Origin of the sequence: Clostridium sp. CF012 (assembly GCF_018861755.1) — a bacterium.
GTDB lineage: Bacteria > Bacillota > Clostridia > Clostridiales > Clostridiaceae > Clostridium_AD.
The window spans coordinates 1-115,343 of record NZ_JAHLEF010000009.1; the positions used below are offsets into that span (position 1 = coordinate 1).

Genomic DNA, 115,343 nt, shown 5'->3' on the forward strand with positions numbered 1-115,343 from the left:
GGTATCTAGGAGCTCTTATTACCAATACCTTAATAAGAAACCAAGTAGTAGAGAAATTGAAAATATAAACATAGGAAAAGTGATTATGGATATCCATATAGCCAGTAAAAGTTGATTCAGCACACATTGATAGTGTAATATTCAAATTACCATTTCTACATCTTAACTTATCTATAAACTCCTTTTGACTAGTTTTATTATTTAATACTACTGTATAAACCAGTTGAAAAAGACTACCGAGATCAGTGGTTTTAACCTTTATAAGTTCATGACCTATTGTATATTCTAAAAATAAATCATCAAAAACCCCTTCATAATCTAAGTCTTCTGGTATTGTTATTTTAAGAAGGTTTTGAGATGTTTTATTAACCCCAAAGTTTACTAACTTAAGTGTAGACATCATTAAGCAAAGACACACAGTAAATAAAATCCCATATCCAAATAGTCCAACTCCAACAGCAAGTCCTGCTGAGGTTGTAAAGAGTACATAAGATATATCTTTTGAATCTCCTGGGACACTTCTAAATCTAATTATGGATAAAGCGCCTGCTAGACTAAATGCTCTAGCAACATTACTCCCTACTAAAAATACAATTATAGCAACAACTGTAGGGATAATAACCAAAGTAAGCGCAAAGTTCTGAGAATGTCCTCCTTTATTAGAAGTCTTCATATAAGTGAAACTTATTAGTGCACCTAAGATAAAAGATACAATTAATGTTAATATTGCGTCGTTTAATGATATTGTTGTAGCCACTGTGTTTGATCTGAGTATTGAGTCAAGCATGTGTCCATTTCCCCCTTGCATTCCTTATTAGTACTTAACAATTACTAATCGTTAAGCCCCTATTAATTTTCTGTCATTTAGCAAAAATTTTCTATCATTTAATAATAATTTTCTATCATTTAATAATAAATTTTCATATTCTTTTCCATATTTAGAGAAGCTTGTTTTATATACCTTAAATTCAGAAAGCAAATTTGATAACCAAATTGGAATATTGTTCTCTGCTTTAATTTCCATAACCCATTTATCATTATCTATTAAATTTTCTCCATAATCACCACTTTCAAGTTTTAAATCGTATCTTCTAGTTCTTATATTGGAATCAAAGGTTATTCTTAAACCTCGATTTATTTTGCTAAAGAATGCTTTTCTGTCATAAGCTAGGTAAAGCTTTGGATCAAGGTCATAGATTTTTAAAATATACTCAATTTCATTTAAAACTTGTCTATTCATATAGCTCTTAATTGCAGGTTTTTCTCCTGTTGCTACAAGATCATAGGCCTCTCCTAGTTTTAATTTAGTTCTTCTCTTATTCACTAAGCCACAGACCTTTTTCTTAATCTCCAAATACACTTTTTCATCTGCCTTTGGAACTCCATAGGCTCTAAGCCTGAGTTTTTCTTTGTAGTCTGGTTTAGATAAGGAATTCCTTATTAAATTATTTTCTCTTGTGTCAAAGTAAAGATTACTTATGGTATAAAATCCATGCTCCTTATTATATTCATCCATCTCCATATATTTCAAAAGCTTATTTTCAATTTGTTTATAAATTTCTCTATCTATTAAGAACTTACTTTCATGTCTATTGAAAACCTCGATCCCCATAAATATTCTCCTTTTCTCTATAATTTGTTTTTATTATTTCTATGTTTTTATTGTAACTACAAATTGTAGTAGTAATATCAAAAGATTATGTGAACTTTATGGAAGACCAAAATCGAGAAATAAAAATAAGCTGACACCATATGAATGATGATGCCAGCTCACTTTTATAGAATTTTAAAAATAATTTATTTATACAATGCCCGTTGCTCAATACGCAAATTACTTTTGTCAATAATAGATCATGCAATTAAACTTCAGCTTACCCTTATTTTAATTTAAGATGAGTCATTGTCCAATATGTCACAATATTATTTTTATATTATTGTGCTTCAATATCTGCCTCCACATTATTCTTAAGCCCAAGCCTTGTCTTCATATATTTCATAGTAAGCACTGTTAATATAATCATAGCTATTCCAAGCACCATATGAGTTGTAAATATGTTTTCATGATCCTTCAATACTCCCATTAATGGAAAGGCTATAGCTACTGACATATTACAAGCTAAACTTTGAAAGGAAAGCACTGTTGCCCTTTTGTCAGAGGGTATGTGTTTATTTAAATATTTAGTAGTAACTGGCCTATATATTCCCCTTGCCACCTGTTGAAATAGTATTGCAAAAACACCAAACCATACCTTTACTACGCCCATAAGTACAAAAGATATTATCATTAAAAGAGCCATAAAAGTTAAGGTTTTAGGTTTAGTTTTATCCATAATCCAGTGACTGCGCTTTGAAGCAAAGGCTGCGGTTATATTAAAAACGAAAAATATTATTCCAAAATATCTTACTGGTATTTTTACTGCTTCCATGTAGGGTTGATAATAAAAAAAGGCTGTTCTATAAAATATAAAAAACATCATGGTAAAAATTATTACAGCTTTAATTTTCTCATGGGATATTATAAACTTGCCACTTTCTTTTATTTGCTCTATATATTTTATACCGTATTTCCCCACCTTACCTTCTATAGGAGGCTCTTTGAATCTTAGGGTTATAATAATGGTTACTAACATAAATACTGCTGAAATTATAAATGGGAGATTTATATTAACCTCATACACAAATCCAGCAATTATTGAACCTACCGCCTGTGCATAAAGTGCGAAAGAACGGGCTTTTCCTTCTATGCTTTGAAATTCCTTTTCTCTTCCTATTACTTTTAGAGAATCATATATTAGCGCATTGTCTGCACCAGATTTAAAAGTTGCACCTAAACTAAAAATAACTTCTGCTAATATAAACATGGAAAAACTATTTCCCACTATATAAAATCCAAGACTTATAGCCCAAAGCCCCGCTCCTAGAAGAATACTCTCCTTCCTACCAATCTTATCTGCCACGGCTCCTGTTGGCACTTCAAATAAAACTACAGCAATGGCTGAAACAGATTGAAGTAACATTATTTCAGTAAATGATAGCCCCTTTGCAATTAAAAATAGTACTAATATAGGACCTAATATTAACAATTCTGCAAAGGTTGAATAAAAATAGTAAGTTTTTATATTTTTAGAAAAATCCATTTTTCTACCCCCTATTCTTTAAATAGTGTAAACACTATCTTACTTAATATAAAAAAAGCCCCGCAGAAAATCACTTAGAAGTGACTCCGCAAGGCTTAAATAGCTATACGTGTAAGATAAAAATTCCCTGTGCCGCTAGATACATATAGACACACTCACCATTTGAAATATTTTACCATATTAGAATCTGTTTGCATAGCCTTATAATGAAATTATTTCAATTTATAACTCCTCCACCTCTATATCTTTAAAGTAAACTCTGCCTGCATCTAATCTACTAAATCCAAACATCCCATACTTGAATTTATCGTTAGCATGACAAATTAACTCTTCCCCGTTTATATAAAAATATATTTTATCCTCTTTAACTATAACTTGAAATTCATAATCTATATTATATTCCCATTTATAGTCTACAGTCACTAGTGGAATAAACCCAAAGTCATTTATAATAAGTGATACTTTGTTTTCTCCATTAAGCCCCGCATGATATCCTCTTTCTGCTCCTTGAACTCTAAATGCAATATTATGGGATAATCCATTTATAGGCCTTACTGTGGCTTTTACACTTATATCTTTAGTATAATAATTTCCAGTATAGGCCTCACACTGACTTATACTCATACATCTCATATGCCCATCTTCTATACCCCAAGCTCCATGATTGTGAGCAAAGGGAGTTACGCATAGGAACTCAAAAGACTGTTTGGCAAAATCAATAGTATACTTGGATTTCCCTTTTACTTTAAATTCATCAATAAATATACTTCCTAAAGCACTGTCCGTTCCTGGTGAAAAAGATTCTACCATTATTCCTACTTCATCTATCATTGACCCATCAGTGTCTGGTACGATAAATTCTATCTTTTGCCACAGGTTATTTTTTAATACTTCTATAGGTAGCTTTATATCCTCTTTTGTAAAGGTATTTCTCACATAAGGTGTAATTGCAATATCCCTACCTTGCCACTTGCTAAGGTATACGCTCATGCTAACCTTTTGCCCTGGATATACCTGAGGAGTAAAAGTAGGTTTATATCTTTCATCATCAAAATCAGCTCTTCTATAAAAAGGCTTATAATACACCTTAGAACTTTGACCATATGCAATGTTATCAAATATAACCTCTAATGAGCCTTCACTTTCATACCCAATTTCATGGCTATGCTTTAATAAGAATTTGTTGCTATCTGAAAGCCTAAATCCATGAGTTGAGCCAGCAACTTCAAAATCAAAATATAATTCTCCTAGTTTAATTGAGTCTTTTAATTTCTTTGGAGCCTCTTCTTTTGCTAGTCTATATCCTAAAAGTGCTAATTCCTTTGCATAGGTGGGCACATCAAGTATATTTAAATATCCGGATATACTAGAAGTAGCTATAAAATCATTTATAGGCTTTCTATAATTATCCTTTAGTCCCTTCATCCCTTGCGCCACTCCCATAATAGTTCCCACATTTCCAGCATTACAATCTGTATCCCAACCACACATAGTAGCTATCTCTATGGTCCTAGCTAAATCACCTTCACCATATAATAGCGAAAGTATACATACTCCTGCATTAGGAATAATGTGACAAGCACCTAAATATTTATCATATCCCCAATTTTCCTCAAGGTGCTTTTGACAAAGTGCGAAATCTAGTGGCTTCTGATTATAAAACTCCATTACATCTCTTGTAACTCTAGAATACTCAGAGTCAGCAGGTATTTTAGATAGCCCAGCCTCAATTATTTCCATAACATTTTCTGTAGAAAAAGCTTTAGAAATACAGGTTGCAATAAATCTTGCACCATATATACCATTTCCATCATGAGACACGCTAGCTGCCTTCCCAGCATATTCTGCAGCCTTTTCTATATTGCCGGGCCAAACAAGTCCCCAGGTATCTATAAATATTTGCCCCCCGATTTGCTGCGATAGTATCTTACCATTTAATCTTTCTGATCCAGAAAGGGGTACCTTAAATCCATTTTTCAGATTAAGATATACTGTATGTTCGGTACTAACTCCATATCCACCCCACCAAAACATCCCTATTCCTTCTCTAGAATAATTAAGCCAAGCTCTTCCTACATCTTCAGCTTCGAGCTCTCTATCTTTTGCATCATCATATAAGGCTCTTAAAAAGAAAACAGGTCCATTTACATCATCATCTGCTGCAAAATTCTTATAGTCCTTTACATAGCCTGTAATATTTCCATATACTGCTTTGATTTTTTCATAAGTCCAGAATGATGGCTCTACAGGTGCACCCAGCCTTATGCCCATATTCATTCCTAAAAATCCTGCATAGACCTTTTCTAAATAATTATTGGGAATCAATGATAACCCCCTTAATAATAAATACTTCTTTATATTTATATGTTACTCATAGGAGAAAATCCACTAATTACTTTATACTCTTCAAAGGTCATGCATGCCTTTTATTACTTTAATACTTCATTAGCATGTTTAGTTATATCTTTTCCACCATTTTCATTCCACTGCGCTACGAATTTATCAAAATCACTAATAGGACGCTTTCCTGTTATAATATCTGCTGAATATTCTTTATAAATGTTATTTATAGAATCCCACTTAACAGATAATTCTTCTGGGATTATAAAATTAATATCCTCAGTATAAAGTTTATTAACATCTTCTAGTGATTTAGTTCCTGCGGCTCCAAGTAGTGGGCTCGCAAGTTCTTTTCCTAGAGCAACTTTTGAAGGCTCCCAAAATTTCGCATACCATTCCTGTGATTTTTCAGTTAACTGTATTTTATTATCTTTAATTGTATAATGCTCACCTTCAAAACCTAAACGATCTATCATTTGACCTTTTTCACTAGCCATAAAGTCTAAAATCTTAAAAGAAATTTCTTTGTTTTTAGATGTGGAAGAAATAGCTATACCTCTATTTTCTTTAGAAACATCTATTGGTAAATATCCTTGTGCTTTTCCCTTTGCTGCTGGTAAAACTGTAAGTCCTGCCGCTCCCCCATTAGCCTTTCTGACTTTACCTTCATAAATATCTATTACTTTTCCTGCTGTTCCTACTATTACAGCAGCTTGATTATCATAAAAAGCCTTTTCCTTTGTGTCCCATTTTTTAGTTAAGTATTCTGAATCTAGTATCCCTTCTTTATAAAGTTTATTATAAAAAGTCAACTTTTCTTTTTCATTGTTAGAAACCTTATTAAATATATACTTACCATTTTCATCTTTTATCCAAGTAGATTTATTTCCAAATGCTTGGTCAAATATTTCATCAATTTCTAAAGTACTACCAGCAGCTGTTAATGCATAAGCTGGTGATCCTTTTCCGCCTAAATTTGATTCTTTTAATTGTTTTAAAAATGCATAATAATTATCTATAGTAGGATCTTCCATAAGTTTTTTTGATGTACTTAATTTATCAAACCAATCACTTCTCATTACTGGAACCTTTGATGAAAGAGGTTTAATCCATAATAAATATGGATAATTTGCCAGTCTCATTTTATTTTGTGGTTCTAAATTAGGTTTAATATACTTAGATTTTTCTATATATGATGTTAAATCCTCGAGTAATCCTTGCTCAGATATCTGGAGGTCTCCCCCTTGAAAGTATATAATATCTGGGATATCTTTACCAAGTAACATTAAGTTTAACTTTTCGGCGTAGTTACCTGAAGGCATTTCCACAAGTTCAATCTTAACTTTTGTTCCTTCCTCTGCCATAGCCTTTTCTATAAGTCCTATATATTTTTGATTTATAGGATCTTTTGGACTTACATCTTTCATCACCATTCTTACTGCTACTGGCTCAGTTGAGTTGTTTTTTTCCACCTTGTCAGTAGTTTTTGGTTTGCATGCCACTAAACTCAGTGTGCTTATAATCACAAGAATTAACGCTATTGACTTTTTCATAAAATCACCCCTAAAATTATTTTTTTAAAACTACTCTTTAATAAAACTGCTACTCTTTAATTCCTCCTTCCATTGTTCCCTTTGTGTAATTTTTAAGTATAAATGGATATATTAAAAGTATAGGAACCATTGCAATCATTATAGTTCCTGCTTGTAATGCCTGATAACTTAGCTGTGAGGCCTTATCAAAGGATAGTAGACTATTGGCACCGAGCATTGCTGTGGTATCATTTAATACCACAAATTGCCTAAGCACTAATTGTAATGGCCATTTAGATGAATCATTTAAGTATATTGACGCTCTAAAATATTCATTCCAATGAAAAACCCCATAAAATAAACCAATAGTCGCAATGGAAGACTTTGAAAGGGGAATTAATATTTTAAAGAGAATAGTTAAATGTCCTGCGCCGTCTACCCTTGCTGCATCAATAAGTGCTTCTGGCACCTCTTCAAAAAACCTCATAAGTATAATTAAATAGTATACGTTTAGTGCCTTATATAAAATTACCGAAGAATAAGTATCTAAAAGTCCTATGCTTTTAATTAGTAAATATTCCGGAATTAATCCAGGTTCAAATACCATAACAATTATTAAGATTATCATAAAGAATTTTTTTCCTACAAGACCTGGTCTTGTAAGTGCATAAGCCGCCATTATTGTTAACCCTAAATTCAATACAGTTCCTATAACAGTTACAAATACAGAGTTAAAAAGGCTTTTCATAATCTGAGGATTAGAAAATAAAACTCTATAATTATCAAGTGAAAATCCTTTAGGAATAATGGTTAGCCCTGTTACTTCTTTTGCCCTTGTAGGGTCAGTCAGAGACAGTGCTAGTAAATTAACAATTGGTATAAGCATCGATAAAGTAACAATAAATAGTAATATATAGAATAAAAAGTGGACTAAATTTTCTTTATTTTTCATTTTTCCCCCTACCATAAACCTTTCCCCGATATTTTTTTTGCTAAAAAGTGTGTGGTAAAGATCAATATAATCCCAATTACCCCTTTAAACAAACTTGCTGCTGTAGCGTAAGCATATTGACCATTTATTAACCCAACCCTATAAACATAGGTATCAAGTATATCAATTACACTTATAACCGAGTCATTCATAAAGTTAAATACTTGGTCAAAGCCCGCATTCATAAAAAAGCCTAAATTCAAAATAAATACTGTAACTATGGTGCTTACAAGTTCTGGTATCGTGATATGTATCATCTCATCAAACCTAGATGCACCATCTATTCTTGCAGATTCATATAGTGCAGGACTTATTCTCATTATAGCTGCTAAATATATTATTGAATCCCATCCGGCACTTCTCCAGGTCTCTGACAAAACTAATACCCATCGTATATATCCTTTACTTGTCATAAAATCAACAGAGGGTATATTAAATATATTTATGATATTATTTACTCCACCGCTTGTTGGCGATAATAGCTTAATCCATATACCTGTAATTACCACCCAGGAAAGAAAGTGTGGTAAATATACTACTGATTGTACATATTTTCTAAACTTCAATGATCTTACTTCACTTATAAGTAAAGAGAAAATTATTGGTATAGGAAAGAAAAATACTATTTTCATAGTACTTATTATTATAGTATTTTTAAGTACATGAAAAAAACTATCAGAACTGAATAGTGTTTTAAAATGTTTTAATCCTACAAAAACATTATCGCCTATGATTCTATAATCTTGAAATGCAAGTGACATACCAGCTAAGGGTATTAAATGAAATATTATAAAATATATAATTGGTAGTAATAGCATTAGATATAGTACTCTATCTTCTTTTATTTTTTTCAAGTTGTCCATTTTAATTCCCTCCTTAGTTTTATTTCATATAACTTTCACCAATTCAGTATTCTATAATCTTATTATATACTTGAAATCCTAGTATAATAATTATATTTATAAATCCTTACAGTTTTATGAAATTTTTAACATTTCTACTCCATATTTTATCATTCACTTCACTATATTACCAACATTTTTTATAAATGTCCCACAAATACATTAAAAAAACCTGTAGAACATTTATTGTCCTACAGGTTTTTATGTATCTATTATTATTAAATCATCATCTGAGATGCTGAAATGTCGTTAAAGTTTGAAATCTGCTGGATTCACACCAAGATTTGAGCACATTTCTCTAACCAAAGCAATTTCATCTTTGTCAAAAGTCCCATCTGCGGCACCTATAGAGCAGCATACTGCTATTAATGATTTTGCTGCATCTGGTTTGCTTTTCATCTTAGTAATTGCCTTCATGGCTTCTGCCTTTCCAACATTATAATCAAATGCAAACATATCTGCATAGTGATTAAATCTTGTTAGTACATCGTTTAATTTAAAAACCTTTAATGAATCATTAAGATTAATATACCCTACCATCTTTTGTTTTTCGTCCGAGCTTATATTTCCATCAGCACTTGCAATAAGTGCACAACCCGCAGCTGTTGCTTCCATAAAATCTTTGTTTGCAAATTGCTTAATTCCTGCTTGTGTTTTATCCTTCTGTTCTCTTAACCAATCACCAATTCCCATAATAAACACTCCTTTAATCTTATATTATATTAATAAATTTTACTCAAACTTATTTTACAAGTATCTTGAATATAATTCACCTACACTTATTAGATTCTCCATTTATTAGATTTATCCTGTAAATTTAAAAGATTTAATAAATTCTTCACAAATTCGACCTTCCTACAGCTTTTTCACTTAATGACATAAAAACATCTGTTCATACACTACACTCCTTAGTATTACGATTATCTTATTTATAATACTAAGGAGTAAGAGGTAAATTAAAAATAAATGATTGAATACACCACATACACCACTAACCTAATAGTTTATTTAAAGTATTAGGGCCAGCAATGCCATCAACTCCAATTTTATTTTTTGCTTGAAAGTTTTTAACTGCAACAAGTGTAAAAGCGCCAAAGACACCATCCGCTTTGTCACTACCGCAGGGGAATCCTAAAGTAATAAGTCTATTTTGTAACCATTTAACTAAATTGCTGCTTGTACCTTTTTTAAGAATAACCTTAGCTATGGCGCCATTAGTCAAATCATTTCTAACCCCATCTACAGCTAACTTGTTTCCATTTCCATCTGTAATGCCTGATAAATTACACGCTGCTTGAAAAGTCGATATTACATCATTTACTGGTATTACAGGAATTAACATCCCCACAACTGCTTTGATTATTGCATTTGCTATTAAATCAGCATTGTACCTACTCATATCTTTTGTACTATCTACAAAAGCACATTCTACAAGAACACAAGGCATATTAGTATTCTTTACAACAAATAAATGTGATCCATCTTTTACACCTCTATTTTTATATCCAAGTAAAGCTATTTCATTGCAAATTTTTGCAGCATGATTTTTAGCAGTTTGAGATATAACATAACATTCTACACCTTCACCACCACCTGAATTAAAATGAATGCATAAATGCAAATCTGAATTTGATTGATTTGCTTTACTACATCTATATTGTAATGATTTTCCTACACTTGAAAATGCCTGTCCATAAGGTGTGCAATCTATTATATTAGTATTAGTATTTTGTAGTTTTTTAATTATTTTCCCTACAACTTCTTTAGTTAAAACATCTTCCCTTTTGATTCCAATTGCCCCGCTATCTGGTGTGCAATTATGCCCAGCATCTATTGAAATTTTCATATATAAACATCTCCCTGAATATCTATTTTTATTTTTTTAAGTTTTTCTGTTATCTCTATATCTATATATGTTCTATATTTGCTTTTGGTAACCTATATGATTTTACTAACCTTCCTATTATTGAACATTAGCACTAAATTAACTCCGTCAACACCTTCTAAAATATTGCTTTCTTCACACATGTTCTATAAATAAGTATAAAAAAACCTGTAGGCCATTTTAATGTGCCACAGGTTTGTATGTATATAACTATTTTATGCATAGCTGGTTATTTAATTTGCTACTGGTTGAAAAACAGGTGTCAGTTTTAATTAATCTTCTTTGGCTGCATTTCCCCCTGCTATTCTTCCAAATACAAGACATTCTGTTATGGCACAACTTCCTAGGCGACTAGCACCATGCGTTCCACCAGTAATCTCGCCAGCCGCATATAGACCCTTTATGACTTTACCATCCAAATCTATTACCTGCCCCCATATATTTATCCTTATACCACCCATGGTATAATGTACTTTTGGCCATAAGCGAATTCCATAAAATGGTGGATGCATTATTGGCTCAGCTTTTTCAATTAAGGGTTTTCCAAAATATTTGTCAATGCCTTCTTCAAAACTCTTATTGAAAACTTGAAGAGACTCTTGAAGGTTTTCATATGAAATATTATAAAAGGCTGCAAAGTCTTTTATTGTGTCAAATTTTTTTACAACCCCTTTTTTAAGACATTTTACTATGCTCCAACCAGATTCACTAACGGCTTTTGAATCTGCAATCCCTACACATGGATGCCCTATTGAAAGGATTTCATCTGACAATGTTTTACGATCCTCAAGCTCGTTTATAAAACGAATCCCTGTAACAGGATCCACAATAATGCCGTACTGAAATAATATATACTCCGAAAATTCTGGCCCATCCCCATAGCCTTTTTCATCAGGTGAAGCCCATGGTCCAAGCTGAATATGAGACAATTGTACGGAAGCAGCTCCTATTCTTAGTGCTTCTTTAAGGGCCTGGGCAGTTGCAAATGGTTTGTTTGTAGTATCGATTTTTTCTGTAAGCCTTGGATCTTGTGCCATTCTAAAAGCAATATCACTAGAAAACCCACCGGCTGCAAGAACCACCCCTTTTTCTGCCTTTATATATATATCACGTCCAGCATTAGAGTCTTTGTAATCATAGTTCTCCCTAACAATAACACCACATACTTTTCCCTCTGAATCTTGAACAAAACTTTTAAAGCACATTTTGAGTCTAACCGACGTGCCTAGATCTTCTAACTTTTCTTTAAGTTTTTTAATGATAGTTGCACCAGAAATATTCTTGGCAGTATAACAACGTGGCACGCAGTGCCCGCCGAACTGATCAACTCTATCCAGATATTCAACACCTAGATAATCCTGTGACCATTCAAAGGTCTCATTTGCATTGTCCACCACAACGCGTACAAGTTCAGGATAGTTGATTCCAGCACCAGCCTTAAGCATATCTCTATACATCATTTCTTTAGAATCTTTTATATTGAATTTTTTCTGAAGTTTAGTTTCAGAAGCTGCAATGCCTCCATCACTTATAATTGAATTTCCACCAATTGCACTCATTTTTTCTATTATAATAACAGATGCAAAGGCATTACGAGCTTCAATAGCTGCAGTTAGTCCAGAAAACCCACTTCCTATTACAATAATATCTGTTACTTCATCCCAAATATTCGTTTTATCAGGAAAAGATAGAGTGTTTTTATTTTTGTTCATAATTTATAAAATCTCCTTTGTTAACAATAATATATTTCCAATTTACATATATTGTGCATAACTTGTATTAATTTGTTTATAACTCTTAGTTAATAAAAATTATAATACCACAGATCTAAATTAATCATTTAATTTTTAACTTTTTAAAATAATATTTTTTATCTTCATCCGTAATTTCTCGTATTATTTTACAAGGATTACCTGCAGATATGGAGTTAGATGCTATATCTTTAGTTACAACGCCAGATCCAATTACTACATTATCACCTATGTTAATGAAATGCATTCCTTGCTTCAAAATGAATGAATAGGGTGACCTGCTATTAAAAGGCTTACGTTTGGCGCAAATAGGATAGTTCTTCTCCAAATGCTTTATATGGTTTTCCACTTATTATTCTTTCTTTTTCTGTCATAAACAATACCCCCATTATTTATATAATCCTCACAATTTTATACAAGGTCAAATTAACTCTAATAATAGTATATCGTTAATGTATAAGTTTCATATAATTCTCCTATTATTAATATATTAGAATTCATGCTCAACTTTTTTAAATATACAGCATATAATATACCGAAAAGAAGTACAAAAGATATTAAACAATTAATCTAATTATAAAAAGGAGAATTTTAATGGCAACAACAAATATTATTTATGATAATAGAGATGCTTTTGTTTCTGCTGCTGTAGGTTCAACTACCTTAAATTTTGGTAAAGATTCTGATTTATTTACTGGTAAAGTTGGCTCAGCTGCCCATAAAACTTTACTTCATTTTGATCTTTCATCAATACCAGCAAATGCTACAATTACTTCTGCTAAATTATATCTTTATGTATTTAGAAATGATAATACTGCTGATGCAACTGTAGATATTAAACAGCTTAATAGTGATTTCTATGAATATAAAGTAACAAACGCTACTGCACCAACTTCATCCGTTCTAGTTTCAGGAGATACTGCCCAAAAGACTATTGCAATTACAGACGTTGGCAAAGTTATTTCTTTTGATAATTTAACCAAAACTATTGCAGCCTGGTATGCTGACGGAATCACAAATCATGGCTTTGAAGTTTCAGGTCCAAGCGCTGATAATTCCGCTATCGGTTTTTGGAGTAGAGAATATAGTGAAACTGAAATATGTCCAACCCTTGAAATTGAATATACTGTAACCTCTGATATACCTGATATTGAAACTATAGTAATCCCTCAACAAATTCAACCACTCCAATCGGGTGCTGAAACAACTATATATGGTATATCAAATGATATCTTCTTCAACTATTTAGTTGACAATGACGAAGCTCACTTTGTGTATGTAACAGTAAAAGCTTGTGATACTAGAACTGGAACTTTTGAAAATATAGGTAGTGAAATATCCGTTGCTGCAGGTACGAAGAGCGCAGTTGAAGTATCACCAATAAAAAAATATGTAAAATTATCAGTTAGAGGAACTGACTTTGGGGCAACTAACACAATAAATGCAAACGCTGTTTATAAGACTTTTGCTAATATGGTACCATCTAGAATTATTAGTGGAGAAGTTCCCTCAACTGGTGCTACAATGACATTAACAATGACTAAACCGTTAATTGGAACAACTGCAGCTACAACCGCATTTGCTATTAGTAGTTCAGGGACAGCTCCTACTGTAACAAAGGCCGATGTTTCAGGTACAGTCGTAACTCTCACATTAAGTGCAGCTATAAAAAAAGATGAAAAAATAACTCTCACCTATGCAGCGACAGGAACTAGCGATCTAACTGGTTTAAATGGTGAGGTTAATAACTTTTCTAATCAAGCAATAACAAATAACAGCACACAAGTATAGTTAAAATCAATGCTTAAATAACTAGTTATCTCTCTATTAATAATTTAAAACTCAGTGAAAGCATTATGCTTTCACTGAGATTTTGCAATCTATTACATATAATCAATCTTTAAATCATATTAAATATAAATAACTCTATTTTGTAAAACTCATATTTTTGTTTGATGCAAAGTAGTCTATCATAATTAAAACTTAAAAATAGGGGGATAGGTATGAGTACTGAAGTAATATTAAGTGCAGCTGCAGATACCTGCATTTGTAAATATTATAACAATTGTAATTTTGGGCATTCCCAAGAGCTCTTTATAGGCAATTTTTCTACTAATTGCTGTCTATATAGATCTCTATTAAAGTTTGACCTATCTTCTCTTTCAAAAAATATTCTTATCTCTAAGGCTATTTTAAAGTTATTTTTATATAAAAAGGATTATTGCGGTACTCAAAAGATCACTGCTTATCCTCTAAAAAATAGTTTTAATGAAGATTCAGTAAATTGGAATACAGAATTAAAAACGCACCCTATTTCAGCCTCTGCATATATATTGGATAACCAGATAAACACTTATATTGAAATCGATATAACTACTTTTATGTTCTCATGGTATAAGAACATTTTTCCTAACTACGGTATAGAATTATTGGGTGCTGAAAATACACCATCACTCACTAGATTTAGAAGTAGAGAATATTTTAATTTCTCACAATCTCCCCAATTAGTAATAACATACGATAATATTAGTTCTCACATAATAAATCTTCCGAGTGTTAGGGCTAGTGAAATTGGAACCCCTTCTTTTTTTGTAAATACAAACTTTCATTCAGGTATAACTTTTTATATTACTAATAATGATGAATATTTCATAGTAGCACAATTGCAGGTAAGTAATGATGGCTTGATTTGGTATAATGAAGGGTCTTCGATAATTATCGATGGAAAATATGGCGCATGTATTACAAGCCATGCTATAACAGAAAGAGTGCGTGTTGTCTTAAAAGGTGTTGGAATTTGTGAAGCCGCCTCTGTGTATGCTACTGTTTAAATCATATAAGTTTGCACACCTATTCTTTCCTAGATTATTTTAGTAACGCATTAAAATCCTTAAGAAAGTCTTTAAATGTCATTAATGTGCTATCTCTCTCGGAAATAATAGGCTTTTGCACATCCCAATTAATAGATAAATCTTCATCATTCCAAACAATGCCACTGTCAGTTCCTTTGTGATATTTCCCAACACATTTATATGAGACAATTGCTGTTTTCGAGAGTACACAGAAACCATGTGCGAATCCTTTGGGAATAAAAAGGCTCTTCCTTTTACGCTGCGTTAAATAAAATCTCTCCCATTTTCCAAAAGTCTCTGAACCCGCTCTTAAATCAACAATTACATCTAGTATCTCTCCAGTTATTGCCCGTACAAGTTTTGCTTGTGGTTCATGCGTTTGAAAATGAAGGCCTCTAATAACATTTTGCCATGAAAAAGATTCGAAACTTTCGTACAAATCAATATCCAAGCCATTTTGGGCAAATATCTCTTTTTCAAAGTCTTTAACAAAATATCCCCTGTTATCTTCTGTTGAGAAAGAACCAATAAGGTATACTCCATTCATACTTGTCTTTTCAATTGAAAATGCTCCCATTAACATTTCCTCCTTTACTCAACTAAGAATTCAATTATTATTTTGAATCCATTGAACAGTTTTCTCAATCCCCTGTTCAAAGGTTACTTCTGTCTCAAACCCAAATTCTTTATACAATTTGGTTGTATCAAATTCATTATATTTTAATAACGCTCCTTGAAAGGGCATTTCGCCAAAATTTAATTCAATATTTTCATCAACTATGTTTCTCATTTTTGTAATAAAATCTTTCAAAGGATAAGGTATTTGATTTCCGATATAATAACTTGTATACGACTTTCCACTTTGACCTACTAAATATAATGCCCTTGCTGCATCAGATGCGTAAATAAAATCATATAACTGCTCACCATGTGTAAATGCGTTTTTCCCCTTACACAATAAATTTCTTATGGTAGTATTAATAAATCTTGCTGATTTTTCACCTGTACCATATATATTTGATATGATAGCATTCACATATGGCAATTTTAAACTAACTGCAAGAGTTTTTGCCATATAATCTGCTGTCTGTTTCGCTATACTGTATATATTACCAAGCGCTGGTTTTGTGCCATCTGCCGGAATATACTGCACAGCTTCATATTCCATGATACTTCCAGCATTAATAAATTTCATACATCCAATTTCAGATGCAGCTTTTACAGCATCGCAAGTAGCTTTTACGTTACTAAGCTGTAACTTTATATCAGCTCTATCCATACCAGCTGTACCTTTCCAAGCGAAATGATAAAATGCATCAATATCATGGTCTAATATTAGCACTGGAAGAGTAGTAATATCCTCAAGTGGGCAGACAACAATCCTAACATTATCATATTGCTTAAATACTGCCATTTCAGATTCCAAACTTCGCACAACAGCTATTACTTTTACGCCCCTTGAAACTAGTTCTTTTACCAACCAACCACCTACAAAGCCAGTTGCTCCAGTCACAATAGCCTTCTTCATCTACAACACAGCTTCCTTAATTGTTTTAGCCATATAATCAATCATCTCATCCGTCATCCCCGGATATACACCAACCCAGAAAGTATCATTCATGATTCTATCTGTAACCGCTAAATCTCCAATTACACGATAGCCTTGACCTTCCCTTCTCATTTCCTCAAAACAAGGTTGCCTTATCAGATTGCCTGCAAAAAGCATTCTACTTTGTACTCCCTTACTCTCCACATATTGAACAACCTTATTCTTATCAATTCCTTCTTTGCATGTAATAAGAAAACCAAACCAACTTGGCTTTGAATTTTCACAAGGCGTTGGCAGTATCAATTTGTCAGATAGATCTTCTAATGCAGCTTTCAATCTATCAAAGTTGTATCTACGCTTTTCTAGAAATGAAGGAAACTTTACTAGCTGAGCACAACCGATTGCAGCTTGCATATCAGTAGCTTTCAAATTATAGCCAAAATGAGAATATACATATTTATGGTCATAACCAAATGGCAATTCACCGTACTGTTTGTCAAATCTATGTCCACAAAGATTATCCACACCTGATGGACATATACAATCTCTCCCCCAATCTCTAAGAGAACGAATAATTTTATTAAGAAGTAGGTTATTTGTATAAACTGCGCCACCTTCGCCCATGGTCATGTGATGTGGAGGATAAAAACTTGAAGTTCCAATATCACCAACAGTTCCTGTAAATTTTTCTTCTCCATCTATGGTGTATTTCGTACCAAGAGCATCACAGTTATCCTCAATCAGCCAGAGATTATTTTTATTACAAAAGGCTTTTACTATTTTCAAGTCAAATGGATTACCAAGAGTGTGGGCAAGCATTACTGCTTTCGTTTTCTCAGAAATTGCGGCTTCAAGTTGCGTTACATCTATGTTGTATTGAGGTATTGTTAAATCAACAAATACAGGAACAGCTCCATATTGAATTATAGGTGTTACTGTAGTTGGAAATCCAGCCGCTACAGTAATAATCTCATCCCCTCTTTTTATCTGCCTGTTGCCAAGCAATGTCGATGTTAGCGCCATAAAAGCAATTAAATTAGCAGATGAGCCGGAGTTAACAAGGGCACAATATTTAATCCCTAAGTAACTGGAAAATTCTTTTTCAAACTGCTCAGTATATTTTCCAGATGTGAGCCAGAATTCTAAGGAACTATCTACTAAATTGACCATTTCTTCATGTCCGTAAAAACGTGAAGCATAAGAAATTCGGTCTCCTTCTTTATACTTTTTTTTATTATGATAGATATCGCAATATTCGGATACCACGTCAAGGATTTGCTTTCTGGCTTCTTTTTCTGTTTTATTTTCAAACATTTATTTAGTACCTCCTAAAAATTCATCAATCTGCTTATCCATAATAAAAGCAATATTACCACCATCAAAGTAGACTTTTGCCCATTCCACAGTTTTTTCGATTGTTGTTTCAACGTCCCATTTTGGCTTCCAATCAAAAACAGATTTGAGTTTAGAACAATCCAATTTTAAAAAATTTGCTTCATGAGGCCCTCCATCATATTTGTTTATCCATGCCTGTTTCTTCCCTGTTGCTGCTTGCCATTTACTGCAAAATAAATCAACTAATCTTCCAGTTGTAATACAATCACTTTCATCTGGACCTACATTATAATAGTCAGCATACTTGATATCTTCATATTGCTTCTGTACAATCATTAAATAAACGTAGAGAGGTTCCAACACGTGCTGGTATGGTCTTGTGGAGTGTGGGTTACGAACGATTATGTCATCTTCATTCTCAGTCGCTCTAATGCAATCAGGTATAATTCTGTCTTTTGCAAAGTCACCACCACCGAGAACATTTCCTGCCCTTGCAGTTGAAATGGCAATATTCCTATCTAAAAAAAATGACTTTTTATAACTGTGTGTTACAATCTCAGAACAAGACTTACTGTTTGAGTATGGGTCATAACCGTCCAGTGGGTCGTTTTCTCTGTAACCCCAAACCCACTCATTATTTTGATAGACTTTATCTGTTGTAATATTAATCATAGATTTAACATAGTTGTTATTACGAACACATTCTAAAATATTTACTGTACCCATCACATTTGTTTCATAAGTATAGTGAGGATTAGTATAAGAATCTCTAACTAGAGTTTGCGCTGCCAGATGCAATACTATCTCAGGCTGAGCAGCATTAAAAACCTTCTCCAAATTCTCCAAGTCCCTAATATCACCGATGACCGAGTGCATCTGTTTTTCAATTTTGCTTATCTCAAATAGACTGGGAGTTGTAGGTGGATTAAGTGAATACCCTGTCACCTTAGCTCCAGCATTAATAAGCATTTTGCAAAGCCATGCACCCTTAAATCCTGTATGGCCGGTTACAAATATTTTTTTATCTTTAAAAAAAGTCATCATCATCATTCATTCCCACACTTTCCATGATGCTTGATTATTGTCCCATAGTTTTTCAAGTAATTCCTTATCTCTCATAGTGTCCATGCACTGCCAGAAACCATAATGACAGAAAGCCTTAAGCTGCCCCTCCAAAGCAATTTTTTCTAACGGTTCTTTTTCAAAAGTCGCAGAATCACCATCGATATAGTCAATGATCTCCGGGTTTAACACCATATATCCAGCGTTAATCCAGCCACCATCTTCTTTAGATTTTTCCTTAAAACTGTTAATCCCTCCATTGTCGTCAATATCAAGCATTCCGAAACGTCCTCTGGTCTGAATGGCTGTAATAGTAGCTATCTTACCATGTGATTTGTGAAAATCAACAAGCTCTTTAATATTCACATCAGTGACACCATCACCATAAGTAAGCATAAATGTCTCATTTCCGATATACTCTTTAACTCTCTTTATACGTCCACCGGTCATTGTATTTAAACCTGTGTCAATTAATGTGACTTTCCACGGCTCTGTATTATTATTGTGTACGGTCATCTTGATATCTTCTCTGAAGTCAAAAGTGACATCTGCCATATGCAGATAATAACCCGCGAAAAACTCTTTTATTGCATACTGCTTGTACCCACAGCATATAATAAACTCATTATAACCAAAGGATGCATAGTACTTCATTATATGCCAAAGGATTGGCTTTTCACCAATTTCTATCATGGGCTTTGGTATTAAATGGCTTTCCTCACTAATTCTCGTACCCAGCCCACCAGCTAAAATTACAACCTTCATTGTTACTCCTTCCTTCCTATTTTAGTTTAAATAAATTGTTACAAATGTCTCCTTTATTGTATACAGGAATATATAACCTACTACCTTTAGGCTAAACACTTTTACACAAATGTTTATTCTAGTAATAAAAAGAACTTTGTATCCAGCTAAAAAAATCTTTATTCCAATGATTACTGCCATGCGAGTTTTGCCTTTATGGAAAGTTTTACATAATAAAAAACTCATTTGGATATTTCATTTGGTTACAAGGCTAGAAGCAAGCTACAAAGTTACTTTTGCATGCAATTATAAGTAGTATGTTACTTATTAAAATTATTTACTAATACTTGGCCATCCTCTTTCAAATGCTCTTTTACTATTTTTAAAAATTTTCGAATTTCAATTAAATTATCTGGTATATTTGAAAAGATTATATAATCAAAAAATTTGTCTTCATAACTCAACTCGCAATATTCAATGTTTCCGATTATAATTTTTGCAAAAGTTTTCGCTATTTCCCTAGCATTTATATTTGGTTCTATGCCATAGACATTAGCATTTTTAAAAATATTTTTTATTTCAATTAGGTTAGCTCCACAGCCACATCCAATTTCTAATACATTAAATTCTTCTAACTTAGGTTTATCAATTAATTTAATTATTTCATAGCTTATATAATTTTCCCAATTAAATCCCCACTTTTCTTCAAACTTCTTTCGATTAACTTTTAAAACTTCATAATACTCATAAGGATTTTCAGCAAAGGTAACACTACCATAATGATGTATAAAAGTATCTTTGCAAAGCATTAATCTATATCCCGATTTTCTTATTCTTAAAGAATAATCATCATCCTCAAAATTTCCTGGAGTAAACCTTTCATCCAATAGTCCAACTTTTTCTATCACTTCTCTTTTGAAGGATATGCAAAATCCAATTAATTTTAACCGTTCCTCCCACTTATTTTTATCAGAAATATTATATTTTACTGCAAAACTTATCATTTCTTCCATATTATTATAGTCCGCACGTATTTGCTGATAATAACCACACATATTAGTAACTGCCCCAACTGCTCCTATATCTTCAGAACTATACAAACATTTATTTAAATTCTTAAGCCAATTTGGGGTAACCACCACATCATTGTTTAAAAGTAGAATATTATCGCCCTTAGCAATGTTTATTCCCTGATTACAGCCTTTTGGAAAACCAAGACCTTCTTTATTAAATATTTTTTTAATTTCTAGCTGGTTATTTAACCAATCAACGGTCCCATCAGTAGAATTGTTATCTACTACAATAATTTCATAATTATTTTTATCTGTATATTTTCTTATGCTTTCAATACAAAGCTTTGTATATTTAAGTTTATTGTGAGTTAAAATTACTATACTTGTAATCATACTATTCCTCCACCATAAATTTTATTCACAATTGATTTTCTCTAAAAAGTCCATACTATATAACCAATTAAGCTCTATCATCAAATACTTCGCATCTAAATAGCCTTTCAAGCAGGTAATAATCCATAAATTTTTTCTCATCATATAGAATACACTCTTCAGGATTTTTTAAAAAATTCGTTTCAGAATTTATATGATTATTATGAACATGCCAACCCCTTGCTATCTCTTGGGGGCTATACCTTGCTTTCCTTTCCATCAATACTTTTTTTAAACCATGATGTTGTGACCTATAAGAATAATGCTTTAGCAAAAATTTAAAGGGAAATATTTTCCGACCATAGAATCTTATTTCATGACCACCTGAATTTGCAAGATCAAATGCAACATTTATTCTCTTCCAGGTGTCTATTCTTGTGAATTTTTGAATAATTGTAGTGTATTTAAAGTATTTTTCAAAATCTCCCCCAGTAAATCCATTATCAACTGGACAAAAATCAATAATATTACAGTCAATTGCATTAAATCCCATTTTATCTACCAAGTATATGGATTCTTTTAAATTCAAACCTTCCCAGGGACCCCTTTTAATTTCATCTGCGTCAGTATGCATAAACCAATCCGCATCAAGCTCTTTTGATAATTGTTCTTTCCTTTTTAATATTTTCATCCATTCATAATATTTTGTAGGTCCTTCTTTAGGAAACCTCTCAAAACCGATAATTTTATTTTCTATATACAAATTTTGTATTATTTCAAAAGTTGAATCCGTCGACCAGTTGTCCATAATATAGACATCCATTCCATTTTCTTTTAATTTTGAAACTGAATCATATATTATATCTTCTTCATTAATAACTGACATAATCGCCACTACTCTAAATTTTTTTATATTTTCATCTATTATATTTTCATTATTTTTACCAATAATACATAATATATTTTCTCTTAATTCCTCTTTATTCTTATTACTAAGTCCAATAAAATGCAAATTGAAATCATAATACTTTATAGTTTTTTTAAATTCATCTATTGTCCATATGGCTTCATCAGAATTACTAAATGACCTATCTAAAGTACTTATTAATCCAATTTTTGAATTCTCCATAAAATCTTTAATGTTACTTAATAGACATCCTTTATTTTTCACTTTTTCTAAAGCATTACTGCATAAAATCATTGATGCTTTGAGTAATTTCGCAGGTAAATTTATTTTATTTGGAAAATCCAGATCGCATTTAATGTACCATACGCCGTCATAATCTATTACCCTTTCTACAATATTCAGATCTATTCCAATTATCGTATATTTATTTTTAAGTTCTAATAAGTAGGGTAAGTTCATACATCCTACATCGATTATAAATTCACATTCAAAACTACTTGCAATTTTATCTATTAATTTAATATTATTCGCAAATTTTTTTACGTCTTTATAACCTTCTTTTCCAAAATATGAGCTGTAATCAACTTTTCCTTTGAGCTCATTATTTATAAAATAATTAACTTTACTTAACTCTTTTTCTTTTTTATTATAGCTTTCTTCATTAATAACTAAACTCATAATTTTTCCCCCTATATATACCTCTACACAAAAAAATTGTAATTATGTCTATAACCATATTAACTAATTGTCTATTTATACATAGTTTTACCGCTCAGTATATTATATTAATCTACTACCTGCTTTTGTTACATAAATAAAAAGATTACTACATTAATTTAATGCAGTAACCTTCAATAATTTTTCTAATGATTCATAAATGCATGATATTTCTAGTTGTATTTTTACCTATTATTAAATATTCGTTTCAAAAGAGAATCATTAGTTTTAGAGTTACTTAGCTTTGCGTTTAGGTCCTCCAATTGATTTCTCAAAATCCCAACTTCTTCGATAAAAGATAGTATTTTACTTTCATTTTCCAAATTATCCATATCTTGATTAGAAGTTTTCTCTTGCAATTTTGTAATTTGTTTTTGTTTTTCGTTAAACTGGTCTTTAAAAATTAATATTTCTTTTCCTTGCTCCATACTCACACTTTCTAATTCATTGATTTTCTTTTCTTTATTTATTAAACTCTCTTGAAGATAATCTATATTTCCATTTAATAGATTCTTATCCTCTTGAAATTTTATATACTGTGTATTTATATCTTTCAATCTATTTTCATAAATTTGAACCTTAATAGAATATTCTTGTATATTATTCTTTAGTAGAGTAATTACATCATCTTTCTGTTTGAGTTGTTTTTCGTATAACAGCATTTTATTATAAGCAACACTTAAATATGATTTAGCTTCTAATAAACATTGGTCACATTCTATATTTTTATTAACTATACTACTATCTAAAGTATTATATTCATTTGGGATTATTAAAACTTCAACTTCATCATCATCCATTACGTACATTTCATTTATTATTAAATTCCTAATAGTCCTAGTTAAATTAGACTTATATATTGATTTTATAACATCCAATGAAGCTAATAATTCAATACTTGATGGCGAACTAAATGTTTTGCCTTTGTCCTTTGTGAAACAGTTATATATTTCATTATTATTTATCCAGGAACAATATATATGGCCTTCTATTGAAAAAACTGAACAGGATTTTATATTCGTACCCTCAAATAATACATTATGTCCTTCTTTAATAGCTTCGCTCTGTGAATAAATTAAGATATCCTTTTCCTTTTCCTTTTTTATATATAATGAATGTATAGAATTGTTAATTGACAATAACGAGTAATCTATAAATGGACTACCACTTTCATCTATTATTTTAAACTCTGACCATCTATCAAATTCAGGATTTAAAACTTTATATCCAAGTTTATAGTTTTTTTGAGATTTTTGATACATAATTAATAGCTCATTGTTGTCATCTGCAACAATAGTGAAAGAATAATTATATTTATCATTGCTTTTATCTATTATTTTAGGAGATGTTAGATTAAAATTTTCATCTACTACTTGATGAAATAGTGTTCTAATTTTAGTTTCTTTATTGAGTACATTATAAAATAAATAAATTTTATTTTTATTCAATATAGCCTTAAAAGAGATATCATATATTTCAGTAGTCTTTTCTAGAATAACTATATCCTCACTCCATTTACTTTCCTTTAAAATCCGTAACTTTATATTTCCCTTTAAATCTTCATATAAGAAATATATATCATCATTAGGAAGCAATAGCACAGAAAAATTCCCACTACTCTCTTTTTCTAGTACTTGATAACTAGACTCTTTCTCTTCATTTAGTTTTCTACATAAAATACCCCTGTTTTTATCATATGTAAAATTCCAAGTAGTATAGTCTGATTGCTTTATAACATAAAAAACCTTTCCAGGTAAAAACATTACTCTATCCCTTCTTTTAAATTATTCTTTATATAAAATATGCTAAACATATTGATAATTATAACTTTAATTTTTTTCAGCAACTAGCACACATTCTGAACTAATTCATATTATGTTAGTGTGAAGACATAAATTTAGAAATATTTATATTCATTTATAGGGGAGGTAAGTATTATAAAAAAATTTGATACAAAAAAAGAAATTAAGGACATAATGCTAGAAATGGAAAGTCTATCCGAAAAACAGATAGCAACTACATTAACTGAGGAAACACTACTAGAGCTTATGGAATCAAATGGAATCAACGCTACTAAGAGTGGATTTAGAGCTATTCCTACATGTACTCCTGACTGTTCAGACTGTGTAAAGACAATAGATTTCTGCACTAAAACATCCATTTCAAAATGTTTTGCTGTAAATGTTGACAATAAACTTACAACTATACAGTATAACAGTTCCTTGTTTGCCTTTACAGATCCTTGTCCTTGTAATGTTATCTGTTCACCTGGCGTAGGCTGTCCCGATTTTTGCATATCCTTATATCCTTTAAGGGTAGTTGGATGTATTCAATATAGAGCCTTTACAGGTAATGCTATAGGTGACGCCTGTGCCGGCGGCCTTTGCGGAGGAACTCTTAATGGTGCAATAAGCGTTGAAGGATCACTTTGCGTAAATAATATTGTAAGTTATCAACAATGTCCACCATCATTAAGTGAAACACAACCTAAATTTATACCTGCTACTAGTATTACTGCTACTGTAACGGCTTCTCAAGAACAATGTGAAGATTGTTCTTCCGTAGCTGGTAATTCTTGTGATAATACTGTTGTAAAATTCACTGGTTCATTTAAACTACCAGACGTATTCCCTTCACCTTCTTGCTCTAACACACCGTGTCCAACACCAGTTTGCCCAACAATTTGTCCTCCAACACCAAGTTGTTCTCCATGCTGTAGATAATTAAAATCTGTAAAAAAGGATATCCTCACAAATGTGAGGATATCCTTTTTTTAGTTGTAACATTAAAATAAAACATTAAATTTGTTAAAGAAATACTCATCATCATAAATACGTTCTATTGCGTATTTATTTCTCTGACTTACAATTAACCCTGAATTTTTATTTATCTCAGACGCTGCATCAAAATAATAATAATCTCTTTTAGCTATATCCATAACCTTTTTAAGTCTCCCCATTTCAAAATGTGAGCAAGCAAGACATATAGTATTATAGGTAACATTTGCAACAGTTACTTTATATGGATGACTTTTTCTAAAAAGATGTTGTACTATTACATCAGGATTAATAACTATTCTATATCCATAAAGCCATGCTTTAAGGCATATCTCTTCATCCTCTCTACCCCATACCTGAAAAAGATGATCAAATCCACCTATTTTATCAAATGCCTCTCTGGTTATTCCTAGAGCTGCACCACCTGCCAGTGGAATCTCATCTCCCTCCTTTGGTTTTTTTGAAAACCAAGTGACTTTAAATTCATCATTCCATGTCAGACCATAACCTGATGATGAGATATTTGTAATATCTGCAATACATGGTGCCACTAAAGAAGCCTTAGACTTCTCTAAAGTGTTAATTAAATTATCTGCCCACATATCGGGTACTTTTACATGTGCATCAAAGAAAAATAAGTATTTTCCCTTAGCAACTTTTGCCCCCATATTTCTTGCTGCTGCTGCGCCTATATTATTAGTATTAATTAAAATAATATCTCTGTATTTGTCTTCACTTATATAAGATTTCAAAAAATCTGTACTTCCATCTGTTGAAGCATCATCTATTACAACGATTTCACATTTAAGATGATTTTTAGACTCCAGTAATGAATCTATTGTCCATTTTATATTGTTAACCTCATTTTTACAAGGAATAATTATCGAAACATCTACGTCGCTTGCATCTTCTATTTCATATAATTCAATATTATTTTCTATCAAAATTCAACCCCTCTGATAATTGATACACTTAATATTTATTATATTTATGTATTAAAATAATGTACCTGTTTTTTATATCTGTATATAGATATAAACATAGTTAACAATAATTGTATAGGCGAATAATATATATCAAACAATTAAATTTCTATTAAAATCTAAGTTCGGGGGAATATTATGATTGAAGAATTCAATAGAGAGAAGATATTAATTAAGCAGTATAGAGCAACATTAAAACAAGATTATAATCCTGGAGTATCTATAATTGCTTGTACTAATAAAGTTAATTATATTGATAATATTTTCATAAACTATACAAGGTCTAATTATCCTATAAAAGAATTACTTTTAATTATAAACAATAATAAAATTAGTTTAGAAGAATATAAGCTTAAAGCTGCGAATTTCAATTGCGTTAAAATATTTCAAATGGATGAAACGTGTAGCCTTGGTGAATGTTTGAATTTTGGAGTTGAAAAATCTAAATATGATTATATTTCTAAAATGGATGATGATGATTATTATGGCTCTAATTATTTAGAGGATACTATGAATGTATTTAAATATACTGATGCCAAAATAACAGGAAAATTAACTTGTTTTGTATATTTTGAAAAAAACAATACTTTAGGTATTGCCTTCGGAAATGCAGAGTCCAAATATGTTTACGCAGTGGCTGGAGGCACTATTATAGCTAAAAAAGAGGTTTTTGATAGTGTTAAATTTGGAAATTTGCCTTGTGGAGGAGACCAACTATTTCTTAAAGATTGTTATGAATCAGGATTTAAAATTTTTTCCGCTGATAAATACAACTATGTTCTAATGAGGCATGAAAATTTAGAGGATCATACTTGGAAAATAAGCTATGAAGATTTTATTAACGATGTTAAGATAGTTTCAGTTCTACCTGACTTCACTTCTATTATATCAGTATAAGAAAAACCTAAAATCAATATGTAAATAATAAAATTTAAAAATCACAAAATTATACTGAATATGCTAAATAAAGATTTAATGACTATAGATATAAAAGTACTATAATTCAAATATTAAATTATTAAGGAAGGGATATACCATGGAAAATTTTCAAGATTTAAAGTTAAATTATATTGATAAGAAGCCCAAAATTGCACTAATTACAGAAGTTAATGATTGGGCATTTGCAAATATTGCAAATCAATTAGAAAAATATTTAAGCAATTTTTTTGAATTTAAAATTATAGCAATGGTTGATATACAAGACTTAAATATGCTCATAGAATTAACAAAGGATTGTGAATTAATTCATTTTTTTTGGAGAACTCAAGTTATGATATTTGATGAAATATATATGAAAAATAATTTAAATATAAGTACAGCAGTATATGACCATTTGTTTTTAGATTCCAGTTCTTTAAGTGCAAATAAAAAAATATTCAAAGTATCACCCAATTATTATGTATCATCCGAAAAATTATATGATATATATAGTAATTTACCCTTTTGTAATAAACCAAAAGTTATTGCAGAAGATGGAGTGGATTTAAATTTATTTAAGCCTATTAATATTGAAAGATTAAAAAATATTTCTAAACGTGAAATTGTAATTGGTTGGTGTGGAAATAGTAAATGGTTAAGTGAAATAGAAGATTTTAAAGGAGTAGAGACAATTCTAAAACCGGCTATTGAACAACTAGTACATGAAGGCTATCCAATTAAAATGTACTTTGCAGATAGAAATGAAAAAATGATTCCCCATAAAGAAATGGCAAACTATTATTCTAATATTGACCTATATGTTTGTACTTCTAAGATAGAAGGAACACCTAACCCTATTTTAGAGGCAATGGCATGTGGCATACCAATTATATCTACCGATGTCGGAATTGTTCCAGAAGTGTTTGGTGATAAACAGAAACAATTTATATTAAAAGAAAGGTCGATTCAGTGTTTAAAGGAAGCAATAAAAAAGATTGTATCAGAATTTAAAATATTCATTGAACTTTCCGAAGAAAATTTAATGCAAATAAAACAATGGGATTGGTCTATAAGAGCTGTATATTTCAAAGAATTTTTTAAGTATTGTTTAAAAAATAAGAACTAGTCTGGAAGTGAATCAGTATAAGAAAAACCAGTGATATGAATAGTTTTAGAGCTTAAAATTAATATAACTTAAAGGGCATATTCCTAAGCCCTTTGAGTTTGTAAAACCTACGAAATTAGCACATAATTAATTCTGTTGCCCTCATTTACTATTTTGTAGATTCCTTTAATAATTAATTTATTATTCTTTATTTCCTGTACTACAATATCGGTATCACTTTCGTCAAATCTAATAGCTTTAGCACACCCTCTTGCAATATTACTAGGGGCTGATATTAATTCAATTTTACAACCCTTACGGAGCAGATTATTATATAATAATGTTGAATGACTATTTGAAACTAAAACTACAAGGTATTTAAATTTCATGAGTTTCAACTCCTCTTTGCTACAAATAAGAAAAAAACTCCACTTATAATTTCAATAAATTTTCAAATAATCGATTTATTGAAATTCCTTATCCTACTATCATTGTATTCATGTATTGTTAAAAGGTTTTTATATTTCCCTAAAAACACCTCTATAAAGAGTAAAAATTTATATTTAAAACTTCTCATTTATAGCTATACATAAAAAAAAGCCTCTTTTAAAGAGACTTTTTTTCATGTATATCTTTTAAAGTATTAATAAGTTTTTCAATATCTTCTAAACTATTAAAATATCCTGGACTTATTCTAACTGTGCCTCTGAGATTTGTACCAATTATATGATGAATTAAAGGTGCACAGTGAAAACCTGTTCTCACTGCTATTCCTTTTTTATTTAGTAACTCTCCTACTTCAGAAGCATCTATATTGTCTATATTTAAAGAAACTACTGCTCCTCTGTTTTTATAATCAGTTCCTCCATAAATTTTAATATAAGATAATTCACTTAATTCTTTTACTAAATATTCTACTAACTCAATTTCATGTTTTCTTATATTCTCTATTCCTACTTTCCTTATAAATCTTATACCCTCACACAATCCTGCTATTCCTGGTGTATTTAAGGTTCCACTCTCAAATCTGTCAGGTAAAAAATCAGGTTGCTTCATAGAAAAGGATTCACTTCCAGTTCCCCCTTGTTTAAATGAGTCAAGTTCTAATCCTTCTCTTATATATAAGCCTCCTGTTCCCTGGGGACCATATAATCCTTTATGACCAGGAAACGCTAATAAGTCAATATTATCGAGAGCTACATCTATTGGGATAACTCCAGCACTCTGAGATGCGTCAACCATGAAGATTATTCCTAATTGTTTTGCAATCTCCCCTATAGCCCTTATATCTTGAACCGTCCCTAATACATTGGAAGTATGGTTTATTATTATTGCTTTAGTATTTCTACATATCTTCTTTTTCAGATTATTAATATTCAAATATCCATTTTCATCTACACCAATGAGAGTAAATGTTATTCCTTTTTCACTTAGATAATTTAATGGCCTAAGAACTGAGTTGTGTTCTATTACTGTGCTAATGACATGATCTCCTGACTTTAATATCCCTTTTATTCCTATATTCAGCGCTTCAGTAGCATTACATGTAAAAATAATATTAAACATATTAGGAATGTTGAAAAATTCACTGAGCTCTTGTCTCGTTTCTATAATTTTAGATGAAGCCTCAATTGCCATATCATGTGAACTTCTGCCAGGATTTGCAGCATAATTTTCCATGCATCTTAATACTTGGTCGTAGACTTCCACAGGTTTTGGAAAACTAGTGGCAGCGTTATCAAGATATATCATAAAATCCTCCTATTTTGCATATAGCGTTTTATTCTTTACAATATATAAATATTTTATATATTACATAATATGCTAAATATATTATATTCGTTATCATTAGTAACATCATAAATTGTACCATCTACAGCTACATATGCTGGATTTCGATTTTGGCAGATATGCTATTTATAAAATAAATGTAACACATCTTTTCAAAAGTAAATATATTATAGTGTATAAAGCGAAGTTGTATCATGGGTGTTAATACCCATAACCAAATATTTTTCACTTAATATAAAATCTAATATTCTACTGATAATAGCTTATATATTCTTTTAAAGTGTAAGTTTTACTGATAGTGTATGTAGAATTTTCAAAATAGATAAGTAATTGGAATTTAATAATTGTATATAGATAATATATTATTATGATTATATTTTAAAAAAATAAAATAATCTGGAGGAGTTCTAGGTGAAGATTGCGTATTTAATTTTAGCACATAAATCCTCTATTCAATTAACTCGTCTTATAAATACACTTAATTGTGAGGATGTGTATTTTTTTATTCATATAAATAAAAATTCTTCAGATGAATTTTTTGATGAGCTTAATAACACTTTTAAGACGTATAAAAATGTATTTTTTATAGATAGGTGTAGATGCACTTGGGGAGATTTTGGTATTGTTGATGCCACAATAGAGGGTATCAAAACAATTATTATCAGTAATCTTAAGATAGATTATGTAGTTCTTTTAAGCGGACAAGATTATCCTATAAAGTCAAACAAGGACATCAAAGAGTATTTTACAACAAATAATGGAAAATGCTTTATTCAAAACCATCCTATTCCGCGTCCGGGATGGCATAATGGTTTATATGATAGAATCCCACCTAAATATAAACTACCTTGGAATATATCATTGTGGGGTGGTTCAACATGGTGGTGTTTGACTAGAGAATGTATATACTATGTATATTATTTTATAATTAAAAATCCAGGTTATATTGAGTACTGTAATCATTTATTTGCACCAGATGAAATCTTTTTCCACACTATAGTAATGAATTCAAGTTTAAAATCAAATGTAATAAATGATGGATTGAAATATATTGATTGGGATAGTGTACCTCCCCCTCAATGTAATCCTGCTACGTTATGTAAAAAATATTTCCCTATATTAAGTAATTCAGCTAGTTTATTTGCAAGAAAATTTGATATTGAATATGATTATGAAATACTAGATATGATAGATAAAGATATATTAAAAATATAAATAAACCACTTATCTTATCCTATTAAAAGGAGAAGATAAGTGGTTTTATTTAATTATTGTTACTTGTCATACCGTAAGCTACTAATGAAGGATTGAAATGATCAATCATACATGAAGATACTAAATGCACATTAGAATATATTATTATTTTTGGGGAATTGCTATTAGGCTTATCAAATCCATTATTTCTCCATTCTTTACTGCCTCCATATAGTATTGATTTTTTTGTATATCCAATTTATTTTTACGTATAAACTCAATAAACTTATCGACATACATTGGCTTGAAATTTATAAATGCTGAAATACTTCTATATACAGCAAAATTTGCTTCATCCATATACTTCGAATTTGCATTTTCCAAAACCCTTGTCCACGCTTGAATCACACCAAGCGTTTTGTCACTTGTACTACTTGTTATTGAATCTTGCCGCTGTGTGTAATAATAAAAAGGAGACTCAACATATCCAATTCTATTAGAATAAGTCATCAAAATAGGTGTGGTTCCAAGATCTTCATACCAATGTGTGGGAAACTTTAAAATTTTAAACAGTTCCTTTTTAAATAGCTTATTACATGCAAAAGCAGGATCTGTGGAATACATAATTATATTTTTATCATTAAATGAAGGTCCCCTAAATCCTTTTGATATACTGTTATTTTCCCCGTCAATTAAATCGCATAACACTATATCATATCCGTGTAGTGCTTCCTCATACATCGCTTCATACATCTTAGTGTCAACATAATCATCAGAGTCAACAAATCCAATGAATTCTCCTGTAGCATATTCTAATCCATAGTTTCTAGCATTACCTAGTCCACCGTTTTCCTTTTTAAAAGAAATAATTTTATTTGGATATTGTTCTACATATTTACTTATTATTGCTTGTGAGTTGTCAAGAGACCCATCATCAACCACAATAATTTCAATGTCGTCTAATGTTTGTTGTACTAATGAATTTAGACATTTTTCTAAATATTTTTCTGTATTATATACAGGTACTATTACAGATACCTTTGGCTTCATTTTCCTCTTCTCCAATCAATGATAATTTTTACATGCTATTTTTTATCAATAAAAATCTCACTATAATATATGCTAAAGAAATTAAGTTGACTATGAAACTTTATAAATTAATAAATGCAATATAATTACTTGTTTGTAACTATATCCATCTATCAACTTAACAATTAATGATTTATAAAACACAAAAAAACCACAACCTTCTATTCGTCTTCCGGTTCCACATCATAATTAATTATATATAATAGAAGTGATGAAGAAAAAACACACGGTAAAAGCAATACTATTATTTATAAGATATATTCATATTATACAAGGAGGAAGATAAATGAATGTAGATGTAAACACACCAACTGACGACCTGATTATAAACACAGAACAGTTGATAAAGATGGGACTAAAAGTTGGAAAGAATTTTAATAGACTAGGTGGTTGTATTATTGATGACTCGCATTGCTGGTTAATTACAATTGGAGATAATGTTACATTAGCGCCAAGAGTCCATATATTAGCACATGATGCAAGTACAAAAATGTATTTAGATGTCACAAAAATAGGGTTAGTAGATATAGGAAATAATGTATTTATAGGTGCTGGTTCCATAATTCTACCAAATGTTAAAATAGGAAATAATGTTATTATAGGTGCTGGTAGTATCGTTACTAAAGATATTCTTAAAATTCTGTAGTGGCTGGAAATCCTGCAGCTATAATATGTAAAACTAGTGATTATATTAAAAAAAATATGGACGCCATGAATGAAAGACCTATATTCAATGAAAGTTATACTTTACGTTCTAATGAATTAAACAACGAAAAGAAAACAGAAATGATTAAGAAACTGTATGATGGAGTAGGATATATAGTATAGTGCATCATTGTAATAATATCGTGAAATTAATTTTCACGATATTTATTTGACCGCTTCAATAGGTTTATAATCCCTTACAGTCCCTAATATTACTCCACTTGCGTTATATATTTACACCTTGTACTTTAACTTATCTATATATATTATGAATAGTCATATAATCATTGATATTAGGCCATCTATGAGGTATAAAATATTATTTATGATTAAATATTAACTAATTGTATCTAATTATATTTTATAGAGCGGTGGCAAAAGGGTAGTTTACGATAAATTTGCTACCCTTTTTATACCGCTTATTTCTGCAGCTTCTTTTATGGCAAGTGCCAGTTATCCATTCTTCAATTATTTTCCTTTAGCTGGTATTCAATAGAATATTCATTACCCATTTAACGGTTCCAATTTTGACCAGTACAACCTTCGACCTTCAGATTCGAAAGAAACGATTTTTACTAAGTTTAAAAACCCGTCAATCCCTTTTAAATAGTCATTTTACTTTTTAACTAAGTTTAGGTAATACCTACTTATTTTAAACTATAAGGGGCAAAAAAAGGGGCAAAAATAATAATCAATATGATTGTTCTTCTATTATCCCCACGTACTCACAAAATTGGTTAGGTGATATATAAAGGTCTACATTGAAACATCTTTACAACTGTTACAATTGGCTGTATTCTCAAGCCAAAGCGAACTTGAATGCGTTGTTATAGGTCGTTTTAGCCACTACTCTTTGACCAAGACCTACTCCAGTTATCCTTGAATATGATTCAAACTACATAATGATTGTGATGCAATATAAGAAACATGCGAAGTAATCTTCAATATAACTGTGCAAACTCTATTTGATACATATTCTAAAAATACAATATAAAATAAATGCTACTGAAATGCACCCTCCAAAAGCATTTAAATCTGTATTTTCTCCATTCTTTACTTTTTTCATAATAGAAACGGTGTTAGCATACAGTAACATTGCAACAATAAGTGAACCATAGAAAAAAATAACCAAAATATCACCACTTACTCAACAACATAAAACTGATATTTTAAAACCACCATCAATCATTAATATGCATTCATTTGCTTCGACATATTATACTAAGACGTCCTAACTATATACATACTTATATTTTCACTTGTATATTTATACAAATTTATAGAATAAAACCCCACATCTTAATTGACAGGGGGTTACTACTTGTGTCGTCTGTAAAGAATAATGTGAATTAAGTATTTTTTAAAGTTATTTAATACAACTTAAAACTTCCTTAATTCCTTACCAATATTTTAAAAATGCAAATTAGAAATAGTATTTAAATTTTTTATAAAGATTTTAATCAATTTATAAGTTCGGATTAGAATGATGATTATTATATCTTCTTCTTTTTAAACACATCAAGTAGCGTTAAATAATCAAAAAATTCTGGAGTTTCATTTTCAATATGGTATTCACTAATTCCTTCAGCTATATGCAGCTGTTGCTTTAAGGGTTCACAAGTTGACGTAATCGCTCCTAGTCTCTTTTCTACAAAGACAATAATTGGACTTCCTTTATTAACTTTATTATTTTCTTCGTAGTAATTTTCACTTTTTTCATCATGCACGACTTCGTATGCTTCAAACTCAAATTCTTCAATGGTTAAATTTAAATCTTTATTTTTTGTACAATTTAAAAAATTAAATTTTGTAATATTATAGAAAATTGGGCTTGCTTCTGAAGGAGGTTCAATTTTATTGAGATTCACAATATGATTTAGGTAATTAATTACTTCTGAAATATTCCGAACTTTTTGTACTTTGTCCTTATATTCCTTGATTAAATATTGTTTATATATATCATAATCCATATTAACACCTCATAACTTATATTTTTACAATATACATAATTTTTAGTTAATTCCCCATGTTACACCTATATCTGTGAGCTATGAACACCACCGCTTAAATAAGATACTTGCAGACCAGTATAGTTTTAACTAATGCAGACTCAACATTTGTTGGAACAGTAATATATCCAAGAAGAACTTACCCCGCTGTAGGAATATAATTCATTTTATAAATATAACTTTCAAATATACCATATTTAGGAGGTAATATCAATTTAGAACTCTGTGCTTTCAATTAAGTTATCCTAAAATTAATTTAACCTACAAATTATACAAAACACCTTCAAAATTTGGAGAACTATAAATATCATTGACCCTTTTATAAGTTTCCAAAGTCCATTTATCATTCCAATGTTCACCATTATATACCTTTACATAAAGTTTAGAGCATTCCATTATATGTCCATTTCTTATACTAATAATATTATTCATGAACACCCCTTCTTAATTTATTACTGCGTATTTTTTTACAAGTTCGACACAAACTATTTATTTGATCATACCATTTAATCCTATTAAAAACAATAATATCCACATATATGCAATCATAAGTTTTTTATAAATTTTAAATCAATATAAGGTGATATGACAAAGATTTTATTTTGTCTTATCTTAAGCTTCTGTGATAGCGCCTCAAAGAATCAGATTATACGGTACAGCCGACATATCTAATAAAACTTAGCCACAAGATGAAATTGATATCCTACAAATTATCCTACTTTGACGTAATAATAATTGCTCAAAAGGTAAAACTAACATAAATAGAATTGAGGAGGTTGATTGAAATTGAAAAAATTTATATCTATTAGAATTAGAATTACTATATTTGCATTGATATTAACATTAATAGTAATTGCACCACCAACAAATGCACTTGCTAAACCAATATACGCTACTAATGGTTTCGAGACTTCTACTCATTCAAAAGAAGAGTTGTACCAAGATATCTACAATACACTTCTTTCTCCATACATTCAAAATGCTATAGACGCATATTATAAAAAAACTGTGTCCTTTGACTTATTCGGAATTAAAACTCTACAAATCACAAGACCTCAAGGGTATCGTACATTTGGATTTATAATAAAATTACAATTATTGCCATTCGTTGGAGCACATAATAGTATTGGAATGGATAATATTACATTTGAAATATCGCCTGGAGAAGTAAATCTGATAAAGTTTGAACATATTAAGGACTTCCCTATACCTCAGTACCTCCAATAGACTGATAAGTAAGCATACCTTTTTATAGTAGTTCAAAACCTATAAATTATTATAGATAAATTTAGATAATTATATGAATTTGCCTATAATAGTTGCAGTGTTAAAAATAGCAGAGTCAAAATTCACAAAAATGTGATAGGACAAATACTTGATTTTGTCTTATCATTGGGAAATACTCCTGTCAGCTTTCTATAAGCTTCTAAAATAATATCTCAATTAATTAGATTTAGCCGACATATCTAATAAAAATTAACCACATAATGGAATTGGTATCCATCATGTGGCTTTTCTTATTTTGATAGAAATATTGGGGTTAGACACTGTTTGAAACACTGCCATATATAATAGACTTGGTAGTTGTCATCTTTAGTAGTTACGACGACATATAAGAATATTATGACTTAGCTAAGGTATATTTTGACTTCAATAATGATAGTATTGTTAAATCTTTAAATACCCCTTTATAATGTTCATACTCACTCAAGATACCTTCCTCACTAAATCCTATTCTATGTAATAATTGAATTGAGTTTTTATTGTTAGGTTCAACTAATGCTTGTATCCTATTCAATGACATATTGTTAAATCCAAAACCAATTATTGCTTGTAGAGCTTCTTTCATTAATCCTTGTCCCCAATACTCCTTGGACATTTCATACCCTATATCTGTACGGAGTGATTGTATATCTATGCTCTGATATCCACATGTACCAATTAATTTATCTGTATTCTTTAGATGTATTCCCCATCTAATTCCTTTCTTATTTTTAAATCTCCTACAAAAAAGTTGTATTAAGTTATTTGCTTCTTCCAGAGTCTTTAATGGTTCAATATCATAGTATTTCAAAACCTCTTCATCTGAAAATATTTCAAATAGATAGTTACAATCTTTCACGGATATTTCTTTAAGTATTAATCTTTTGGTCTCGATTTGTGGAAAGTCATCGCAAATTATTTCAGTAGGCATTTTTTTCATACACTTCCTTTTGTAAATTTTATTTGTAGGACACAATAGTTTACAGTTGCGACACCTTAAATTACAGATGCGCACTATCACTTTTTTAGTAACGGCACATAAACTTCCTATAAAATATTCTTTCTGCTAACGTCTCGTATGACCGACGTGGCAGAGGCTTAGGTAGCTCTTACCTTAGCCTCTGCCATGTGGCGTAGCCCTTGCGGTCATATATTGTTATAGGATGTGGCAAGCATTTTTTATCTTCTAAGACAAGGGAATTTCTAAATTTAATTCTTACATTTGAAAATTACTTTTAAAAAATATCCATACCCTCTTTATAGTGACCTATGCTTCATATATGAATTATTATGGACTATTTTTTACAAACAGGTTCCAGCAGGTTCAAATAAAAGTCTTTTCCCTGGCTTTTATCTTCACCACTACGAATGAGCTCCTCCAGACATGGGCGACTTTCATCAACAGCATATTCATTACTTTCTTTCAACAATCGCATTAATATTTGCCAAGAATCATATACTTCGTTTGTGCTATTTAGCGATGCATATAAACCGCCTGGCAATCTTTTTTCCTCAAGATGTTCGGGTAATATAACTTGCTCTGGCACACTAACGCAAGCGGACCATCCGTATTCCGAACTGCCCGGGCTATATTCAGTTGTGTTAAAGCCGAAAATGTTAGCAGTACCCATTAAGTTTTCTGCTTCTGCCCATCCCAACACTTTTTCGAGTGCTTCATCCTCTGGCGAAGCGCTTATCACATTACATACTGCCACTCTCATTGCGGGTAAAATAACAATTCGTAATGCTCCTGAAGTAATTGTGTCGTTTGTCATAATAATTTCCTCCCATTGTTTTATCATATTTTTTGTGGAAATGAGTTGAAATGCCAGTATTTTTTCCATTTTCACAAGGTATTCGGAAGCATTAGATAACGGTTGCATGGAATTTAAAACTGAAAGATATTTACCAAGTAAATCTTTTCGTTGAAGAATTACAATATTTTCTTCATTAAGTTTGGCAATTTGTTTTTTTATAATCTTCGCTGCTATTTGAGGGTCTGCACTATCAAGTATGACTTTCACTGATTTTATAGGAATATCCAGTTCTCTCAACAGTAGTACAAGACGTATACGTTGTAACGCTTCATCGTTGTATATACGCCAACCAGATTGTGGGTCACGCTGACTATGAAAAAGTTCCTTTTCTTCCCAGTGACGAAGCGTGCGGCTCGTCATTCCAAGCTGCTCTGACACCTGGTGAATTGGTTCAAAATGGCTCATTCAAACACCTCCTTTTCAATATATGAGTTTCCCCATAGGAAAATAATATCATTTGACACTACGTCAATTGCAATAGAATTTTTTTTGCCATGAAGATACTAAATATTAGTTGCATTATATTTTTTATAATTGCAATTTACGTTATAAAATTAAGAACGGAGGCTCCAAAGAGTAGCCCCGACATTGCCATTTCCTATAACTCTTGTCACCCCGACACAAATGTCTGGCTATTCATAAAATATAGATGTATTCCCGACATTGATGTCGTGTATTATAACTCTTGCTGATTTAATAACCTTATTTTTATTTATAAGATCGACATATTCACAGCTATTATTTAACTGAGAAATATCTTTATAAAACAGGATTATAGACATTAGTTACATAACATTTTACAATCAATGCCACTAAATTTATATCTATACTCATTTCAACACAAAACTTCCTTTTTCCTGCAACATTTGTAAATTTAGTTAAAAATAAAGCATAAAGTTAGATTTCTCTAACCTCATGCTTAAATTATTTACTGTAAGCTATTACTTACTTGTAATTTCTCTTTATAACACGACCTATCTATCTTCATACTCTTTTACTCTTCGATAAAATGTAGCTTTAGTCATGTTCATCATATGGGTAGCTTCAACCCCTTTAATTTTCCCATCTTTCCATTGTTTATATATACTTTCAAAATTTTCACTATTAACTTCTAATTTAGGTCTACCAAACTTTATACCTTTATTTTTAGCAATTGCAATACCTTCCTTTTGACGCTGTTTAATATTCTCTCTTTCTTGATGTGCTACAAATGATAATACCTGTAATACTAAATCACTAATGAATGTACCTAGGATATCTTTATGTTTGGTAGTATCTAATAGCTCCATGTCTAATATTTTAATATCAGCACCTATAGTTTTAGTAATATCATTCCATTCTTTCATTATATCCTCATAACTACGACCAAATCTATCAAGTGATTTAATTATAAGTAAATCTCCTTTTTCTAATCCTTTTTTCATATATTTATAACCTATTCTATCAAAATCTTTACCGCTCTGTTTATCAGTATATATAAATTTATCCTCTATGCCTAACTTCTTAATTTCATCTAATTGCCTATCTAAATTTTGGTCTTTTGAACTTACTCTTAAATATGCTACAGTTTTCATAGTATCAATCCTTCCTTTAATATCATTTTGATACGTTAATTATATAATTTACGTATCATATAGTCAACACACTTTAGAAACGTTCCAAAGATATAATATCAACTTATTGATACTATTAAAGCCGTTGATATAAGGTAATGACAATACTGTTCCATTAAGTATACATTATGATACTCATTTTATCCTTGGACAACTTGACCGTCAATATGTAACCAAGGGTAACATTCAAACCCATCTTAGTTTATGATATGATTTATCATATCAGCAATTTCCATGGTGCATTCTTTAGTCATTCTCATCATCTCCTTTACGTGTAAATTTAATAACCCTTCACTTCTTAAGCCGAAAAATAAAGGATAGCATCAAAGTGAAATTTTGGTTCCATTGCTACACATACCCGCACCAACAATTCGGAAATGTTGACGCTACCCCTAATATATATACCAAAACCAAGACTCCTCATTTACAAAATATAACTATTCTCACTCCTAGTTGATTTATTTGGCATAATTTATATCTTTACTTATATTTTAAAATTGATTATAATAAAAATTAATTAAATATATATAAGTTGGAGGTATGAACTACATGAAAACTCTTGCAAGAATGTTCCTAATTCTTGCTATGGTTGTGATCTTGATGGTTGTATTTACTATACCAGTTAGATAATAAACTGTAGCCGATTCATATTGGGGTTTAACCCAATATGAATCGACTATTAAACAATAATAATACAAAATAATTTATGAAAACAAAAACTCTAAGTATAATAGATATACATAGAGTTTTGTTTTTGTCTTAGAATTACTTTAATTTTAAACATAAAAAAGAGCCAAATGGCTCTAACTTATTTTTCCCCAATTTTTGATATCACTCTTTGTAACTGATCTACAAGCCTTTGATCATTGGATGTATCTCTAATAATCCTACTCCATTCATCATCCGTATACTTATTTGTACACTTTGCTATTATATCTTTTATTACTACTGAATTTTCCTTCATTCTTGGATTTGAATAAAAATATTTATCAATACTATTAATATTTTTATTTAAAATTGTTTCAATTTGTTTTGACGTTTCTTCTTTGGCTTCATTTATTTCTTTGGATATTGCTTCTTTTAGCACTAATTTTTCTGGTGTATTATCGCCTAATGTAATTTTAGAAATTTTATCTTCTAATTTATTAAAGCCTGATAAGGTTAATTCTTGTATACTTTGGAAATCTATATTACTAATTTTAAAATCTAAACCTATTATTTTTTCATTCATAGCAGAAAGCATATTTCTTGTTTCGCTATTCAATATATTTGAAGTAGATTCTTGTTTTATAGACATCCCAATAGCAACAAAAGCTAATGCAATTGATATTCCACTTGCCATAAATGTAAATATGTTTATCAAATCTATTTTATTAGAAAATCTAACAGCACATACTAAAATAACAATTCCTGTTAAAATTGCTATTATCCAATATAAATCTCTATTGGTTAACTTTAATTTATCTTTATCCAAACACATCACCTCGGTCATTAAATTCTACAAAGGCACTCATTATCCTTCTTTATACTAATAATATTTTCTTAGTATAGTTAAGTCGGTTTTGTTGGCGGGACCCTATATGGGGTCTCGCCAAATAAACACATTCCATTGGTATGTTATATTCTTTAGCCTTTACCTCGGATATAAAAGTATGTCTGCATATAATCGCCTCTTTATACTTTTTATATTAAAGTATTCGTTTGAAATCGATATATTAAATGAACTAATTATATTATATCCACCACCATATAATCCCACTTTGAAGGCTATTAGTTCGCGTTCGTCTGCGGTATACTCCAAACAAACTATATTTTGATATACTCATCAAAAAAAAATTATTTTTGTTCTTGTTAAGCATTAAGTACTAAAGCCGTTCTAAGCAATCCGATTACGACATTGACTATTCCAGAAGTCTAGTATATATAAATCCAATGCAAATATGATTTATATTAATAACAATTATATCTTATTTTCTGCCAATACTATATATTTAACAATATTGTGATACAAATAAAAAAGGACCCTTTAATAAATGAATATTAAAAGTGTCCTTGATTTTATAAATCATATTTATTTATAGTTAAATTTAACTGAAATCTAAATAATACTTGTTTAAGTTAGCTTTTTTATATTTGTAAGGCAATATATTACTCCAGATTATCTATAGCATACTGTGCTTCTTCTACTGTAAATTTCTCACCATGTTCTGATATCAATTGGTCATAAATTCCACTTGGAGACATTGCCATGTCTTTTTGATATGTGTTTGCTTTTTTCAATGCATTTTCTTTCCAATCAGCTTTTATATTATCTATAGCATATTGACCAGCTTCTTTTGAAAACTTCTCTCCATACTCTGATGTTAACTGGTCATATACTCCAGCCTTAGACATACTCATAGTATCGCTATATGTATTTGCTTTTTTTAATGCAGACTTATATTCTGTTGGAACATTTTCTTTTGTTTTTTCTTCTATTACAGGCGGTGCAGTTGTTTCTTCTACTATTGTCTCTGCTGCTACTTCTGTTGTTAAAGGTTCTACTGCAGTTGGTGTTACAGTTTCTGTCGGTAATGAAACCATTACTACGAATATTACGAAACTTGATGCAGCAGTTATTGCCCATTTTTTAACCTTTTTCTTTCTAATTAAACAAACTACCAAACCGATTATTGCTACCACTGTAACTAATAAACTTCCAAATCCGAAAAATGCTTCCATAAAAATGTTTCCCCTTTTAATTTAGATTATTTTTGAATAAATTGATTTGCTATTTCTAATATCATGCTATAGGATGTTTTATTATATTTTTCATGATTATTCCCCTCCAATTAATACAATCATATCAATTATATCAATTAATTAAAAGATATATCTATTTTACTCTTTATGCTTACGTCCTTTGTACTTACCTGCCGTTACTGCAATTTCTATGCCTTCCATCTGTCTATCCTTTAGGTAGTCACGTTCAAGCTGTGCAACTACTCAAAATACTGTGAGCATGAATACTCCTGTAGGTGTAGTTGTGTTTATAGCTTCCTTTAATGATATAAATATAATACCCTTACTATTTAATTGTTCTATATCTTTGGCATAATAAAACTCCTAAATAGTTTAATATTTAAGAGTTTTATTATGATATATTACTTAAAAATGAAAAATAACACTGTAAATATTTTTGAAAATATATTTGCCACCCGAAAATAATTAAGAGTGGCATATAGACCAATTCAAAGGATTCGTTACTTGTAAAACCTAGTTATTTCAACGTTAGTCTGCAATTTTACTCCACTTGCGTTATAAGTTTCTTCATAACATCCCTTAATTTAACTTCGTAAAGATCCTCAGGAGCTATAATTATAATTAATTTTATGGCATTATCTGATTTATCCCATTTATAAGATTTAATATCCATAATAGCTCCCTCTGGAACATATTCTTCAATGTCCATTGCAATTTCTTCTGCCAGTGATAGATATTCCTCAAATAATTCATCTTCTGTCAATTCATTTAAATCAACTTCTTCTTCCATTAAGTCATTTAAGGTATCTATCCCTACACTTAAATTAAAAGCTATTGTATCCTCTCTTTTTGTACCTTTGCTCATGTCTTTAAGCACTTTAAACTCTGTGTTTTTCTCAATTATATTTTTTATATCCTCACTACCTACTATTTCACTGTTAAATTCTACGTACATTTTTTATTCCTCCTAATAATATCTAGTGCCACCCACGTGGCAAGTGGCATCTTATTATATTATACTGTTTAATTTCTAGAAATCAATTTACTTATAGCTTACGGTGCTGCCTTAAAACCTGAAAAGCTCCAGCAACTCTTCCCTTGTAAGCTTCCCTAGAACATGACTATTGGTAAGTTCCCCCGTAATTACACTGTCGATTAAATCTTTTTTATTTTCTTGAAGTAGAATGATTTTTTCTTCTATAGTTCCCTTAGCAACTAACTTAATTACTTCTACTACATTTCTTTGACCAATTCTATGCGCTCTATCTGTTGCTTGATCCTCTACTGCTGGATTCCACCAAGGATCAAAATGAATAACTAGATTTGCAGAGGCCAAATTTAGGCCTGTTCCTCCTGCCTTTAGTGATATTAAAAATACTAATGTGTCGCAACTGCTATTAAATTCATCTACCAATTTTATTCTATCCTGAGGTTTTGTTTTTCCATCTAAATAAAGGTAGGGGATTCCTTTTCTCTTTAAGTTCTCTCCTATATTTTTAAGTGCAGAGGTGAATTGAGAAAACAATAGCACTTTGCCCTGTGAATCAATATGTTTCTCAATAAGCTCCGTTGCAACTTTTAGTTTTCCACTTCCACCTTTGTACTCCTCTATTACAAGTGAAGGGTCTAAGCAAATTTGTCTAAGCCTTGTTAAATAAGAAAAAACTTCTATTTTACCCTCACTGTTATTTTTCATTTTCTCCCTGACAGCTTTAATATAAGCTTTGTATACAGCCTTTTGAGCTGTTGTCATCTCAACTAGAAATTTCTTTTCTATTTTATCCGGCAATTCTTTCATTACTTCATTTTTTGTTCTTCTTAAAAGAAAAGGCTTAATTAATAGTTTAAGTTCTTCTAAATCACCAACACGTCCCATGGTGAATTTTGATTCAAAAATTTCTTTGGTATATAAATAATCTGGCATTATAAAATCAAAGATAGACCAGAGTTCAGTTAAATTATTCTCCATAGGAGTTCCTGTTAACGCAAATCTAACCTTGGCTTTAACTTCTTTAATCACTTTTGTGTTTTGTGTTAAATAATTTTTTATGTTTTGGGCTTCATCTATAATACAGCAATCGAATATAATATCCTCATATTGCTGTATATCAATTCTTAACGTTCCATAAGTTGTTAATATTACATCATAATCCTGTAAATTATGAATTAATCTATGTCTTTCATTTTTTTCTCCATGTACAATGCCAACCTTTAAACTAGGCGCAAATTTTTCTAGTTCCGCCTTCCAATTATAAATAAGGGAGGTGGGGCTAATAATAATAGATTTTTTATTTTCCTGGGATAAAAGGAAAGCTATGGCTTGAATAGTTTTACCAAGGCCCATTTCATCCGCGAGTATCCCACCAAAACCTAATTCGCCTAAGCTTTTAAGCCATTTAAAACCCTCTATTTGATATTCTCTAAGTGTAGCTTTTAAATTCAATGGTATATTTATGTCCATGTTATTTATATTTAAAAAAGTTTTTTCTATGTTCTTTAACACTTCAATCCCTTTTATAAATTGAAGATTCTTGTTTTTTGTTTTTTCATTTAAATATAGTGCCTTATTTTTTTCTATTTCTATTAGCCCATCTTTTATTTTTTCCTTTGTATTCAATGCAATTACTAAATCAAAAAAATCCTTGACTCCCGCATCTTCAAAATCCAGAAAATTATTATTTACAGTTTTGTAGAATCTATTGTTTTGCTTAAATGATGTGAGAACGCTATTTAATTCCCTATTTTCAATGTCATGAATAGAATAGGAAAAATCATAGTTACCTTCCGTTTCTTGGATCTTAGCTTCAATATAGCTTGAATCAAATATTCTTCTGTGTTTAAGCCCTTTACCAAAAGTTACATTTCCTAGGCAATGTAGATTATCTTCACTTTTACTTAAAATATCAAATAATTCCTCATCTCCACCTATAAACAGTAGCCTCTCATTTCTTTTTATGAACCTATATTTCTCTAGTTCCATAAGGATTTTACCCTCTTTTTTATAGTCACGTGTAATTATATCTACACTTTTCTCTTCCTTTAATATGTTAATTTTCTCATTTCCATAAATAATTTTTATATCGCAATAAATATCATTGTCTATGTCATATATATGAAACTCTGGCTTTATAAAATTTGCTGCATAGGCTTTTACCTCTTCACTAATATTAATATCACTTGTAATACTCCTTAAGAAGGATGTAAGTTTGTTATAATTCTCTATATCCTTTCGGTATAGAATCTCCCCATTTGTTTTTAACTTGTCACATAAAAGCATATATCTGCCCACTTGATTTCTTGATGGTAGATAAAGCTTCCAATTAAATAAATATACATCATTCTTATCATTTAAAGACACTGGAAACTGTTTATGGGTTGTTACAACAAAATGTTCCTTTCTAATCTTTAATGTAAAGGTTAATGGTAAATCCAACTGCATTATTGGAGCTTCAAATTCAAAGCTATCATAGTTGAACTTGATTTTCCCACCCTTTACCTTTGATAAAAAAGCCCTTAAGTCCACAGGTTCAATCCTTGTTTTTTCCTTGCCTATCGTATGTTGTGCTTCATAGTACGTAGGTCCTTTTGAAACTTTACGAACTAATCTTATAAAACTATTTGTACCTTTATTATCTTCTTTGTGCTTTTCTGCTTCTTGATTTAATTCTAGTTTTTGATTTTTTTCTATTTTTTGGTTTACACCGTTATTTTGATTTTTCTCGGAATTGCTTGTTGCAGCCCTGCCAAAAAAACTATATGCTGTAGCAGTTAAATGGCTACACATAAATAAATAACCCGTAGTGGAACTTTCTTTGAAATCCTCACAAGTACATCTTACGCCCTCTAATTTTTTCTTTAATAAGTCTATTCTTATATGGGTGTTTAATTCACCTGTCTTAGTAGAGTTTCTGACGCATCCATAAATGTTATATATGTTATCAATTTTCTTCCCTTTAATCTTACTAACTAACCCACTATTAAAAGCTTTTTCGCCTTCATTTCTCATTAAAATAGAAGATGACTTAAATACTATATTCTCTAATTCTTTTAACTTCAAAAAATCACCTCCATAATTAGTGTTAGGTAGCTTTGAAAAAGTAACTAATTCTTCAAGTTCCTAAGTAATTAAACTTATTTTATCAGCTTATTTTTGTTGCCATTATTAAGATGGCAAGTAAAAATAATATAACTCCCAAAATAATTGAACCATATGAGCTGGACTTTTACAAGTGATAATAAGTATCAATTCACCCTGTCACTGAAAAATGTGGTATACTACTACTAAAATAAATCACCATGCATACGTATCTGAATACCCTATAGTTCATTCATTTTTTGAAATTATTCTTAAATATTATATATTTTAATATAATCTATTTAAGAATCCTACATAATTATTTTATTGAAATTTATAATAGGAGATGATCATTATTGCTAAATTTATAAAAGTTAAACCAAGGAAAATTGTAATTTTATTTATCCTAGTGGCCATAATTACAACCACAACTGCTTTCATGTCCATAGCAAGAAAAAACATTACCGTGGTGGTAGATGGAAAGCAAATTAAATTAGTAACTTACCAAAAAACTGTTGAAACTGCTTTAAGAAAAGCAAAAATACATATAGCAGTAAAAGATAAGATTGATAAAGTTTTAAATTCAAAAGTAGTTAACAATGATGTTATAACTATTAATCATGCTATAAATCTTAAAGTCTTTGTAGACAATAAAGAACTTAATATAGCATCTGCAGAAAAAGATATTGCATTAATGTTAAATACAGAAAAAATAAATTTAGGTTCTAATGATATGGTTTACCCTTCAATAGAAAATAAGTTATCTAAAGACATGAATATTATCATAACTAGAGTCAAAACAGAAACAGTACAAGAAAAAAAGCCTATTGACTTTAAAACAGTTATAAAAAATGATAAGGATACATTAAAGTCTCAAAGCAAAGTTTTGCAAAATGGGATAAACGGTGAAAAAAGTATTACTTTAGATGTTACTTATAAGAATGGGAAAGAAGTAAATAGAAAAGTTATTAAGGAAATGGTAGTTAAAGAACCTCAACATAAAATTATAGCTCAGGGCACAATGCCCGCCAGGACCCTTTCAAGGGGAGCATCTTCAAAAGCTCTCAATATACGTGCTACAGCAACCTCTGAAAAGACACTTAATGTAAAGGCAACTGCATACTGGGCAGTTGATGGAATAAATGATACATATACGTTCTCTGGAAGAAAGGCTGTAAGAAATTCAAGCGGCTATAGTACCATAGCTGTAGATCCTAATGTAATTCCACTAGGAACAAAATTATATGTTGAAGGTTACGGAAATGCTATCGCAGCTGATAAAGGGTCTGGAGTTAAAGGAAATTTTATAGATGTATTTTTCAATACACGTGAAGAGGCTCTTCATTGGGGCGTTAAATATTTAAAGGTAAGAATATTAGATTAAATTTTGAAAATGGGCTGTCTCAAAATAGAAATTAATTTCTATTTTGAGACAGCCCATTTTACTTGCAAGTTGCCACTTGCCACGTGGGTGGCACCTTTTTTTATTTTACAACAACTGAAACTCCATCTGGTATTACTGTTATTTTTGCATTTTCCCCTTTGATTTCAAAGGCCATTTGGAGCGCCTTTTCAAAGGTAGCTGCATGTTTCATATGCATTTTTACTATCATTTCCGGGTCACACATATCTGTAACAAGAATCACAGTATGGGTGTCCAGTATGCGGGCAAGAATTTGAAATTCCCATTGATCTGGCACTGTATCATTTCTTCCTACCTTGAGCACCCTACCTAGAACTTCCCGTGGGCTGCTTGCATTTGCTAAATTGTCATAAAAGGACTGACCGCCATGTCCATCATTACAAGCCGATACCATGATTATAACTCCGCCATCTTTGCTAGTTGCTTCTCCTGCAGTCATACCTTTTACAGATTGGTATATGTTCTGGTCAAGAGGATATCCTCCATTAGTTGATATAACAATATCTGCTTTAACAGCTTTAACAGCTGCAAGCTCCATAACAAATTTGCATCCTTCTTGGTGGGCAAGTTCGCTATCTCCTGCGAATGCGTTTATAACCTTCTTGTTACTGTCAATAACAACATTTAATATGAAAGCCAGTTTTGCCTGTTTTGCAGCATAAATCATATCCCTATGAATTGGGTTATTTTCAATAACTCCTGAACGCGCGTACTCGCTTGCTATAAATTCTGAGCAATGGTTTGCCATAACTGTCTTTGCTGATGCAACTCCTGGAAGTACACTCTTTCGTCCTCCAGAAAATCCTGCAAAGAAGTGTGGCTCTATAAAGCCTTCTGAAATTAAAAGTTCTGCCTCCATTGCTATCTTATTAAGCCATAGTTCTCCACCAGAGGGAAGCGTTCCAACGCGAACAACGCTGCTATAATCCTCTGATACATGATTTATTATCACTTCATTATCTACAATTTCAGCTCCAAACTTATCAATCATTTCTTCCCTTGTAGTAGGTCTATGGAAACCAGTGGCAATTAATATTGTTATAACGATATCAGGGTTTACACTTCTAATTCTTTTAAGAAGTATTGGAAGTGTTACTTTACTTGGTACAGGTCTTGTGTGGTCACTAGTTATTAATACTAAGTTTTTCACACCTTTAACTAGCCCTTCTAATTTTTCACTTCCAATAGGATTATCAAGTGCTTTATTTACAATTTCTTGCTGAGTTTGTTCAACTTTATAAGCATGAGCTTTTGATTCTAATATTGCTACCAAATTATTATCTGGTACATCAATTTCCAAAAACTGTTTTGAATATGGTATTTTTATTTTAGTCATTTATATTCCTCCCTACATTGTAAAAAATTTTGCTCCGAAGTACGTAATTAATCCTAATATTGCTACATATGCAAGGCAGAATTTCAAAGTTGCCTTTAATATCTTACCCTCTGCTCCTACAATTCCAGTGGCTGCTGTAGCAACTGCAATACTTTGTGGAGAGATCATTTTACCAGCAGTGGCTCCACCGGTATTAGCAGCTGCTAACCAATAAGGACTCATATGTAAGTTATTTGCAACTTCAACTTGCAGCGGTCCGAACAACACGTTAGCAGAGGTATCACTGCCAGTCACAAAGGTTCCTAGTGCCCCTATAATTGGTGCAAATAACGGATAAAAGCTTCCTGTTGCTGCAACTAACACCACAGCAATAGATGTTATCATCCCACTATAACTCATTACCTTCGCAAGAGACACTATAGCAAGTATTGTTATTGCAGATTTAGTCATTTGCCTGCAAGTATCCGTAAATACTTTTACTATCTCGCGAGCCTTAGCTCCCTGAATAAGTCCACCAATAAATGTGGCAAGGATTATAAGTGTTCCAGGATTAGCAATCCATACAAAGCTACTAATTTTTGCATGGGGACCATTGTATATTTGAATAGAAGTTTTTATGGCTGATAATGGTTTATTTATAGCTGGAACCAAAGTACTTGTGATTAATATAAAAGCGAGGATTAAAATAAATGGTACCCAGGCCAATAACCCCTGTTTTATAGTTATAAGAACTTTTTCTTTGGATGCAGTTTTTTTATAGAATATTTTAGCTATTGCAACTGTTACAATAATACATACTAATGAACCAATTAGCGCCGGAAGTTCTGCACCCAAATATTTTGCTACTAGAAGTTCTGGTATTGCAAAAGCTAGACCTGACGCGAGAGAAATAAGCACAACTCCCTTTATTGCCTTTACACTTTTACCTGTTAGCATTACTAAGACTAATGGTAAAATTACAATTAATACAAATAATTGTAATGCCACTGCATAGCTTAATATAATCGGATCAATTGATGCAACTTTTGCCAATGTTGTTACAGGGAGTCCAATTGCTCCAAAAGCGGTTGGTGTAGTATTTGCTATAAGACATATTATTGCTGCAAATACTGGATTAAAGCCAAGTGCGGCTAAAATACTAGCAGGTATAGCAACCGCTGTACCAAATCCTGCAATAGCTTCAAGAAAACCACCAAAACCCCAAGCGACAATTAAAACTAGTATTCTTCTATCTGTTGTAATTCCTGTCATCATGTCCTTTATTACATCCATGCTTTTTGTATGCATAGAAAGGTTATAGGTGAACACTGCTGCAATTATTACAACTATTATTGGCCATAATGCCATAGCTGCGCCCTCAAGTGTTGCTGTAAGCGCTTGACTAATTGGCATCTTCCAAACTAATATTGCAAGTACTATTGTAAGCACAAGGGTAATTAAACAGGTTTTATGCCCTGGCATTTTTAAAACTCCGAGTGACACCATAAGCCATACAATGGGGATAAGTGCTATGAAAAATAATAAATAATTGTTCATTTCTTATTACCTCCTTTGTTTAGTAATATCAGTAGCAATATTGAAATGGGTTACATAAAGTTATTATTATATCGCCAACCTCTTTAAAAGACATTGACGATATAAGTTGGTTTATTTACAAATTTTCCCTGGATTTAATATATTTTTAGGATCAAAAGCCAATTTTATATTTTTCATAAGTCCTACATATACGGGTCCATATTGCTCTAGCATATATGATTTCTTAGCAAAACCAATTCCATGTTCTCCAGATACTAAGCCTTCTAGTTCTCTGGACTTACTATACATTGCTTCAAATACTACTTCAATCTTCTTTTCCCAGGCTTTATCTGATAGCTCATCCTTTAAAACATACACATGTAAATTACCATCACCTGCATGACCAAAGCTTCTTATTCTTACATCAAACTCCTTTTGAAGTTCATTTGTATACTTAATGAACTCAGCAACTTTGTTTCTTGGAACCACAACGTCACATTCATCCATATCAGTGGTTGTTGCCTTAACAGCTTCAAGGAAAGCTCCTCTTGCAGACCAAACAGCTTCTTTTCTTTCATCTGTGTCAGTTATAAATACATCAAGAGCACCTTCTTCAAGGCAAATATTAGCTACGCTTTCATAAGCTTTTTCTATTTCTTCTACGCTATTACCATCAAAAGTTAATAAAAGATATGCATCTGAGGAATTATCGGGGAATTTTTTTCCTAGAAATTCTTCAGCAGCAAGAATAACTTCTCTTTGCATAAATTCTATAGCAGTTGGTGCAGATTTTGATTTAACTATCTTTGGAACTGTACCTATTGCCAAATCAAGATTTGGAAAAGGTACTAACAGTGATATAGCTTTCTTAGGTAGTGGTATAAGTTTTAGTATAGCTTTTGTAACAATTCCTAGTGTTCCTTCAGATCCACAGATTAAGTCTTTTATACTGTAACCAGAAGAATTCTTAACTACTTTTCCTCCAATATTAAGTATTTCTCCATTTGGAAGCACTACCTCAAGTCCTCTTATGTAATCTCTAGTAACTCCATACTTAACAGCTCTCATTCCACCTGCATTGGTATTTATGTTACCAGCAATTGTAGCTGATTTTTCTCCTGGATCTGGTGGATAAAATAAATCAAACTCTTCAACATATTTACTTATTTCCATTAAAAGTACACCTGGTTCAAGGGTTAATGTTAAGTTTTCTTCATCAATTTCAAGTATCTTGTTCATTTTAGACATATTCATCATAATTCCACCGTAAATTGGAACTGATGCTCCAACAAGTCCCGTTCCTGAGCCTCTCGCTACAACCGGAATCATGTTTTCATATGCATATTTCATAATCTTTGAAACTTCCTGCGTGGAAAGAACTTCAACTAATACGTCTGGCATTTTGCTTATTCCACCCATTTCATCGTGGCTGAAATCATCATTTATTGCATCACCTATAAACACTCTATCTTTATCTAATATTGAAACTAAAAACTCTATATCCTTAGTATCAAGTTTTTTATAATCCATAAAAGTTACCTCCTCGGTTCATATGTTATTGTTAACACTAACTTACTTATTATCTTTACTCAACATTAAATCATCCTGTAATATTAACGTACACAATACTCTGCCCCTGAGTTCTTAATGTTTTCGATTAATTGAGGAACTATTTCATAAATATCTCCTACTATTCCATAATGAGCAACATTAAATATGGAAGCATTTTCATCACTATTTACTGCAAATATTCGTTCTGAGCTATTCATTCCAGCTGTAAACTGAACTGCACCTGAAATTCCAAGAGCTATTATTAGCTTTGGTTTAACTGTTCTACCCGAAAGACCAATTTGTTTTTTAGCATTAATCCATCCGGCTTCAATTGTTGGTCTTGTCCCTGCTATTTGAGCACCAAGAAGTTCTGCAAGTTCCTCAATCATAGCCATGTCCTTTTCTGACTTTAATGCCCTACCAACTGCAACAATTACCTCTGCATCTGAAATATTATCTTCTGCTTCTTTTTTTGTAATCTTTAACACTTCAATTTTTGAAGCCAATTTTTCTATATCTATATCACAAATCGTAATTTTACCTTTTGGGGCGCATAGCTTTTCTGGAGCATTCATAACCTTATATCTTACTGTTGACATCTGAGGCCTAGTATTCGGGCAAAGAATTTGCGCCATTATATTACCACCAAAAGCTGGTCTTATCTGCACAAGGTCAGTATTTTCTTTCATTTCAAGCATTGTACAATCAGCTGTGAGTCCTGTTCTAAATCTTGCTGCTACTCTTGGAGCAAGAGATCTACCAATAGTTGTAGCACCAACCAGTAAAGATGATGGCTTTACCTTATTAACAAAATCTTCAAAAGCAGCAGTATAAGGTTCTATCCTAAAATCCTTCAACTCTTCGAAATCGTATACAAATACTTCATCCACTCCATAATAAAGCAATTCTTTGGCTTTTTCCTTTATATTAGAACCAATAAATACACAATATACTGGAAAATTAACTACTGCGGCAAGCTCTCTAGCTTTTCCGATTAGCTCCATTGTTACAGGATGTATATCACCTTCTACATGGTCCACATATACTCCTATACCCTTCCATAAGCTCTTATCAACTTTCACTTCTTCTGTTTCAACAAATTCCATTACTCCTGTAGGACCTTTTTTAACGCAAATTTTACACATTTTACAGCCTGCATTTACTTCAATTTTTCCTTTGTTGTATTCAATTGCACCAAAAGGGCAAACCTTTATTAATTCTTCAACATTTGACTCATTTACTTTCTCCTGATTACAAATTAATTTACTCATGAAAATTCCACCCTTCTTTATACAAATTTTAATTCTTTAAGTTTTGCAGCTATTTTAAGACTAAGCTGTGCACCGTTGCCTGTCCACGTTTCTCTATCATTGTTTACAGATGGAGGAAATATTCGCTCAACCTGCGTTGGTGAACCATTAAGTCCATATCTTTTTTCATTCTTATCTTCAAAATCATTTAATGTTATCATTTTTATTTCTCTATCTTTTGTAGCTAATTTTTTCCTGTAAGATGGAAGTCTTGGCTGATATATATCTTTATCTACAGTTAAAAGACAAGGAAATTGAACTTCTGCTACCTCAACAGTATTTGCCATATCCATTTCTACAATAACTGATTTATCTTTTATTTCTATTATTTTCAAAACGTTTGCAATGTGTGGAATACCAAGATATTCAGCCATTTCTGGTCCCACTTGAGCAGTATCACCGTCTGTAGTTTGCTTTCCACATAATATAAGATCAAAAGTACCCATTTTTTTTACACCTTGAGAAATCGTATAAGCTGTAGCAAGAACATCCGCCCCTGCAAACTTTCTATCAGATATTAATGCGCCCTCATCTGCGCCCATCATATATGCTTCCCTAATTACATCCTTTGCTTGTGGTGGTCCCATAGTTATAACCTTAATTAATCCACCTTGCTGCTCCTTAATTTTAAGTGCAGTTTCTAATGCATATAAATCATAAGGATTCATTTTTGAATCCACACCATCTCTTTTTAAAACACCTGTAACTGGATCTACTTCAACTTTTGAAGTTCCTGGAACTTGTTTGATACAAACTAAAATTTCCATATATTTTCCTCCAATCATTCTTATAGAAAATGCAAAATCTCATTTCTGGTAGTATGGTCTGACCACCTTCAAATCATAATAGCACACTATTTTAAATATTTCTATAATAGTTAAATAGTTAACGATAAGATTTATTTTATTCAAAAAAAAGCTAAAGATGAAAGGAATATTAACCACTTCCTTCACCTTTAGCTTTGTATAAAACTATATCTTTCCGGACTATTTTTCCCTTTGCATATACGTATTTGCAAAATCTAGATGTTCCCTCATTGCTTTTCGCGCAGCTGCAGAACTATGTTTTTCCATAGCTAAATATACCTCGTGGTGCTGTGAAAAAAGTATTTCTTTATTTCCCGGCTCTGCTAATATCAATTTTCTTGCATCTACAATAAAATGATCTACAAGAGTGGAAACTGTTTTTAGAATGTTAAATATTAAAACATTGCCTGAGCATTCTGCAATCTTATAATGAAATTGTTTATCAATTTCAGCGTTAATGATTTCATCCCCATAATTCATGAATTCTTTAGTAATATCCTTTAATTCCTTTAGTTGCTGAGTAGTTATCCTCTTGGATGCAAGACCTGCAGCCTCCACCTCCATAATTTTTCTTAGCTCCCAGATTGCGTCTGGATCGCTTCCTTCTAACATAAACATAATTGATAGCGGTTCAAATAAGTTATCTTGAAAACTTGTTTTTATGTAATTTCCTTCTCCTTGTCTGCAATCTATAAGCCCAATAACTTCTAATGCTCTAAGAGCCTCGCGAATGGAGGCTCTACTTACCATTAATTGTTCGACTAACTTCCTCTCAGAAGGAAGCTTATCGCCCTTTTTAAGTGTACCTTTATCAATCATATCTTTTATTTGAATTATTACCTGTTCGTAAACTTTTGTGTTCTTTATAGGACTAAACATATTGTTCCTCCTGTCTACTATTCAAAATCTATACATTATATACACTATAACATAATATTTACAATTTGAAATCGCGTTAAATAAAACACAATGATGGTTTGGTGCCATCCACGTGGCAAGTGGCATCTTTTCATCAATAAAAAAATTGTTGGTTAATATTTTTTATAAGTGTATTAAATTTTATATCTTTTCATGAATTGTACCATACTTTTTTTAACATAGCATAATATTTCTACTCAGAATGGCTTAGTTACTGAGTTTTTATAATTCTGTTTAATATAAGTAAAGAAAAAATAATAATTCCCATGTACTCCCAACTATGCTATACTACTATTACAATAAATTACCATAAATATAATGGTATAGGCTTACATGAAACACCAACCCCTCATGCATCTCTTCAGATTATTCTTAAACATCATATATTAAAAACTGCTGCGCTTTAGCCTGACCACATAAATAATTATACCCAAATTTATAATAGGAGATGATTATTATCGTTAAATTTATAAAATATAAACGAGGAAATATCGTAATTAATTTTATGCTGGTGACAATAATTTCAGCTTTAACTATTTTTGTGTGTTTCATAAAAGAAGATAGTACGGTAGTTGTAGCCGGTAAACAAATTGAACCAGTAACTATACAAAAGACTTTTAGTGGCACATTAGCTAGTGCTAAAATAAATGTAGACGAAAATGATACCGTTGATAAATCTTTAAATGATGTTATAACTGTAGATCTTAAAGTCTTGGTAGATGGTAAAGTTCTTAGTATAAAATCTACTAAAAAAACCATTGCCCTAATGTTAATATCAGAAAAAATAACTCTAAGTGCTACGGATAAGGTCTCACCATCAATAGAAACTGAGTTATCAAGCGGTATGGAAGTTACCGTAACAAGGGTTAAAATAGCAACAATAAAAGAAACAAAACCTATTCCTTTTAATACAGTTATTAAAAATGATAATAATACACTTAAATCTAAAAGTAGGGTTTCACAAGTGGGAAAGCCAGGCGAAAAAAGTGTTACTACAAATGTGACTTATGAGAATGGTAAAGCAGTAACTAGCAACGTTATCAAAGAAACGGTAATTAAAGCACCACAAAGTAAAATTATAGTTCAAGGTACTTTAAAAGCCATATCCTTCTCAAGAGGAGGCACTATAGACCCTTCTACAAAGATTATTAATGTAAAGGCCACTGCTTATTGCCCAATTAAAGGAGCAACTAATACTTATACAGCCTCTGGAAAAAAGGCTGTTCGGGATCCCTTTGGGTATAGTACAATAGCTGTTGACCCTAATGTCATTCCTATGGGAACAAGATTATATGTTGAAGGCTACGGATATGCAATAGCTGCGGATAAAGGTTCTGCAGTAAAAGGAAAATATATAGATGTATTTTTTAATACACTTAACGAAGCCCTTGATTGGGGTGTTAAAAATATAAAAGTACAAATAATAAATTAAATTATATAACATAATAAGAACTGCTACAGAGACTATCTCTATGGCAGTTCTTATTATGTTATGCCACTTAACACAAGGGTGGTAGATAGTATGTTATAATATGGACATGTTGAAAATAAGCAGGCATAACTTTTAATAACAGTTATGTATACATAAGGCATTCAAAAGGGGGTAATAATATGGCATTAGACGTATCAAATCTAGTAAAAAATTTCGGAGAAAAAATTGCAGTAGACAACATTTCTTTTAAAATTGAAAAGCCAGGTGTATTTGGTTTACTTGGCACAAATGGTGCAGGAAAAACCACTACCATAAGAATGATTTTGGGAATTCTTGAAAAGGATAGTGGAATCATTCAGTGGAATGGAAGTCCTGTTACACGAGAAACCGTAAAATTCGGATATCTACCAGAGGAAAGAGGCCTATATCCTAAGGCTAAGATAGTAGAGCAACTCTCATATTTCGGAAAACTTCGGGGCATGGATAGAGTGTCAGTAAAAAAAGCAATAAGCTATTGGTTTGATAGACTTAAGGTATCTGAATACTCCAACTCTACAGCTGAACAGCTATCCAAAGGCAATCAGCAAAAAATTCAATTAATAACAGCACTTTTACATGATCCTGAATTAATTATTCTAGACGAACCTCTAAGTGGACTTGACCCAGTTAATACTGATTTATTTAAAAGTGTAATTTATGAATTAGTTGAAAAGGGTAAATATATAGTAATGTCTAGTCATCAAATGCAGTCTGTGGAAGAATATTGCGAGGACCTTATAATATTAAAAGATGGACAAACGATTCTCAATGGCAACTTAAAGAAAATAAAGGCTGGTTATGGAAGGACGAATCTTACTGTGAACTGTCAAGAGGAAATTGATGCTCTTATAAAAGAGCAAAACATAAATGTTATATCAAAAACCGCTTCCGGGTACGAGTTTAAAATTAAGTCTGATGAAGAAGCCTATAGTCTTCTTGAAAAAATCATAGCATCAAAAATAAGGCTTGATAAATTTGAAATTCGTGAACCCTCTCTTCATGAAATATTTATTGAAAAGGTTGGTGAGCAATAATGAAAGAATTCTTTACTGTTTTAGGCTATACCTTTAAGGAAAACTTAAGAAAAAAATCCTTTATTATTTCAACTGTAATTACACTTATTTTAACAATTGTAATAGTCAGCTTACCAGCAATAATAAAGAATTTTGATAATAGCGATAAAAATAATACAGAGCAAGGTACAACTACAATCCAAAACAAAAAAGGAGTTGTGCTTGTCGTTGATTCAAAAGGTATTCTAAAGGGAGATTTAAATAAACTAGGTAAAGTTTTTTCAAACTATGAATTTAAATCTGAACCTTCTGATAATATTGATACACTTAAAAATAAAGTTAAAAATGAAGAGAATAATGCACTTATAGTTCTAGATGAGAAAAATGGCGTGCCAACTTTTGATTATATAATCAAACAATCTGGCAGCGGCCTTGCCCCCTCTGAAATTAGTCGCGTTATTAAAAGTGTTTTTGTAAGCAACTTACTTACGGCTTCTAATGTATCTGATAACGTATCTAAAATGGTGCAAAGTGAAATTTCCTTTAATGTAAACGAACTAGGAAAAGGCAAAATGAACAGCTATATTTCAAGTATTGTTGTAAGTATGCTATTATTCTTTTCGATTTATTTTTATGGGTATGGAGTAGCTATGTCTGTAGCTTCTGAAAAGACTTCAAGGGTAATGGAACTTCTTGTAACTTCAACGAAACCATCAAAAATAATTCTTGGTAAAAGTGCTGCTATGGGCATACTTGGTCTAATTCAATTAGCCATGGTAGTATTTACTGGTGCACTAACCTATAAATTAACTTTTCCTGAGAATTTTGCAATAGCAGGTCAAGCGCTTAACTTTTCGAGCTTCACCCCTTTTAGCCTTGTAATGATTATTGTATACTTTATATTTGGTTATTCTCTATATGCTATGATGAATGCTGTAGCTGGTGCTACGGTTAGTAAGGCAGAAGATGTTAATTCATCTATTATGCCTATTAGTATGATATCTATGGTGGCTTTCTATATGGGATATTTTTCACTGGCAGTGCCAAATGGAAACGTAGCAATCCTATCATCAATAATTCCATTTTCCGCACCTTTTTCTATGCCTTCTAGAATTTTAGCTACAGAAGTTCCTATTTGGCAAATTATAGCCTCCCTGTTTTCTTTGGTAATAACAATTGTTTTTATAGCTTGGATATCCATAAAAATATATTCCTCTGCTATACTTCATTACGGCAAACGTTTAAAACTTAAAGATTTAGTGAAAATGTCAAACAAGCAATAAACTTTTAAGGGGACAGTTAATAATTATAAAAATTATTGACTGTCCCCTATTCTTTATTTATATTCTTTATTTATATTCTTTATTTATATTCTTTATTTAAAACCTACAACTTACCGATTTTCACGTGGGCGGCACATTGTTCTTACTATTATCACAATAGTAATGCATTAAAAACTAAAGAGTATGATTGTTAGGAATCGGTGCATTATTTTCTGATACCATAATTTCTTTATAATTAAAGAATATGTTACCAAATATTGCAACTATACTTCCAGCAACAATTCCATCTTCAAGTACAAATTTAAGGGCATAAGGAAGTTGATCAAAGAGTCCAGGTGAAACTTTAGAGCTAATACCGATTCCTACAGCTAAAGCAATAGTTAACATATTACCTGTCTTTGTAAGGTCTACTGTTGATAATATTCTAATACCTGATACTGCTACCATACCAAACATAGCCAAAGTAGCTCCACCAAGTACAGCGTGCGGGATAATTGTTGCAAGTGCAGCAATCTTTGGGATAATTCCAAGACATATTAGAATTATACCTGAGCACACTGTAACATAACGGCTCTTAATACCTGATAATGCAACAAGTCCAACGTTTTGAGAAAAAGTAGTATAAGGGAAGGAATTGAAAACTCCACCTAAAATCTGCGCTATTCCCTCTCCTCTAAGTCCACTTACTATTTCGCTATTTTCTACTTTTTTACCACAAATATTTGAAACACCTATAAAAACTCCAACAGCTTCAATCATAAGTATTAGTGATATAAGACACATTGTGAATATTGGTCCAAGTTCAAATTTAGGAAGTCCAAAATAAAAGGGAGTGACAACTCTAAACCATCCCGCACTCGAAACGGCACTCATATCAACCATACCCATAAAGGAAGCTAGTATTGTACCAAAAACTAAACCTAGTAATACTGAAGTGGCTTGCATAAATCCTTTGAAATATCTATTAAGAATACAAATAAATATTACTACTATACCTGCAAGAATAAGATTCTTAGGATTGCCATGAGTTGGACCATAACCGCCTGCGGCATCATTTAGTGCAACAGGTATAAGTGATAAACCAACAATCATGATTACAGTACCAGTAACAAGCGAAGGAAAAAACTTAAGAAGTTTACCAAAGAAAAATGAAATCAATACAACAAAAATACCTGCACAAATAACCGCACCATAAATAACAGGTAATCCACTTGCTTTTCCAATAGTAATCATGGGAGCAACCGATACAAATGAACATCCCATAATTACTGGAAGCTTAACACCGATATGTTTCCCAAATCCTAATGATTGAATTAAAGTGGCAATACCACATGTAAATAGATCTGCTGCTACTAGATAACCTATTTGCTGAGGAGTTAAACCAATAGCTGTTCCCACTATAATAGGAACCGCCAATGCTCCTGCATACATTGCAAGGACATGTTGAAGGCCTAATGGTAATAATGTTTTTATAGGTAACTTTTCATTGATTAGGTCAGGCTGATTAAGATTCATAATAATTCCTCCTAAATTTCACATTTATATTTAGAGTTTTTACCTCATAAATATCTCATTCATATAATTAAAAACGCAAAAAAGTCAGTACAAATAACATCACTGTTTTTGTACTGACCTATTAAAGCCTAACATTTTATGCTTTCTTTAATTCTTGTCAGATATATAATTAGGTTAATTCTGGTTCGGCATTAATTTCCAAACCAGCATACTACTTTTTTCAGATAATTCATAATATTTAGTATATCATATTGTATTTCTATTGGCAAGCTAAAAAATTGTAAAAATCATCTCATCACTATTGTTACATGAATCTGAAATAATTTCCAGTAGTTGTACAACTGATCCTACAACCTCTCCTAGTTTTAGCTGGAGATGAGAAATGTTTTCTTCATAAAAAATCTTGCGATTATAGTCCACCAAGCTATAGTTTTTTTTATAAAGTACTATATTCGATTCTAATAATGTAAGAACTCCCAGTGCTTTTACTTCTATCCTATTGCCCTTTATAAATAGATGAATATCTCTAGGGCCTTTACCTGTAAAACTTTTTAAAAAAAATGCAATTTCACTTTTTAATTTTTTCTCTAATGCTTGCTTACTTTCTTTATTAAGCAATGATAATCCACCGATTACAGTATTACCCATAATATCCCTTAGTATGTCAATTGCTAGACCTTCCATATGTTTAATCAATTCATTTGTATTTAATGGCTTTATAATATATTTAACAATGCCTTGGTCAATAGTCTTTATTATTGTCTGACTGTCTGATAAAGCAGAAATAACTATCACGGGACAAGAAGAACCTGTTTTTCTAATCTCATCTATTAGCTGAATTCCACCCATAACAGGCATAATAAGATCTGTTAAAACTAAATCAGGTCTATTTTCATTAAATGTCTTTAGCCCTTCCTCTCCATTCTTTGCAGTTAATAAGACTCCAACCCTTCTTTTTAAAAATATTGCCAGCTCGTTTCTAGCAAAATCCTCATCTTCAATATATAATACCTTAAGGTTATTTAGCAAATTACTATTTTCTATCACCTTCAATTTTATCCCCCCCATTTTCTGGTATTGTAACCTTAATAGTCACACCTGCTACATGTTCAAGAAGTTCAACTCTGCCACTCATATTATTTTCGATAATTAACTTAGTCATATATAATCCCAGTCCAGTTCCATTTTTGTCACCCTTTGTAGAAAAATAAACATCAAATACTTTATCAACATTCTCTTCTTTTATTCCACCGCCATTATCACTTATTTCAACTGCAATCATTTCTCCTTCTTTATAAACTTCAATAGCAATTTCTCTATTTGAATGAAACTGTTCCGATAAGGCATCAATAGAATTACTTATAATATTAAATATAGCTTGAGAATATTGATTAGCATATCCAAAGGCTGCCACTTCATTTTTTGTATCCATTAATATATTAACCTTATTAAATTTTAAGTTTTCATCAACTAATTCCAATACAACATTTATATTTTCGCATATTGAAAAATTTGTTTTTCCTTTTTGAGGGTTTAAAAAATACCTAAAATCGTCTATAGTATCTGACATTCTTCTTATTAATTTTCTGCATTTTCCAACTACATTGTCAACTACCGCAGGCTCAAGTTCATCATAAATGGAAGCATCTTCTAGGTTTGAAATAATAAGCCCTAAATTATTTAAGGGTTGCCTCCATTGATGTGCTATGTTCCCTATCATTTCACCCATTGCAGCAAATCTAGCTTGATATATGAGTAAGGCCTCTTTTTTCTTATTTTCATCCATTTCATTTTTGAACATTCTTTCAAGTTCAAGATTAATCTTTTCTAATTTTAAGGATAATTGGCTTTTTTCAGTAGATAAAGAATATATTCCCTCTGAAGTTTTGTATTCTGACATTGAATCATTTGGCTCCACTTCAGGTATACCAGAGGCAATTTCATTAATTATTCGTCTAAATCTGCTTTCACTTCTCCTAACAGTCTCTTCCTCAGTTTTTGTATTTGTTATATCTAAAACCATACCCATATTAACTTTATTATCACTATATTGATCGAAAATTGAAGTCATAAAAAGCTTACCACAAATCAAACGGCCATCTTTTCTAATGTATTGTTGCTCTATTTCATAGCTTTCAATTTCCTCCTTTAAAAATCTATCCTTTAATTTTAAAACATTGTCATCTTCTGGAATAATTAATTCAAAAATACTTCTTCCAATGACATCCTCTTCATTATAACCTGTCATATCTAACCATCGTTTATTAACTTGTAATATAATGCCTTTTATTGTTGTAATTGTTATTCCAAGAAGTGCACTACTAAACATAGCCTCGTATCTTTGTGTACTTCTAATAATTTTCTCCTCAGCTTTTTTTCTCTCATTGTTTTCTTTTTTTAGCATGACATTATTAGTAGTTAACCGAATTATAAAATATATTAAAAATATGCAGAAACTACCTATCATTAAAGCAATAAATATCATTTCTAACCTTTTATTTCTATTATTAATAATCTTATCATAATTAAATATAAATGAGCTAAAATCAGGTGTCCCCTTTACAATTCCAAGCTTCAATAAAGTCTCTTGCATTTTCATCCATCTGTTGGGATTAATATTCCCGATTTCAACCACGGGATGAAGAGTTAATTCTGCTACTTTCTTTTCTTGAAAAAGGTTATAGGCCTCTAACTCCTTCACTGACTGCCCTTCAATCTTAAATTCTGTGGAAATTCGTTTCGCTATCTCCACGGGATGTTCTAAAGCATATTCCCAGCCTTTAATACTTGCTTTTTTAAATTTTTCAACCAAGTCTGGATTTGTTAAGGCTAAATCTCTTTTCGTGAATAAAGAATCTCCATAAAAGTCTATTCCATAGTCAATGGGTTTTATTATCCTTAAGGATAAGCCGGATTGTTGTGCTAGATAAGGAATAGTTCCTAGATAGCCTGGAATTATATCATATTTACCTGTTGCTAAATCCTCTGCTGAAAATTCAGTAGAATAGGATAACATTTTAGTATTACCAGGTTTAATGCCCTCATTTTCCAGCATAGCTTGAAGTTCAATATCTAATAAATCATTTTTCCTCCTGGCAGTATTGAGTTTTGTTAAATCAATTATTCCTCTATAGGGAGTATCTGACTTCATATAATATTCAACTGCACTACGTTGAAATAGTGAAGCAACAATACAAAGCTTTGCCCCTTTATTTTCTTCCATTAATACATCATCTGATCCAATTCCAAAATCTGCCCGCCCCTCAAGAACCTCCTTAGTTGCAACCAATATGCTCTTGTTTGAGGTAAATGCAGACTTTATTTCTACATCCAACCCGACCGCATCGTAAAGACCCATCCATTTTGCAACATAGTACCCTGCAAACTGATATTGATGGTTCCATCTTAGTTGTAGAACCACTTTTTTATTATTTTGTGCATAAGCTGCGCAATTGATTTTAAAAAGTACAAATACGGTTAATAATAATAAAGTTTTCATTAAAAATTTCTTCTTCATTTTCCCCCTTAAACACTTGCTAGAAAAGTGTATTCTGTAAATTTTCTATAATAACTGACTTCCAAATTCATAGTATAATAAAAATGCTTTTGAATACAAAAAAATATCATATTTAGTATAAATTACTATACGAATAATATATCACAAAACAATCAAAAATTAAAAGTAATAATTCTTATGTTAACATCGACTACACTTAAATATTTAAGTAATCTCCATTTGACATATTGAGTGACCTATAGTAAAGTTTATAATTATAAAACATAATAAGACAGTTCTAAACCATCCTGTCTATAAACAAAACTAGGACGTAACTACCGTTTTAGGTAGTCTTTTTTGTTTAAGGGCGGTTTGCGCCCTTTTTTATTTGCACAATTTTTATACATATAAAAAATTAACAGGTTATATTAACTTACATCTGTCAAATATTATCTATAACACGGGAGGATTCATAATGAAAAAAATAGGATTAACAACTACCGTACCAGTAGAGGTTCTCATTGCAGCAGGTTATACCCCTATAGATTTAAATAATATTTTTATAACCTCTAAGGACTACTTGAAATATATAGACATTGCAGAAAGAGATGGGTTTCCTAAAAGCTTTTGCACTTGGACAAAGGGAATTTATGGAGCATGTATGCAAAACGACATCACAGAGATAATTGGAGTAGTGGAGGGAGATTGCTCTAATACAAAAGCCCTTATTGACGTACTTGAGTTAAAAGGGATTAAAGTTTATCCCTTTTCCTTTCCGCATAGCCACAAGATAGAGGATGTAGAACGTGAAATAAATGAATTTATGAACACCTTTAATGTAGAAATTGAAGAAGTTGAAGTGGTTAGAGAAAGGCTAAATGAAATTAGATCACTAGCTAAAGAAATTGATGAGTTGACCTATATTCACAATAAAGCTACCGGCTTTGAAAATCACCTATATCAAGTTTCTACAAGTGATTTTAATGGAGATATAGATATATATGAAGCTGAGCTAAAAAAAGTCATTTGTGATATGAAAAACAGGAAACAAGTATTTAAAAAACTACGACTTGGATACATTGGGGTTCCCCCTATGACTTCCGATATATATGAATTTGTTGAACTATTTGATGCTAATTTTGTATACAATGAGGTTCAAAGGGAATTCGCTTTTCCAAGAGCAGATAATGCATTAGATATATTTCAGCAATATTACGACTACACTTATCCTTATGATAGTAAATTTAGGATTAAAGAATTACAAATACAAATCAATGAAAGAAAATTAGATGGTATTATTCACTATACTCAAGCCTTTTGCTATAGAGCAGTAGAACATATTGTTTTAAAAGAAAATTTAGATATTCCCATATTAAATATCGAAGGTGATAAGTTAAATGTCTTAGATGCAAGAACAAAACTTAGGTTAGAAGCCTTTCTTGATATGCTACTAGATTTAAAGGGGGTTAAAAAATGCGTGTATTAGGTATAGACCTTGGAAGTCGCGAGGTTAAAATTGTTTTAATGGAAGATAATAAAATAATACAAAAGGTAAAAGTCAGTACCATGAACTTTTACAGAAATTACTGCGACTATGATGGTAAAGTTGTTGTTAATTTAGAAAAGCTTCATATGAGTCGAATAGATAAGGCAGTGTCTACAGGCTACGGAAAAAACAACACTGATTTATTGCTATTCACCCCAATAAACGAACTAAAAGCCCATGTGTACGGAGGCTTCTATCAAACTGGTCTAAAGGATTTTATACTCTTAGATGTAGGTGGACAAGATGTTAAGGTTGTAAAAGTGGAAAAGGGCCTCATTACAGACCTAGAACTTAACGAAAAATGCGCTGCCTCCTGTGGTAGATATTTAGAGAATATGGCAAATGTACTTGAAGTATCACTTGATGATATGAGTGTGCATTATGAAAATCCTGTGGAACTTAATTCAACCTGTGCTGTATTCTCAGAGTCAGAGTTAATTGGCAAAATAGCTGAGGGCGTAAGTATGGAGTGCTTGTGTTCTAGTGTTAACTACTCTCTATACAAGAGACTTAAGCCTCTTTTAGGTAAATTTAAAGGTAAAAAATTAATCTTAACTGGCGGCGTTGCAAATAATACTGCAATAAAAAAATATTTAAAACAAGATTATGAAGAGATAGTATCTATTGACGAGCCGCAATTTAATGGCGCCATTGGGTGCTGTTATTATGGAAGCAAGTTTTTATAGCACGGCTTGTTTATTATAAAAATCCCACTGCATCCTTTGATAGCAGTGGGATTTTATTCTTTATTTATTCAACTTGCCACGTGGATGGCACCTTATGCTGCAATAGCCTCTTGTTCCACTTTTTTATTTGCCTTCTTTTTAATATAAAGAGTTACAGTAGAACCAAGTAGTCCACCAATAATTCCGCCACATATAGCAAATAATACTGCAAAAACAACGGCTTTAGGTTCATTGAACCCAAATGGTGCTAACAATCCTGGAATAGGTGAAGCTGTACCTGGAGCATTATTTATTATTTTAAAATAGGCAGCACTTAAACCAGCTAGTCCACCGCCTATGAAATTTGCGCAATATATGGGAAGTGCGTTTGCAGTTACTATATCAGCTTGTGTTAGTGGTTCAAGCATTACAGCTACTACATTACTTTTATCACCTAGTTTAAGCCTTTTGAACATTATACCGTTTGTAAAAGATCCACCAACACAGGCGATAGATGCTATACCCATTGCAAGACCTTGTAATCCAAGCATTGCTGTTAGTGCCATAGAACTTAAAGGAGATGTACATATCATTTTCATAATTCCTCCTAATAAGAAACCCATCACATAGGGCGACTGTACAGCAGCAATCGTTATCATACTTCCAATGCTAAGTAAAGTTGAGTTTACTATTGGATCTACCCCGAAAGCAATTCCTCTTGCAAGGGGTGCAATCAAAAGAGCACCAACTATTATATCTAATCCTTTTGGGAGTTTTTTCTCTAAAACTGGTCCGATAAATGAAATTATATACCCAGCTACAAATCCTGGAAGAATACCATATCCCAATACCGCAGCACCAGCTGTTACTGCATATACAGGATTTAGTCCCATGTTTAAACCAACTAGTATTACAGCAGCAACTCCTCCCATATTTCCAGAAGAAGTACCTACCTCACCTAAAAATTTAATGTGTAATAGATTCCCGCTTATGTACTTATGTATTGCTTCAACTAAAAATGTTGCTACAGCAGCATTTGCAAGTCCAGACATAGCCTTTTGACCTTTAGGCATTTTTAAACTAAAAAGTGAAAACAAGAATAATGTGAAAAGTAATAATCCAATACCTTTAATTAATATAAACATATTCTCCTCCTTTGTGTTTTAAAATAACTGTAATTGATTTTCAATATTATGATTTGTCATACAATTATTATAATTGCGAAGTTTCAAAAAACTTCGCAAGACTTCAAAATACAATAAAAAAATATTTTATAGTAATAAATTAGTCCATCAAAATAACAAAGCAAAAGATAGGGACAGCTAATAATTTTTATAAATTATTAACTTTCCCTATCTTTTGTATCTTTTGCATACTCACTTTCCACAGAGTGCCCCTTATTTTATTTTTCACAATAGGAAATAAGTCCATCAACAAATTTTTTTATGGTTACTTTACCTCTATCAGAACTCTTTTTTCTGATATAGTCCATTTCTTTTTTTACCTGCTCAAAGTTAAAAAGTCCATTTGAGTATTCTACAAAAACATCGTTCATATAATCTTCTATTCCTAAACTCGCAATATTGCTCAAACCGGTGGAAATGGTTCTTCTAATTCTTTGTTCCATTGATTTAGGATTATCAGTAAATTTGTTACATAATTCTTTTAACGTATAGTTCTCCATGTATTCATTATTTTTCATTAAAAATACAGTAATATCAATTAAGTCTTTACTGCCCACTTCGCCTATTATTCCTATTCTAAGCATTATATTTTTTATTGTTTGTATTTCATCTTCTGATTTTAAACAATTACTATCTAGAATGATGCTAGTATCTTTATTAAAAAGTTTCTGGATTTTATTTAAAGTTCGGTTGGTTTCTAAGTTTTCAGATACTTTTTTTATAATAGTTTCAATCTCAACTGCATTTATTGGTTTTTGTATGTAAAATTCTACTCCATTTTTATAAGCTTTTTCAATCATATTCTTAGCTGATACCTGTGAAATCATTATAAATTGCATTTCAGGACGCGTAGGTTTTACCTTCTTAACTATGGATAATCCATCAACGCCAGGGATGAAAAGATCCACTAAAACTATATCTGGATTCAGACACTGAATCTCTTTTAAACCTTCTCAACCCTCAAGAGAATAACCTATAACTGTACCCAAATCCCTATCACATATTATCTTTTCTAAAATCTTAACAATATTAATATCATCTTCGATTATAAATATATTCATTATGAGTCCTCCAGTTCTGATTTATTAATAGTTATGTAAAAAGTAGTTCCAACATTTTCTATAGAATTTACTTCAATAGTGCCTTTTAAATCTTCTTCAACAATATTTTTAACGATACTTAATCCAAGACCACGATTTATTTCACCAGTACTGTAATTGATTTTAGTTGAGAATCCCGGAGAGAATATGTACATTAGATCACATTCTTTTATTCCAGAGCCTGTATCACTTATTACAAAAATAAATTTTTCATCTATTGACTTCTCTTCAAAGGAAATAGAAATGTTATTAGTTGTAGTGCATAGTGCATCTAGTGAATTCATGATTAAATTTCTGAAAATAGACATAAGATAATAATGCTTAGTTGTATAGAAATTCTTATTTATGTTAAAAATCAAATCTACATTAAGTTCTCTAAATTTCACTTCATTTTTCATGCTATCTTCTAATATATTAATAATATCTTTAAAATACATACCTTTGTCCTTAGTCTTATCTTCTGTTATTTCTTCAATACCTCTTACAACAAGACCATATTCTTTCTTTATTTCGTGAACATCTTTAGCAATATTTAAAGACCGCTGAGCCCAGGTGTCCGATTCTTCCTTTATAGAGATTTTTTCAAATAATTCATAGGCATTACTCATGATTTTTTCTATGCTGCTCATATTTTTTTTCATCCAATACATTTCTGTTTTTAAATCAGAAGTTAATAGTAGAAGTTTTTTATATCTTTTTTCATGTTCCTCTTTTAGAAGAAGTAACTTATAAAACTTTAGACTATTTAAGATTATTAAACTTATAATAGAACGTATAACTGCAACATACAATAATGTAGTGACTACATTTAATTTTAGCATGGTAAAGTCCCCAAGATTTCTTGTTAATATTTCTATAAAATTTCCTAGGTAATCACTTAATATCAATGTTATTAATAATCTTTTTAAATCAATTGTGGTTATTGCTTTACTGAAAATCTTAAAAAATATACTATAAAAAGCATAAAAAAATATTTCCGGAAAATAAGCTAATAAAATTTCAATAAAGCTCCCATTTTCAATAAAATAGATACCTACTCTTAAAAAGTAAACAGAAACAGCACACATAACCCCTGTTTTTATGGTATCTAGTTCATCAAAAAAGTATAAAAATACAGGAAACAATATTATTGCCACAGAAACTCTAAAATCAGATATAAGCAAATTCATATTTATTTGTGAAGTGATTGCAATAACTATAGATATTGCAATCATTCTTTTTAATTTGTTAGTCTTTATAATCTCCATATTTATTTATCCTCGCAATAAAATTTAAAATATAATAATGAAATTCTTCATAGAATTTAAAGATTTACAAGTTAATAGTAACATTTTAATATATATGTTACAATTTTATTTGTTATTTTGTTGTTTTTTGTAGTATTTACAAAATGTGTAATGATGGAGTTTTCAAGGGGGGTAAAAAATGCGAGTGTTAGGTATAGATCTTGGAAGTCGTGCAGTATATTAATAACTTTCCCTACCTTATGACCGTTTAGTTCATGTACCTTATCAGAAATCTTCTCTGCATCTTCTTTAGTTTTGCACATGATTGCAAAATTATCTGCGTCATATTCAATTTAGTCATTTATGAACAGCCTCATCAGCCCATGTTAATAAAAAACTAAAAAAATTTAATTTGTACATAAAATCAATTCTTCTACTTTAATTCCGGGGCATTTATATTGGGGAGCATTATAAGTGGTGTAGTAAATACTGTTATCAGCCAATTCCATTACTATTCCATAATCCAATTCTTTTTTCTTAGTTTTTAGAATTTTATCTAAATAAAAAATAGCATTTCCAGCCTTTTCTCCGCAAGTAGCAACGCAAAAAATGTATTTTACCTTTTTCATATCAGTATTCGTTATAAATTCTTTTACCATAACAGGTATATCAAGTGCATGGACTGGAAAAATCAATCCAATTACTTCTGAATTAATAACATGTTTTCTTTCGATTTTTGTAATTGAGTGTAATTTTACGTTCCCCATTTTTTCTGCAATTCTCTTAGAGATGTATAAAGAATTTCCTGTACCTGAAAAATAGTATATGCTTGTTTCCATTTTAACACCTCATCAATATCGGAATTTATATAGTTTTTCACTGATTTAAATATACTTGGATACCTTTTCCAAGAACTGTTTTCTACTCTTATCAGTACCTGTTGTTGTATAATCATTATTTAACCATTTAACATTTTTAAGTCCAACACTCTTTAACGTCCCACCGATAAATGTTCGCTGTATTGGATTGCCCACTATGAATTTTAAATACCAGGTAGGGGCTTGCGACGTTGTAATTACTACAGTTTTTTTGATATTATCCAACAAACCTTTTAGTCTATATTTTTCTTCGCTATATGCGAAATTCCTCAACATTACTTTATCAAGGAATCCCTTTAATATTGCAGGTAAAGAATACCACCAAATTGGAAAAATAAAAACTAACTCGTCAGATTCTTTTAACATGTCTTGATATTTTTTTACATTTACATCTTTATGTCCACCTTTAGAATAGAGTGCAAGTTCACTTTCCCTCAAAACTGGATCAAAATTATCTTTGTTTAAATCGATAATTTGATATTCCTTGTTCTTTTGTTGATATGAGAGTACTACTGTGTCCGTGATGGATTTGTTGAAACTTCCATGCCAAGGGTGAGCCAATATAATTGTTGCTTTCATAAGACCACTTCCTTTTTAAATTTAAAACTATTTATTCCATTTGCAGCTCCTGGTTACATTTCATTTTGCAATCCTCAAATAGATATAGAATCATTTCTCAAGTTAGTATAACCCCTGTACTATACTACATAGTCAAGTATAATTTTTTATATATTTAAATAAAATTCTAATTTCGTACAGATATCTTCCTGCTCTGACAATATACTATCATTTATTTTCACAAACATTTTTTTCATTCGGCTTAATTCCTCTGACTTTCTATCAATTTCTTTTATCTTATCTTCAATAATTCTTTTTATTTCTCTGAGGTCACATCCTGCTATTTCATCAAACAATTTAGATAACAGTGATTTGATCTCCTTTAAAGAAAAACCATACTCTTTAGAAATAAGAATGCAGCGAAGTCTTTCTATATCTTCTTTTGTATATTTCCTATATCCATTCGTATCTCTTTTGGGTTCATTGAGTAACCCAATCTTTTCATAATATCTTATGGTTTCTTTATTAATTTTCAATGTTTTTGCAAACTCTCCGATATTATAACCTGTTCCCATATTACCCTCCTAAAACATGATTTCAATCAACACTGGAATCTCAACAGTCTCATGATTCATTTTTGAAGAAACCTTTAGTGTGACTGACTTTAAAGAACTTTATTTTAAACGTTGGGGAATTAAAGTAAAATATAATGAATTAAAAAATAGGCTGCAAATACAGAATTTTACTAGAGAAACACCAATTGCAATAAAACAGGGTTTTTAGGCTACTGTTTATTTATCAAATATGGTTACACTAGCAAAAATGCAACTCCAACAAGACATTCAGTCAAAATAACTTAAGGTCTATTAGAGTTGCATACAATTTGGTGATATTTTAAATATTGAGTTTTTATCCATTTTTTTAAGTTACAATTTTAAATTGCAACTTATTTGAAGGCTAACTTGATGACACTTGCCACGTGAGTTGCACCTTATTATTTATATATAGTAAAGACTTTCCGTTGCGTATTCCGCATCAGATGTTATATCTATACCAAGTTTCCTGAAAGTTTGCTCATCATTTGTACTTATAATTGTAGTTGAGTGAGCTTGACATCCTTTTAGCATTGTTAACTTATCCATAGCCACCTTTGCTGTTGGATTTGTAGCAGCACATATGCTAAGTGCAATTAATATATTTTCGCAATCTAAAGCTGGTTTTTTACTGGCTAAGATTTTTGATTTTAGATTTATAATTGGCTCAAGTATAACTGGAGAAATAAGATGGATTTCGTCATCTATATTGGCAAAATATTTAACAGCATTTAAAATTATAGCAGCTGTTGCATCCATTATTTCTGAACTTTTACTAGTTAATATTGTTCCATCATTAAGCTCTATTGCAAGGGCCGGGCAAGCTTCATTTTTATTAGAACATTGCTTTAAATTAGCTGATCGCTCCCTTGCAGGCATAACAACTTTTCTATCTTGCTGTTTTAAATTAAGTTCTTCCATAAGAAGCTTTACTCTCTCAAAAGTTTCTTTATCTATATAACCTTTTTTATATTCACAACCTGTTTTGAAGTATCTTCTTATTACCTCTTGCCTAGATGCCTCTTTGATAACCTCATCATCAATAATTCCAAAGCCTACTCTATTAACTCCCATATCTGTTGGGGATTTATAAACAGCCTCTTCCTCAGTTATCCTTTCTATAATTCTTCTAAGTACAGGGAAGGTTTCAATATCACGGTTATAGTTTACAGATATCTTATTATAAGCATCAAAGTGGAAGGAATCTAGCATATTTACATCATTAAGATCTGCTGTTGCAGCTTCGTATGCTATGTTTAGTGGATGCTTTAGTGGAATATTCCACACTGGGAAAGTTTCAAATTTTGAATAACCCGCCGCTCTACCTTGCTTATGTTCATGATAAAGTTGACTGAGGCAAGTAGCTAGCTTTCCACTCCCTGGTCCTGGCGCTGTTACAACTACAATAGATTTTGTAGTTTCAATAAATGGATTTTTACCATATCCCTCATCACTTACAATTGCATCTACATCTGTAGGATATCCTTTAGTTGCTCTATGTTTATATACCTTTATGCCTCGGCGTTCAAGTTTATTTATAAAAATCGTAGTTGCTGGTTGCCCGTCATATCTAGTGATTACGACACTATTTACATCAAGCGAGTATGCACGTAAATCATCAATTAATCTTAAAACATCCACATCATAAGTGATTCCAAAATCTCCTCTTATTTTGTTTCTTTCAATATCTCCTGCAAATACACAAATAATGACCTCAACTTTTTCTTTTAACTTATGTAGTAATTTAATTTTTGCATTTTCATCAAAACCTGGTAAAACTCTTTTTGCATGAAGATCATTGAAAAGTTTTCCACCAAATTCTAGATATAACTTATCATAATCATTAACTCTTTCTAAAATGTACTTTGATTGTTCTTCTAAATATTTTTTCTGATCAAATCCAATTTTCATTTTTACGCCTCACTTGCACCGTTATTTTTTAGATATTTTATAATAAATATTTTACAACCAATATTTCCACATAAATAATACATCAAAATATGCTTTTACAACTTAATATTATCGCACAATTTTAGCTTAAAGTAAACTTAATTTATGTTTTAAATTTGACATACCTCTTAACTTATAGTAAAATTAAAAATAATAAAACTAAATAAGACAGTTCTAAACCATCCTGTCTATAAACAAAACTAGGACGTAACTACCGTTTTAGGTAGCTTTTTTTGTATAAGGGTGGATTATGCCCTTTTTTGTTTATAAAAAAACCGTAGGATATAAAACTATCGGGATTTTGGGAGAAATATTAATTAAATTAACATAATTCTAGGAGGCGTCACCACATGTATATATTAAAGGCAGAACACAGCTTTGACAGTGCACATTTTCTTTCTGGTTATGATGGAAAATGTGCGAATATTCACGGACATCGTTGGAAAGTTGAAGTTGATGTTCAATCAGAAAACTTGGTAAAAGGCGGGCAACTTGACGGCATGGTAATAGATTTTGGTGATTTAAAAAAAGATGTTAAAGATATGGTAGATTGTTATGACCACGTCTTAATTATACAAGAAGGCACTATGCGTGACCTCACATTAAATTGTATAAAGCAAGATGGCTTTAATGTGATTGTGGTTGATTTTAGACCAACAGCAGAAAACTTTGCAGCATTTTTCTTTAGACTAATGAAAAATAAAGGATATAATGTAAAGAGGACTACGGTTTATGAAACACCTACTAATAGTGCAGCATATGAAGAAAGCGAGGTACGTTAAAGTGAAATTTAAGGTAGTTGAAAAGTTCACAAGCATTAATGGAGAAGGTCCTCTATCTGGTCAACTTGTAGTATTCATAAGATTTGCAGGCTGTAATCTAAATTGTAGCTACTGCGATACCACTTGGGCTAATGCTCCTGATGCGGGTTATGATTTAATGACCTCTGATGATATATATAAATATATTAAATCTACTGAAATTAGGAATGTAACCTTAACTGGTGGCGAGCCATTACTTCAAGAAGGAATTATAGAATTATTAGAAATGCTTTCTAAAGATAGGTTGCTTCATGTTGAAATTGAAACTAATGGTAGTGCTGATTTAAACGAATTTGATCATATAGAAAATCCACCCAGCTTTAATATGGATTATAAATTACCTTCAAGCAATATGGAAGATAAAATGAATTTGAATAACTTTGAGTATTTAAGTTATAAGGATACAGTTAAATTTGTGTGTGGCAGCAGGTCAGATTTGCAAAAGTCTAAATTCATAATAGATAAATATGGTCTTTCTAATAAAACCAATGTGTATATTAGTCCAGTCTTTGGACAAATTGACCTAGAGAACATTGTAGATTTTATGAAAGATAATATAATGAATGGTGTTAATCTTCAAATTCAACTTCATAAAATCATTTGGGATCCAAATAAGAGAGGTGTATAAAATTATGGCAATTGATACAAAAGCAATTGAAGAACATATAAGAGGAATTTTAATAGCTTTAGGTGACAACCCATCTCGCCAAGGGCTTAAAGATACCCCTGCGCGTGTAGCTAAAATGTATGAAGAAGTATTCGCCGGCATGTCTTATAGCAATGATGAAATTGCTGAAATGTTTAATACAACTTTTGAAGATGATTTAATAGTTAAAGAGGATTCCCGCGATATAGTGATAATGAAGGATATCCAAATTTTTAGCTATTGTGAACACCATTTAGCACTGATGTATAATATGAGTGTTTCAGTTGCATATGTCCCTACTAAAAAGATTATTGGACTAAGTAAAATTGCAAGAATAGCTGATATGGTAGGCCGCAGATTGCAGCTTCAAGAACGAATAGGCACAGACATAGCTGAAATTATGCAAAAGGTAACTAACTCGCCTGATGTGGCTGTTATTATAGAAGGTGAGCATGGCTGCATGACTACAAGAGGAATAAAAAAGCCAGGCACTAAAACAATGTCAACTACTTTTAGAGGAAAATTTACTACTGATGTAATTTTAAATAATAAATTGATGATGCTTTATACTAAATAAAGGTTGGTGTATTAATTATGGATAGCGAAAAAGCAATAGTTGTATTCAGTGGTGGACAAGATAGCACAACTTGTTTATTTTGGGCCTTAAAGAAATATAAAGAGGTTATAGCTGTATCTTTTGATTATAGTCAAAAACATATATTAGAGCTTACTTGTGCAAAGGATATATGTAAAAAACACGGTGTAGAATATCATTCTTTAGACTTAAACCTTTTAAATCAGTTAGCACCAAATTCCTTAACAAGAAAAGATATGGAAGTAGATAAGGAAGCACCTATTGATAGCGTACCTAATTCCTTTGTAGATGGTAGAAATTTATTATTCTTAACCTTTGTAGCAGTATTTGCAAAGCAAAGAGGTATAAATAATATTGTAACTGGTGTATCTCAAAGTGACTTTAGTGGATACCCAGATTGTAGAGATGTGTTTATAAAATCCTTAAATGTTACCTTAAACTTAGCTATGGGTTATGATTTTGTAATTGAAACCCCTTTAATGTGGATTAACAAGGCTGAAACTTGGAAGATGGCTTATGACTTAGGTGTACTTGATGTAGTTAAAGAGGAAACTTTAACTTGTTATAATGGAATAATAGGTAATGGTTGTGGTGACTGCCCTTCTTGTAAATTAAGAAAAAAAGGGTATTTGGAATTTAAAGAAAAATATTTATAAAAAAGAAAAGAAGGCTTCGTAAATTTAATTTACTAAGCCTTCTTTTTTAATCCTTTAAAATAACATATCATAGTATCTCTCTATAGTTTTTCCTAACACATCAACACTAATAAATCTTGCCTCACGAATAACTTCTTTACCTTCAATATAAACCAAAATTGCGGGTAATGTAAATATTGAGTACTGTCCTGCTGCCTGGGTAAATTTTTCAACCATAACTTTACTCATCTTGAGCTCTGGAAATTCAATTATCATTTTCTCAATTTTAGGAAGCAGTGCCACACATACGTTGCAGCTTTCTGAAGCAAAGTAAATCATAGCTATTGTATTTCCCTTTATAAAGTCATCCATTTCATCCAAAGTATTTAGTTCTATCATTATTATTCCTCCTGGTCTTCCTGGTGCCACCCACGTGGCAAGTGTCATCTTTAAATGTTATTATTTCATAAACTACTAAATAATCAATCCTTGTATACCCCTACCCCCTATGCTTATTTTAAATTATATTCTCTCTTATATAACATGTCAATACACATTTTAATTATAATATATATGCATTTTAGTAAATATTTGTTATACTGTTTATAGTAATCAAATTTAAATTCAATAATAGGGGGGATAATTACTATGTTTAGAAAAAAAAATTACAAACAATTTTTAAGTGGTGCACTGGCACTTACTATGCTTTTATCATTTAAATCATCTTTTGCATTTGCAAAAGCACCAAAAACTCCTAACGTGCCAACGCCAGCTGTAACCGCCGTCAAAAACACTTTAACAAAATACAATATTAATACTAAGTTTGATGATGCAAGTAAAATTTTTACCTCGACTGAAACAGTTAACTTTACTAATACTTATAATGAAAAGCTTAATTCTTTAGCATTTCACCTATATGCAGATTCTTACGGAAGCGTAACAACAATTCCTGATTTAGGTATGAAAAAAGAAAAGCTTGAAAATGATGAGATAGGCGATATAACTATAACTAACGTCACTATTGACAATAAAAAAATGGAATTTACTCAAGATAAGCAAATCTTAAAGATTAAACCTACGACTGATATAAACTCAAATCAGAGCATAATAATCCAAATAGATTTCACATTAAAATTGCCTATAAGCCAAAACAGATTAGGCTATTACAATAATGTTTACTCGGTTACAAATTGGTATCCTATAATATCAATTTATGATACTAAAACTGATAAATGGGATGAAAATCCATTCCATCCTACTGGAGAATCAAACTATAGTGATATAGCAAATTATAATGTTTCAATAAATGTTCCTGAAAATATGATATTAGCATCTACTGGTACAACTAATTCTAACAAAAAAGGCGAAAAAGCTACTAAAACTTATGCTATTACTGCTGAAAATGTTCGCGACTTTGTTTTTATTATGAGTCCTAGTTTTAAAGTTATAACAAAAAAATGTGATGATATAACAGTAAACAGCTTCTATCTTGAAGATGGTGCTAAAGAGACTTCGAAAAGAGCTGAGGAATTACTAGATTTAAGTATAGATTCTTTAAAGTTTTTCGGTGATAATTTTGGTAAATATCCGTATAAAGAATTTGATACAGTTGAAACTTATGTACAGGGATTCGCTATGGAATATCCTCAATTAATTCAGATGGGTAAATATTTTCCTAGCTATAATAATGAAATTGGATTTGCAGAAGAAGCAACTGTGCATGAAGTAGCACATCAATGGTGGTATGTAACGGTAGGCAATAATGAGTTTAAGGATTCATTTTTAGATGAATCTCTCACTGCTTTTTCGACTGCCTATTATTTCGAAAAAAAATACGGTAAGTATTCCTCAGTTGGCATAGCTGTTTCATTAAGAGACAAAATCGATATTTATAAAGGATGTTCAACCCCCATTAATGTATCTGTTGACCAAATAAAACCTAAGGAATTTGGAAAACTAATTTACAAAATGGGCGCTCTAGTATTTGAAAACCTTAGACAAAAAGTAGGACAAGAAGATTTCTTAAAAATAATAAAAACTTACTATGCAAAAAATACATTTAAAAATGCTACCTTAGATGGACTTTTAAGTGTAATAGAAGAAATTGGTGGAAAACAGGCAAAAGAACAAGTTCTATCAGATGTTAATTCCAAAGATTTTAATCCTAGCAATCTTTCATTATCCAACTCAGAATCAGAGGAACTAGCAAAAATAAATGAGAAAAATACTAGGCCCCAAAGAGATCAAATTAAACAAGGACTTATGTCGTTCAAACAAGAAAATAAGAATAGCTTTGCTTCATTTTTTATTCAAGCACTAGATAATTATAATGTTTATTTAATAAAACCTTCAAACTCTAAAATGTCTGAAGAAACTAAAAAAATCTTTGATAACACAATAAATACTTTAAAAATGACTCTAGAAAATGGATTTGCCCTTAACGTTATTATTAAAGAAGATACTGCTCTGACGGAGCAAGAACTTAAAGAAAACAGCTTAATATTTATAGGGAATACTACGGAAAATGCATCATTAAAATCAATTGTAGATAAATTTCCCATTGATTTATCAAAAGATGAAATAAAATTTGATGATGTTACTTTTAAAAATAAAGATATTTCAGGTATGCTAGTTGCAGATACTTCTAAAAATAAGAATAATAATGTTCTTATTATTTTAGGACTAGATAAGATTAACGACTTTACTATGCTAAATGGCTGGGATTTCTATGGCAAGCAGTTCATTTTATATTTCGGAGATAAAACGTTAAACGGTAATTATGATACTAAATAAAATTCAAACAAAGGAGTAAGATCATTTACTTATATAAAAAATAAATCCTTAAATAAAATATAAGAGCGTTGGTTAATTTACTAAATTATCCAACGTTCTTTTTTTAAGGTGGTCTGAAATTCTAATTGGTAAATAATTCTTCAAGCTCACTTAAATCATCAATACATAAAATATCTGTACACTCTTTTAATTCCTCGCCCCTTAATATCACAATTCCCTGCATGCCCAGCTTTATAGCAGCTTTGACGGTCACCATATTGTCATCAATAAATATTGCTTCTTCTGGCCTAATGTTTAACCCTGAAAGAGCTGTATTAAACATTAGCTCATGTGGTTTCAATACCCCAAGCGTTGACGACATAACAAAGGTAGAAAAGTATTCTCTTAGCCCAACATTTTTAAATACACGCTCTAGCGAAGGCCAAGTATCAGATACTACCCCCAGTTTATAATGCTTACTTAAACTTGGTATAACTTGAAACACATCTTTTAAAAACTCAAATTTCTCATCATTATAAACTATATCTTTAGCTAGTTCTAAAATATACCCCGAACTTATTCCAAGCTCTGGTAGCTCCTTTGCAAAAATATTATAAAATTCTATAAAATGTTCTAATTCTTCTATTTCACTTAAAATTAGTGGATGCTTATGAAAGTACTCATCGCCTTTATGAAAGGCTTTCTCTACCAGATCTATATTTAAAGCTTCGAATTTTTCCTTATCAACATATTTGAAAAAATTTGGTGGCATGAACCAATGGCCCGTTCGTGGTCTATTAAGTACGCGCCCAGAATCAAATAATATGGCTTTTATTTTCTCAGTTTCTATCATTTTTATTTCCCCCCTAGGTGCCACCCACGTGGCAAGTGGCATCTTTAACTAGTTAACTTTATTACTAACTCTTCCAAATACAGCTTCTTTAACTAAAGAATAAACACGCTCACGAAATAAGGCAATAATGCAGCAAGTCCAAGGATATTTTTCCTCAGTTTTCCACATTTAGAGTCCCAGGTGAATAAATAGGCTGACAGAATAAATGCTAACAGCCCTCCTAATAACAGAATTGTTATTGAGCCAGAAATAGAATAATTGGAAGTTCTATCAAATGATATGGTCCCTAGAGCATTCATGCAATGTGTAGATGGAAGTATTCTAGATAATTTTTGAACATTTTGTGATAGTATTTCTGTTGGCATCATTATTCCTCCAAGCATCATGGAAGGTATAAATATCAATTGGGCTAAGAGTACAGTTACTTTACTGTTTGGAGAGCACACTCCTATTAGTGTCCCAAGACCAGAAAAAGCAAATAATGAAACAAAATAAATCAAACAGAAATTTAAAAAATTATGAGGAAATATTGAACCAAAAAAATTAGTCCCTGTTATTAAAATTATAATAGAAACTATTGTGATATGAACTGCAGTTGTAATGACAGGCACAAGTAACACTGCTCTTAATGGCACCCCATATATTTTGTAACTTCTATAAATACCTTTTTCCTTAGAAAACGCTATAGGACTTGGCATACCTAATAGAGTACTTACCATAATTGTAAACACTATCATCCCTGGAATCATAGATTTGCTAAAATCCCTATTAATACCTGGCATAATAAGTACCATCATAAAGTAAAAAACTAATGGGAAAAGGTAATTCATAAGTAATAAGGTTTTATCTCTTAACACGCTTTTAAACTCAAATTCTAGATGATTAATTATGGCCTTCATAAAAATCCTCCGTTCTTGTAATATCAATAAACCTTTCTTCCAATGATGCTCTTTCAACTTTTAAATCTAATAGCTTATCATTATTTGCCTTTGTGTGTTCTAAAATTTTCTGCAATAATTCTTCAATATCCTTACAGTGAAAAATCATGTATTCATCTTTTTTATCTATTTTGAATGCTTGTACTGGATTTAATGATGCAATAGAGTTATTTTTTGTCTTTACATAAATTTTAATTAAATCTTTTCCAGAAGTTATTATGTCCCTTGGTGATCCTGATTCTATAATTTTGCCCTTTAATAAAATTGCCACATTATCAGCTAGATCCTCAACTTCAGTCATATCATGTGATGCCAGTAAAATGGCTGTACCTTTCTTTCTCTCTTCCCTCATTATATTGTGAAGTTGTACTCTTGTACTAGCATCTAAGGCTGCGGTTGGTTCATCAAGAATTAGTAGTTCAGGATTATGAGCCAGTGCAATAGCTAACACTAATTTTCTTTGTTGACCTGTAGAAAGTTTTCCAAACTGCATATTACACTGATTCATTAAATCAAATTTTCGGAGTAAATCGTATCTTATTGGGGTTTTTGAATATAAGCAAAACATTTTCATAGCTTCCTCAACAGTTATTATTTCTGGCAAGGCAGATGCTTGTAATTGAACTCCTAAAGTGTCCTTTATCTTGAAAAATTCCTTTTCTGGATTTATGCCCTTAATAGCTATAGTCCCTTTGCTAGATTTTTTAATTCCTTCTATGCATTCTAAGGTGCTTGTCTTTCCTGCTCCATTGGGACCTAATAATGCAAATATCTCTCCTGGATAAATTTTAAAACTTATATTATCTATTGCTTTTTTATCACCATAAAATTTAGAAAAATTTTCTACACATAGTATTGGCTCCATACTATCCCCTCCAGACTTATATTAAAACACTGTAGCTATAATATTTATTATTTTAATCTTTTGTCTGCACTTCAATATCTTTGATTTTTGTTACACTAATTACAATATCCCGAATTTCATTTAATTGTTTTTCGCTTAATCTCTTATCCTGCCTTATAAATATTCTTACCCTATCATCAGTTATAGTGGCAACTACCTCATCATAGCCTTTGTTTTTTAAAAGCAATTCAATTTGAGCTTCATTATTAGATGCTATTGCAACACTTAAATACTTTGAAGTGGCAGTGACCTTGGATTGTTTAGAAATATTTTCATCATCAATTAATGCTTTTAGGGTTTGAAGAGTTTTTGCAGTGTATTGGTCTCTCTTGAGTTTACTTTCTAAGAAAATTTCTGACGCTTGCTTATTTCTTAGTTTATTAATGGTGCTGGCTTGATAAATAATCATTATGCTTAGAATAAAAGTTATCCCCAACATAACTCTCAAATATTTATTTGATTTCAAATTATTTTCCACAATCAACGCTCCTAAATCATTACTACTTTATATTATTTAAGAGCACTAGAGATTATTCATACATTAAGTATTTTTTGTCATTAATTCTATATTATAGGTAAATTGTACCATTATATGATGTAACCGTAAACTATTTAGTTTTTTATTTTCCCAAAAAATAAAATAAACTACTATCACATTGCTTTGCATTGTAATAATAGTTTATTTATTATTGAGTATATTTCTTTCCAACTATAAACCCTAATTATATTTTCATTTAATGGCTTTCGATTATAATTGGTATCTAACAGAAGAACCTTAAATCCTGCATTTGATAGCTGAACTGCGTTATCATAATTATCTTCAATAAACACATTGCACTCTAATTCGCTTGCTTTATCCACTTTATAATGACTACCTAAAACAAACAAATCATCATATGGAATTTCGTTTTTCCTTAGATATGAATGAGTTAACATAGTGAGTGATTTTTCCCTTGCTGTGACGAAAAATATATTATGCATAAGACTTAGTCTTTTTATAACAATTTTCACATCTTCGCGAAGTTTTTGCTCTGAGTGAATTTGAATTTTATTTTTATCATAAAATTCCTCATATTCACTCTTCTTAATGCCCATTACCTCATGGATATAATATTTAGTTATCTGCTTCTCAGTTATATTTTTGTTAAAATATTTATTGGTAATATTAAGCCAATAGTATGGATCTGTTATTGTCCCATCAATATCAATACATATATTTAAATTTTTCATATTGCCTTCACCTTCCTTATATTTTCATTATATACCTGAAAGGTTAAGATCAGGTTAAACTTGTATTATGGTTTGTTTAAATATTGAGAATATTAACAATATAAACTACGAATATATATCATTAAAAATCAAATAATAACTATAAGAATAAACTACAAGGAGATGTTGTGGCATGGCAAATTTACCATATGATGGTTTTATGCAAAAGGAACTATTAGTTAAAGGCCAACTAATTAATTCTTCTAATAATGATGAAACTACAGCTCATTGCAGTCATTCCTGTCCTAAGTGTGGAGTACGAAAATGTGAATTAAGTGAAGGACATTCTGGTAATCACAAATGCGCTGAAGGACATACCTGGTAATAGAAAAATGTGAGATGCCCATTGCCACCCACGTGGCAAGTGGCATCTCACATTGAATTTAACAAGTTAAATCCTACTCCTACTCCTGATAATATCCCTTTTACTATTCCTATCCCTAGACATTACCTTCCAAAAGTGTCTAAAAGTATTTACCACTTCATAGCCAATCCCTGTTTTGCAAAAGAACAGTTCATCTTCTTTTGTTTTTATCTTTTGTCTAAATGGATAGTCCTTGAGATTCCCTGAATAACAAATAAATTGCCCTATAAGTCCACAAATATCCATTGGCGTTATCTGATAAGATTTTGATGAGCTAAGTTGAATTCCTCCTTTCTTCAGCGCTTCTATGACAAACTCAGAGCATATATATGTCTTATAAATAGTATGTTTTTTATTAGAAATAATCCCAATGGCTTGAAGAAAATTGTAGTAATATCTCTCTCCATCATTATATGTATTATATATAAATTCACTTATTAATTGGTATTTTTCCATGGTTACAGGTAAGCGATATACTTTAATAGGAACGTCTTCATCAATTCCTAATGTAAGAGTAAATGCACTTTCTCTTAGAATTCCACCTACAAGAGGGTTGCTAATTGAAAATCTACAAAAGGAATACATTTGGCTTAAATTTTCATCTAAACTGATTGAAGCATGATTGTATTTTGCTTTTAAAAACTTTCTAACCATCTTTCCTGTAAAAGTTGGTGTTCTTGAAATTACAACATAAATATACTTTTCCATTTTATCTCTCCTCGTAACCACCTAAAGATAATTCGATTAAACTTTAATTAACAAAATAAAAAAATTAGTTATTCTTTAATTATTTCCCAAAACACAGAATATTACACTGTCTTAGATAAATTTCAAATCATAAAAAAAGGACCTTCATCAATTTAGTTGATGAAGGTCCTGAGTATCCTAAGATACTATATAATAATCCATTACAGAAATTTCTTCAAAGCCACAGGACTCATAAAGTCCAAGTGCCTTTTTATTTTCTGTAGCAACTTCAAGGAAAATATTATCTACCTGTTTTTTCTTTAAAATATCCATTGCTAAGCATAAAACTTCTCGTCCATAGCCCTTTCCTCTATACTCTGGAAGTACTCCAAATCCATGAATAAACCCTTCATTATCAGTAGTACTAATATGAACCTTACCTATAATTTCTCCCGCAAGTTCAGCTATATAACTGATAAAATTATCATCTACCTGAATTGAAATATTTTCTATGTCCTCTTTATTATCTGCTTCTTTTTCAGGAAATCCAAAATAAATAGAACTTTGCCTCTCAATTTCAATGTTATCTTCATTAGTTGCCACTCTAAGTTTAATAACATGATTAGGCATATCCTCAAGAGTTTTATTGTTCAAACACATCTTGTACTCGGAGGAGCCATATTCAGCTCCAATGCTATTAATAAAGGCTAAACCTGAAAGAGATGTATGGTCACATAGCACTAATACCTCTGAGGGGCACAATTTTTGCCATTCTTCCTGCGCAAGTAAATATAGCTTTTTAAAAATTCCTTTTCTGCGAAACTCTGGATGTACCATACCACTGACTTCTACTGAAGTTCCATGAAAATTACATAGACCTAAATAACCTACTAAAATTTCATTATCGTAATATAGGAACTCAGCCATAATTTTATTTTTAATGGAATTCTTTCTTTGGTGCATTTTAAAATCAAGCTCTAATTTTAGATTAGTTTTTTGTTTTTCATAGCAAACAGCTTCTAGACTTTTAATAGCTTTATATTGCTCTTTATTTAATTCCAACTTCATAGTAATAGTATGTTGGTGATCGTCCATTGTTTTTCCCCCTATTTCTTAAAATGTTTAATTAAAATCTTCACTTAAAATATAACCTACATTTTAGTAAGACACTATATAAAAAACAACTATAATTATTTTTTAATATGAAAATCATATAATAATTCATTAAGTGTTTCAAAAATCTCCTTAACTCCTCTTCCCCAGTTTTTATCATATGCATATTTACTATTTATCCAATCAAAAATTTCAGTATTTATAGGCTTGTCCTTAGCAAGGTTAATAACAGTTCTGGCAACTATTCTACTGGAATCATTGATATTAGTATTATATTCTTCCCAGCTATGAAATACATTATAGGGATTGTTTGCAATCTTTTTAGCATTTTTATGACTCTTTGGAACAAAAGACTGTTCCTGGCCAGTAATGGCAAATAATATATGGGGATTTAAATTAAACTCTTTAGAAGCTCTAATTATAGCAGAGAAATAGGGTTCCTCCGCAAGCATTGAATTTCTAGCATTTAAAAAATTCAATAGTCTATTTTTATCAATTGCTTTATAATTAAAATAATCTGGTAGATGAGGATGATAACTCATTGCGTCTATATAATATAAATCATATTTTTCAATACTTGATACATAACTCTGCGGATTTTCTTTTTTATCTCCTTGAAGTTTACCGCTATACATTAGATTATTTAAGAAATATAAAGACAATATCAATAAAGTTAATAGAGAAAGAGCTATTTTAGTAGAGTAAATCTTATTTAAAATAGCCTCTAATAGCATATTTGTTTTTTTAGAACAACTATTAATCTTTAATGCTAATCCATTTTTATATTTAAGAATTCGGCTTTTAAAAATGTGGTTATAAGTTGATATCCCCTTATATTTATGTATTGGCTTTATCCTTACACAAGCTATATTTTCTGTATTACTTAATTCATGTATTGACTCCACATATTCTTCAAATTTTTCCTTTGATACATCATTCTTTTGGTTTTTATTTATCCACTCAATAAGCGAGGTTTTCAGTTGTGGATTTCCTTCTGATTCAATAATGTAGGCACTAAAAACATCCCATTTTAATATATTTTCCTTATCTTTTAATATTGTGGTTTGCATTATGGCTTTTTTAATATTTTGCTTCTGCTGCCTATTTATTCCTTCTAAATTCTTATCAATAATTTCATACACTGTCATTGATAATATGGATGCATTTTCTTTAGAAGAGTTATTAGGATATTTTTTCACAACATATAATTTTATCCTCTCTATCTCTTGCCTTGTCAACACAAAAGAAGCCTTTAACTCATCAATAACATTCTTCATAACTACAACACTACTCCAAACAAATATATTTTAAAGGGTCTGCAGGCTATTTCTAATTAGTTCATGTCAGTATTATACCTTATATTGATAATAATTCCAATTTAAAGTTCTGACTTACTTCGTTTCTTATCCCTATCTCTAGACAAAACCTTCCAAAAGTGATTAACTGTATGCATTCCTTCATAAAAAAGTCCTGTTTTACAAAAGAAACGCTCATCATCTTTTGTTTTTACCTTTTGTATAAATGGATAATCTTTGAGGTTTCCTGAATAATAAGTAAATCTACCCATAATTTCGCTAATATCTGTTGGTGTTATCTTGTATGATTCTAATTGAGTAAGTTTGAGTCCTCCTTGTCTTAAGGTTTCCATTACAAATTCAGAACATATGTATGTCTTGTAAATAACATGTTTCTTTTTAGAAATAAGCCCAAGGGCTTGAATGAAATTGTAGTAATAAACCTCTTTATCATTATATATATCATATATAAATTTACTTATTAATTCATATTGCTCTGTGGTTACAGGTATACGGTACACATTAATAGGGACATCATCCTCAAGTCCTATTGTAAGCGTAAAGACGCTTTCTCTGATAATACCGCCTACAAGAGGATTACTAACTGATAGTCTACAAAAGGAATACATTTGGCTTAAATTTTCGTCTAAACTGATTGAAGCATGATTATACTTTCCTTTTAAAAATTTTCTAATTATTTTTCCCATAGATGTAGGTGTTCTTGAAATAATAACATAAACGTCCTTTTCCATTTTGCTTCTCCTTACAACCACCTAGCTATTATTAAAAATTTTATTTTTTTTCAAAAATATATATTTTACCATTTCTAGCTTTTAAAAATTTTTCTCCCTTAAATCCTCTTTTGCTAAGTATCTTTCTAATTTCATATAACGTTCCTGCATGACTTACAATAAGTATATTTTCATTCTCATCATCTAATATCGTATCTAGAATTTCGTTTATTCTTTTTAATGTTGTTTTTCTTCCTTCTGGTTGAGATCTATGATTTCTATTCCAAGCAAATCTACCGAGTATTGCCCAAAGGTAGTAGGATATTGGAATTTTTATATTCATAAAAGCAGCAGAAGAAATCTCCACCAATTTATCTGTTATAATAGTTTCACCATGATATATAGTTTTTGCAGTGATGATAGCCCTGCTTATACTACTACAATAGCATTTATCCCATTCATCATCGATAACCACCTCATTTGGTATTACATCTGACACATTATATTTTTCCATATATTCATTAAATTGCTTTGATGTCATAAACTGACTCTTTTTTAAATCTACTTTGAAATGTCTTATTAACCCTATTCTCATATATTTTCCACCTTCACTCTATCTTAAAATCTATTTTCCTTTTAACTATTATAATTTGTGCAAACAGAATAACTATTATACAAATCAATGCATGGGATACTATGATAAACAATAACTGCCTACATATACTCTATTAAAACTATAATCTATATTTTACCATATTGTTTGTAAATATAACATACTTTTACCACCGCCAGTAAGAATGCATTATAATTCTAGTTTACTATTTCTGCTCCGTATATAATTGAACTTGATTTTTTATACCTTTAGCTAATACACCTATTTTAATTATAATTTATCCCACATTCTAAATTTTTATTATTATTTCGAATTTCTAATTATCAATATTAAAAAGAAAAGTCCTCTACTTATAAAAGTGAAGAACTTTCCTTGTAAGATATTATTAAAATTTAGGTTTAGTCTTATTATCATCACTTAGTTTTATAAAACTCATAAAAAAATGATATTTATCTTCATCAGTAGCATTTTTGCCTTTAAGCCCATGTTCTAAGATAAAATCTTCTATGTATTTAGAAAGCTCTTTTGACTGCTGCTCTGTAAGATATAAATCTGCCATAGTTAATTTACTTTCGGGTTTTTTATCATTTTTTTCATTAAGACTTATGTTTTCTAAAAGAACATTCTTGCTACTATTGTAAATTTCAGCAATCATTATTTGTGTCTCACCTAACATTACAGCTTTATAGGCATCATCTATATTATCATCACATTTCACTTCAAAATGTGACGCTGTGGGTTCGTAATATTTAGCAATTATACCATTTATCTCTTTAGTATATATAAGTTGTAGTATGCCTAACTTCTCCATTTTTTTCACGTGATAATATACTTTTGCCGGAACTTCATTTAAATAGTCTGCTACCTGTTTTACAGTAGCAGGTTCATTTATAGCTTGAAAAGTTTTTAGAATTCTAAATTTGTAAGGGTCAGATATGGCCTTTACCTGTTCTATGGTTGATAGTATTTTTGACTCTTCCATTGTATACACCTCAAAGCCTATTATAACTTATTTTTAGATGATTCATATATAAAAAAATAATTAAATATCTTCAAAAATCGCATACTGACGAATTTTTTGAAGATACCTTAGGGAGGAGAGCATCCCTTAGCAATATATACCCTTATTATTTTACTCCGTTGCTTGACGGAATTTTTTATTAAATACAAGGGATAAAGATATTAAAATTATTACTATTCCCATTGCTCCAAATAAGACTGATATTGAAACATATTCACTTACAACTCCAGAAGCAGCACTTCCCAATGGAAGAGCACACATTGATACCATACCAACTACAGCAGATACACGACCTAATATTTCTCTTGGAGTTACATTTAATAAGTAGGTGGATACGGGGCTTGAAATGACAGGTACTGATAATCCGATTAATCCAAATAATACACTTGCTAAAATGCAAGATAGAGTAGTATTGGTAATAACATTCCCTGGTATACAAAGTAAAGCATAATTTATACCAAGGGAAAAGAAGCCTAATATAATAAGAGTTGATATTTTAAAACGCGAACCAAATTGTGCTACTAAAAATCCTCCTAGTATCATCCCTATTGTTAATGAAATTCCTAGAGTACTTAACATCTCTGTACCACTTTTTAAATTTTCACTAACAAATGCCGGTAACATAACACCTACTGGTGAAAGAAATAAATTTATTAATGCAAATAATATTATAGTAGTACGAAGTAATTTATTGTTTTTGATAAATGAAAACCCTTCTTTAAATTCATCAAAATAAGAGTTTAAAGTTAATTTAGAAGCACTGCTTATATCACTTTTCACTTTAATAAAAAGTATGAGAATAGCACCTATAAAAAAAGTTGCTCCATCAATAAAGAATGCACCAGAAATTCCAAAAATGGCAATAATAATACCTGCTGCTCCAAGTCCAATAAGTTCAGCAAATTTGTATGCTGATGTTGATATAGAGCTGGCCGCTAAAAAAAGTTCTTTAGGTAAAAGTAATGGTAATATAGCACTTTGTGCCGGCGATGTAAAACTCTCAAAAGTTGAGTTTATAAATGTGATCACAAATAAATGCCATGGCCTTAATAATTTTGTCATAAATAGAAAGGCTATTATAGATACCATGATGCCTCTTCCTGTATATCCTACTATTAATACAGTTTTTTTCTTTAATCTATCTACTAAAACTCCTGCAAAAGCACTAAATAAAATATTTGGGATTGCATTTACAGCTAAAAGCGTACCTAACAAAAGTTTAGAACCTGTTAAAATATAAACCATCCATCCAAAAGCAATAGAATCTAATGAATCACCAAAACGGGATATAACATTTGCAAATACTAAAGTTACATAACTTTTATGAGGAAGTAATTCCACAATTCCATTTTTTTTATTTGTTACTACAGTTTCCATTTATAAAAGCCCCCTATTAAAAAATTTAACGTTAAAATAATTTTAACGTTAAATTAATTTTAACATCATATCATGGTAAAGTAAACATATAATGTAATATTTTTTATTATATATTTCAAAACAAAAAAACATAAGTAGAGGTACCTACATGGTTTTATAAATCGTTATGGCTAAAGTATAAAAGCTCCAAAATCTTTATATTTCTAAGATTTTGGAGCTTTTTATGCTTTAAGTATTTCCCTTAAATCACAAGTAATTATACTAGTCTATTTTTTTCATATGCCCTATATTATAATGCTGCTTTAAAGATACTAAGCACATCTTCTGCTTCTAAAACCCTGAAGTTCCCTAGTTTACCTCTTCTTGTAGATTGCTTTGCCATCTCTTCTAATTTCTCTTCATTGATGCCAACTTCACTTAGTGAAGAAGGGATTCCTAAGGAATTATAATACTCTCTTGTTTTTTCAATTGCCTTATTGGCTATTGCATATTTATCGCCCTTTTCATCAATATCCCAAACATTTACTCCGTATTCAACAAATTTATCTAAAGTTGAATCATTTAAAATGTATTTCATCCAGTGTGGCGTTAAAATCGCAAGACCCACTCCATGAGTAATATCATAGTATGCACTTAATTCATGCTCCATTGCATGAACGCTCCACTCTGTTTCTTTTCCGTAGCTTAAAAGACCATTTATTGCAAGGCTTGAAGCCCACATTAAATTAGATCTTGCTTCATAATTTTCCGGATCTTTTAAAGCTATTGGACCATATTTTATACAAGTTTTAAGCATTCCCTCAGCCATTCTATTTTGCAGGAAGGCTTCCTTTGTACTACTAAAATACACCTCAAAAATATGACTAGTTATATCTGCAGTGCCTGCTGCTGTTTGTTTTACAGGCAACGTGAAGGTATAAGTGGGATCCAATATAGAGAACTTAGGTGCCATATCCGGGTGTCCTGTAGCCAATTTTTCCTTTGTATCAAAATTTGAAATTACCGCGCCAGCATTCATTTCAGAACCAGTAGCCGCTAGTGTTAATATAGTGGCAAGTGGAAGTACTTTTTTAATTTTACTTGGATCCAGCACTATATCCCATGCGTCTCCTTCATAGTAGTAAGCTGCTGCTATAACCTTTGCACAGTCAATAGAGCTTCCTCCGCCTACTGCAAGTATAAGGTCTATTTTGTTTTCACGGCAAAGCTCAGCACCTTTAGTTACGCTGGTTACCCTTGGGTTTGGATCTACTCCAGGAAGTTCCCAAAAACTAATGTTATTAGTTTTTAATATTCCAGTAATTTTATCATGTAATCCACTTTTCTTTATACTACCGCCTCCATAAACAAGCAACACTCTGGATCCATATTTTTTTATCTCACTAGCTAGTACATTTATTTGATCTTTACCGAAAAACACCTTAGTTGGAATTGAATAATTAAAATTTTTCATTATTAATCTCTCCTTTATTTTTTACTTCTTTCATATTGATGGGTCAGTTAATTTCATACCCTAGTTTTTTAATTGCACTAAGTGACCAATTTAGATTTCTCAAAAGTTCTCGTCCAAGATATCCAAAGTCCGTTCTGTTATTTAGAATTATTTTTACAGCCATATATTATTACAATTTTCATTGTACAAGTATAAGTGTACTACTATAATCACTTAATGCAAGTACACACTTTTTTAACATATAGTTACCACAAACATACTAATGCTATCATTGACAAAATTTGAATTTACACATAGTATTTTATTATTACTTACAATATAAAACACAAACAACTATTTAAAACTAAGGGGTGTGAATAAATGAATACAATATTATTTGATCTTGATGGTACCTTACTTCCTATAGATATGATTCTTTTTGAAAAACTATATTTTAAAGAGCTTTCAAAAAAATTTACTGACATAATATCACCTAGTGAACTAGCTAAGAACATATGGAGTTCTACTAAAATCATGGTAGAAAACACAGAATATAAAACTAATGAAGAAATATTCATGGCTGACTTTACTACTAGAATGAATATGGAGCTTCCTGCCTTACAAAACCGGTTTGATGATTTTTATGATACAAGCTTTTTAAAGATCAAAGAATATGCACAAGATATTCAGTGTATAAAAGAAAGTGTTAAAGTATTAAAATCAAAGGGTTATACTGTTGCACTTGCCACAAACCCCTTGTTTCCTGAAAAAGCTATTCATCATAGAATACGCTGGGCAGGTTTTCAGCCAGAAGATTTTTCATATGTTTCAACCTTTGAGAAAAATCATTATTGTAAACCTCAATTAAAGTATTATGAAGAGATATTAAAAGATATAGCTAAGAAACCTAAAGACTGCTTAATGGTAGGAAATGATGTTCAAGAAGATTTAATAGCTAAAAAACTCGGACTAAAGACATATTTAATAACAAATAATCTCCTACATAGGACTGACGAGGAAATAATAACTGACTATTCAGGTGAATATGAGGATTTTTATGAATTTGTAAAAGACTTACCAGCGCTTAAATAAAAAAGTTATGGAGTGTTAACAATTTTAGAGCAAATTGTTAACACCCCTTATTCAAAATTTTTACTTCAAACTTGCCACTTGCCACTTGCCACTTGCCATGTAGGTGGCACTTTTTAGTCCATGATGTATAATATATATATATATATCAAACTTGCCACTTGCCACGTGGGTGGCACCAGCTGGCTAAAGGAGCTTAAATGAGAAAAGAATATATAAGTTTTATAAATGATTTACCTATAAACATCTCCCTAGAAAGTATAACGGACTATCCAATACATTGGCATAATTCTATAGAAATAATTTTCGTGCTTGAAGGCAGCATTAATGTACTTATAGAGTCAGGAAATTATGAAGTATATGAAAGTGAAATTGAGATTGTAAATTGTGATGAAGCCCATAGAATTTACTCGGACGTAAAAAATAAAGTTTTAATTTTTCACCTGGACCCTATATTTTTCGAAAAGTATTATGATGATATGAAAAATATTTATTTTTATACAAACTCTAGTGAAGAAGGCGCCCAACAGGAAGAAAAATATGATGTTCTAAGGAAATACTTATCTATTCTAGCTTGCGAAATAATCCAGAAAAGTGAAAACTTCGATGATCAAATAGAGGCTGTTTTAGTAAAGTTATTATTCCATTTAATAAATAAATTTCACTATCTTAATTATGATGAAAAAGATTTAAAAGAAAATGTAATACAATTTCAAAGGTATCATAGGATTAGAAAGTACATCTATAATAACTACATGAATAAAATTAGTTTACAGGATATAGCAAGCCAAGAATATTTAAGTTCTTATTATTTATCTCATCAAATAAAGGAAATGGCTGGAACAAATTTTAGTGAACTCGTAAATATTGTACGGGTAGATGAATCTATTAAATTACTATTAGATACAGATAAAACTATCTCAGATATTTCTCTGGATGTTGGTTTTTCTCATGCTAGATATTACAATAAGAGCTTTAAAGATCACTATAAGTGTACTCCACTACAATTCAGAAAAAAATATGGTATACCAGAGGAAGAATTTGATAGCTTCAAAAAAATGAATACACATAATTTATCTGAAACACTGGAATATATATCTTATTATTTAGAAGATTATGATAGATTCAACTATACTAACAAAATTATAAAAATCCAAACAGACTCTCTGCTTCCAAGTACAAACCTAGAACATAGATGGAAGGAAAAAATAAATTTGGGGCAAGCAGAAGAACTTGTTAAAGCAGGGGAACAAGGATATCTCAGATCTATTCAAAAGGCTATAGGCTTTGAAAATGGTATAGTTCAGAACTTATTTGGAAAAGAAATGAAAGTATATTTTAATGAAAATGTAAGATTTTTAAATTGGAATGAAGTTGAAAAATTATTAGAATTTTTAATGGATATATCCCTGGTACCCTTAATAATTTTGAACCAGACTTTTGAAGATAAAAGCTCTTTTATAAAACTTTTAGAAAGCTTTATCATGTATTTTGCCGATATATATGGCATTGAGGTAGTTAAACTGTGGAAATTCCAAGCATCAAAAGATCTATCTGTAGAGTATATAGATATTACAAGGGAAATTTTCGAAAAATATGAATTGCAGAATCTAATAGAAGACCCTTTTAATGTTCCAGAAACTATAAATACTATTTATGATTCCTCCTACATGCTTCCATATATTATCCATAACTTTATTAGCAACAATAACAATAGCCTACTTACTCTAAAAGCATTTGATACTGTAGATAAAAATTCAATTTTAAACAATGAATTATTTTTTGGTTCACCAGGTCTCCTTACTTTAAATGGAATAAAGAAAGTTTCCTACTACGCCTTTTATTTATTGTCAAAATTAGGAAACGAAGTTATAGACCAGGGTGATGGGTACATTATCACAAGGCAAGATGAGGATATCCAGGTCTTACTTTACAGTTACAGTGATGAACTTAATAGTCTAATTAAGTTGGAAGATTTACCTAAAGGAAAGGGTAGTAAAAATATTACTGAGAGAAAGATATCCTTATCCATTAAAAATTTAGTTAATGACTATAAAGTTATTAAGTATGAAATTGGTGAAAATTTCGGCTCAGCTTATGATATCTGGCTGCGTATGGGTAAGCCCAAAAGGCTTAGTTATGACGAATGGGAAACTTTAACTAAAATTTCCACCCCTAACGTTTCTCTCTCCTATGCTAAAAAGACAGCAGTTTATAATAACATAATAAAGATAGAAGGCTATGGTTCTACACTAATAGTTCTTCAAAAAGTACAAAAACACCTATTTTAAGGTGTTTTTTTGTTATTTAAGTATTATAGAAAGTTGCATGTTAGCAATTTTGTACTTCTTATCTAGCAACCCTGTGAATGCTAATATATTCATAATAGCGTAGAATAATACTATGGAAACAAAAATTTTTAAGGAGACGTGAATTTCATGACAATGGGTAATGTGGCAGAAAGCAATAGAATGTTTGGTGAGGAAAAAATCGGAAAACTATTGTTAAAATTTTCTGTGCCAGCAATAATTTCTTTAATGGTAGCAGAAATGTACAACATGGTGGATTCTATGTTTTTAGGGCACGCCATAGGGGCTGATGCTATTGGTGCTTTAACCATAGCCTTTCCAATTCAAAGATTATTTTTAGCTATATCTATGCTTATAGCTATTGGTGCTTCTACCGCCGTGGCAAGAAGCTGTGGAGAAGAAGATTTCGAAAATTTAAGAACTATAATACCTAATGCTATAGTTCTAATGCTTATAATAGTATCTGTTGTGGGTGCCAGCATATTTATTTTTCAAGATAAAATTTTAATTGGTTTAGGTGCTTCGGAAAATACATTCTCTTTTGCAAAAGATTATGTAAGTATAATATTAATTGGTGTATTATTTCAATCTTTTACAATAATTGCATCTTATATTATAACCGCTTTCGGGAACACCAAAATAGTTCTATTTAGTACTTCTATTGGGGCAATTTGTAATGTAATTATAGATTATATTTTAATAAATGTATTTTCATATGGGGTAAAAGGAGCTGCTATAGCTACAGTAATATCTCAGATAATAGGCTTTATATATGTTCTAACTGTGTTTATGAAAATAAAGAAGAGTTTAAAGTTTTCTGTTAAATTAACCCTTAATAAAGCAGTATCGATTGGAATAGTATATGTTGGATTTTCAACTTTTATAATAGAGATATCAGATGCAGTTGTAGCTGCTATATTAAACAATTTACTATCCTCCTATGGCGGGGATTTGGCCATTGTAACAATTGGCTTAACTACAAGGGTTTCAATGTTTTTATTTATGACAGTAATGGGCATAAGCTCAGCTATGCAGCCTATAGCTGCTTATAATTATGGTGCTGGAAATTATACCAGATTAAAAGAAGTTGTTAAAACAGCAATAATTGCGGTGTCTGTAAGTTCAACTATATTATGGGCAATATTTATGATTTTTGCAGAATCACTTATAGGTATATTTATAAATGATAGTGCTATTATAGTAGAAACAGCAAAGGCTTTTAGAATGGTTATAGCTGTGTTCCCTTGCCTTGGAATATATTATTTGTCAATCTCATATTGCCAAGCTATAAATAGAGTTAAAGCTTCTTTCAAATTATCTATTTACAGACAAATGATAGTGTTTATACCGCTAGTGTATGCTCTTGTAATGGGTTTAGATATGGGTGTCTTTGGAGCATGGCTTGCTTATCCCATATCCGATGTAATATCTTTCATTACAGCTGCTATATTCATTAAATATACTTATACTTCTTTAGAAATACTAGAAATGCATCAAATTTTTAAGAAGAATAAGGCTAAACTTGCTAAAGCTAGACTTGCTCCTGCAGGTATTTAAATTGCTTCGCAATTTAGTTGAGAATTGAGAATAGAAAAAGACGATGTATAAATCAAATTATACATCGTCTTTTTTTATTTATATTTTATGCAAAATATTCTTCGCTTAAAAGTCCCATAACAATCTCATCATAATACTTTCCATCTCTGAATATTTCTTTTCTTAGTCTGCCTTCTTGTTTAAATCCACATTTTTCATAACATTTAATTGCACGTTCATTAAAAGAATATACGTTCAATTTAATTTTGTGTATATTCATTTGCTCAAAAATAAACTTAATTAAAACCTTCATTGCATCCGTGCCATACCCCTTGCTCCAATAATCTTTATCCCCGATGAATATACCTACAACTATCACACTATTTTTCCAATCTATATCATTTATTCCGCAGCCACCTATATATTTGTTGTCCTCTATTGTCTCTATGGCAAAAGTATATTTTTCCTTTGTGGCAGATAAACCTTCAAACCATTTTTGTTCATCTTCAAATGTATATAGATAAGGAATTCCTGGGTGCAGAAGTTTCTTTATCTCAGGATCATTTATAAAATTTTGAGCTTGCCTTACATCTTCTTTTTTATATTCTCTCAATCTGATTTTTTTACCAGTGTACATAATTATTATTCCCCCTTAATTCTATATATTATATCTTGCCATTAGGTACTCATCATCATATTTACCATTTCTGATTATTGCGTATTTCTTTGTTCCTTCTATTTCAAAACCTAGCGATTTATATAAATTTATTGCCCTTTCATTATCCGTAAAAACTCCCAATTCAATTCTAATAAGCATCAACCACTTATCACCTATATCAATTAAATTGTTCATTAGAGCCCTACCTATTCCCTCTCTTTGGTAGTCTCTGCTTACCATTAATCCAATGCTGCCAGAATGTCTTTCCCTGTTTGATTTGTTTACTGATAGAGATGCAACTCCAACTACTCTTTTAACTCCATCTTCTTCTACCTCTGCTACTAGCATATGGTCATTGTCTGTAAGTCCATTTATAAAGCCTTGTGTTCTTGTAACCCTTTCACTAGTTATACTCATTATGTTTTCTCTAACCCCATCTTGACGGCGCAACTCATTTATAAATACTGCATCCTCAATTTTAACTGGTCTAATAATAAAATCCATTTTAATCCCCCCTATATAATGCCACCCACGTGGCAAGTGGCAAAAGTGACAAGCTCTCCCTACGGTCGAGTATAAACGTTATCCACAGCCGCTTCCGCAAGCTATTTCCTATAAAACAAAAAAACTCCACGAAATCACTTTGGAAGTGACTCCGTAGAGCTATCTACGTGTAGGAAAGTCCCTGTACCGCTAACATTTTGTTAGGTACACTCACTGTATATGTTATATATTATTACATTATCAATATATTGTCAATATGAACTTGATAAAAAGCGCAAAATATTCTCACTATTACATTTCATCTAAAGTAACACAACTCTAAAACTATTCAATTATACTTAAGTTCTAATGCAATCTTGCCACTTACCACGTGAGTGGCACTTATAAATCTTGTGTGTTGACATTATAAATAATGAATGTATAATTATAATTAAATAATATAATTTAAACATAAATGCAATGAAAGAGAAAAGTAAGTATATTTCAATTTAAAGAGAACCAATGATGGTGGAAATTTGGTATTTGAAACTACAGAAAGAAGCTCTGGAGCAGTGGGCTGAAATATTTGAGTAAGTCCAACGGGAACTTTCCGTTAAAAAAGTACAGTATGATTTTGTACTGTTAATGAGTGGATTTAGGCATTTGAAGATGCTTTATATCAATTTAGGTGGTACCGCGGAAGTTTACCTTTCGTCCTATATAGTATAGGATGAGAGGTTTTTTTTGCGATTAAATAATATTAACAAGAAAGGATGATTAAAATGGATTGTTTAAAATTAGCAGATTTACTGCTTCCTAGCATTGACAAAACTCCAGAATACTATTCTAATCTCTACCCAGAAAGAACCCTTAAACAAGGTGCTATGGTTACAAGATATGCGCCTAGCCCAACTGGTTTTCAGCATCTTGGAGGGGTATTCGCAGCGCTTATATCTGAGAGAGTGGCTCATCAAAGTGAAGGAATATTCTATTTTAGAGTAGAAGACACCGATAAAAAAAGAGAGGTAGTTGGTGCAATTGAAGATAGCACTAACACATTACGCGATTTTGGAATTTATTTTGATGAAGGTGTTGTAGATTCTAATAGTGAAAAAGGTGCTTATGGACCTTATAAGCAAAGCGATAGAATGGAAATATATCATACTTTCGTAAAGGATTTGATAAAAAGAGGCTTAGCTTACCCTTGCTTTTGCACGGAAGAAGAATTAAATGCCACAAGGGAAATTCAGCAAGAGCAAAAAATCAATACAGGGTATCATGGAAAATGGGCTATTCACAGAAATGCTAGTTTCGATGAGATTAATGAAGATTTATCAAAGGGCAAACCTTTTGTTATAAGACTTAAATCCCCTGGTGACCCGGATAAAAGAGTAATTTGTAATGATTTAATTAAAGGCAGTATAAGTATGCCAGAAAATGATCAAGATATCGTAATACTTAAAACGAGTGGTCTTCCAACCTACCATTTTGCTCATGCTGTAGATGATTATTTAATGAGAACAACCCATGTAATACGTGGTGAAGAATGGCTTTCTTCTCTTCCTATACATTTGCAATTATTTGAAGTGTTAGGCTGGGCTGCTCCAAAATATGCTCATATACCTGTCATAATGAAAATGGACGGAACATCAAAACGTAAGCTTAGTAAAAGAAAAGACCCTGAAATTCGCGTAGATTTTTATAAAGCAGAGGGATATCCTCTTATATCTGTAACTGAGTATCTTATAAACTTGGTTAACTCTAATTTTCAAGACTGGAGAATAGAGCATGCAAATGAGCCTTGTACCAACTTTACTATTGCTCTTGAAAATATGAGCAAAAGTGGTGCACTATTTGATATTTTAAAACTTAACGATATGAGTAAAGATATTATAGCTTCTATGAGCGCGGGCGACGTTTATGACTTATACCTTGCTTGGGCTAAAGAGAATGATATCTCAATTTCTGATATACTTACTCAGCATGAGGATTATGCAAAGCAAATATTTAATATTGAAAGAGAAAATGAAAAGCCAAGAAAAGATTTTGTAAAATGGCTAGATGTAAAAGAACATATTGAATATTTCTTTGATGATTTTTATAAAAATAGTATTAGTGCTGGCACTAATTTCCCTGAGCATATACAAAATGAAGATGTAAAAATAATCCTTGCAGATTATATAGCTATTTATAATCATAGTGATGATGCAGATACTTGGTTTTCACGGGTTAAAGAGCTTTCTGAAAAACTTGGATATGCTAAAAATGCAAGAGTTTATAAAAAGAACCCCGAATTATATAAAGGCTTAGTTTCTGATGTTGCAGCCGTTATAAGAGTTGCCTTAACTAACAGAACACAAACTCAAGATTTGTATGAAGTAATGCAGGTTATGGGTGAAAACCGTGTTATTGAAAGATTAAGTCAAGATTTTATTTAATAAATAAAATATATATTCATTGACAAATATATCAAAACACATTATTATATAAATATAGAGATTATGTACGGATTACAAAATAATATATGTAGAGGGAGTAACTTCCTGTTTTTTTATGCAGGATCAAAGTCGTCACCACGGATTAAATCCCGGCTTTGATAGCTTCTAAAGTTTAGTGAGACTCTACAGCTGGTATTTATGCCAACTGTAGAGTCTTTTATTTTGTCCTGTTATTATACTCAATAAGTTTTATATACGATAAAAGGAATATATATGTATTAGCTATTATTCCTTTGGTTATAATAAAATAAATATTACTTTAGGGGGAATATTAATGAACATATTTTATAAACAAACATCAGAAGAGGCGTTGAAAACTCTGGGAGTTAATGACAAAGGACTAAATGACCTTGAAATAAAAAACCGGCGAGAAAAACAGGGCTTTAATGAATTAACTGAAGGCGCTAGAAAAAGCAACCTACAGGTATTCCTGGAACAGTTTAAAGACTTCTTAGTACTAATACTTTTAGCTGCTGCCATTATATCAGCCTTCCTTGGGAAGTTTGAGAGTACAATTGTTATAATTGTAGTTGTTGTTATAAATGCGATTCTTGGAACTGTTCAGCATGTTAAAGCAGAACAATCTTTGAAAAGTCTTAAGGCACTCTCCTCACCCACAGCCAAGGTTTTAAGAAATGGGCAAAAGCTAGAAATTCCTTCAAGAGAATTGCTAGTTGGAGATATCTTGTATTTAGATGCAGGAGACTATGTAAGTGCTGATGGAAGAATAATTGAAAATTACAGTCTTCAGGTAAATGAAAGTTCTTTAACAGGCGAATCTGAAAGTGTTTTAAAAACAACAAATATAATAACAGAGACTAATGTATCAATTGGTGATAAAAAAAATATGGTGTTTTCCGGAAGCTTTATAACCTATGGAAGAGCTTTAATTTTAGTCACATCTATTGGAATGAAAACAGAGTTAGGTAAAATAGCTAACCTTTTAGAAACTGCAAAGGAAAAGAAGACGCCATTACAAGTTAATTTAGACAACTTTGGAAAAAAACTTGCCTTTGTTATACTTGCAATATCCGCCCTTATTTTCACCCTGAATATATTTAGAGGCTACGAAATTATTGACTCCTTCATGTTTGCAGTATCCCTTGCCGTCGCTGCAATACCTGAAGCCTTAAGTTCAATAGTAACAATAGTTCTAGCCATTGGAACTCAAAAGATGTCTCGTGAAAATGCTGTTGTAAGAAAGCTTCATGCAGTTGAGAGCCTAGGAAGTATTTCAGTAATATGCTCAGATAAAACTGGAACGCTAACACAGAACAAAATGACTGTTCAAAAGGTATATGTTGATGAAAAAGTAATATCACATGATAAACTCAATCATGATAATCTTTTGGAAAAGAATCTTGTACTAATGGCACTATTATGTAATGATGCTATAACGGTTAAAGACAAAGAGATTGGAGATCCCACTGAGGTTGCACTTGTAAACCTAGGTGAAGTATATGATTTAGACGAGCTAGATATCAGAAAAGACTATCCAAGGGTTTCTGAAGTACCCTTTGATTCTGATAGAAAGCTAATGAGTACAGCAAATAAACTTAAAGACAAAACCTTTATGATAACCAAGGGTGCACTTGATGTACTTTTATTAAGAACTATAAGTATTGTTACATCAAGTGGAGTTAAAACGCTGACCGAGAATGATAAAAAAGAGATTGAAAGAGTAAATATGGAGTTTTCCGAAAGTGGTCTCAGAGTTTTAGCCTTTGCTTATAAAGAAATAGAAACCGGAAAAACATTAGGTACTGACGATGAAAACGACTTGATATTCGTAGGTCTAATTTCCATGATGGACCCACCAAGAATAGAATCTGCTACAGCAGTTGCAGACTGTATAAGATCTGGCATTAGGCCAGTAATGATAACTGGAGATCATAAGATAACTGCTTCTGCAATAGCTAAACAAATAGGTATTTTAACTAATGATTCTGAAGCTATAGAAGGCTATGAAATTGACTCTTTAAGTGATGAAGAGCTTAAAGCTAAGGTAGAGAGCATTTCTGTATATGCAAGAGTCTCCCCTGAGCATAAGATAAGAATAGTAAGAGCATGGCAAGAAAAAGGAAATGTAGTTGCAATGACAGGTGACGGTGTAAATGATGCTCCTGCACTAAAACAAGCAGATATTGGTATTGCTATGGGAATAACAGGTACTGAGGTTGCTAAAGATGCTGCTTCTATAGTACTTATGGATGATAACTTTTCAACCATTGTAAAGGCAATTTCCAATGGAAGAAGTATATATTCAAACATAAAAAACTCAATTAAATTTTTATTATCTGGAAATACCGCAGCTGTAATTTCTGTACTTTATACTTCACTTGCAGCGCTACCAATGCCTTTTGCACCAGTACATCTTCTATTTATCAACCTGGTTACAGATAGTCTTCCAGCTATTGCAATAGGACTTGAACCTCATAATAAGAATATAATGAATGAAAAACCTAGAAGTATAAACTCACCTATATTAAATAAATCCTTTTCAATAGAAGTACTAATTGAAGGATTAATTATTGCACTAGGTACAATGACAGCATTCCATATAGGATTATCAACCGGTGATACCTTAATTGCAAGCACAATGGCATTTGCAACACTGTGTTTATCAAGACTGCTCCATGGATTTAACTCTAGGTCACAGGAATCCATATTTAAAATAGGAGTTTTCTCAAATAAATTTTTGTGGATTGCAACCATACTCGGGTATTTACTTTTAGAATTTGTTTTAAGCTTCAAGCCACTTATGGGAGTTTTTGAGGTAGCTCCACTAACTTTAAATCAGCGTGCTATAGTATACGGACTTTCATTTATGCCTCTAATTCTGATTCAAATATATAAACTATTATTTGTAAAAGCTAATAAGTAATATAACTAACGTCTAGAATTTCATTTATACCATATTAGTGATTTTCCTATGATAATTAAGAAACTTAATGAAACGTCTTCTTATAATAAAACAGGGTGACAACCACTTATCATGTGGGTGCCACCCTTCTACTTTATACATAATATTGTCATCCTAAGGCTTGAAAACTTGCCACACGGATGGCATCTTTAATTAAACCTCAAATGCATTTACTGCATCTCTAAGCTTTTCTGCAAGACTCTTTAAGTCTTGAGTGTGTGATAAAATTTGTTCTACACTTGCCAATTGCTGCTCAGTTGTAGCAGAAACCTGCTGAGTTGCAGCTGAATTTTGTTCCGTTGAAGCTGAGAGTGTCTCTAAAATTTCGATTAAATCATTTTTTTCTGTTTCCATTTCAAGACTATAGCCCTTAATGCTTGTCATGTCTTTTGAAATCTTATCTATAGACTTTAATATATCAACAAATATACTTTTAGCATCTATTACAGACTTACTTTGTTCTTTTGCTATGGTCTTTCCTTCTTGCATAGCTTTAACTGCATCTTTTGATTTTTCCTGTATTCCGTTGATTAATTCTCTGACTTTTCCGGCAGATATAGCAGACTGTGAAGCCAGCTTTCTTACTTCTTCAGCAACTACAGCAAATCCTTTTCCCTGCTCACCCGCTCTAGCTGCTTCTATAGCCGCATTTAGAGCCAATAAATTGGTCTGCTCTGATATCTGGCTAATGGCTTCAGTTATTGCTCCAATTTCTACTGAGGTTCTATCAACCTCCAATATTATATTACTAGCCTTTTCAACAGCCTTGCTGTTTTCTTCTGATTTTACTAAAAGCGATTCAATTGCCTGAAGTCCCTTACCCCCTATATCAGCAGTGGATGCTGCAACCTCATTAGTTTTTACAGTCAGTTCTGTAACAAGTTCTATTTTACCTGATAAACTCATAATCCTATTAACTCCATTTTCAGTTTCCTTAGCTTGTTCGCTTGAACCTCTTGCAATCTCTTCGACTGAAGCTGCAACCTCATTAATAGCGGCTGTGTTTTCATCAACAATTCTGTCTAGCACCTGTGAAGAGTTAAATACAACAGTAGCCGAATTTTTTACTGAGCCTATTAATTCATTTACGCTCTTAACCATCCTATTAAATGATTCATTTAACTTTCCAATTTCATCTTTATTTTTTATATTCAAATCTGGAATATTTAAATTACCCGAGGCTACAATATCTACAGCTTTACCAATTTTTTTAATTGGACGGGAAATGTGCTCTGCAAATAGTATAATTACTGCTGAGCCTAAAACAATTACTGCTAAAAGTACAATAAGCGTACTTTTAAGAATCTTATTTGACCCCACGTTAAAATCATTCATATAGGTTCCTGCACTAACAACCCAGCCCCAATTAGGATCTGTCTTTTGGTAGGTTATTTTGTTTGAAATCTTCTCTGAATTAGGAAGAGTCCACCAATAAGTCAAATACCCTCCACCATTATTTCCTATTTTAATTTGATTCTTAACCAAATAACTGCCATCTTTTTTATCTTTAACATCTATTACGCTCTTACCCTCTAGTGTAGGATGCACTGCCTCAACACCCTCTTGAGTGTATGCCAACAAATATCCGCTTTTCCCAAGGCTCAAATTTTTATTAATAGGCCTTGTGCCGTCTGAATTCCTTTTACCTAACATATACTCCCTAACTCTCTCTTGTGCTTCATCCAGGGTTAACTTGCCTCCAGCTACAAGCTTTTGATTTTCATCAATTACCTGTAACGTCATTTCCACGCTGTTTTTTAATAATACCTTTCCACTTTCTTGAAGTTCTTTTTTAGCAACCTCATAGCTTATTATACCTAATGTAAATACAGGTATAAGTAAGAGTAACCCTGTCACCATGATAAGTTTTTTCCTAATATTCAATCCGCCTGTTTTCTTTGGTGCTTTTTTCATTAATCGTATCCCCCTATATAATAATAGTTTCCTTTATTATCGGCATGTTATGAGCCTTACTTTAGTTCCGGCTATTCCTCATTTCCTTTTGAATCTTAGAGTTTATATTTTGAATTTGTAGTATATTTTCACTTAAGCTACTTGACAATACAAAGTACACAGGTTAATATTAACATATAGCTATTATGTTATACAAAGTAGGTGACGAATTGGCAAGTGATACGCAAATACTAAAGGGGTTATTAGAGGGTTGCATTTTAAAAATAGTTAAAGAAAATGAAACTTACGGATATGAAATATGTGAAAGATTAGTAACCTACGGCTTCAAGGATATAACAGAGGGAAGCGTTTACCCTATATTAATAAGATTGGAAAAGAAAAAATTAATATATTCTGTTTTGAAAAATTCTCCTTTTGGACCTAAGAGAAAATATTATTATTTAACGAATGAAGGCGCAGAGGAACTCCAAATCTTTGCTCTTTCATGGAAGGTCATAAAAACAAATGTAGATAGGGTATTTGGGGAATAATTATGATTAGAACTTTTATATTAATGTTTAAAAGAAACAAGCTCACAAAGGAACTGAATGATAGAGACTTAAATAATTTTAATGATATTACTAAGTACATTGGAATGTCATCTTTAAGTCCAATAGAACAAGAGGTAGTGTTTCAACAAGTACTAGATATGATATTACAAGCAAAAAGTAAAGGAAAATTTGCAAGTGAAGTTATAGGTGATGATATCAAAGGTTTTTGTGATTCAATAATTGAAGAGTCAAACTACAATAGAAGCGTTTTTCACAAATATTTTAATTATATAGAAATTATTTTGCAAACAGGATTCATTTACTATTTAATGATGTTTATATTTAATATAATCTTAAATGGATGGGATAATTCTTTTAAAAACCAAGATATGTTTTATATGGATATAGTCACCTTCCTATCTATGTTCGTAGTTATATTGCCACTAAGCGTTATGATACGAAAGAAGCAATTTTTCAAAGGAAAGAAGAACAAAATAGATTATTATTGGGTATTTTGGGCTATATGCGCATATTTAGTTTTTACTGTATCGGATACGGTTACGAATAAGTTTCCACAATTAGCTGGTACACATATAATCCCATATGAGCATAAAATCTTTTTATTAATTATATTTTTAATAGCCTTTGGACGCGATATATGTAATCTTATAAAAAGTATTAGTAAAAATTTTCATGAAAAATAAGTAATTATTTGTACAAGAGGAAAGCTTTAATATGAATTCTAATTAGAAATTTAGGTGCCACCCACGTGGCACCCCTTTTAGTTTTCCCTACTACTTCTTATTTCCTTTTGAATCTTTTTCAATGCCTTCTTCGATCCCCTCTCAAGGTCTCTTTCTAATTTTCGCTTTTCATAATCCACAAATAATACATTGAAATCATAATCCTCTGGGTATAAATCTTCAGCCTTCAGCTCTAGTTTTATCCTTTTTTCGTTTACCTCTAGGAAGTCATCTTTATATAACACTGTTATATTATTAAGGGTGTTCACTTGCTTATAAACAATGGCAAAGTCCATATATTCCATAAGAAACACCCTATCACCTATTTTGTACTCATAAGTTTTGCTGCTAATAATATCTTCTTCATCTTTTTTCTTTTTAACCTTACTATCTTTTATTAAATCTAAATTGTAATTCTTATCCTCCGCATATTTTTTTGCTTTTTCAAGAATAGAATCTCTTATGCCCATTTTCTTAGAAATCCAAAGTGCATTACTCTCTCCTGATTTGCCTGTAATTAACTTGTACAGAGGCTCCAATGTATCATTTTCAAACTGCATTGCTGCATTTTCAAAGTCACTATGCCTTTTGGAAAAGTTTTTAATTTCTCCATAATGAGTGGTGGCCATTATAATGCAGCCTTTATGATAAAGCTCTTCGAGTATTGCAATAGCAAGACCGGCCCCTTCATTAGGCTCAGTTCCACTTCCTATCTCATCACATAATATTAAAGAAGATCTATTGCTACTATTAATTATCTCTGCTAAATTTTTTACGTGTGAAGAAAATGTGCTTAAGGAATTTTCTATGCTTTGATCATCTCCTATATCTACAAATATCTTTTCAAACACAGATATTTCAGTGCCATTTTTAGCTGCAATATGAAGTCCTGATTGTACTGCTAACGTTAATAGTCCAACAGTTTTTAGAACTACAGTTTTACCACCGGCATTAGGCCCTGTTATTATTAAAGCCCTATAATTTGTTCCAATGTTAAAGTCTAGTGGTACTATATTCCCTTTTAATAGTGGGTGCTTGCCACCAGCAATATTTATATATCCATAATCATTAATTTTAGGCTTTATTCCCTCTATGGCTCTACTATATTTAGCCTTAGCAAAAATCATATCATACTCTGCTATTGCTTCTATATTAATTTTAATTTCCTTTGAATTATCAAATACTAATCCAGTTAAATGCGATAATATTTTATATTCTTCCATGCCCTCCTCAGATTTTAATACTACCAACTCTGCTGTATTTTTTGATATAACACTTGGCTCTATAAATACTGTGCACCCTTTAGATGAAGTTTCTACAATTGTCCCTGGCACCTGATTTTTAAAGGCTGCCTTTATAGGAATTGTATATCTACCATTTCTCTTGCTTACAAAAAATTCTTGTATATAAGTTTTATTCGTACTATTTTTTAAAAACTTCTCTAATTGATCTTGTATTTTACTTTCTGCATTTTCTATATATCTTCTGATTTTTTTAAGCTCTTTACTAGCATTTGAATCTACTAAACTACCTCTTATAGAAAATTCAATTTCTTCCTCTATGGATTTAAATTCTGTAATTGAATCCCCATAACGGCTTAAAGTAGGAGCGTACAACTCTTTTCCCTTCATAAAATCTTTAATTTTCCTACAACCTCTTAAAAAGTTACAAAGCTTTGTTAACTCCTCTGGCTCTAATATTGCTCCTTTTTCCATGTTCTCAATAATATTTTTTATATTGAATATTCCTTCTAATGGAATGTGCCCAACCGTATCTAGTAAGGATCTTCCCTCACTAGTTTCGCTTAGCCTACTCTCCACAACTTTTAAACTTGTGCTTGGCTTTAACCTATCTATTAGATTTTTTCCTAGTCCGCTCACACAATAAGACTTTACTATTTCCTTTAACTCATTATATTGCAATTTATTAAAAGTATTTATATTCATTTTTATCTCTCCTCATAATGAACTTGTTGTTCAATGAAGATACAAATTCCTGGATAGATTTCATTACCACTCTCTGTATAGGAATGGTGTTAACTTATTTTACAAATATTTTTATTTATTTGCAAAATAAAAAAGCCGTGGATACCTCCACAGCTAAAAATACGTAACTTCATAAAGGATAGAACAAACTATCTTTTATTAGTATAACGGTACTTTGCGGAATTGTATCTTCATAGATCCTACTAAATAAATCCATAACAAATAAAGGTATACTACACCCCTTTTGAATGATTTATTTAATTGTAAAATTTAATCTATTTGGATACTAACACGCTCATAAAGCACCTCATTCTTTTATTTTAACAAAACCTATCTAATACTATTTTATTACATTTTCATATGTATTGTCAACTACTAAACTTGCCACAATCTATTATTTAAAGGAGTGAAAATTTTATATGAATAATAAAACTTCAACTATTGCTAAGTTTAAAAGTTAAAATTATTTATGTTATAATAAGAAATGTTTATTATAGTAATATAATTCATTAATAGGTAATATTAAGGAGTTAGAGTTGTATGAATAAATCTAAACTATTTAGTAACACACACATTAAAATTATTTTAATTGTTCTTGTATTTGTAGGCGCATTCTCAATTTTTAAGTATAAAAAATACTATGAAGCCAATGTAATAAGATTCAAAAATGAAAATTTTGAAAAGTTAGTCAGAATGACTATTCGCAAGCCTAAAGGATATATCTTTAAGAAGGACTTAGAAAACATAAAAAAGTTACAAGCTAGTTTCGGAAAAATATCTGATTCATTCCATACAGCTATACCATATAAAATCACCGATTTAGATGGAATACAATATTTTAAAGATTTGGAAACTGTATGACTTGCAAGAAATGATATTACCGATATATCACCCTTAAGTAATTTATCAAAGTTAAAACAACTAGATTTATCATCAAATCTAGAATTAACAGATATATCGCCATTAAGTAAGTTATTAAATTTAGAGTATCTAAATATATCTTCAATTAAAGAATTAACGAATATAAAGGCCTTAAGTAAATTAACTAAATTAGAATATTTAGATGCCACTAACAATAAGATTAAAGATGCAACCCCCTTATCTACTCTTCCTAAAATAAAGACATTGAGATTATCAATTAATGAAATCGAAGATATAAGCAGCCTAAATAAATTATCTAGCTTAACAAATTTGCAATTAGGAGCAAATAAAATCAAAGATGTAAGACCTTTAAGCAATATGACTCACTTAAAAATATTAAAATTAGAAAAAAATCCTATAGATGATTTTAGTCCTTTGGATAATTTGAAATCCGTAAAAATTAGTAAAGAAATACAGTAAGCTTTTGTTCAAAAAAACCTTGCCACTCACCACGTGGATGGAACCTAATTATTTATAGGTGAAAGGATGATTCCATATGAATATCACAATCTCACAAGACAAAATCGAATATTTTCTTAATAACTACTTTAAGCAATTATGGTTTAAATTTTTTATTTTCCAAGAGATAATTTGGATTTTAGTTTGTTACTTTGAGCACTACTACATATTAAGTTCTATAATACTGTCCTTTGTAATTATTATTAGCTCTTTTCTTACTTCTAAGTTTCTTCACAAAGAAAACCTAAAACTCATTGTGGAATTTTATGGTAAAAACAATATAAGATTTAAGGCTAATAAAAAATCCAATAAAGAAATAACTTTAATATGTAACCTTAAAAAATTTAATGGTCCGACCTTTGGTGCTCTTACTTTAAATTCTAACTCATTAATGTTTACACCCTTTAAAGAAAACCTTAAAAACGAAAAATTTATTGTAAATAATATTAAAAATCCTAATGTTCATATATCTGTTGTTAATGTAATGAATTCCTTGATTAATAAAGTATTTTTCAAAGGGAATCTATGCTGTTTAGAGCTTAAATTTGATGATAAAAAGTTTGTATTACAAATGCCTAAGGATGATTCAATTAAATTATTATTTGAATAGCTGAATAACAAGAGGAGTATGTTAAAACTTGGTGTCAGCATATAACTAGGATTTAGACCCTATTCAAATTTTTAATATAAAAAGAGCTAAAGTTTATTTTATTAATTTAAAATAAGCTTTAGCTCTAATTTAATTATGCACTTGCCATTTGGATTCCAGCAGCACCTTCAACTTGCCACGTGGGTGGCACCATTCCTAGGAAACCACCGCTTTGCTTTCCTGCTCTTTTTCCTCAAGCAACTGATTTGTATATAGGGTATAGTAGTAACCTTTTTTTCTTAGCAATTCTCTGTGAGTTCCTGATTCTGTTATCCTTCCATGTCTTATAACAAGAATTTTATCTGCAGATACAATGGTCGAAAGTCTATGGGCAACCACAAAGCTAGTTCTATCTGAGAGAACTTTTTCTATAGCATCTTGTATCATTCTTTCTGTTTCCGTATCTATAGAGGAGGTAGCTTCATCAAGAACAAATAGTGCTGGATTGGCTACAATTGCTCTAGCAAAGGATATAAGTTGTTTCTCTCCTGTGGATAGGTTTCCTCCGCCCTCGCCAACTTCTGAATCGTAGCCTTTTTCTAGTTTACTTATGAAACTATGAGCATTTACAAGCTTTGCTGCATTTTCTATTTCATCCTGCGTTGCATCTAGCTTTCCGTACATAATATTCTCTCTAATATTTCCACTAAATAAATGTGGACTTTGAAGCACATAGCCAATATTCGATTGAAGCCACAATAGAGATCTTTCTCTATAGTCTTTTCCGTCGATTAATATTTCTCCACTACTTGGCTCATAAAATCTACAAAGTAAGTTTACTAAGGTACTTTTTCCAGAACCGGTTTCTCCAACTAGTGCTATAGTATCACCTCTTTTAACTTTTAGGTTAAAGTTTTGAAACACCTTTTCTCCGTTTTTATAGGAAAAACATACATCTTTAAATTCAATATCTCCATATATTTCTTCAAAGTTTTCTGTTTTGGGATTAAATAAATCTCCATACTTCTCTATTACATCTTTCTTGTCCCATATATCTGGCTCAGTTTCTATTAATGTTATTATTCTTTCTGCGGATGCTTGTGCATTCTGAAGCTCTGCAATAGTTCCTGCTAGCTGACTTACAGGGTCAAAAAACTGTATTGTATAAGCTATAAACATTACAAAGGTACCATAAGATAGCGATTGTGATATAACACTTTTCCCTCCTATCCAAAGAACAAAACCTGCTCCTACACTTCCTAATGATATAACAATTGGAAGAAACAGAGCAGAAAACATAGCTGCTTTCACAGCAGATTTTCTCATATTGCCTGCATCATGCTTAAACTCTTTTAAGTTTTCTTCTTCGCGAACAAGGGTTTTAGTGGTTTTGGCCCCAGATATCCCTTCACTAAAATCTGCAGTTAATTGTGAATTTAATTTTCTCACCACTCTATAGGATTTCAAGATTTTCTTTTGAAAAAATATTCCTATTAAAAACAACAGTGGCACCACACCCATACATATAAGGGTTAGACGTACATTACTATAAAGCATCACTCCTATAAATCCAGTCATCATAACTAGCGCCCATACCATGTCAATGAGTCCCCAGGATATTATTTCACTAAGCCTTGCTACATCCGAGGTCATTCTTGCCATAAGCCATCCCACTGAGGAGTTATCATAATATGAAAAAGATAACTGCTGAAGCCTTTTAAACCCAAGCTTTCTTATATGATAGGCCAGGTGGGTTTCAATCTTACCTGCATTTATTATAAATAGTCTTACATTTAATGCTTGAAAAACAATTATACAAAAGTAACCTATTGCAAATGTAGTAAGCCCGTCTGTTGTTTTCTTCATTATAAAATTATCAATGGCATACCTTGTGAGGAGTGGCATTACTACATCTATACCTGCTACACCAACCATTAAGAAAGCCAAAAATATAAGTCCCTTTTTAAATTCTGTAAGGTACTTAAAGAGTCTTCTCCATATACCTATATCTATTTTTTGTGATGATTTATTCTCTACTAATTTATTTTCATCTATTCTAGACATAATATCACTTCCCTTTTACTCATTACATACCTGCTTTTCATCATCTAAAGCATCTAATGATGTCTGTATTTCCCATATCCTTTTATATATACCATCTTTTTTAATAAGCATTTCATGAGTTCCTATGGTTTCAATCTTGCCATGGTTTAAAACTATAATTTTATCCGCAGCCATAACTGTTGAAATTCTATGAGAGATTATGAAGGTAGTACTGTTTTTACTTTTCTTTTTAAGTTCTCCCCTTATAACTCTATCCGTTTCAGCATCCACAGCACTTAAGGAATCATCAAATATCAATATTGGCATATCCTTTATAAGTGTTCTTGCTATGGCAACCCTTTGCCTTTGTCCTCCCGATAAGGTAACACCCTTTTCTCCAACGATGGTGTCATACCCCTTTTCAAAGGAAGTTATAACATTATGCACTGCAGCTACGCTTGCTGCATTGTGGATTTCTATATCTTTTGAGTCTATCTTTGCCATTTTTATATTTTCCTTTATAGTTCTTGCAAAGAGGAAGGGTTCTTGAAGCACTATTCCAACATTATTTCTCATATGCTTTCTTTCAATATCCTTAAGCTCTACTCCATCAATTTTTATTGAGCCACTATCATAGTCATAAAGTCTTAGTAAAAGATGCACCAGGGAGGATTTACCTGAACCCGTTGGTCCAACAATAGCCACTGTTTCACCTTTCTTTACTGTAAAACTTATATCTTTTAAAATTTCATTATCACTCTCGTATTCAAAGTTTACATTTTCAAAGCTTATTTCTCCTTTAACTGTTGGCTTTAGTGCTTTCCCATATTCCTGCTCCACTGGCGCATCAAGAATATTTGTTATCCTCTCAAGGGAAACTGACATTTTCCCCATATCGGAAAGTATTCTACCCAATTGTCTTACAGGCCACAATAGCATTCCTTCATAAGTGTTAAATACAACCAAAGTACCCAAGCTTATTTCTCCATTAACTGCAAAATATATGCCTGATACTAAAACCAGACCAATTTGAGTCATACAAAGTATATCTGATGTAGACCAATAAGTTGAAAGCAGTTTTACTAATTTATAATTCAAATCCCTATATTTCATATTTTCTTTTTCGTACTTTTCGATTTCAAAGTTTTGTCTCCCAAAAGCCTTTACAACCCTAACTCCACTTAGATTCTCTTGAAGTACTGACGTTAAAGCTCCCTCTTGTGCATCAGCTTTTTCAAAGGTATTTTTAATTTTATAAAAAAATACATATGAAAATATAAATATAACTGGTACTATCACCATTGCTATAACGGTCATCTTTTTATTAAGTGACAACATCATTATAACTGCAAAGGTTACTATAAAAAATGCTCTTCCTATTTCCACCATTTGCGCCGCAAAGAATTTTCTAACGGTGTCCACATCTGAAGTACATCTTTGAATTAAGTCCCCTGATTCTGCTTTTACATGATATTCATAGGGTAGATTCTGAATATGATCATATAGCTTCACTCTCATATTCCTAGCAATGTTTTCAGCTGCCTGTGCGGAAAGTTTCCCTCTTAAAAATAGGAATACACCTCTTACACAGGTCAATATTACAAGACTTAAAGAACATATCCATAAATTCCTAAAAAGTACGCTTGTTCCGCCTACCATCATCACTATTTTTTCTATAGCTTTCGGAACCTCCAGTGGTTTATTTCCTATTACAGAATCTATTGTTACTTTTATAATCATAGGCTCTAGCATTGCTATGAATGTAGCTGCTGCTATAGAAAGTATCGCTGCAGTATATAATAATCTATTTCCCTTAGTTAACTTTAAAAGTTTCTTCATATAATCCCCCTCCTTGTGACCCGCCAAAGCTGATATTACTTATTGTACATTTTCTACTTCTTAAAATGGTTTTACTATATTTTTCGAAAACTCAAGTGTAAAAATTAGAAACCCAGCCCCTAAATTTTCTGTAATCGTGTTTTTTAATCATCTTTGTATCACTCCTTCTTTTTAATAGAATAAAAAACATTTCACAATAAAAATTAAAAAGCCGAAGAATATATATCCTACGGCTTTTTAACATATGATTA

General features: G+C 31.1%; 97 protein-coding genes, 5 pseudogenes and 1 other annotated feature. Of the genes and pseudogenes, 32 read left to right on the forward strand and 70 right to left on the reverse strand.

Going from position 1 to position 115,343, the window contains the following annotated elements:
* Positions 1-118: 118 nt before the first annotated feature.
* The 11 genes and pseudogenes from KPL50_RS10465 to KPL50_RS27875 all read right to left on the reverse strand — a co-directional run.
* Positions 119-787, reverse strand: a pseudogene (locus KPL50_RS10465) (DUF4956 domain-containing protein); the annotation flags it as partial.
* 51 nt (positions 788-838) lie between these two features.
* Complete coding sequence (locus KPL50_RS10470) at positions 839-1,612, reverse strand: polyphosphate polymerase domain-containing protein (RefSeq protein ID WP_216298417.1); 774 nt, start codon at positions 1,610-1,612, stop codon at positions 839-841.
* A 319-nt stretch (positions 1,613-1,931) separates the two neighbouring features.
* Positions 1,932-3,137: an MFS transporter gene (locus KPL50_RS10475; protein ID WP_216298418.1), complete on the reverse strand. Its 1,206-nt coding sequence runs from the start codon at positions 3,135-3,137 to the stop codon at positions 1,932-1,934.
* Between the two features lie 222 nt (positions 3,138-3,359).
* Positions 3,360-5,462, reverse strand: a complete 2,103-nt coding sequence (locus KPL50_RS10480) for an ADP-ribosylglycohydrolase family protein (protein WP_253200561.1) — start codon at positions 5,460-5,462, stop codon at positions 3,360-3,362.
* 104 nt (positions 5,463-5,566) lie between these two features.
* Complete coding sequence (locus tag KPL50_RS10485) at positions 5,567-7,030, reverse strand: extracellular solute-binding protein (protein ID WP_216298419.1); 1,464 nt, start codon at positions 7,028-7,030, stop codon at positions 5,567-5,569.
* A 49-nt stretch (positions 7,031-7,079) separates the two neighbouring features.
* Positions 7,080-7,961: a carbohydrate ABC transporter permease gene (locus KPL50_RS10490; RefSeq protein ID WP_216298420.1), complete on the reverse strand. Its 882-nt coding sequence runs from the start codon at positions 7,959-7,961 to the stop codon at positions 7,080-7,082.
* 8 nt (positions 7,962-7,969) lie between these two features.
* Positions 7,970-8,863 carry a sugar ABC transporter permease gene (locus tag KPL50_RS10495; RefSeq protein ID WP_216298421.1) on the reverse strand — a complete coding sequence of 298 codons (894 nt, stop codon included), beginning with the start codon at positions 8,861-8,863 and terminating at the stop codon, positions 7,970-7,972.
* Positions 8,864-9,151: 288 nt separating this feature from the next.
* Entirely contained in the window at positions 9,152-9,595 is a 444-nt protein-coding gene (locus KPL50_RS10500) for a tellurite resistance TerB family protein (RefSeq protein ID WP_216298422.1), read from the reverse strand.
* A gap of 298 nt (positions 9,596-9,893) precedes the next feature.
* Complete coding sequence (locus tag KPL50_RS10505; RefSeq protein ID WP_216298423.1) at positions 9,894-10,748, reverse strand: N-acetylmuramoyl-L-alanine amidase; 855 nt, start codon at positions 10,746-10,748, stop codon at positions 9,894-9,896.
* A 311-nt stretch (positions 10,749-11,059) separates the two neighbouring features.
* Complete coding sequence (locus KPL50_RS10510; protein ID WP_216298424.1) at positions 11,060-12,499, reverse strand: flavocytochrome c; 1,440 nt, start codon at positions 12,497-12,499, stop codon at positions 11,060-11,062.
* A gap of 124 nt (positions 12,500-12,623) precedes the next feature.
* A pseudogene (locus tag KPL50_RS27875) lies at positions 12,624-12,770 on the reverse strand (maltose O-acetyltransferase); the annotation flags it as partial.
* Between the two features lie 362 nt (positions 12,771-13,132).
* Here KPL50_RS27875 and KPL50_RS10520 point away from each other — a divergent pair.
* Together KPL50_RS10520 and KPL50_RS10525 are read left to right on the forward strand one after the other, a co-directional pair.
* Positions 13,133-14,329 carry a DNRLRE domain-containing protein gene (locus KPL50_RS10520; RefSeq protein WP_216298425.1) on the forward strand — a complete coding sequence of 399 codons (1,197 nt, stop codon included), beginning with the start codon at positions 13,133-13,135 and terminating at the stop codon, positions 14,327-14,329.
* 212 nt (positions 14,330-14,541) lie between these two features.
* Positions 14,542-15,369 (forward strand): DNRLRE domain-containing protein, encoded by an 828-nt coding sequence (locus KPL50_RS10525; RefSeq protein ID WP_216298426.1) that lies wholly within the window; start codon positions 14,542-14,544, stop codon positions 15,367-15,369.
* A gap of 34 nt (positions 15,370-15,403) precedes the next feature.
* Here the strand turns inward: KPL50_RS10525 and rfbC are convergent, their stop codons facing one another.
* The 8 genes from rfbC to KPL50_RS10565 all read right to left on the reverse strand — a co-directional run bounded on the left by rfbC (position 15,404) and on the right by KPL50_RS10565 (position 24,852).
* Positions 15,404-15,967: a dTDP-4-dehydrorhamnose 3,5-epimerase gene (gene rfbC, locus KPL50_RS10530; protein WP_216298427.1), complete on the reverse strand. Its 564-nt coding sequence runs from the start codon at positions 15,965-15,967 to the stop codon at positions 15,404-15,406.
* Between the two features lie 30 nt (positions 15,968-15,997).
* Positions 15,998-16,918 carry an NAD(P)-dependent oxidoreductase gene (locus tag KPL50_RS10535; protein ID WP_216298428.1) on the reverse strand — a complete coding sequence of 307 codons (921 nt, stop codon included), beginning with the start codon at positions 16,916-16,918 and terminating at the stop codon, positions 15,998-16,000.
* Complete coding sequence (gene rfbH, locus KPL50_RS10540; protein ID WP_216298429.1) at positions 16,919-18,253, reverse strand: lipopolysaccharide biosynthesis protein RfbH; 1,335 nt, start codon at positions 18,251-18,253, stop codon at positions 16,919-16,921.
* On the reverse strand, positions 18,254-19,324 hold the full coding sequence (rfbG, locus tag KPL50_RS10545) for a CDP-glucose 4,6-dehydratase (RefSeq protein WP_216298430.1): 1,071 nt from the start codon (positions 19,322-19,324) through the stop codon (positions 18,254-18,256).
* Positions 19,325-20,101 carry a glucose-1-phosphate cytidylyltransferase gene (gene rfbF / locus KPL50_RS10550; protein ID WP_216298431.1) on the reverse strand — a complete coding sequence of 259 codons (777 nt, stop codon included), beginning with the start codon at positions 20,099-20,101 and terminating at the stop codon, positions 19,325-19,327.
* Positions 20,102-20,400: 299 nt separating this feature from the next.
* Positions 20,401-21,486, reverse strand: a complete 1,086-nt coding sequence (locus tag KPL50_RS10555) for a glycosyltransferase (protein WP_216298432.1) — start codon at positions 21,484-21,486, stop codon at positions 20,401-20,403.
* Between the two features lie 67 nt (positions 21,487-21,553).
* A complete protein-coding gene (locus KPL50_RS10560; RefSeq protein ID WP_216298433.1) occupies positions 21,554-23,050 on the reverse strand; it encodes a glycosyltransferase family 2 protein in 1,497 nt (498 codons plus the stop codon).
* Positions 23,051-23,274: 224 nt separating this feature from the next.
* A complete protein-coding gene (locus tag KPL50_RS10565) occupies positions 23,275-24,852 on the reverse strand; it encodes a hypothetical protein (RefSeq protein ID WP_216298434.1) in 1,578 nt (525 codons plus the stop codon).
* A 213-nt stretch (positions 24,853-25,065) separates the two neighbouring features.
* On the opposite strand from KPL50_RS10565, the gene KPL50_RS10570 reads away from it, so the two are divergent.
* On the forward strand, positions 25,066-25,812 hold the full coding sequence (locus KPL50_RS10570) for a hypothetical protein (protein WP_216298435.1): 747 nt from the start codon (positions 25,066-25,068) through the stop codon (positions 25,810-25,812).
* A gap of 62 nt (positions 25,813-25,874) precedes the next feature.
* Here KPL50_RS10570 and KPL50_RS10575 read toward each other — a convergent pair whose 3' ends face one another.
* A complete protein-coding gene (locus tag KPL50_RS10575) occupies positions 25,875-26,810 on the reverse strand; it encodes a glycosyltransferase family 2 protein (RefSeq protein WP_216298436.1) in 936 nt (311 codons plus the stop codon).
* Positions 26,811-26,987: 177 nt separating this feature from the next.
* Between KPL50_RS10575 and KPL50_RS10580 the strand changes: the two genes are divergently transcribed.
* Entirely contained in the window at positions 26,988-27,746 is a 759-nt protein-coding gene (locus KPL50_RS10580; RefSeq protein ID WP_216298437.1) for a glycosyltransferase family 2 protein, read from the forward strand.
* A 139-nt stretch (positions 27,747-27,885) separates the two neighbouring features.
* Positions 27,886-28,893: a glycosyltransferase gene (locus KPL50_RS10585; protein ID WP_216298438.1), complete on the forward strand. Its 1,008-nt coding sequence runs from the start codon at positions 27,886-27,888 to the stop codon at positions 28,891-28,893.
* 107 nt (positions 28,894-29,000) lie between these two features.
* Here KPL50_RS10585 and KPL50_RS10590 read toward each other — a convergent pair whose 3' ends face one another.
* Positions 29,001-29,261, reverse strand: coding sequence for a DUF3343 domain-containing protein (locus tag KPL50_RS10590; protein ID WP_216298439.1), 261 nt, complete (start codon positions 29,259-29,261; stop codon positions 29,001-29,003).
* Positions 29,262-29,478: 217 nt separating this feature from the next.
* Positions 29,479-30,624 carry an aminotransferase class V-fold PLP-dependent enzyme gene (locus KPL50_RS10595; RefSeq protein WP_216298440.1) on the reverse strand — a complete coding sequence of 382 codons (1,146 nt, stop codon included), beginning with the start codon at positions 30,622-30,624 and terminating at the stop codon, positions 29,479-29,481.
* Positions 30,625-31,074: 450 nt separating this feature from the next.
* Between KPL50_RS10595 and KPL50_RS10600 the strand changes: the two genes are divergently transcribed.
* The gene (locus tag KPL50_RS10600) at positions 31,075-31,878 is read left to right on the forward strand and encodes a beta-1,6-N-acetylglucosaminyltransferase (protein WP_216298441.1); all 804 of its coding nucleotides are present in this window, start codon (positions 31,075-31,077) and stop codon (positions 31,876-31,878) included.
* Between the two features lie 144 nt (positions 31,879-32,022).
* On the opposite strand, the gene KPL50_RS10605 is transcribed toward KPL50_RS10600, so the two are convergent.
* Positions 32,023-32,907, reverse strand: coding sequence for a glycosyltransferase family 2 protein (locus tag KPL50_RS10605; protein ID WP_216298442.1), 885 nt, complete (start codon positions 32,905-32,907; stop codon positions 32,023-32,025).
* Positions 32,908-33,232: 325 nt separating this feature from the next.
* Between KPL50_RS10605 and KPL50_RS26985 the strand changes: the two genes are divergently transcribed.
* On the forward strand, positions 33,233-33,592 hold the full coding sequence (locus KPL50_RS26985; RefSeq protein WP_253200562.1) for a DapH/DapD/GlmU-related protein: 360 nt from the start codon (positions 33,233-33,235) through the stop codon (positions 33,590-33,592).
* Positions 33,592-33,774, forward strand: a complete 183-nt coding sequence (locus tag KPL50_RS26990) for a hypothetical protein (RefSeq protein WP_253200563.1) — start codon at positions 33,592-33,594, stop codon at positions 33,772-33,774. The genes KPL50_RS26985 and KPL50_RS26990 overlap by 1 nt, the downstream gene beginning before the upstream one ends.
* Positions 33,775-35,144: 1,370 nt before the next feature.
* On the opposite strand, the gene KPL50_RS10615 is transcribed toward KPL50_RS26990, so the two are convergent.
* Together KPL50_RS10615 and KPL50_RS10620 are read right to left on the reverse strand one after the other, a co-directional pair.
* Positions 35,145-35,621 (reverse strand): hypothetical protein, encoded by a 477-nt coding sequence (locus tag KPL50_RS10615; RefSeq protein WP_216298443.1) that lies wholly within the window; start codon positions 35,619-35,621, stop codon positions 35,145-35,147.
* 300 nt (positions 35,622-35,921) lie between these two features.
* Positions 35,922-36,092, reverse strand: a complete 171-nt coding sequence (locus tag KPL50_RS10620) for a hypothetical protein (RefSeq protein ID WP_216298444.1) — start codon at positions 36,090-36,092, stop codon at positions 35,922-35,924.
* 354 nt (positions 36,093-36,446) lie between these two features.
* Here KPL50_RS10620 and KPL50_RS10625 point away from each other — a divergent pair, with 354 nt between their 5' ends.
* Positions 36,447-36,887, forward strand: coding sequence for a DUF3888 domain-containing protein (locus tag KPL50_RS10625; RefSeq protein ID WP_216298445.1), 441 nt, complete (start codon positions 36,447-36,449; stop codon positions 36,885-36,887).
* Positions 36,888-37,281: 394 nt separating this feature from the next.
* On the opposite strand, the gene KPL50_RS10630 is transcribed toward KPL50_RS10625, so the two are convergent.
* The 8 genes and pseudogenes from KPL50_RS10630 to KPL50_RS10660 form a co-directional block, all read right to left on the reverse strand.
* Positions 37,282-37,863, reverse strand: a complete 582-nt coding sequence (locus tag KPL50_RS10630; RefSeq protein WP_253200564.1) for a GNAT family N-acetyltransferase — start codon at positions 37,861-37,863, stop codon at positions 37,282-37,284.
* 355 nt (positions 37,864-38,218) lie between these two features.
* Positions 38,219-39,145, reverse strand: coding sequence for a MerR family transcriptional regulator (locus KPL50_RS10635; protein ID WP_216298446.1), 927 nt, complete (start codon positions 39,143-39,145; stop codon positions 38,219-38,221).
* A gap of 569 nt (positions 39,146-39,714) precedes the next feature.
* Entirely contained in the window at positions 39,715-40,314 is a 600-nt protein-coding gene (locus KPL50_RS10640) for a recombinase family protein (RefSeq protein ID WP_216298447.1), read from the reverse strand.
* Positions 40,315-41,161: 847 nt separating this feature from the next.
* Positions 41,162-41,827 (reverse strand): hypothetical protein, encoded by a 666-nt coding sequence (locus tag KPL50_RS10645; protein ID WP_216298448.1) that lies wholly within the window; start codon positions 41,825-41,827, stop codon positions 41,162-41,164.
* A gap of 674 nt (positions 41,828-42,501) precedes the next feature.
* A pseudogene (locus KPL50_RS27880) lies at positions 42,502-42,792 on the reverse strand (Ltp family lipoprotein); the annotation flags it as partial.
* Positions 42,793-43,245: 453 nt separating this feature from the next.
* Positions 43,246-43,437: pseudogene (locus KPL50_RS27000) on the reverse strand (recombinase family protein); the annotation flags it as partial.
* Positions 43,438-43,636: 199 nt separating this feature from the next.
* Positions 43,637-44,050, reverse strand: a complete 414-nt coding sequence (locus tag KPL50_RS10655; protein ID WP_216298449.1) for a hypothetical protein — start codon at positions 44,048-44,050, stop codon at positions 43,637-43,639.
* A gap of 111 nt (positions 44,051-44,161) precedes the next feature.
* Entirely contained in the window at positions 44,162-47,152 is a 2,991-nt protein-coding gene (locus tag KPL50_RS10660) for a DEAD/DEAH box helicase (protein WP_216298450.1), read from the reverse strand.
* Positions 47,153-47,579: 427 nt separating this feature from the next.
* On the opposite strand from KPL50_RS10660, the gene KPL50_RS27455 reads away from it, so the two are divergent.
* Positions 47,580-48,554: a 3D domain-containing protein gene (locus tag KPL50_RS27455; protein ID WP_216298451.1), complete on the forward strand. Its 975-nt coding sequence runs from the start codon at positions 47,580-47,582 to the stop codon at positions 48,552-48,554.
* Positions 48,555-48,654: 100 nt separating this feature from the next.
* Here KPL50_RS27455 and larA read toward each other — a convergent pair whose 3' ends face one another.
* The 6 genes from larA to KPL50_RS10695 form a co-directional block, all read right to left on the reverse strand.
* Positions 48,655-49,929: a nickel-dependent lactate racemase gene (larA, locus tag KPL50_RS10670; RefSeq protein ID WP_216298452.1), complete on the reverse strand. Its 1,275-nt coding sequence runs from the start codon at positions 49,927-49,929 to the stop codon at positions 48,655-48,657.
* A 12-nt stretch (positions 49,930-49,941) separates the two neighbouring features.
* Positions 49,942-51,465, reverse strand: a complete 1,524-nt coding sequence (locus KPL50_RS10675) for an L-lactate permease (RefSeq protein ID WP_216298453.1) — start codon at positions 51,463-51,465, stop codon at positions 49,942-49,944.
* Between the two features lie 111 nt (positions 51,466-51,576).
* Positions 51,577-52,974: an FAD-binding oxidoreductase gene (locus tag KPL50_RS10680; RefSeq protein ID WP_216298454.1), complete on the reverse strand. Its 1,398-nt coding sequence runs from the start codon at positions 52,972-52,974 to the stop codon at positions 51,577-51,579.
* An 83-nt stretch (positions 52,975-53,057) separates the two neighbouring features.
* The gene (locus KPL50_RS10685) at positions 53,058-54,266 is read right to left on the reverse strand and encodes an electron transfer flavoprotein subunit alpha (protein WP_216298455.1); all 1,209 of its coding nucleotides are present in this window, start codon (positions 54,264-54,266) and stop codon (positions 53,058-53,060) included.
* Between the two features lie 17 nt (positions 54,267-54,283).
* Positions 54,284-55,072: an electron transfer flavoprotein subunit beta/FixA family protein gene (locus KPL50_RS10690; protein ID WP_216298456.1), complete on the reverse strand. Its 789-nt coding sequence runs from the start codon at positions 55,070-55,072 to the stop codon at positions 54,284-54,286.
* A gap of 219 nt (positions 55,073-55,291) precedes the next feature.
* The gene (locus tag KPL50_RS10695) at positions 55,292-55,990 is read right to left on the reverse strand and encodes a FadR/GntR family transcriptional regulator (protein ID WP_216298457.1); all 699 of its coding nucleotides are present in this window, start codon (positions 55,988-55,990) and stop codon (positions 55,292-55,294) included.
* 544 nt (positions 55,991-56,534) lie between these two features.
* Between KPL50_RS10695 and KPL50_RS27460 the strand changes: the two genes are divergently transcribed.
* The 3 genes from KPL50_RS27460 to KPL50_RS10710 all read left to right on the forward strand — a co-directional run bounded on the left by KPL50_RS27460 (position 56,535) and on the right by KPL50_RS10710 (position 59,796).
* A complete protein-coding gene (locus KPL50_RS27460; RefSeq protein ID WP_216298458.1) occupies positions 56,535-57,461 on the forward strand; it encodes a 3D domain-containing protein in 927 nt (308 codons plus the stop codon).
* A 179-nt stretch (positions 57,462-57,640) separates the two neighbouring features.
* A complete protein-coding gene (locus tag KPL50_RS10705) occupies positions 57,641-58,534 on the forward strand; it encodes an ABC transporter ATP-binding protein (RefSeq protein WP_216298459.1) in 894 nt (297 codons plus the stop codon).
* A complete protein-coding gene (locus KPL50_RS10710) occupies positions 58,534-59,796 on the forward strand; it encodes an ABC transporter permease (RefSeq protein ID WP_216298460.1) in 1,263 nt (420 codons plus the stop codon). The genes KPL50_RS10705 and KPL50_RS10710 overlap by 1 nt, the downstream gene beginning before the upstream one ends.
* A 174-nt stretch (positions 59,797-59,970) precedes the next feature.
* On the opposite strand, the gene KPL50_RS10715 is transcribed toward KPL50_RS10710, so the two are convergent.
* The 3 genes from KPL50_RS10715 to KPL50_RS10725 all read right to left on the reverse strand — a co-directional run bounded on the left by KPL50_RS10715 (position 59,971) and on the right by KPL50_RS10725 (position 64,828).
* On the reverse strand, positions 59,971-61,311 hold the full coding sequence (locus tag KPL50_RS10715; RefSeq protein WP_216298461.1) for a nucleobase:cation symporter-2 family protein: 1,341 nt from the start codon (positions 61,309-61,311) through the stop codon (positions 59,971-59,973).
* Positions 61,312-61,581: 270 nt separating this feature from the next.
* The gene (locus tag KPL50_RS10720; protein WP_309245168.1) at positions 61,582-62,358 is read right to left on the reverse strand and encodes a response regulator; all 777 of its coding nucleotides are present in this window, start codon (positions 62,356-62,358) and stop codon (positions 61,582-61,584) included.
* A complete protein-coding gene (locus KPL50_RS10725) occupies positions 62,345-64,828 on the reverse strand; it encodes an ABC transporter substrate-binding protein (protein WP_216298463.1) in 2,484 nt (827 codons plus the stop codon). The genes KPL50_RS10720 and KPL50_RS10725 overlap by 14 nt, the downstream gene beginning before the upstream one ends.
* Positions 64,829-65,282: 454 nt before the next feature.
* Here KPL50_RS10725 and KPL50_RS10730 point away from each other — a divergent pair, with 454 nt between their 5' ends.
* Together KPL50_RS10730 and KPL50_RS10735 are read left to right on the forward strand one after the other, a co-directional pair.
* Positions 65,283-66,293, forward strand: a complete 1,011-nt coding sequence (locus KPL50_RS10730; RefSeq protein WP_216298464.1) for a 2-hydroxyacyl-CoA dehydratase — start codon at positions 65,283-65,285, stop codon at positions 66,291-66,293.
* Positions 66,281-67,039, forward strand: a complete 759-nt coding sequence (locus KPL50_RS10735; protein WP_216298465.1) for an acyl-CoA dehydratase activase — start codon at positions 66,281-66,283, stop codon at positions 67,037-67,039. Before KPL50_RS10730 ends, KPL50_RS10735 begins: the two co-directional genes overlap by 13 nt.
* Before the next feature lie 92 nt (positions 67,040-67,131).
* On the opposite strand, the gene KPL50_RS10740 is transcribed toward KPL50_RS10735, so the two are convergent.
* The 8 genes from KPL50_RS10740 to KPL50_RS10775 form a co-directional block, all read right to left on the reverse strand.
* Positions 67,132-68,163, reverse strand: a complete 1,032-nt coding sequence (locus KPL50_RS10740; protein ID WP_216298466.1) for a PTS sugar transporter subunit IIC — start codon at positions 68,161-68,163, stop codon at positions 67,132-67,134.
* A gap of 257 nt (positions 68,164-68,420) precedes the next feature.
* Complete coding sequence (locus tag KPL50_RS27730) at positions 68,421-69,140, reverse strand: response regulator (RefSeq protein ID WP_309245169.1); 720 nt, start codon at positions 69,138-69,140, stop codon at positions 68,421-68,423.
* Between the two features lie 122 nt (positions 69,141-69,262).
* Positions 69,263-70,549, reverse strand: coding sequence for an ATP-binding protein (locus tag KPL50_RS10750; protein WP_216298467.1), 1,287 nt, complete (start codon positions 70,547-70,549; stop codon positions 69,263-69,265).
* A gap of 71 nt (positions 70,550-70,620) precedes the next feature.
* Positions 70,621-70,851, reverse strand: coding sequence for a hypothetical protein (locus KPL50_RS10755; protein WP_216298468.1), 231 nt, complete (start codon positions 70,849-70,851; stop codon positions 70,621-70,623).
* 84 nt (positions 70,852-70,935) lie between these two features.
* Positions 70,936-71,367, reverse strand: a complete 432-nt coding sequence (locus KPL50_RS10760; RefSeq protein ID WP_216298469.1) for an EFR1 family ferrodoxin — start codon at positions 71,365-71,367, stop codon at positions 70,936-70,938.
* 45 nt (positions 71,368-71,412) lie between these two features.
* Positions 71,413-71,985: an NAD(P)H-dependent oxidoreductase gene (locus KPL50_RS10765; protein ID WP_216298470.1), complete on the reverse strand. Its 573-nt coding sequence runs from the start codon at positions 71,983-71,985 to the stop codon at positions 71,413-71,415.
* Positions 71,986-72,131: 146 nt separating this feature from the next.
* Positions 72,132-72,539 carry a MerR family transcriptional regulator gene (locus tag KPL50_RS10770; protein ID WP_216298471.1) on the reverse strand — a complete coding sequence of 136 codons (408 nt, stop codon included), beginning with the start codon at positions 72,537-72,539 and terminating at the stop codon, positions 72,132-72,134.
* Between the two features lie 423 nt (positions 72,540-72,962).
* Entirely contained in the window at positions 72,963-74,468 is a 1,506-nt protein-coding gene (locus KPL50_RS10775; protein ID WP_216298472.1) for a DUF1846 domain-containing protein, read from the reverse strand.
* A gap of 389 nt (positions 74,469-74,857) precedes the next feature.
* Here KPL50_RS10775 and queD point away from each other — a divergent pair, with 389 nt between their 5' ends.
* From queD to queC, 4 genes are read left to right on the forward strand one after another with little or no spacing between them, the layout of a single operon-like run.
* Positions 74,858-75,289, forward strand: coding sequence for a 6-carboxytetrahydropterin synthase QueD (queD, locus tag KPL50_RS10780; RefSeq protein ID WP_216298473.1), 432 nt, complete (start codon positions 74,858-74,860; stop codon positions 75,287-75,289).
* 1 nt (position 75,290) lies between these two features.
* A complete protein-coding gene (queE, locus tag KPL50_RS10785; protein ID WP_216298568.1) occupies positions 75,291-75,956 on the forward strand; it encodes a putative 7-carboxy-7-deazaguanine synthase QueE in 666 nt (221 codons plus the stop codon).
* Between the two features lie 4 nt (positions 75,957-75,960).
* Positions 75,961-76,551 carry a GTP cyclohydrolase I gene (gene folE, locus KPL50_RS10790; protein ID WP_216298474.1) on the forward strand — a complete coding sequence of 197 codons (591 nt, stop codon included), beginning with the start codon at positions 75,961-75,963 and terminating at the stop codon, positions 76,549-76,551.
* A gap of 17 nt (positions 76,552-76,568) precedes the next feature.
* A complete protein-coding gene (gene queC / locus KPL50_RS10795) occupies positions 76,569-77,225 on the forward strand; it encodes a 7-cyano-7-deazaguanine synthase QueC (protein ID WP_216298475.1) in 657 nt (218 codons plus the stop codon).
* A gap of 54 nt (positions 77,226-77,279) precedes the next feature.
* Here the strand turns inward: queC and KPL50_RS10800 are convergent, their stop codons facing one another.
* On the reverse strand, positions 77,280-77,603 hold the full coding sequence (locus tag KPL50_RS10800; RefSeq protein ID WP_216298476.1) for a thioredoxin family protein: 324 nt from the start codon (positions 77,601-77,603) through the stop codon (positions 77,280-77,282).
* 249 nt (positions 77,604-77,852) lie between these two features.
* On the opposite strand from KPL50_RS10800, the gene KPL50_RS10805 reads away from it, so the two are divergent.
* Positions 77,853-79,997, forward strand: coding sequence for a M1 family metallopeptidase (locus KPL50_RS10805; RefSeq protein WP_216298477.1), 2,145 nt, complete (start codon positions 77,853-77,855; stop codon positions 79,995-79,997).
* A 121-nt stretch (positions 79,998-80,118) separates the two neighbouring features.
* Here KPL50_RS10805 and KPL50_RS10810 read toward each other — a convergent pair whose 3' ends face one another.
* From KPL50_RS10810 to KPL50_RS10830, 5 genes are all read right to left on the reverse strand, one after another.
* Positions 80,119-80,829, reverse strand: a complete 711-nt coding sequence (locus KPL50_RS10810; protein ID WP_216298478.1) for an HAD family hydrolase — start codon at positions 80,827-80,829, stop codon at positions 80,119-80,121.
* A gap of 92 nt (positions 80,830-80,921) precedes the next feature.
* Complete coding sequence (locus tag KPL50_RS10815) at positions 80,922-81,728, reverse strand: ABC transporter permease (protein ID WP_216298479.1); 807 nt, start codon at positions 81,726-81,728, stop codon at positions 80,922-80,924.
* Entirely contained in the window at positions 81,712-82,632 is a 921-nt protein-coding gene (locus KPL50_RS10820; RefSeq protein WP_216298480.1) for an ABC transporter ATP-binding protein, read from the reverse strand. Before KPL50_RS10820 ends, KPL50_RS10815 begins: the two co-directional genes overlap by 17 nt.
* A gap of 52 nt (positions 82,633-82,684) precedes the next feature.
* The gene (locus tag KPL50_RS10825) at positions 82,685-83,149 is read right to left on the reverse strand and encodes a SpoIIIAH-like family protein (protein WP_216298481.1); all 465 of its coding nucleotides are present in this window, start codon (positions 83,147-83,149) and stop codon (positions 82,685-82,687) included.
* A gap of 173 nt (positions 83,150-83,322) precedes the next feature.
* Positions 83,323-83,901 carry a hypothetical protein gene (locus KPL50_RS10830; RefSeq protein ID WP_216298482.1) on the reverse strand — a complete coding sequence of 193 codons (579 nt, stop codon included), beginning with the start codon at positions 83,899-83,901 and terminating at the stop codon, positions 83,323-83,325.
* Between the two features lie 172 nt (positions 83,902-84,073).
* Between KPL50_RS10830 and KPL50_RS10835 the strand changes: the two genes are divergently transcribed.
* Entirely contained in the window at positions 84,074-84,265 is a 192-nt protein-coding gene (locus tag KPL50_RS10835) for a hypothetical protein (RefSeq protein ID WP_216298483.1), read from the forward strand.
* A 66-nt stretch (positions 84,266-84,331) separates the two neighbouring features.
* Here KPL50_RS10835 and KPL50_RS10840 read toward each other — a convergent pair whose 3' ends face one another.
* The 8 genes from KPL50_RS10840 to KPL50_RS10875 all read right to left on the reverse strand — a co-directional run bounded on the left by KPL50_RS10840 (position 84,332) and on the right by KPL50_RS10875 (position 92,594).
* Positions 84,332-85,012: a hypothetical protein gene (locus KPL50_RS10840; protein WP_216298484.1), complete on the reverse strand. Its 681-nt coding sequence runs from the start codon at positions 85,010-85,012 to the stop codon at positions 84,332-84,334.
* Positions 85,013-85,189: 177 nt separating this feature from the next.
* Positions 85,190-86,086, reverse strand: a complete 897-nt coding sequence (locus tag KPL50_RS10845) for a GNAT family N-acetyltransferase (RefSeq protein WP_216298485.1) — start codon at positions 86,084-86,086, stop codon at positions 85,190-85,192.
* A gap of 95 nt (positions 86,087-86,181) precedes the next feature.
* Complete coding sequence (locus KPL50_RS10850) at positions 86,182-87,381, reverse strand: glucosaminidase domain-containing protein (protein WP_216298486.1); 1,200 nt, start codon at positions 87,379-87,381, stop codon at positions 86,182-86,184.
* A 101-nt stretch (positions 87,382-87,482) separates the two neighbouring features.
* Positions 87,483-88,151, reverse strand: coding sequence for a hypothetical protein (locus tag KPL50_RS10855; RefSeq protein WP_216298487.1), 669 nt, complete (start codon positions 88,149-88,151; stop codon positions 87,483-87,485).
* Positions 88,152-88,191: 40 nt separating this feature from the next.
* Positions 88,192-88,725 carry a histidine phosphatase family protein gene (locus KPL50_RS10860; protein ID WP_216298488.1) on the reverse strand — a complete coding sequence of 178 codons (534 nt, stop codon included), beginning with the start codon at positions 88,723-88,725 and terminating at the stop codon, positions 88,192-88,194.
* Between the two features lie 403 nt (positions 88,726-89,128).
* Entirely contained in the window at positions 89,129-89,725 is a 597-nt protein-coding gene (locus KPL50_RS10865) for a helix-turn-helix domain-containing protein (protein ID WP_216298489.1), read from the reverse strand.
* 150 nt (positions 89,726-89,875) lie between these two features.
* A complete protein-coding gene (locus KPL50_RS10870) occupies positions 89,876-91,141 on the reverse strand; it encodes an MFS transporter (protein ID WP_216298490.1) in 1,266 nt (421 codons plus the stop codon).
* A gap of 289 nt (positions 91,142-91,430) precedes the next feature.
* Positions 91,431-92,594 carry an iron-containing alcohol dehydrogenase gene (locus KPL50_RS10875; protein WP_216298491.1) on the reverse strand — a complete coding sequence of 388 codons (1,164 nt, stop codon included), beginning with the start codon at positions 92,592-92,594 and terminating at the stop codon, positions 91,431-91,433.
* 360 nt (positions 92,595-92,954) lie between these two features.
* Here KPL50_RS10875 and KPL50_RS10880 point away from each other — a divergent pair, with 360 nt between their 5' ends.
* From KPL50_RS10880 to KPL50_RS10890, 3 genes are all read left to right on the forward strand, one after another.
* On the forward strand, positions 92,955-93,665 hold the full coding sequence (locus KPL50_RS10880) for an HAD family hydrolase (protein WP_216298492.1): 711 nt from the start codon (positions 92,955-92,957) through the stop codon (positions 93,663-93,665).
* A 197-nt stretch (positions 93,666-93,862) separates the two neighbouring features.
* On the forward strand, positions 93,863-95,953 hold the full coding sequence (locus KPL50_RS10885; protein ID WP_216298493.1) for a helix-turn-helix domain-containing protein: 2,091 nt from the start codon (positions 93,863-93,865) through the stop codon (positions 95,951-95,953).
* A gap of 147 nt (positions 95,954-96,100) precedes the next feature.
* Positions 96,101-97,528 carry an MATE family efflux transporter gene (locus tag KPL50_RS10890; RefSeq protein WP_253200567.1) on the forward strand — a complete coding sequence of 476 codons (1,428 nt, stop codon included), beginning with the start codon at positions 96,101-96,103 and terminating at the stop codon, positions 97,526-97,528.
* Between the two features lie 85 nt (positions 97,529-97,613).
* Here KPL50_RS10890 and KPL50_RS10895 read toward each other — a convergent pair whose 3' ends face one another.
* Together KPL50_RS10895 and KPL50_RS10900 are read right to left on the reverse strand one after the other, a co-directional pair.
* Positions 97,614-98,144: a GNAT family N-acetyltransferase gene (locus KPL50_RS10895; RefSeq protein WP_216298494.1), complete on the reverse strand. Its 531-nt coding sequence runs from the start codon at positions 98,142-98,144 to the stop codon at positions 97,614-97,616.
* Positions 98,145-98,165: 21 nt separating this feature from the next.
* Positions 98,166-98,669, reverse strand: coding sequence for a GNAT family N-acetyltransferase (locus KPL50_RS10900; protein ID WP_216298495.1), 504 nt, complete (start codon positions 98,667-98,669; stop codon positions 98,166-98,168).
* A gap of 450 nt (positions 98,670-99,119) precedes the next feature.
* Positions 99,120-99,370, forward strand: a binding site (T-box leader).
* Between the two features lie 60 nt (positions 99,371-99,430).
* Between KPL50_RS10900 and gltX the strand changes: the two genes are divergently transcribed.
* Both gltX and KPL50_RS10910 read left to right on the forward strand, forming a co-directional pair.
* Entirely contained in the window at positions 99,431-101,086 is a 1,656-nt protein-coding gene (gltX, locus tag KPL50_RS10905; protein WP_216298496.1) for a glutamate--tRNA ligase, read from the forward strand.
* Positions 101,087-101,420: 334 nt separating this feature from the next.
* Positions 101,421-104,030, forward strand: a complete 2,610-nt coding sequence (locus KPL50_RS10910) for a cation-translocating P-type ATPase (protein WP_216298497.1) — start codon at positions 101,421-101,423, stop codon at positions 104,028-104,030.
* A gap of 192 nt (positions 104,031-104,222) precedes the next feature.
* On the opposite strand, the gene KPL50_RS10915 is transcribed toward KPL50_RS10910, so the two are convergent.
* Complete coding sequence (locus tag KPL50_RS10915) at positions 104,223-105,983, reverse strand: methyl-accepting chemotaxis protein (protein ID WP_216298498.1); 1,761 nt, start codon at positions 105,981-105,983, stop codon at positions 104,223-104,225.
* 209 nt (positions 105,984-106,192) lie between these two features.
* Here KPL50_RS10915 and KPL50_RS10920 point away from each other — a divergent pair, with 209 nt between their 5' ends.
* On the forward strand, positions 106,193-106,513 hold the full coding sequence (locus KPL50_RS10920; protein WP_216298570.1) for a PadR family transcriptional regulator: 321 nt from the start codon (positions 106,193-106,195) through the stop codon (positions 106,511-106,513).
* A gap of 2 nt (positions 106,514-106,515) precedes the next feature.
* A complete protein-coding gene (locus KPL50_RS10925) occupies positions 106,516-107,217 on the forward strand; it encodes a DUF1048 domain-containing protein (RefSeq protein WP_216298499.1) in 702 nt (233 codons plus the stop codon).
* Positions 107,218-107,294: 77 nt separating this feature from the next.
* Here the strand turns inward: KPL50_RS10925 and KPL50_RS10930 are convergent, their stop codons facing one another.
* Positions 107,295-109,202 carry an endonuclease MutS2 gene (locus KPL50_RS10930; protein WP_216298500.1) on the reverse strand — a complete coding sequence of 636 codons (1,908 nt, stop codon included), beginning with the start codon at positions 109,200-109,202 and terminating at the stop codon, positions 107,295-107,297.
* A gap of 579 nt (positions 109,203-109,781) precedes the next feature.
* Between KPL50_RS10930 and KPL50_RS10935 the strand changes: the two genes are divergently transcribed.
* The 4 genes and pseudogenes from KPL50_RS10935 (at position 109,782) to KPL50_RS10945 (ending at position 111,231) form a co-directional block, all read left to right on the forward strand.
* Positions 109,782-110,102, forward strand: a complete 321-nt coding sequence (locus tag KPL50_RS10935; protein ID WP_216298501.1) for a hypothetical protein — start codon at positions 109,782-109,784, stop codon at positions 110,100-110,102.
* 12 nt (positions 110,103-110,114) lie between these two features.
* Positions 110,115-110,198: pseudogene (locus KPL50_RS27885) on the forward strand (hypothetical protein); the annotation flags it as partial.
* A complete protein-coding gene (locus KPL50_RS27735) occupies positions 110,196-110,582 on the forward strand; it encodes a leucine-rich repeat domain-containing protein (RefSeq protein WP_375372915.1) in 387 nt (128 codons plus the stop codon). The pseudogene KPL50_RS27885 and the gene KPL50_RS27735, both read left to right, overlap by 3 nt.
* Positions 110,583-110,658: 76 nt before the next feature.
* A complete protein-coding gene (locus tag KPL50_RS10945) occupies positions 110,659-111,231 on the forward strand; it encodes a hypothetical protein (RefSeq protein ID WP_216298502.1) in 573 nt (190 codons plus the stop codon).
* 195 nt (positions 111,232-111,426) lie between these two features.
* On the opposite strand, the gene KPL50_RS10950 is transcribed toward KPL50_RS10945, so the two are convergent.
* The gene (locus KPL50_RS10950) at positions 111,427-113,274 is read right to left on the reverse strand and encodes an ABC transporter ATP-binding protein (protein ID WP_216298503.1); all 1,848 of its coding nucleotides are present in this window, start codon (positions 113,272-113,274) and stop codon (positions 111,427-111,429) included.
* A gap of 15 nt (positions 113,275-113,289) precedes the next feature.
* The gene (locus KPL50_RS10955) at positions 113,290-115,092 is read right to left on the reverse strand and encodes an ABC transporter ATP-binding protein (RefSeq protein WP_216298504.1); all 1,803 of its coding nucleotides are present in this window, start codon (positions 115,090-115,092) and stop codon (positions 113,290-113,292) included.
* Positions 115,093-115,343 lie beyond the last annotated feature (251 nt).

Bases quoted from the DNA above. Each gene is read 5' to 3' on its own strand.
- KPL50_RS10470 (WP_216298417.1), bottom strand. From the start codon at position 1,612: ATGGGGATCGAGGTTTTCAATAGACATGAAAGTAAGTTCTTAATAGAT.
- KPL50_RS10475 (WP_216298418.1), bottom strand. From the start codon at position 3,137: ATGGATTTTTCTAAAAATATAAAAACTTACTATTTTTATTCAACCTTT.
- KPL50_RS10485 (WP_216298419.1), bottom strand. From the start codon at position 7,030: ATGAAAAAGTCAATAGCGTTAATTCTTGTGATTATAAGCACACTGAGT.
- KPL50_RS10490 (WP_216298420.1), bottom strand. From the start codon at position 7,961: ATGAAAAATAAAGAAAATTTAGTCCACTTTTTATTCTATATATTACTA.
- KPL50_RS10495 (WP_216298421.1), bottom strand. From the start codon at position 8,863: ATGGACAACTTGAAAAAAATAAAAGAAGATAGAGTACTATATCTAATG.
- KPL50_RS10500 (WP_216298422.1), bottom strand. From the start codon at position 9,595: ATGGGAATTGGTGATTGGTTAAGAGAACAGAAGGATAAAACACAAGCA.
- KPL50_RS10505 (WP_216298423.1), bottom strand. From the start codon at position 10,748: ATGAAAATTTCAATAGATGCTGGGCATAATTGCACACCAGATAGCGGG.
- KPL50_RS10510 (WP_216298424.1), bottom strand. From the start codon at position 12,499: ATGAACAAAAATAAAAACACTCTATCTTTTCCTGATAAAACGAATATT.
- KPL50_RS10520 (WP_216298425.1), top strand. From the start codon at position 13,133: ATGGCAACAACAAATATTATTTATGATAATAGAGATGCTTTTGTTTCT.
- KPL50_RS10525 (WP_216298426.1), top strand. From the start codon at position 14,542: ATGAGTACTGAAGTAATATTAAGTGCAGCTGCAGATACCTGCATTTGT.
- rfbC (WP_216298427.1), bottom strand. From the start codon at position 15,967: ATGGGAGCATTTTCAATTGAAAAGACAAGTATGAATGGAGTATACCTT.
- KPL50_RS10535 (WP_216298428.1), bottom strand. From the start codon at position 16,918: ATGAAGAAGGCTATTGTGACTGGAGCAACTGGCTTTGTAGGTGGTTGG.
- rfbH (WP_216298429.1), bottom strand. From the start codon at position 18,253: ATGTTTGAAAATAAAACAGAAAAAGAAGCCAGAAAGCAAATCCTTGAC.
- rfbG (WP_216298430.1), bottom strand. From the start codon at position 19,324: ATGATGATGATGACTTTTTTTAAAGATAAAAAAATATTTGTAACCGGC.
- rfbF (WP_216298431.1), bottom strand. From the start codon at position 20,101: ATGAAGGTTGTAATTTTAGCTGGTGGGCTGGGTACGAGAATTAGTGAG.
- KPL50_RS10555 (WP_216298432.1), bottom strand. From the start codon at position 21,486: ATGATTACAAGTATAGTAATTTTAACTCACAATAAACTTAAATATACA.
- KPL50_RS10560 (WP_216298433.1), bottom strand. From the start codon at position 23,050: ATGAGTTTAGTTATTAATGAAGAAAGCTATAATAAAAAAGAAAAAGAG.
- KPL50_RS10565 (WP_216298434.1), bottom strand. From the start codon at position 24,852: ATGTTTTTACCTGGAAAGGTTTTTTATGTTATAAAGCAATCAGACTAT.
- KPL50_RS10570 (WP_216298435.1), top strand. From the start codon at position 25,066: ATGCTAGAAATGGAAAGTCTATCCGAAAAACAGATAGCAACTACATTA.
- KPL50_RS10580 (WP_216298437.1), top strand. From the start codon at position 26,988: ATGATTGAAGAATTCAATAGAGAGAAGATATTAATTAAGCAGTATAGA.
- KPL50_RS10585 (WP_216298438.1), top strand. From the start codon at position 27,886: ATGGAAAATTTTCAAGATTTAAAGTTAAATTATATTGATAAGAAGCCC.
- KPL50_RS10590 (WP_216298439.1), bottom strand. From the start codon at position 29,261: ATGAAATTTAAATACCTTGTAGTTTTAGTTTCAAATAGTCATTCAACA.
- KPL50_RS10595 (WP_216298440.1), bottom strand. From the start codon at position 30,624: ATGATATATCTTGATAACGCTGCCACTAGTTTTCCAAAACCTGTGGAA.
- KPL50_RS10605 (WP_216298442.1), bottom strand. From the start codon at position 32,907: ATGAAGCCAAAGGTATCTGTAATAGTACCTGTATATAATACAGAAAAA.
- KPL50_RS26985 (WP_253200562.1), top strand. From the start codon at position 33,233: ATGAATGTAGATGTAAACACACCAACTGACGACCTGATTATAAACACA.
- KPL50_RS10615 (WP_216298443.1), bottom strand. From the start codon at position 35,621: ATGGATTATGATATATATAAACAATATTTAATCAAGGAATATAAGGAC.
- KPL50_RS10620 (WP_216298444.1), bottom strand. From the start codon at position 36,092: ATGAATAATATTATTAGTATAAGAAATGGACATATAATGGAATGCTCT.
- KPL50_RS10630 (WP_253200564.1), bottom strand. From the start codon at position 37,863: ATGAAAAAAATGCCTACTGAAATAATTTGCGATGACTTTCCACAAATC.
- KPL50_RS10635 (WP_216298446.1), bottom strand. From the start codon at position 39,145: ATGAGCCATTTTGAACCAATTCACCAGGTGTCAGAGCAGCTTGGAATG.
- KPL50_RS10640 (WP_216298447.1), bottom strand. From the start codon at position 40,314: ATGAAAACTGTAGCATATTTAAGAGTAAGTTCAAAAGACCAAAATTTA.
- KPL50_RS10655 (WP_216298449.1), bottom strand. From the start codon at position 44,050: ATGTACGTAGAATTTAACAGTGAAATAGTAGGTAGTGAGGATATAAAA.
- larA (WP_216298452.1), bottom strand. From the start codon at position 49,929: ATGACTAAAATAAAAATACCATATTCAAAACAGTTTTTGGAAATTGAT.
- KPL50_RS10675 (WP_216298453.1), bottom strand. From the start codon at position 51,465: ATGAACAATTATTTATTATTTTTCATAGCACTTATCCCCATTGTATGG.
- KPL50_RS10680 (WP_216298454.1), bottom strand. From the start codon at position 52,974: ATGGATTATAAAAAACTTGATACTAAGGATATAGAGTTTTTAGTTTCA.
- KPL50_RS10685 (WP_216298455.1), bottom strand. From the start codon at position 54,266: ATGAGTAAATTAATTTGTAATCAGGAGAAAGTAAATGAGTCAAATGTT.
- KPL50_RS10690 (WP_216298456.1), bottom strand. From the start codon at position 55,072: ATGGAAATTTTAGTTTGTATCAAACAAGTTCCAGGAACTTCAAAAGTT.
- KPL50_RS10695 (WP_216298457.1), bottom strand. From the start codon at position 55,990: ATGTTTAGTCCTATAAAGAACACAAAAGTTTACGAACAGGTAATAATT.
- KPL50_RS27460 (WP_216298458.1), top strand. From the start codon at position 56,535: ATGCTGGTGACAATAATTTCAGCTTTAACTATTTTTGTGTGTTTCATA.
- KPL50_RS10705 (WP_216298459.1), top strand. From the start codon at position 57,641: ATGGCATTAGACGTATCAAATCTAGTAAAAAATTTCGGAGAAAAAATT.
- KPL50_RS10710 (WP_216298460.1), top strand. From the start codon at position 58,534: ATGAAAGAATTCTTTACTGTTTTAGGCTATACCTTTAAGGAAAACTTA.
- KPL50_RS10715 (WP_216298461.1), bottom strand. From the start codon at position 61,311: ATGAATCTTAATCAGCCTGACCTAATCAATGAAAAGTTACCTATAAAA.
- KPL50_RS10725 (WP_216298463.1), bottom strand. From the start codon at position 64,828: ATGAAGAAGAAATTTTTAATGAAAACTTTATTATTATTAACCGTATTT.
- KPL50_RS10730 (WP_216298464.1), top strand. From the start codon at position 65,283: ATGAAAAAAATAGGATTAACAACTACCGTACCAGTAGAGGTTCTCATT.
- KPL50_RS10735 (WP_216298465.1), top strand. From the start codon at position 66,281: ATGCGTGTATTAGGTATAGACCTTGGAAGTCGCGAGGTTAAAATTGTT.
- KPL50_RS10740 (WP_216298466.1), bottom strand. From the start codon at position 68,163: ATGTTTATATTAATTAAAGGTATTGGATTATTACTTTTCACATTATTC.
- KPL50_RS10750 (WP_216298467.1), bottom strand. From the start codon at position 70,549: ATGGAGATTATAAAGACTAACAAATTAAAAAGAATGATTGCAATATCT.
- KPL50_RS10755 (WP_216298468.1), bottom strand. From the start codon at position 70,851: ATGTGCAAAACTAAAGAAGATGCAGAGAAGATTTCTGATAAGGTACAT.
- KPL50_RS10760 (WP_216298469.1), bottom strand. From the start codon at position 71,367: ATGGAAACAAGCATATACTATTTTTCAGGTACAGGAAATTCTTTATAC.
- KPL50_RS10765 (WP_216298470.1), bottom strand. From the start codon at position 71,985: ATGAAAGCAACAATTATATTGGCTCACCCTTGGCATGGAAGTTTCAAC.
- KPL50_RS10770 (WP_216298471.1), bottom strand. From the start codon at position 72,539: ATGGGAACAGGTTATAATATCGGAGAGTTTGCAAAAACATTGAAAATT.
- KPL50_RS10775 (WP_216298472.1), bottom strand. From the start codon at position 74,468: ATGAAAATTGGATTTGATCAGAAAAAATATTTAGAAGAACAATCAAAG.
- queD (WP_216298473.1), top strand. From the start codon at position 74,858: ATGTATATATTAAAGGCAGAACACAGCTTTGACAGTGCACATTTTCTT.
- folE (WP_216298474.1), top strand. From the start codon at position 75,961: ATGGCAATTGATACAAAAGCAATTGAAGAACATATAAGAGGAATTTTA.
- queC (WP_216298475.1), top strand. From the start codon at position 76,569: ATGGATAGCGAAAAAGCAATAGTTGTATTCAGTGGTGGACAAGATAGC.
- KPL50_RS10800 (WP_216298476.1), bottom strand. From the start codon at position 77,603: ATGATAGAACTAAATACTTTGGATGAAATGGATGACTTTATAAAGGGA.
- KPL50_RS10805 (WP_216298477.1), top strand. From the start codon at position 77,853: ATGTTTAGAAAAAAAAATTACAAACAATTTTTAAGTGGTGCACTGGCA.
- KPL50_RS10810 (WP_216298478.1), bottom strand. From the start codon at position 80,829: ATGATAGAAACTGAGAAAATAAAAGCCATATTATTTGATTCTGGGCGC.
- KPL50_RS10815 (WP_216298479.1), bottom strand. From the start codon at position 81,728: ATGAAGGCCATAATTAATCATCTAGAATTTGAGTTTAAAAGCGTGTTA.
- KPL50_RS10820 (WP_216298480.1), bottom strand. From the start codon at position 82,632: ATGGAGCCAATACTATGTGTAGAAAATTTTTCTAAATTTTATGGTGAT.
- KPL50_RS10830 (WP_216298482.1), bottom strand. From the start codon at position 83,901: ATGAAAAATTTAAATATATGTATTGATATTGATGGGACAATAACAGAT.
- KPL50_RS10835 (WP_216298483.1), top strand. From the start codon at position 84,074: ATGGCAAATTTACCATATGATGGTTTTATGCAAAAGGAACTATTAGTT.
- KPL50_RS10840 (WP_216298484.1), bottom strand. From the start codon at position 85,012: ATGGAAAAGTATATTTATGTTGTAATTTCAAGAACACCAACTTTTACA.
- KPL50_RS10845 (WP_216298485.1), bottom strand. From the start codon at position 86,086: ATGGACGATCACCAACATACTATTACTATGAAGTTGGAATTAAATAAA.
- KPL50_RS10850 (WP_216298486.1), bottom strand. From the start codon at position 87,381: ATGAAGAATGTTATTGATGAGTTAAAGGCTTCTTTTGTGTTGACAAGG.
- KPL50_RS10855 (WP_216298487.1), bottom strand. From the start codon at position 88,151: ATGGAAAAGGACGTTTATGTTATTATTTCAAGAACACCTACATCTATG.
- KPL50_RS10860 (WP_216298488.1), bottom strand. From the start codon at position 88,725: ATGAGAATAGGGTTAATAAGACATTTCAAAGTAGATTTAAAAAAGAGT.
- KPL50_RS10865 (WP_216298489.1), bottom strand. From the start codon at position 89,725: ATGGAAGAGTCAAAAATACTATCAACCATAGAACAGGTAAAGGCCATA.
- KPL50_RS10870 (WP_216298490.1), bottom strand. From the start codon at position 91,141: ATGGAAACTGTAGTAACAAATAAAAAAAATGGAATTGTGGAATTACTT.
- KPL50_RS10875 (WP_216298491.1), bottom strand. From the start codon at position 92,594: ATGAAAAATTTTAATTATTCAATTCCAACTAAGGTGTTTTTCGGTAAA.
- KPL50_RS10880 (WP_216298492.1), top strand. From the start codon at position 92,955: ATGAATACAATATTATTTGATCTTGATGGTACCTTACTTCCTATAGAT.
- KPL50_RS10885 (WP_216298493.1), top strand. From the start codon at position 93,863: ATGAGAAAAGAATATATAAGTTTTATAAATGATTTACCTATAAACATC.
- KPL50_RS10890 (WP_253200567.1), top strand. From the start codon at position 96,101: ATGACAATGGGTAATGTGGCAGAAAGCAATAGAATGTTTGGTGAGGAA.
- KPL50_RS10895 (WP_216298494.1), bottom strand. From the start codon at position 98,144: ATGTACACTGGTAAAAAAATCAGATTGAGAGAATATAAAAAAGAAGAT.
- KPL50_RS10900 (WP_216298495.1), bottom strand. From the start codon at position 98,669: ATGGATTTTATTATTAGACCAGTTAAAATTGAGGATGCAGTATTTATA.
- gltX (WP_216298496.1), top strand. From the start codon at position 99,431: ATGGATTGTTTAAAATTAGCAGATTTACTGCTTCCTAGCATTGACAAA.
- KPL50_RS10910 (WP_216298497.1), top strand. From the start codon at position 101,421: ATGAACATATTTTATAAACAAACATCAGAAGAGGCGTTGAAAACTCTG.
- KPL50_RS10915 (WP_216298498.1), bottom strand. From the start codon at position 105,983: ATGAAAAAAGCACCAAAGAAAACAGGCGGATTGAATATTAGGAAAAAA.
- KPL50_RS10925 (WP_216298499.1), top strand. From the start codon at position 106,516: ATGATTAGAACTTTTATATTAATGTTTAAAAGAAACAAGCTCACAAAG.
- KPL50_RS10930 (WP_216298500.1), bottom strand. From the start codon at position 109,202: ATGAATATAAATACTTTTAATAAATTGCAATATAATGAGTTAAAGGAA.
- KPL50_RS10935 (WP_216298501.1), top strand. From the start codon at position 109,782: ATGAATAAATCTAAACTATTTAGTAACACACACATTAAAATTATTTTA.
- KPL50_RS10945 (WP_216298502.1), top strand. From the start codon at position 110,659: ATGAATATCACAATCTCACAAGACAAAATCGAATATTTTCTTAATAAC.
- KPL50_RS10950 (WP_216298503.1), bottom strand. From the start codon at position 113,274: ATGTCTAGAATAGATGAAAATAAATTAGTAGAGAATAAATCATCACAA.
- KPL50_RS10955 (WP_216298504.1), bottom strand. From the start codon at position 115,092: ATGAAGAAACTTTTAAAGTTAACTAAGGGAAATAGATTATTATATACT.